Below are 115,343 nucleotides of genomic sequence, written 5' to 3'. Positions count from 1 at the left end.
TAGTGTGTACCTTTCCAGGGGCGGCCGCTGCGATGTCCTATTTAAAATGTAACGGACTAACGACGGTGCCTACTGTGACAGTGATGACCGATTATACGGATCACAGTTACTGGGTTCATCCCGGTACGGATCGCTATCTCGTTGGTGCCGAGCATGTGAAGCAATCGCTTCTGCGTTACCGGATTCCGGAGCAGCGTATTGTAGTGACGGGTATTCCGATTCGGAGGCCATTTACACAAACGTATGATCGGAATGAGCTTCGTGATAAGCATGGTTTGCACCGTGATATGCCTACCGTGCTGGTGATGGGCGGCGGACATGGTTTGATCGGCAAGCAATTCAAGTCTGTGCTGCAATCAGACGATTTGGCAGTGCCGGTGCAGTTTGTATTCGTATGCGGACGCAATGAGAAGCTGAAGCAGCAGCTAGAGGAAGAGCTAGGCGGCGAGAAAACGCGTCATCGCGTGATGGTCACAGGCTTCGTGGATCATGTCCACGAGCTGATGGCTTTATCCGATCTGATCGTGACGAAGCCGGGAGGACTTACCGTATCCGAGGCGCTCGCGCTCGAGCTGCCGATGATGCTGTACAAGCCGATTCCTGGACAAGAGCAGGATAATGCGGCATTTCTTGTTGGCCTTGGAGCGGCGATTGAGGTGAAGAAAGCGGCGGAGCTAAAAAGACAATTGCTTGAGGTTATCGCCAACAAGTCTTTGCTGGTGAGACTTAAGAAGAATGCCAAACTTAGTCTGCAGAACCAAGATGCTCTTCACACGCTGAATGCGATATTGGATACTCACCATCATTTCATCCCTGCCATGGATGGCCTGCAGCTAGCCTACGCAAATGTTTAATTCGTTTGGCTATCAACAACGAATGTAAAGTTCGTTTTGTTTTTGGAGTCCCTTTCTCCCTCTTTTTCCCCTTCGAAAAGCACCGTACTTTGGCTCAAATTGTACAGGTGCTTTTTTGCTGTCAAGTTTGGTGTCAACGTGGGGGTTTCCGGATTTTTCATATTTAAATCTGCGAATTAGGGATTTACTTGACATGTTGTTTTTGTCAATGGACCAAGAGGGCTCTTTAATACTATGTTCCTACTTATCCTCATGCATCGTAACCACGATGTCTTGCTCATAATTTCCAAATTGCTTGCCGAACAAAGTAATGCCGCCGCAATTTGCGGAGTCTTCTAGTGATGCAATTCGGAAATGGATGTCTTTTGCGAAAGAAATATGTAAGTCTTGGATGGTGACGTCAGAAATCTTCGTTCCGTCCAAGTAAGATCCTTGCGGATTGACGGTGATGATTTTCAAAAGACCGTGCTGAGTGAAGCCATTTCCCCACCATTCCGGAGATAGTACGCCTCTTTGTTTTCCGAAATCACCGGGGCTGGTCCACTGACCTAAGGGAATTTCATTGATAAAGAAAGAAATATCAGATGGCCAATTCTCGTTAAAGCCTGGTGCCTCGGAACAGATTTCAAAAGAAATTTCCATCGAGCGAAGCTTTTGATTGCTGTGAAAAAAGTTAGGGATTCTATATTCCACATAACCGCTGCCGAACCAGAGGATGCCGGCGTGCACATGATGGGGGTCAGCAAAATATCTCGGATCATCAATGACACCGATGATTTGCGTAGGCGAAGCTAGACCGCACGTAGGCCTCACCTCGAAGGATGAGTATTGTCCAACCGGAATTGAAATCGTATTCGTCGGATGTTCATACGGTTTCTTTGCTTTGAACTGAAGCATGGCTTGCTCGAGCTGCAGATAACATACTTTCTGTGTTCCGCGAACACCTGTCATACTTTCGGACATAACAATTCCGGCTTGTTCTAGCTTCTGTATATGCTTAGTCACAATAGCGGATGAAATCTCCAACCGCTGTGATAATTGTTTGATATTCAAAGGTTCTTCACCTAGGAGCTCAATGATTTTCACTCGGGTCTCCGAGGAGAAACATTCTAGAAAGGACATATTTTTGGTCGAAACCTCAATTTGCATAGTGGGACCTCATTCTAAAGTTTTTATTCATTGTATAACTTGTAGGTTAATTAAACAACGCTAAAAGAGATTGAACTGCATGTTTTGCTGGCATTTGGCAATTTCCTCCCTATAAAAGAATAAAAAAACGCCCTTGCGCCACATGGCTCAAGGACGTTCTTCGTCTAACAGACATTATAACATTTTCTGATGGTCAGAGGAATTCAAAAGATTATCTTTATCCCAGTGCTCTACAGGAATCACGCTCGATGAGTTTTCCATAGATGGAAATCTTCGCAGGGCTTCCGCTGACATCGATCCTACGAACGAGAAAATCCACGGCTTCATAGCCGAGCTGTTCCCGCTGCACTTGGATCGTCGTTAAGCGAGGAGCGATCATTTGAGCCGCTTCAATATCGCCGAACCCGACAACGGAGAAATCCTCCGGTACCTTGTGGCCTTTGGAAATAAGGATTTGAATGAAGGAGATCGCAATGCGATCATCCGCACAAAACCAGGCTGACGGCAAGGAAGTCATCGCATCAAGATGAGCTGCTAACTCAGAGGGGGTGGAATTTAGCGCCTCCAGTGATGAGGGATTGACGATACTGTGATTCGTATCGATTGCCAGCCCCGCATCAGATAAGGCATTTTGGTACCCGGACCAGCGTTCTTTGAAGCTCTTCGACTTGCTAATCGCACCGATAAAACCAATTTGCCGATGACCTTTGTCAATGAGATGATTGACGATTTTGTAAGCCTCTTCAGCATTCGCTGTCACAACAGCGTCAAGCTGTAAGCTATCGTAATAATGATCCACCGTAACGAGAGGAATTCCCAAGTCAAAAAGCATTCGAACATAGTTAAGAGGCAGGACGCCAACGAGTAAGATGCCTTGAAATTCAATTTCATGATAAAGCTCCGGCAGGATGAGTTGATCCTCCATCTCTTGTGTAACACCGCAGATAATGGCGTTGTAGCCAATTTCTTTGGCTCTTTTTTCTATAGACCAGAACACTTCATAGTAGAAGATTTTATCATTGCGAATGTTTTCGGGGATTAAGACGAGCAGGTTCCCGCGTTTCTTTTTTGCTTTGGTATCTGTCCGGTAGTTCAACTGATTCGCTGCTTCGAAAATACGAAAACGCAAGTCTTCGCTGACGCCAGGTTTATTATTAAGGGCCAGGGAGACCGCATTCTTGGAAATGCCCAACATATCGGCGATGTCTTGCATAGAGATTTTCGAGTTCATGTATGTATGGCCCCTTGAGAAGTATGTAAATCCTATTTGTATTTTATAAGTATAGGAGTATTTTGTAAAGTTGGGTCAATTAATAAATCAATTTACAAATAGATCTTGTCAATGTTGCCATCGGGATTGTTAGTTTCTATAAATGAATTTCTCAAGTTCATCTAGCTTTACAGATGAAAACGGTCCTGAATTATCGAAATAGAGAATGGAAGAGGGATCAATTGACCATTTGATTTCTCTACGGACGAGCGACTGGCTGAAATGCTTCCAGTTCTCCAGCTTCCACACATCCAAAGCGGAGCCTCTAGTCTGTATACGTTCTTGGTAGGCTTTTTCACTTGGCAAAAAGACAAAAACAGCCCTCACGCATACATCGTTAATCGTAGCACCAACGTTTGAAAGTTCCTTTTCCAGCCAAACCGGATCTGCTAGTTCTTTGGTGAAAGGTCCGACAACAATGGCATCCAAGCCTAGCTCGAGATTCTCAAGTGCTGCGTCCATCGTTATGCGGTATCCCAAATCGCGACAGTATGTCTTGTAAGTGGGGGAATCCCGGTCGTTCGGGTCTTGTCCGGCAAGGGTCATGATCGCTTCTGCCGCGGGTCGGAGCAGCGTGTCCATGTCTAGAAAAGCTCCGCCGTGCTTGCGTGCCCATGCTTTGGCGAGTGTCGTTTTCCCTGCACCTGCGGGACCTATGAAAAATATGAGTTTTCGCATGCCTAACCTCCGAATAAAGTTTCCTTTTAAGGGGATTTGTACGAATATTGTAACATATGGGGCTCAAATCACATGAAATTCAGTAAATGTTCAGCTAATATTAAGGTTCTATTAAGGTTTAAGCCATAATTGCTTCACACTTATCATGTAAAATACATAGCACAGGGGGGCTAAAAACCATACTGGAAGGAAAGATAGAGATGAAAAACAAAAATAAACCACTTGTCGGAAGTGGAAATAAAACAGCAGCCCTTTCTTTGTCTGCGTCTGGAACCCAAAATAAACAAGTTCATATTTTGAACAAATCAATTCCACAAATGACCATCCATTCTGATAGTATTTCTGAAAAAAGGGCTAATGATTGGCCTACCGAAGGTTGGAAAACGTCGACGCCAGAGGCGCAAGGGATGAACTCGGCTGGACTAGCCAAGATGATTGAAGTATTTCGCGACCAGCAGGTACATAGTGTGGCGGTTATTCGTAACGGACATTTAGTTGTAGAAGCTTATAATACGAGTACCCAAGCTGACTTGCCGCAAGATGTGAAGTCCGTGACCAAAAGCGTGACGTCCGCATTGATCGGTATTGCCATGTCTGAGCGGAAGCTAATAAGTCTGGATCAGAGGCTTGCTACTTTTTTTCCTGAGCTAGAAAGTGATCCTCTAAAGTCAAAAATTATGTTAAAGCATTTGCTTAACATGACCTCAGGGCTAGCGTGGAACAACGAAAATGAACAATCCTCAACCGAAATGATGTACTCATCGGACTGGGTGCAGTATGTTCTGGAACGTCCGGCTAAGAACCAGCCTGGTGCAGTATTTAATTACAGCAATGGTGATGCACATCTTCTGTCTGCTGTACTGCAAAAGGTAACAGGTGAGTCTATGTTGGACTATGCCAAATCCCGCTTATTCGAACCGCTTGGTATAACAGAGGTAAACTGGAATCATGATCCTGGGGGCTGCACGATTGGGGCTTGGGCTATGGCTTTAACGTTAAGAGACATGGCCAAAATTGGCTACCTGTATCTAAAGGAAGGCCAGTGGGAAGATAAAACCATTATGCCAAAGTCATGGATCCGGGAGTCGGTGACTAAGCGCGTATTCCTCAATTATAGCAATGGTACACAAGGTGGTTACGGCTATTACTGGTGGTCCAAGCCATTGGCTCAGGGGCTAGTCCGAGGAAGCAAAAAGCAGCATGAGTTCTTCTATGCATCTGGTTCAGGCGGAAGACGCATATTTGTTGTCCCTGACCTGCAATTAGTCGTTGCAGCTACAGCGCATTCGGCCGATGTGGACATGCCGGAACTACTGCTGAACCATGTGGTTGGGGCTATTCGATCGGATAAGCCGATTCCAGAGAATTCGGAGGCATTTGCTGGATTGGGTCAGGCTATTGAGGCTTTTAAGATGGGTTAGAGTAGTAGATAGATAAGGTTATGGAAATAGCGAAGGAGCTGCTGCGGCAGCTCCTTTTGTTTGCGATAAAGTGAATAGTAGTTCGTTAAAAGTGCAGGGATTTATTTGAGTTAATAGAATTAATAATTAGGGGAGTAAATGAATTTTTGATTTGAAGATAATCTTGAATAATATGAGGTGGAATAATGCTGGACGAGTTCACAAAGAAACGATTAGAAAACATTTTACAGGCATATATTGAGAAGAAGATACCCAAACATTTAAACAATCAGGTTCGGTTGATATATAAGTTTAGAGGGAACAATGTGACACTCATAGAGGAAAGAGAACCATATATCGGTACGGAATGGACGCAATTTGACATTGCGCAGTTCAGAATGGAATCAAATGTATGGAAGGTCTATTGGAGAGACAGTAGGGATAAATGGCACTGGGTTGAGCATATCGAACCAGATAGTAATTTTGAAAAACAATTGCAATTCGTTGATCAGGACAATACAGGAGTGTTTTGGGGATAAAGACGAATGATTAGAAGGGGAATGTAATGGTTACTTTTCGAAAAATGGTCGCAGAAGAGTCTGTTAAGATAAAGGAGATTGATAGATCTGAAACAATTAATTTGATTTATGTCCAACAAGGACCAGACATAGTCGAAGTTGTGACGGATCTTGAATGTGTCAGGTGGGATGAAAATCAAATTAGGCAATTAGAGGAACGTTACCATTTTGAATTGATAAATGGCGGAACTGCTGTTGGTTCATTTGATAATGAATTACTTGTTGGGTTTGGAGTCCTTGCCCATAATTTTAGAGGCGCTAACCGTGACCAATTACAAGTAGACCTTATGTATGTATCACAGAATTACCGAAGACAAGGGATAGCAACGAGAATTATTCAAGAATTATCATGGATTGCTAAACGCAAAGGAGCTAAGTATTTATATATTTCATCAACAGAAACAGAATCTGCTGTGAATTTCTACCGTTCATGTGGTAGTGCAGCAGCAGAAGAAATTGATCCAGAACTATTTGAAAAAGAGCCGAAGGACATACATATGATTATAACTTTATAAGTCGTTTGGCAAGACGCCAAGAGTAATGGAGATATCATTGTAGGTCATCTAGGGCCAATGAACCCTGAAAAGATGGATTCTTTTCTTACTGATTTTGAAAAGCAGAAAGCATCTAGACTTAGAATTACTACTTACACAGAGGAAGGGGATCCAATACTAAGCGATCTCTATTATGATGGGAAGCAAATTAACTATACATTCGATAACACAAGAGATAAACATGGTGGAAATCAAAAAGGGAAAGATAGAACATCGTGCAATAAAATTGAAAAGAGAAGTGTAAAAAGAGAAGGCAGTACAAAAGGGTTAGAATATATTTTGACGGACTGTAAGGAGATTATTGGATTTCACTCGGGCGATAAAAAAGAAATTTTCTTAATGCTTAAAGATCAGTAATTTTTTTCTTGGTCTAAAGGGCAGGCTGATTAGAACACTCAGCCTGCCCTTTTTACCATTTCACCAAAATGTTCCGTAAAGTATATGAAACCAGCCCACAAAGCTATCGTCAACATGCAGTCGAATGAACCATGTTTACTTCATCGTGAAGGACCGTCCCCCAGCCTTGCTTTCACAGTTCGGGCATACTCGGAGGGGCTCATCGAGGTTGTTTTTTTGAACGCTTTGGAGAAATAATGGACGCTGCTGAAGCCAAGACGTTGTGAGATTTCCGTAAAATTGATGGCTTCCTCGCGCATCAGCAGCTTAGCTTGCTCAATCTTCATTTTGGAAAAGTATTCGATAATTGTGTGTCCCGTATTTTTTTTGAACTTATCCTTTAACTGTGTTTTCCCTATATATAATAAATGACTAATCTCGTCTAAAGAAATGTTGGTGTCCATGCGTTCTGCCAGAAGATCAATAATTCTCTTCGTAGTTTCATCGACATTTTTTTCTTTGGCCGCAGAAGACAGGGGCTTCGAGGGATCGCTTAAACCCTCCTTACGGAGTAAACGGACCAGGAAAATTTCCAAGTAACATTTGATTAATTGCTCGCTTCCGATTGGAGCGTCCGTATGTCGCTTCAAAGGGTGCCCAAAAGGAAAATGAAAAGCATTCTCACCTTCCTTAACGATTTGGGTCAGAAGATTTCTTTCCTCATCTTCCAGATGAAGGACTTGATTGGCGAAGCGCTCCATCGCTTTCGAATGGCAATCGAAGGTCATGACGACTAGATTAGGCGCTTTCCCTCTCGTGGCATAGAAACTATGAAATTCATTGGGTTTATGAAAAATGATTGTCCCTTGCTTCAGGAGGTGGCGGGTTTCATCCGCCATCACTTCGATCTCCCCTCTATCTACATATAGAAATTCCCAGAAATTATGACGTTCCCCATTAAACACGAAATTTTTCCCATACTCAAAATAATGCATGGTAATGACCTTGTTTATAACGATAGTCATCTTCAAATGTGTTCTTTGGTGGACTTCATGCTGCGATGGTTCCACTGTCATTTTGCGCCAACCCCTATTCGTCCCCGAGTGATTCCCATAAGCGTATTATATCACACCAAAATTACAAAAAAATCGCCCTAAAGGACAAAGAAAAGCGGAAGATATCCTCTTATACTAAGGGTATCTTAAGCGAATAAATTGAGGGGATTCTTACATGAAATTAGGTGTAATTGGTTACGGGGCTAGAATTCAATACGTCATTAGCGAAGTCATGAAGCAAGATCCGAGTTGTCAAATAAAGTCGATTGTAGACATCAGAAAAGATAAGATCAGAGAGGAATTGCGGCAACAAGGGCTAGAGAATGTGCAATTGTATGAAACGGCTGAACAGATGTTAGCATCGGAAAGGCTGGATGGTGTTCTTATCGGCACACGATGCTCGCTGCATACTTCGATGGCGCTTAAGGTGCTTCCGACCGGAATACCCCTATATCTTGAGAAGCCGGTATCCACAACAATGGAAGATTTACTGCGCTTGAAGACGGGGTATAAGGCGTCTCGTTCACAGGTGGTGGTGTCATTTCCCCTTAGGCTTACTTTGATCGTCCAGCTGGTAAAGGAAATTATTGATTCAGGTAAAATTGGAACCGTGGAGCATGTTCAGGCTATCAATAATGTGACATATGGCAGAGTTTACTTTCAGAACTGGTACCGGGATGAGAACGAAACCGGGGGGCTCTTCCTGCAGAAGGCAACACATGATTTCGACTATATCAATTATGTACTGGGGCTTCAGCCAACGAGTGTGTGTGCGATGACGTCGAAGCAAATATTTAAGGGCAGCAAGCCTGCAGGGCTGAAGTGTGTCGACTGTGAAGACAATCGAAGCTGCTCAGAAAGCGCGGCTTTTCGTACGGATTTGGATCCGTCATGGCAGAGCTGCTGCTATGCGCAAGATACAGGCAATGAAGATTCGGGCAGCGTCTTGATGCGTTATCCTACAGGCATGCACGCTTCGTATTCTCAAAACTTTTTTGTGCAAGGAGATGCAGGAGCCCGCGGAGCGCGGTTTATGGGTCACAAGGGAACGGTCGAGTTTGATTTCATTACGGGCAAGGTGAAGGTGTTCATGCATCATACGCCTCGGATAGAGACCTATGAATTCTCTTCCAATGCAGGGCATTTTGGCGGGGATACCGAGCTTGCACGAAATTTCGTCGATGTCATGCGCGGCACAGCCGCTTCCATCTCACCGCTAGAAGATGGACTGTCGAGTGCGCTGCTCTGTTTGAAAGCGAAGGAATCGGCCGAAACCGGAAGTTTCCAATCTGTTTATTGGGAGGGATTTTAATATGAAGCAGGAACTGTCTTTTCAAACCCTATGTCTGAGCTCGCTTTCCAAAGTATTTGCCGATCAATCGCCAGCGGATGCGCCGTTTCATAGAGCTTCTGCTTTGCTAGGTGAAACATTCGCTTTTCAGATTGCTTATACGGCAAATCAAATGCTGAAGCAGGTACGGGTGCACGTCGAGTCGTCATTGTCCGCACCAGTCACAGTTCGTTCTATCGGACTTTCTCCTTCGGAAATGTGTTGTTATCCCGATCATGATGACAACGTGCTGCGGACGACTCCCGGGTTATATCCCGACCCTTTATACCCGTTGGAAGACGGCTCTGTCACAGTTATGGCCGGACAATGGAGGTCCGTCTGGGTCGACATCGAACTGATTGGATCGATAAATCCCGGACAGTACCCGGTTAAACTCCGCTTCGAATCCAAGGAAGGAGAACATCTGGGGGAAGAAACGTTCGAGCTTGAGATCATCGCAGCTGAGCTTCCCAAACCGCGACTCATTCATACGGAATGGTTTCACACGGATTGCTTGGCTACCTATTACAAGGTGGATATCTTTAGTGAGGAGCACTGGCAGCTCATTGAGAAATATATAGATACGGCAGTTAAACACGGTATGAATATGATACTTACGCCGTTATTTACCCCGCCCCTAGATACGGAAATCGGCGGAGAACGGCCGACTGTTCAGCTGGTCGATGTTGAAGTGACAGGTGAAGGAGACCGCTACGCGTTCGGCTTTACCAAGCTGAAGCGATGGGTGGAACTCTGCTTAAGCAAGGGTGCTGCGTATATCGAATTCTCACATTTGTTCACGCAATGGGGGGCTAAGCACGCTCCGAAGATTATTGCTAACGTGAATGGGGAGGCGTGCCGCATCTTTGGCTGGGATACGGATGCTTCAGGGGATGCGTACAGGAATTTTCTTAAGCAGTTTTTGCCGGAGCTGAAGCTTGTTATCAAGCAGCTGGGAATTGAGGAGCGGAGTTACTTCCATATCTCGGATGAGCCTACCACGGATCATTTGGAATCCTATCTCCATGCCTCCAACATTATTCATGAGCATTTGTCCGAATATCCGATTATCGATGCTCTTTCGGAAATCGCCTTCTACGAGAAGGGGATCGTAAAAAGGCCAATACCGGGTAATAATCATATTGAGGACTTCTTGCAAGCACAAGTGCCAGACCTGTGGACTTATTATTGCTGTGTGCAGTATAAGCATGTATCGAATCGCTTCTTCAACATGCCTTCTGCACGCAACCGTGTATTGGGCTTGCAGTTGTATAAGTTTGATATTAGGGGCTTTTTACATTGGGGCTATAACTTCTGGTATTCGCAGTGTTCGATCAAAAAGTTGAATCCGTTCCTGGTGACCGACGCCCTTCATGCTTTTCCATCCGGCGATTCCTTCTTGGTGTACCCAGGGGAAGACGGGCCAGTCGAATCCATTCGGCTCGAGGTGCTCTATGAAGCACAGCAGGACTTGCGAGCACTGGAGCTGCTTGAACAATTTATTGGCAAAGAGCGGACAATCGCGCTTCTGGAGGAAGGCTTAGAGCAGCCGCTAACATTCTCTGAATACCCGCACAGCAAGGAATGGATGTTATCCATTCGCGAGAAGATTAATCGGGCGATTGCAGAGCATGCAGTAAAATAACGAACTTGAAACAGGAAGGACAACTCCTCTTAGGGGTTGTCCTTCTTGCTGCTACAGCCCGTCAAATGACGTTCTTGCTCCTGTCATCACCAGCATAAAGAATAATTTGTCTTTACGCCTCCGTCATTGCAATGCCCCGGCAACTTCCCCGCGCTAACCTCAACCCACTTTTTTTGTTCCCGAGGCAAGATGTAGTAATATAGGAAGAACAGCAAGAAGAAGGGGAGTTTATTCGTGGGTATAAGAAGTTTTACGGATTATAAATTGAGCGAGGATATCATCCGCGCCCTGTACAGCCTTGGATACGAGCAGCCGACAGACGTGCAAAACGAAGTGATTCCTATCGCGCTGCAGGAGAAGGATCTCACGGTTAAGTCACGTACGGGAAGCGGGAAGACGGCGGCGTTTGGCATACCGATTTGTGAATTGGTGGCGTGGGAAGAGAACAGACCGCAGGCGCTGATTTTGACACCGACGAGAGAGCTCGCCGATCAAGTGAAGCAAGACATCACGAACATTGGGAGATTTAAGCGGATTAAAGCGGTGGCGCTGTATGGGAAGCAGCCTTTTGCCAAGCAGAAGCTAGAGCTGCACCAGAAATGCCATGTGGTTGTTGGTACGCCGGGCCGTGTACTGGATCATATTCAGAAAGGGACGCTGGACTTGGAGCGGCTGAAATATCTAGTCATCGATGAAGCGGATGAGATGCTGCGGATGGGCTTCATTGAGCAGGTGGGAGCAATTATTGATGAGCTGCCGACGGATCGTATGACGATGTTATTTTCGGCAACACTTCCGGATGATGTGGAACAATTATGCCATCGATACATGCATAACCCTATCGATATTGAGATTCAAACGCCTGAGGCGTCCAAGGTTCAGATTGAGCATTCGATCATAACGGTTCGAGAAAACGATAAGCTTAATGTGCTTAAGGATGTCTTCGTGGTGGAGAATCCGGATAATTGCATCATTTTCTGCCGGACGCAAGAGCATGTCGACTACTTATATAGACAGTTGGAGCAGCTAGATTATCCGTGCGATAAGATCCATGGGGGCATGGTGCAGGACGATCGATTCCTAGTCATGAATGCTTTCAAAAGAGGGGAATTCCGTTTCTTAGTCGCCACGGATGTCGCGGCGCGAGGGATTGATGTGGAGGATATCACGCATGTCATTAACTACGATCTTCCGCTTGAAAAAGAAAGCTATGTCCACCGAATCGGAAGAACGGGACGTGCGGGGAAGACGGGTAAGGCGATTACGTTTGTTACGCCAAATGAGGACAAGTTTCTAGCGGATATTGAAGGCTATCTAGGATTCGAAATACCGAGAAAAGATGCTCCTACGGCAGAAGAGGTTGCACTTGGACAATCGGCTTTTGATCAGAAAATGCAGGCTACACCTGTCATTAAGAGGGATAAAAGCGACCAACTGAACAAGGGGATTATGAAGCTCTATTTTAACGGTGGGAAAAAGAAAAAGATTCGAGCGGTAGACTTTGTGGGAACCCTAGCCAAAATCGAAGGTGTGACGGCAGACGATATCGGTATCATTACGATTCAGGATAATGTGTCGTATGTGGATATTTTAAATGGTAAAGGCCCGCTGGTGCTCAAAATTATGAAGAATACGACGATTAAAGGCAAGCTGCTTAAGGTGCATGAAGCGAATAAGTAAGATCAACGATCCGGTTGGCCTCTAGGGCTCATCGGATTTTTTGCCGTTTGGGGTTGACCACCACTTTTTGCGAAAAATGTTGTACGTTCTGCAACAATCGCAGGGATAACGCGGATTAGCCAGCTTAAAGTTGTACAAACTACAATATTGCATGCGAGAGTAGAATGGGTTTGATATGGGTTGGACCCAAAAGGTGGAGCCTGCGAATTTTGCCCGTAAGCCACAATACATGCCTTCAGGTTAAAATTTTACCCAAAGGGGTCAATTAATTGACTTACCGATCCTTCTCCACCAAGGTAGACTAGAGAAAACACGACATGGGGTGAATTCATGGCTACCAAAATACATTCACAAGCAGGCACCATTCCATCCGTACAAGTGAAGCGGAAGCGGTCCATGCAGCAGGTGCGCGAGGATCTGGTCGGATACGCATTCGTCAGTCCCATGATACTTGGATTATTTATTTTTACATTATTTCCAATTGTAGCGTCCTTTTTCCTCAGTTTTACGAATTGGAACTTTGTTGCCGGATTTTCTAAAGTGAAATTTCTCGGCTTAGATAACTTTGTTAAGCTTGTGCATGACTCTGTCTTTCTTTTATCCCTTAAAAACAACCTGATTTTAATGATTGTAGTGCCGCTAATATTGATCTTTTCGCTTGTTTTGGCGGTCGTCATTGATAAGAAAATTCATTTTAAAGACTTCTTTAAAGTGGTATATTTCATTCCTTACATCTCGAGCGTAGTTGCTGTAGCTATTGTGTTTCAGGTATTATTCCACCCAACCTATGGACCGATTAATCAAATTTTAATCGACTGGGGGATAGCGAACCCGCCAAAATGGCTTGCCGATCCGGATTTTGCTTTATATTGTGTGATGGGACTTATGATTTGGGTGAGCATCGGATATAACATGATTATCTTTATGGCCGGTTTGCAGTCGATTCCGAACGATCTTTATGAGGCTGCGGACATTGATGGCGCTTCGAAGTTGAGACAATTTTTCAGCATAACGGTGCCGCTCTTATCGCCAACCACATTCTTCTTACTCGTAACAGGCATAATAGGAACATTCAAAGCGTTCGATGTTATTTCCGTTCTAACAGGCGGCGGTCCGGCGAATTCAACCAGTGTGGTCGTATATCGTTTGTATGAGACGGCTTTCATTAACCTACAATCCGGCTATGCCTCCGCTATGGCTATTGTGCTGCTGGTCTTTGTCCTCCTGATTACACTCGTTCAGTGGTTTGGACAACGTAGATGGGTCAATTACTAGAGAAGAAGGAGGAGTAAACCGATGAACAAGTTTCGAAATGTTAAAAAAATGCTGCTAACTATCCTTATGTTTATCATAGGCATATTGTTCATGTCTCCCTTCTTATGGATGATATCCGCATCGATGAAGCCGGAAGCTGATGTGTTTCTATATCCCATTCAGTGGATTCCAAAGCATTGGAATTTGATTGAAAATTATAAGACAGTGTGGTCAACGAAGTTCTCCCTGTATTACTGGAATTCTATCAAAGTTTCCGTTTTGACGACGGCGCTTTCCGTTCTGCTTTCCTCCATGGCAGCCTATGCTTTCTCGAAGATTAAGTTTCGCGGCCGTCATGTGCTCTTTGTTCTTGTCCTAGCGATCTATATGATTCCCAGTCAAGCGATTCTCGTTCCGCAATTTCTTTTGTTCCGCTGGATGGGCTTGTTTGACAGTCACTTTGGCTTGATTTTGCTAGGCTCCTTCAGTGTTCTCGGGACTTTCATGCTTCGTCAGTTCTATATGGGCATTCATGAGGAGTTTATCGAGTCAGCGCGTATGGATGGAGCAGGTCATGTCCGGATTTTCTTCTCTATCTGTACACCGCTTGTACGTCCAGCGATCGCGACTTATGCGATTCTGCGTTTTATCTGGACCTGGAACGACTACCAGAACCCGCTTATTTTCTTGAGAACGAAAGATTTATTCACACTGCCTCTTGGCATCCGATCCTTTGCCGATTTAAATGGAGAGTTCTACTCACTCATCATGGCCGCTTCTGTATCGGCAATCGTACCTTTACTTATCATTTTCATCATTGGTCAAAAACAAGTTATCGAGGGCATCTCGATGGGTGGCGTTAAAGGCTAAGGGTTAAAAGGTCAAAAAATGAGTGCATGAGGTTAAAATAGTGCCTCGTGTGCTCCATACAAGTTTGTTACGATCGATCATGTAAAGGTTTTCAAAATAACGAATACAACTTGGAGGGGTTCCTATGAAAAAGAGTTTATTAGTACTAAGCGGTGTCCTAGCAATTAGTACTGCACTTGCAGGCTGTGGCAAAGGAGATACACCAGCAGCAGATAGTGGTAAGGATGCAGCAGCAACGACTAAAGCTCCGGTTACAATTAAAGTACAAGGATGGTACACCGAGGCTCAAGGGAACTGGAACGCGACTGTTGAAGCTTACAATAAAACTCACCCGAACGTGAAAGTTGTTTATGAAAGCATGTCGGAGAAGGGCGATTCCCAAGAAGGGATGAAAAAGCTGGACCTATTAGCCGCTTCCGGCGATCAAATGGACGTTGTTATGTATTCAAGCGCACCCGAATTCGTTCAACGCATAGGAGCAGGTATCTTGGAGCCGCTTGATGATTATTTGAAGAAAGATAACATTGTTGTTAAAGATGAATATAAACTTGACCCGGTCGTAAACGGTAAATATTATGCTCTGCCGGGTAAAATGGCTGAATGGTTCGTTCTATTGAACAAAGATAAGTTGGATGAAGCGAAACTGCCCGTGCCAACAGAGTGGACCTGGGATGATTATGCGGAGTATGCTAAGAAATTGACCAAGGGTGAAGGCGCAGCCAAGCAGTACGGATCCTACTTCCATACATGGAAAGAATACGCGGAATTGGCACTGAACAGCGACACGGATAATGCTTACCTTGTGAAACCTGACGGTACACAGAATATCGATAATCCAAAGGTCCGTTTCTCCCTCGATTTACGTAACAAAATGGAAAATGTAGACAAATCATCCGTTCCTTACTTTGAAGTTGTGTCGCAAAAAATGGCTTACCGTGACGTTTTCTATGCCGGTAAAACAGCGATGTTAGCAACAGGGAACTGGATGGTAGGAGAACTGGCGCTGAATGCAAAATTTAAGACAGTGTTTGCTCCATATCCGAAGTATGACGCGAAAGATGCGAACGGTCTAACAATTGGAGGCGCAGACTTCGTGGGTGTCGCAGCAAGTTCCAAGAATAAGCAAGCGGCATATGACTTTGTGAAATGGTATACGACGGAAGGAATTCAAACACAGGGTCTGTTCTTCTCGGGTTGGAAGAAAGCTGACTTGGCTAAGAATGTAGATTCGATTCTGAAAAATGGTAAACCAGAACAAGCTGCTCTGATCGATAAGGATTCATTGCTGGCTACATTGAAAGTAAATAAACCAACGAAGCTTGTTATTCCTCCGACATTTGCCCTACAGCAAGAGAAGGAATTCTTAACGCAAGTTGAGCTGTTCTTAACAGGCAAGCAGGATCTGGAGAAAACGATTCAAACGGCAAAAACGAAAATTGAAGATATCCGTAAGAGCAATGCCAAGTAGTCATTAACGAACCGTGCAACATTCCTGATATAATTGAAAGAGGAGGCCTAGGGCTCCTCTTTTTCCCATTTCATTGATTTATCCGAAAGGCAGGAGAGTGCAGTGCCGAGTTGGCTTCGTACCTTATCACTACGCAATAAATTGGTGCTGACGATTCTGATTTGTCTCGTTCTTCCTTCCATCGTTTCCATGAACGTTTCCAGTCTGCTAACACGGGATGCTGTGAGGTCGCAAGTGGCTGATAACTCGCAAGAATCAATGCGGATCGTCAATCAGATTGTAGACGGACAAATGAAAAATATGCTTTATGTGATGAATTTCATTCAATTTGATGAGGATCTGCAGCCTTCCATTCGGGAATTAGGCAGGGCAAATGACCTGACTGATAAAGGCGATGTATTGGCTTATAAACAAACGATAATCAAGAAGATGACTACGGTCATCAACTCATTTGGTAATTTGTACGTCACAGTGCTTTTGCCTAATGGTGAATATGTTGCTTCTTATTCAACCTTTGCTTTTAACCCGAATGAATTCCTACAAAAAAATTGGTTTAGTGATGTGGAGAAGGTGTCCGGTTATAATGTCAAATGGATAGGAGCAGAACCCAACTATAATCAAGCATCTAGTCAACCCTATTTATTGGCTGCAGCAAAACCGCTTCGCATCAATGGATTAACATACGGTTATGTGGTTGTTGGAATGGAATTAAGCACAATTCAACAGTTATTTGATCAATACAAAAACAATGAGTCGATGGTCATTATTGACGGTCAGGGGCGAATTCTGGTCGATAAAGACTCCACCACTATCGGTCGTCCGTTCCCTTACTATGATCAGCTTCCGGCGCAGGATGGATCTTCATTTGTGAAGGTAGATGGAGAAGATTACATCTTGCATAGCAATCATTTAACGCCCGAATGGAAGCTTGTGAATATGAGTCCTTATAAAAGTGCTGCCCACAAGATTGAGTCGTTCCGAAAGACTGATTTCCTGATTCAGCTATTCTTTTTAATCCTATTCGCTGTCGTGCTCCTTTATATGGTGCGTACGCTTACGAAACCGATTGCGCGGCTTGTCCAAACCGTCGTCCGCATTGAATCCGGTCAACTGAGTGAGCGATCGAACATCAGCGGGGGCGATGAAGTAGGGCGGCTTGGCTATGTTTTCGACCGAATGATCGACCGCATAGAACGGATGTTAGAAGAGAATCGCCGCGAACAGGAATTAAAGCGTATGGCAGAGCTAGCCATGCTGCAGGCGCAAATTAATCCGCATTTTCTATTTAATGTGCTCAATTCGATCCGTCTGAAAATCATGATGAAGGGTGATTCCGAGAATGCGGAGCTGATCAGTTCATTATCATCACTGTTACGGATGACGATCAACCGCAACAATGAATACATTTCGCTGCATGAAGAAATTGAGATCAACGAACATTATATTCGACTGTTAAATTCTAGACACGGTGATCGAGTGCAATTGCAGATTTCTGCGGCTTCAGACACCCTTTTGTTTGAAATACCTAGGTTTTTATTACAACCGCTTATTGAGAACGCTTATATACATGGGCTTAAAAGTAAAGCAGGGGAAATTACCATAGCTTCAAGGATTTGTGAGGATGAGAAGCTGCAAGTGGAAGTTAGAGATTCGGGTGTTGGGATGCCCCCTGAACGTCTAACTGCCCTTCGCAATCATTTGGATGTCGTTCCAACCCGGCAATCTCAAGAAACAAGCAGCCCAGCCTTGTCAGGCATTGGTTTACACAATGTATTTGAACGACTTCGTTTAATTTATGGTCATCGTTTTGATTATGAAATCGAAAGCGGGCCAGATCAGGGAACGCAGATTGTGCTGCGTTTTCCACAACAAGCAGGAAAGGAGGAGTAACCATGTACTCCGTTATTATTGTGGACGATGATTTACCGGTGCTTGAATTTCTAAAGGCTTCAATTCAATGGGCAGAATTAGGGTTTGCGTTGACAGGCGCTTTCGAGAATCCACTGGATGCGCTCGAAGCGGGCCGCCAGGAAAAGACAGATGTGCTTATAAGCGATATTGGCATGCCTGGCATGAATGGACTGGAGCTCATTGGACATCTGCGTGAGGTTCATCCTCATGTGAAGGCCGTTATTTTATCCTGTCACGATGATTTCCACTATGCGCAAACCGCGATGAAGCTGTCGGTAAGCGAATATATTTTGAAGGAAACGATGAACGTTGGCAACATTTCTGAGTTGCTGGGAAGGCTGAAGGAACAGCTGGACGCGGAGGTCCAAGTATTGTCGAAGAGCCGCAAGCTCGAAAAGGAGGCCTATCAGCACCGTGGTGCGTCCAAGCGTCAATTTATCCGCAGTACGGTGAATGAGCCCTTGTTTGATGCGGAAGATTGGACGTTGAAAGCGGAAGGATTCGGTATTCGTCTTGGCAAACATGGCGTGCTTCCAGTCTTTGGTTACGCGAATCGTGTGAAGGAGGCAGACAATCGCTTTCAATCCAAGGATCTGTTTGAATACACCATCCAGAATATTGTTGAAGAGCTGCTTGTCGATCAGAAGGAGACAGCGCTTTTCACTTATGATACCGGGGAATTTGTTTTGTTGTTTCCACATTACTCGGAGCTTCACGTCAACAACAGCCAGAAGGTGGAGCAGACACTAAGGCAGCTGCAAAGCAGCTTGCAGCAATACACGAAGCTTTCATTCACCTTTCTAACGGGAAGCCCAGTCAAAGATGCGAGGTCTTTAAAAGATCAATTGATTCGAATGGTCGAAGGGAAGAATTTGCGATTTTATTTGCCGGAGTCATCGGTTATCAAATTGGGTCATGTCAGAGATGGATTCGGGGACGGAGGGTTGCTGCTAGCACATTACTCCGAAGCCCTAGATGAGTTTCGGAGTGTCGTTTTTGATGAGCGACTCGATATGATTGACGTGTTTGTCTCGAAGTGGATCGATTTTATCCAGTATAACCGGTTTCGTCCGATGGAAGTAAAGGAATGGCTGCTGAAGATGATTCTCGACGTACGGATGCGGCTCAAGTCGCTGCAGCATTACCAATCGACCTTTTCCTCGGAGCTCTTGCATCATGATGTTCATGAATTGTCATCCCTCCGTGAGCTTGAGCTATGGCTCAAGGATTACCTTCAACAGGCCATTCAATGGGCAGGCCAGGTATATCGCGAGTCACACAACCGTGAAATTCTGGAGTGTCAACGCTTTGTATATAATCATCTGCATATGAAAATATCCCTCGAAGATGCTGCCACCCATCTTCATTTGCATCCAAGCTATTTAAGCCGATTGTTCAAACGGGAAACTGGGGAGAATTTCATCGAATACGTCACACGGCTAAAGATGGAAAAAGCGAAGGAGCTCTTGGAAATCACAGACAAAAACGTCGAACAAATTTCGGATATGCTGGGCTACGAGAATAAGAACTATTTCGGTAAGCTGTTTAAAGCGCATACGGGGTTTGTGCCGAATGCTTATCGTGGACAAACGAAGGCGAATCAGTCGTCTTAACATTGGTAACCTAGATTTCTAGAGGAACGTCGATTCGTTATTTGGACGAAAACATCCGAAATCTGGAGGAAGAGGAACAAGTAGGCGTTATTTCGCGGTTAAAAAGAGCATTGTAAAAGTTACCTACTAGACAAAATCAAATCTCGATGGTAGCGTAAATTTACTACGAATGAAAGTTTGTGATACGTGATGTCCAATCCTGTTGCTTCCCAAGCGAGACTATCGGTAAGTCGTTCAAACCGTTTATGGATCGTGCTCGTGCTCGGTTCACTGGCTTCTTTCGGCCCACTCTCGCTCGATATGTACTTACCCGCGCTGCCTGTGCTCGCGAATGATCTTCATACGACTACCTCGTTGGCACAAATGAGTTTAACCGCCTGCATGCTCGGCTTATCAATCGGTCAGCTCATCGCCGGTTCGGTGAGTGATGTGCGCGGAAGGCGAATGCCACTGCTGATCGGACTCGTTATTTATGCGATTTCCTCGGTCCTATGCATGTTCTCGCCTACGATCTGGGTATTTCTGGGTCTGCGTTTCGTTCAAGGCATGGCTGGCGCAGCTGGCATCGTCATCTCCCGTGCGATTGTTCGTGATATGTATGAAGGTGTGGAGCTGACGAAATTTTTTGCACTTTTAATGCTGGTCAATGGGGCAGCCCCTATACTTGCTCCCATCGTTGGTGGACAAATTTTGCACTTCACCTCGTGGCGTGGCGTATTCCTTGTTCTGAGCCTGATCGGTGTGGTTATGCTCTTCGCTACTGTGCTCAGCTTGAAGGAAACACACCCGCCAGAGCGTCGTTCCAAAGGAGGACTCACGAATACGCTTCGAACGTTCGGCGGCCTGCTCACAGACCGTATGTTCATGGGCTACGCGTTAACGCAAGGGCTCGTTTTTGCTGGCATGTTCGCCTACATATCGGGTTCCCCGTTCGTGCTGCAGGATATTTTCGGCGTTTCCCCACAAATATTCAGTCTGTGCTTCGCGATTAACGGTATGGGTGTTATCATAGCCGGTCAAATTACAGGTAAGCTGGCAGGTAAAGTAAGCAATCATCGATTGCTAGCTGGTGGGTTAGCCATTGCCGCTTTCGGCGGCTTGTTACTGTTCATTTCTACCCTTATCGGGGCAGGGTTATATGCGGTTTTGGCGGCTTTTTTCTTTATCGTTTCTAGCGTAGGACCTGTCTCTGTAGCAACTTCCTCCCTAGCTCTTCAAAATCAAGGGAAAACAGCAGGCAGCGCCGCAGCATTGTTAGGTTTGCTTTCTTTTATCATAGGAGGTCTAGTTGCTCCGTTGGTCGGTATTGGCGGCAGCCAAACCGCGGTTCCGTTAGGCATCATCATAGCCGTGATGGAAATAGGAGCGATCCTATGTTTTATTTTACTCACCCGAAAAAAAGCATAATAAAAATCAAATAAAGGTTGCCTCCTTGGATCTAACTAAGACCGAAGGGGCAACCTTTTTCGTATATAAAGGGGTTTAGGCAGCTGCTTTATTGAGGCTTTTGCAGCCCCGTTTTTAAACGGTGACGCCATTTTATAAGTAGTAAAATAGCCACTGCAACACACAACCCAATCAAAGTGTACACTAAAAACTTTTCAACCCACATAAAAATGATGAGCCACTGATCACCGAAAAGGTAACCAATTCCGAAAAATACAACCACCCATAAAGCTGAGCCCGTGAAGGCAAATAAAGCGAAAATTTGGTAAGGAACGCGAATGATGCCTACAAAATAAAAGATAAACTGTCTGATTCCCGGTATGAAATAACTGAAAAGCAGCAATTTGTTTCCGTACTTCGCGTAATATTCTCTAGATTTATCCAGATGTGCGGGCTTCAAAAACAGCAGTTTTCCATATCGTTCGATGAGAGGCGTTCCCAGTCTGTATCCGATCCAATAGGTAATCGTCATGCCGATTATAGAACCTACCCAGGCCGCAGCCATGGCTAAGAACCAATTAAGTACCCCTTTATAAGCTAAAAATCCCGTATACGTCATCGTCGTATTTCCCGGAGGAATCGGAAGCGCAATAGCGTCCAGTGGCAGACCGATTAACAATACCCAATAGCCATATTGTGCAAATAATTGTTCAATTAGTCCCATAAACTTCATGACTTATGCTCTCCTTGTAACAAAAAAAGTAATATTTGCTGCAGAAATTTGCATGAATATCTCTTATTTGCGCAGAAATGAACCATCTTCCATAACATTATACCTGTTTCAAGTAAAGCTATGAACCGTCAGAAAGTCAAGTTGTGTTCAGGACCTTAGTCTAGGTATCCATAGGGTACACTCAAGTAATCCCATCATTTCGGCTAGTATAATACACGCCATAAATAAAATGTCGCATAAGCTTCCCATCCATGCCATCCTTCAGCAAGCTGTCGAATATGGGGAATAGTCGGTTTCTGCTCTAAGCCAAGAACATGCTTCAAAGCATTGTGCAAGCCCACGTCGGCAAGAGGGAAAGCAGCGGGGTTCCGCAAACAGCGCATCAGCACATAATTGGCCGTCCAAGGACCGATGCCGCGAATACTTAACAGCTCTTTCTCCATTTCTGCAAAATTGTTCCGCTTAAGCAGCTCCTCTTTAACAAGCAGCCCCTCCGCCATCAACTTGGCGACGCCAATTAAGTATTCAGCCTTTTTACCCGTGAACTGTAAGGCAGTCAAAGCATCAGGCGTGAGCTCGGCGATTCGCTCTGGTGAAGGGAAAGCCCAATACGTTCGTCCTTCCCAGTCTAGCCGCGTGCCGAAGGTTTCAACAAGTCGTCTTTTGAGCGTATAGGCAAAAGTTAGGTTGATTTGCTGTCCGATAATGCCCCAGCTCATCGCTTCGAATAGATCCGGAATCCCCATCACGCGCAGCCCATAAAAGTCTTGTGTGACTTGCTTCAGCAGAGGATCACCCTTGGCCAACTCGTAGAACGGCGTAAGGTCGGTGCCGAGGTCAAACCACTCCCACACATAACGAGCCACCTCTTCACGAATGTCGGGGGTGAGGGTACCGTCGGTAGTATGGAGCAGTTGAATGCACAGCCGGGAATTATCCTCACTGTTGACAGCGTAAAGTACATGGTTATCCCCAACCGGAAGCAGCTTGTAAATAGTTAAGTTATCCACATGGAATAGGCACTCATTGATGGATCGGGATAAGTAATCGAGATTTTGCTCATATCGAAAAGGATCCGGAAGCGGCAGTGTAAGGGAGCTCGTCTGCTCGCACCATTTTAGGATAGAAGGGTCAAAGGATTGAAGATGTGGCATGTTAAGTTCTCCTCTTATCTGATAAAGTTTCTTCCTCTATTATCGCTGAAAGCGGCTTTCGTAATCTTGCTTTCTCATCTTCCTTCCCTTACAAGAGCAGCATAGTTTGGGTATACTGAGCTAGTAGGGAAATCGAGCTGAGAGGAGCGGTAGTCATGCAAGAACGGTTTTGGAAAGCGATTGTTGCGAATGATGCGGCTTATGATGGTACGTTTTATTATGCGGTGACGACAACTGGGATCTTCTGCAGGCCATCTTGCAAATCAAGGGTGCCTAAAAGGGAGAATGTACGGATTTTTGGGAACCGACAAGCCGCTTTCTCGGAAAATTATCGACCCTGCAAAAGGTGCAGGCCAGACGGCGTGAGGCTGCCTGATGAAGAATGGGTATCGCTTATGGCGGCTCACATTGAAGAGCATTATGCCGAGCCTATGACGCTGACTATCCTGGCAGATCACTTTTATGCGAGTGTCTATCATCTGCAAAGGACTTTCAAACGCGTACAAGGCGTCACGCCTCTAATTTATCTTCAACAAGTACGCATCGAAGCGGCCAAACGACTGCTTCTAGAGACGAGTGCTCCTGTGAATGCGATTGGTGTTCAAGTGGGGATTCCGAATGCGGCACATTTTGCCACAATATTTCAAAAAAAGACCGGTTTTTCGCCATCGGAATTCCGTCAAATAAAACCAATTTAAACATAACCGAGGAGGGTTCGAAGATGCAAACTAAACCAACCAAGTCCATCTACTGGGGAGTCGTTCACTTATTGGAGAATAACTTTTTGATGGCGGCAACGGATGAGGGACTTTGCTATTTGCAATTTCATGAGGCAGATCCTGCCCCTGGTGTAGATGAGGGTGCGTGGTTGGAATTAGCGAAATGGGCACGTGCGCAGCTGCCTGAGCCTAACTGGGTAGAGGATACAGAGAAGCTGCAGCCATATATCCTTCAATTAGAGGAGTACTTGAAAGGACTACGCACGACATTTACATTACCATTGGATCTGCGTGGTACTACTTTTCAGCAGTCGGTGTGGCATGTGCTTCATGAGATCCCACATGGGGAAACGTTTAGTTATTCACAGGTAGCCCAGGAGCTGGATAAAATCAGTGCAGTTAGGGCTGTAGGCACTGCCATTGGAGCTAACCCGGTGCTTATCGTGGTGCCATGTCATCGTGTAGTGGGGAAGGATGGGTCACTGACTGGCTACCGCGGCGGACTTCGGAATAAGGAGAAGCTGCTGTTGTTGGAGCGAGCAGGATTGTGATTGTGAGCGGATATGGGTGCATTAACCCTAATCCATTGGATTTTCTACAGTACTTTTTAATTCTGGCCAGTGGATAACCGATTCTATTGGAGTTTATCCAACGCCGATACATTCATGATGCCTCCTCACCACGGGTGGACATCAATCGAAGGAGAAGATTTCGACTGGGAAAAGTGGAGGTGAGTCTTTGAAGATTGACGTAAACCGGAAGATGGCGAAGCAGCTGCTCACCAAAGCGAGCGGTTTTCTTAAGGGATATACGCACACGCTAAATCCTTACACCGGCTGCTCCTTCGCCTGTTCCTACTGCTACGTGAGGCAGATGCCGGTCGCACTATTCCGCAGCGATGCATGGGGCGAATGGGTCGATGTAAAAGAAAATGCGGCCGCGCTTCTAGCGAAGGAGCTGGCCAAAGCGAAGAGCAAAGGGCCGGTAAGGATCTTCATGTCATCGGCCACGGATCCCTACCAGCCGATCGAACATCAGGAGCGAATCACCCGTTCGCTCCTTGAGGTGATGTCCGCGAATCCGCCGGACTTCTTGTTCGTTCAAACCCGCAGCCCGCTCGTGACACGGGATGCGGACCTTTTAAAGCTGCTCGGCGAACGCGTAAGAGTCAGCATGACGGTCGAGACCGACCGCGAGGATATACGCCGAGCGTTCACGCCGTCCGCGCCGCCGATTCCGGCGCGGCTTCAAGCCCTGCGCGAGCTCGCAGCTCGCGGCATTCCCGTGCAGGCCACGATAGCGCCAGCGCTGCCGAGCTCGGAGCATTTCGCCGAGCTGCTCGCGGGCATCGTGGGTCGGGTGTGCATCGACGATTACTTCATGGGCGATGGCAGTGGGGGCAAGCGCACGGAACGCATCGGCGTGCGCGCTATCTATGACGCGCTGGAGCTCCCAGACTGGTACAGTCGGGATGCGTACGAGCGCGTGCGTGAACAGCTCCTGCGGCATTTCCCGCAGGAGCGTGTGTTTGTCAGTCAACAAGGCTTCCTGCCTTGATGGATATAACAAAGCCTCCTACGGGTTCTCCCGTGGAGGCTATAAGTGGCTAGTCCGCTTGCGCAAGATGAGGCGTCAATTCTGATTGACTGCGCATGCGTTGTTTAAATTCTTTGGGCGAGCATTGGTTATGCCGCTTAAACAGCTTGTAGAACTGAGCCATATTCAGTATGCCTACTTCAAAGCTTACTTCCATAATGCTGAGGTCGCCTGTGAGAAGGAGACGCTCGGCTTTTTTGATCCGCTTGTAATTAACGTAATCGACGAAGGATATCCCCATGACCTTTTTGAAATACTTAATAAAGTAATGATAGCTTAAATTAAGCACACTGCACATGTCTTCAACCGAAATCCGTTCGCTCAGATGCTCGTCGATATAGTCTAGTACCGGACGCACGCGTGAAATGCCGGAGTCCTCGGCGAGTGCCGAGAAATCTCGGTTGTCATTGCGCAGCATTAAAAGCAAGAGATTTTTAATCGCTGCACTGATCGCCAACTCGTACCCAATCCTGCGGGATTGCGATTCTTCGTAAATCTGCATGATAAGGTTGTAAGCCTCTTGCTTAACAGCTGCATTGCCTTGAAAAAGCTCATTAAATTGCTCAAGCGGATGAGTCAGCTCCGAGAAACAGTGCAGGTAGGGCATGGTGCTGAGGTCAAAATGCTGCTTAAGATCAATCTGAAAAACGATCTGTCGCAAGGCATCCGCCGAATACTTATGTGTACGATGTGGCTGGGACGAGCCCAAAACCATGACATCCCCAGGTGCCATCACCGTATAGTCGTGCTTCGTTTGGATGCCGAGTTGCCCTTCTATGACGACAAGAAATTCAACTTGCATATGTGAATGCCAACGCCAAGGAGTTGGAGGCCCAAACTGCTTGGTGTCAGAATTCATTTCCCAAATTTTCAAAAAGAGCAAGGGATTCTGGTAAATGACTTCCTCATTAACAATCTCGGTAAAGGTGCTAGTGCTATGAATAGAGTCCATGTATTTGTATACCTCACTCACTACTATGAAAGACATTTTTGAATACGTAAAAAGTGGCGAAACGCAAGGTTTATCAGTATTGAGTATATCATTGTTTGAAGGCGAAGGGCACTATTGAATAAGAATTAGGCAGGATCTTGCCTTTATTTTCGGCGAGGGAGTGACTATACTCAAAAGTATGAATGAATACGCTACCTTGGAGGGAATAAGAAGATGAGTCAGAAGCTTAGAGTAACGGTTTGGAACGAGTTCCGTCATGAAAAAGAAAGCGAAGTCGTACGCGCAGCGTATCCAGATGGTATCCATACGGCGATTGGCGAAGGTTTAAGCGGAGCAGTTGATGTCACTTATGCGACATTAGATGATGCTGAACACGGTTTGTCCGAAGAAGTTTTGAATAACACAGATGTCCTCATCTGGTGGGGACATAAGGCACATGACGAGGTGCAAGATGAAATCGTTGACCGCGTTCAAAAGCGCGTATGGCAAGGCATGGGGCTTATCGTACTTCATTCCGGACATTTCTCCAAAGTGTTCAAAAAGCTGATGGGCACATCTTGTGACCTCAAATGGCGTGAAGCGGATGAGAAGGAACGTCTTTGGGTTGTTGCTCCAGGTCATCCAATCGTTGAAGGTATCGGCGAGTACATCGATCTTGAAGCAGAAGAAATGTACGGTGAGCACTTCGATATCCCGCAGCCTGACGAGCTAATCATGGTTTCTTGGTTCGAAGGCGGCGAAGTTTTCCGCAGCGGTTGCACGTTCAACCGTGGCAACGGGAAAATCTTCTACTTCCGTCCTGGACACGAGACGTACCGTACGTACTACAATGAACAAATCCGCCGCGTTATCAGCAATGCGGTTCACTGGGCGGCTCCATCTACACGTGAGTACCCGAAATACGGTAACCACAAGCCGCTTGAAGAAATTAAAGCAAAAGTCAAAGCTTAAGTGTAATGTGATAGGAATGCTCCCGGTTATCGGGGGCATTTTTTTGTTTTGCGGTGGTTGTAGGTTTCCATGAGGAATTCCGTTTACGCTATGCAACCTTAATGGTAAAATATAGAATATTGCAAAAAATAAATAAGTACCGAAAGCATCGGGGAGGTTGCAAAGTCTTTATGGACTTTGTATACCTTCCTTTTTCGATTTCCAATATTTTCTACCAATGATAAAATGAAAAGGTGATATGAGATGGAGATATCGTTATCAAAGCGTAATGAAAAGAAATTGGCTGTTAAGTTTTTGGAGAAAATGGATTCCTAAAGATTCTGTTTGGTCTGTTCCTTACACAATAGAAGTGATAAGGCAACTACTGAACGTTTTTAAGAACTGCAAATTTTATATAGAATCTCAATTGCTTGAGGAGTGTTATTTACTTCAAATATGGCACAATTCTCAAAAAGAAAGTACTTCGGATTCACTTTTCTTAGTACCTCAATGGAATTCTGATCAGGAAAGGAGATTGAAAAATGATTGTCCGATACTGCTTTTGAAATCGTTCAACAGTACTCCCAACAAGAAAAACCGGAAGTATGGCTGTTCCCCGGACAGACGGAGGGACGCCATTTGACGGAACGTTCCGTACAAAAAAATTTTGAACAAGCTTTAGTTTCGTCAGGTGTAAGGAAGAAGGTAAGTGTACATTCGTTGCGTCATTCCTTTGCCACTCATTTATTAGAGGGAGGCATTGATATTCGGTATATCCAGGAATTGCTCGGTCATCAAAGTACTCGGACAACCGAACGGTATACTCATGTAGTGTAAAAGATGTCGGACGTATTAAGAGTCCACTTGATCAAATTGATCTTTGATGTAAACCTAACATCAGTAAGTACACAAATCCACCGCAATCCGAAATATTATCGAAATTCACAAATACTACTGAATTTATTGTATCAACGAATTTCGTGAAAAAGACGTTATAAGAAATCCCCGCATCTTTTTTAGACAATCCTAAGGAAAAGAGATGCTATGAATGAAAAACAAATTTTCAATAAATTTAAGAAGATAAGAACCGAAACCTTAAATGAAGTGAGAGATTTACCGAATAATATAATTGATTTAATACCTGAAGGTTTTTCTAATAATATTAGATGGAATTTGGGTCATATTTTAGTGGGCTGGGATCATGGTATTTTTCCAAATATAAAATTGGAAAGAAGAGAATCATTACACTATCATACTATTTTTCCCAAAGGGACAGTTCCTAAAGAATGCTGGGGAGATGAACCTGTATTTAAGGAAATAGTAAGTAATTTAGAAAATCAATTAGAATCGATAATTGAAAACTCGAAGGGTAAATTAGAGCAACCTCTAATTGTACCATTTATTCCAAGAGTGAAAACAATAAAAAACATGTTCCAATTTCATATAAAACATGAGGAACATCATCTGGAATGTATAAGAAAAATAAAACAGATTTTAATTAATGAATAGTAATTTCTACAGTAATTCTTCGAAGGCGGGGACATCTTATAACAACGTATTCACGCTGCGGGCCTTGCGGCCCTTGGTTTGCCTGATGTAATTCAAGGAAGCGGATTCAAGCAGACAACCCTGCACTGGCTAAGTCCGGTCGGACCAGGGGCTTTCGCCCCTTAAGCCAGTGAGGTTTCGTGAATACAAGAACGTTATACGACATCCTTTAGATAAGTTCAAATAACTAATTAAACCATTATTCTAATACATAATTCTGGGGCTTATAAATATGAATCTTACTTTACAATTAGAGCATTTGGGATGGATAAATATAAATTTTACTAGTGATGACAAACAGTTTTACATACCAGGATCTTTTCTAACTGATTTTGTGTATGAGTTCACTGATAGGATTTCCACGTTAGCCGAGGGTGCCAATGAAGTAATTGTAAGAGTTCAAACTGAACTAGGTGAATATAGAATTTTTGTTAAACAAGAGACCAATATTTGTTTATTTAATGTCTTTGAATTTGATGATAATTTTTCTACATATGATTTAGATGAAGGTGTATGTGTCTATGAAGATAAGGTTGAGCTTAAATCATTAATGAACATTATATTTAGAGAAATTACAAAACTAAAAAATTTAGGTAATGAAGAGTATTTCAGACTCTGGGGTAACCACTTTCCAGAATTACCTTATAAAAGACTTATAAGAGCTAGAGATACTATTAAACATCGAACAAACAATTTTGAATGATAACTCGATGAAGAAAGGACGTCGTATAACACCGTGTTCCCGCTGCGGAGCTGACGCTCCTTGGTCTGCCCGAGGAAATTCGGGGAAGTGGAATCAGGCAGACAACCCTGCACCGACTAAGCGCATCGCGCCCGGCCTAAGGGCCTTAGTCGGTGAGGGTTCGGGAACACAACAACGTTATCCCGAAAGAACTGAACTTTTCAAATAAAATTCTAAATCGATGAGGCTGTAATACTGGAGTGTGAATCAATGAAGCGTTTTACAATAAAAACAAACGGAGTACTAAAGACTTTATTTACTGTGGTGGAATTAAAGAGTAATGATTTAAATATCCAATTTCCTGGACAAAAACAGGTGAGAATTCCAAAGGATACATTTCAAGAACTCATTAATACAGATGCCTCTGAAATGTATTTACCATATAGAGGTCAACATATCTCTATCCATAATAGCCCTCAAAGTGTAAATACAAATACAATAAAAAGAACTATCGAATTTACTGAAACAGAGAAACTACCTTATTACAATATTACTCCAGGGTTAAAGCGGGATAATCTTTTTGTACCTGTAATATTTAGAGTTTGCGGAGACTTCGTTGATAGTTCCTATAATTACATCCCTAAAAATAAGTATCATCATATTGAACTACCCTTCGAGTTTAATCCTTTGTCAGATCAATTAAGATTCATGCTGGTTGTAAGTGGAAATGAAAGAGAGTTCCACTTTGATGACGAACATCCAAGTAATGTCTATAGTGAAAGGTTTAATAATTTTTATATTACAATTATTTACTCAATATTTAATAGACCTTCTAAACAGCATTCAATAAATATGTATTTAACTACTAAACAAGAACAGGTCATTCCACCAAGGGGGTTTGAGTGTTGGGAAATATATAATTTATACACTGAGATGAATACATATTACATTAACCATTACTTTAATCAACTTGAAGTCAATGAAAACATTTTGTGAGCAATTCTAAGAGGCCAGTTCCTTCGGATAACACCGTATTCAAGCTTCGGGCTGACGCCCTCGGTCTGCCAGATGGGTTTCGAGGAAGTAAATTCAGGCAGACAACTCTGCACCACCTAATCGCATCGCGGCCGGACCTAACGGTCCTTAAGGTGGTGAGGGTTCGTGAATACAAGAACGTTAGATGAAATCACAGTAAAGGGCGAATTTAATGGAGCTATTATCTTTTACAACGGGATACAGTTCCCAAGAGCAAAACAAAATTATTTTTAATTAGAATGGAAACCATGCAAAAGAGTTTTCTGATTCAAATCAAGAATTTAGAAGAGAAGTAATTAATTTTGTGATGGAGAACGAGCAGTTATACTTTCCATTAGAACTTATTAGGGATTTATTTTTAGAAGAAGCAAAATGGTCCATTCAAGCGTGGTCTGTTGGATTTGATTTTCATAAATTAGGTGAGAAGTTGATTTAAAATGGGAAGAATATGTTCCTAGATGATTTTCTAATAGGGGCTTTTTCAAGCTTCGATACATATTGTTCAAGTAGGATGATGAAATTAGAATACTTTGAGGTTGAACAAATTTTGGGAGAATTAAAATTGCGAATGAAAGATCCAGCTAGAAGTGATCTTAAGGACAAATATGACTCTGGAATTGAACTGTTTGAAAGCTATCTAAAAGGAAATCAAAGGGAAGGTCTTTATCAACTAAAAGGTGATATTCAGGTCAAGGATATTCGGATTGTTAAACCTAGTAAACTTAAAAACCTGTTAAGAACTATTTACAAGAAGATAAAGAGGAATTTGTAAGCTTAACTGAGGGACTGTGACATCATCTAACACCATATTCACGCTTCGGTCCATTCGGCCCTCGGTCCGCCCGAGGCATTTCGGAGAAGATAATTCAGGCGGACACACCCGCACCACCTAACCGCATCGCGGCCGCCACTTTGTGGCTTAAGGTGGTGGGGCGTAGTGAATACAACAACGTTAGCTGAAACCTCTGAAAATATTGAAACACATTTTGCTAGTAATTGAGGTGAGTAGCATTTTTTTAATAAGGTATAAAATCTTTGAAGAAGACATTAAAGAATTAAAAAAATTAAATTATGAAGATATTACAAGAGAGTTCAAGAGTATATATGGTTGGTTTTCAATGGAGATCAACAAGCACTGTTACTTATATTACCCATCAAGTGATAATGAGAAAGAATTGCAGGAAATTCGTGGATTATCAGAAATAATAAGCACTCATTTTTCACATCTTATAGAAGCTTACAAGTGCTTGAAAAAGAGTAATTATGTTGCTGTCAAATACATTGAAAACCCAATAACATGGCTAGAAATATGCAAACAAGACGATCTATTGACCATTAGTGAATTAAGGTTTTTAATGGTTGGAAGAATGAAGGTCATAGAGATTAATAAGGAATTATTAATTGGAGCACGGAAATCTGAAATCATAGATCAAACTATAAACTGGAAACAGTTTGAAGATGAGCTAATAAACAAAACCAAAGAATTTGTAACTGAATTAAAAACAATTAACCCTATACTATTAGAAATACCATACTTCAAAGATATAGTAGAATTTGTAAGAGATTTTAATAAGGAATCTTGATTGTAACTCGAGTTGCCGGAGGCATCAGCTAACACCGTATTCACGCGGCGGGCCTAACGGCCCTTGATCTGCAAGAGGGTTTTCGAGGAAGCGAAATCAGCAGACAACCCTGAACTGGCTAAGTCCATTGGACCCGGTCGCTACGCTCCCTTAAGCCAGTGAGGGTTCGTGAATACAAGAACTTTATCCGAAACCCATTCAAAATAGGAGATAATTAAATGAGAAGAGATCATTTCCCTAGAGAAGTTCACAATTCAGTGGCAATATTTCAAAGACAGTTAGCAGAGAAATTGGAGGTGATTTTCGACCAACACTTAATAAGGACCGAATGGTCAGCTTCAATTAGTAGCGATATTTACTCTCCGCGATTAGATCTCGTAGTTGGTCCTTTCGCCTATGAAGAATCATACATACTTGATTACAATCAATTAATTAGAAATAAAAATGTTTATGATTTTTGTACGAGATTATTAAGTTCACATCTACATAATTTAGGAAGATATTCATATAATATAGTTTCAGATTTAGATGAAAAACTTTTTATGAATTTAAATGCTAGGTGCTTTATATCTATTGAAATAGAAAATGCTGTTACTCAAAAACATTTAATTGGTGGAATTATTAACGCTTCTGCATTAGGCAGGGTAGCTATACTTATACCTTGGAATGAAAGGCAATTCAGAGCGTTTATTAAAACCTTAAATTATTTAAGTTTCTTAAAGAGCGCTGAGAAGAATACCTTCGATACAACAAATATTTTTATTATTACTCGAGAACAGATTGAAAGTATTTTGTCTAGTATCTCAGAGGAGCGAATGGGCATCGGATAACATCATATTCACGCTGCGGCTCCTACGGAGCCTTGGTCTGCAAGAGGAACTTCGGGGAAGCATATTCAGCAGACACACCTGCTCCGACTAACCGCGTCGCGGCCGCCCCTATGGGGCTTAAGTCGGTAAGGCGTCGGGAACACAACAACTTTAGCTGAAATCATTGCAGCATTATATTAGAAGTATTTCCAGGAGGATTAACCATGTCTCTGTATAACCAAGGAGATGATTTATATGCAGAGGGTAAGTACAGGGAAGCGTATGGTTACTTTTTACAATCATATACAATCAATGTAGATGTTACAGATTCGATGAATTATTTAGGATGCTGCGAGTTGACGTTGGGAAATTATGAAGCAGCATTAGATTGGTTTAATAGGCTGAGTAAGTTAGAGCCGACTTGGGAGCGTCCAATTACAAATATAGGGCGCGTATATTTAATGCAAGGAAGATTTACTGAAGCCTATGATCAGTTTAAGAAAGCAATTAAGTAAATAATCAATCAGAAGACACTTTCTATTACCTGGGCGTATATTTCGAACGTGTCAATAACTTAGTCCTGGCAAAAGAAGCATATGAAGAATCTCTAAATTTTAATAGAAACCAAGAAGAAACAATATTAAATTATGGATTAGTACTTTGGAATTTAGATCACCGTAAAGAGGCTTTATTTGAGCTTAATAAGCTTCTTGAACAAAATCCAGATAATGAAGATGCTTTATGGAATATAGGATTGATGAATATTCAAGTAAATAATTATAAAGTATCCTTAGAATATTTGGAAAGATTATTTAACCTTAGGGTATTTGATATTGAGTTGTCTTTTGAACTAAGTAGAATACACTACAAACTTAGAAATTATATTAAGTCATTAAACTGGATAGAAAGAATACTTGAAATAGATCCATTTAATACTAAAGCGTTGAAACTTAAAGAGATACTAAATGACCGATTAAGCAGCTCATAGAAGGCAATGACATCAGCTAACACCGTATTCACGCGGCGGGGGATAAGCCTCCTTGGTCTGCCCGAGGCATTTCGAGGAAGTGAATTCAGGCAGACACCCCTGCACTGGCTAAGTCCATCGGACCCGGCGCTAACGCGCCTTAAGCTTCTCGGGTTCGTGAATACAAGAACGTTAGCTAAAAGGGCGAAGTGATATTTATTAAAACCCTTATTGTGTGGGTGTTTTCGTAGAAGTTAAATTGGAATATATGTTATAATTATTTTTGAGGTGATAATCATGCTTAAAGACGAAGTGAAACAAATAATTGACAATTTACCTGATGATTGCTCACTCGAAGACATTCAGTATACATTATATGTTCGAAAGAAGATCCAACAAGGACTTGATGACTTAGACAAGCGTAACGTTATATCTCATGAAGAAATGGAGAAACGAATGTCTAAATGGCTAAATCAGTAGTATGGACTGAAACTGCAAGTAATGATTTAGAAAGAGCAGTAGAATATATACATCAAGATTCCCCAGGATACGCTCTCTCATTTTTATATGATGCAATGGAAAGAGCTAAAACGTTGAACCTTTTTCCGAATAGAGGGAGAATCGTACCTGAAGTTAACGATCAGGATGTAAGAGAAATATTTATTCACCGATATAGAATGATTTATAGAATTGAAGAAGATCAAGTCGTTATTTTAAGTTTCATACACGGAGCTATGAACTGGAATGGTCAATGAATCACCCACATCAAATGTGGGTATTATTTTTATAGTACGATCCAAAATATTGAATTAGAAGAAATAAAACCAACCAATTTTTGCTAGCAACTCAAGGCCCCATCAGCTATCACCATTTCCCGCAGCGGATCGCAAGCGATCCGTGGTCTGCAAGAGGTATGCCGAGGAAGTGGATTCATCATACACACCTGCATTGGCTAAGTCCAGCGGACCCGGCGCTAACGCGCCTAAAGCCAGTGAATAGGCTGCCCTCCTCTAAAAGTACTAGAAAAAAGACCACCCACTATTACTATTGGTTGGCCTTCTTTGGCATCGTTATAAGTCATTTCTTTATAAGATTCAACTTAAGCGCTTGCTCCTCCGTCAAAATAAACTCTTCCTGAGGCCATATCTCCTCATCTTTATCTCTCCCGAAGAGTCGAAGGATCTCTGACCAGACTCCTTTTTCCATGGCTTCCGAAGCTGAAATCATGATCTTCAAAGTAAACACCTCCTGAGATTAGTTACTTGTAAACCATCATAGCTCAGCGTTTAAACTAATGAGTTAATAGGGGTTCCATATTTTTTTCTTTCATATGTTGCTCTCCCCAGCTGCACATGGCATCCAGAATGGGTTTGAATGACCAACCATAATCGGTTAAGGAATAGACCACTTTCGGCGGTACTTGATCATAACTTGTTCTTTTCACCATTCCGTCTTGTTCCAATTCGCGTAACTGCTGAGTAAGCATCTTCTGGGTAATGTCAGGCATTAACCTCTTTAGCTCGCTTGTTCGTTTGTCGCCTTTGTCCAAATGACACAAGATGACGACCTTCCATTTACCGCCGATCACATCAAGTGTGGCTTCAACTGGAACATTATAGGCCATAGTCGTAAACCTCCTTTTGAAAATAAGGGTACTTTATAGTACCTATATACTTTAAAGGTATCTATACTACTCCGAAGTATGTACTTATCATAAAGATCGAATACAAATATAATAGCACTCAGAACGGAAATGTTAAAGTGCACGGCCATTCACTTTGAAGAAAGCACAAGCGACCAGGAAACGATTCCCTGTTACTTGTGCTTTTTCGTCCTTATGAAACTTTTGGGACGCTAGATTTGTCTGCATGCTTCCCAGGCTCGATATAAAAGGATACGCCATCTTTCTGGTTTGCCGCTCGAACCGTCATGCCGTGATGGTCCATGATTTGTTTCACGATGGCGAGTCCGAGTCCGAATTGACCATCTCCGCCGGAGCGGAAGGGCTCGAAAAGGCTGTCCGCGATAGCTTGATCAAGAAGCGGGCCATCATTACTTATACAAAACTCAGATAAAGAGGGTTGTCCTTGTAACTCATTCTTATTGTCGAATGACTCTGATTTGACCTTGATACGAATGCAGCTTTTGGCATAGCGGAGCTGGTTGTCGAGCATATTTTCCATAGCGATTTTCCATTGCTCCTGATCACCGATGAGTAGGGTATGAGGAGTGAGATCCATCTCCCACTTGATTTCAGGACGCCGATACCGCAGCCGCTCAACCACATCCTCAATAACAGCACTAATCTCAAAAGGCTGAAACGGCTTCTCGCGGGCCGTCAAATAGTTCAACTTATTTAGCAGCAGCAAATCGCGAATCCGTTTCTCCAGCCGCTCGCCCTCTTTCATAATAACGCCAACGCTCTCATTGAGGGTTCCCTTCGGATAGACGCCGTCTTGAATAGATTGCGCATAGCTGCGAATCACCATCACAGGCGTCTTCAGCTCGTGAGACGTATGCTGCAGGAAGAATTGCTGTGCCCGATCCTGGCGCACTAACCGCTGCCGCATGGATTCAATCGCTTTGGCTAGCCGGCCAATTTCATCCTTGCGGCTTGTTGTGATAGGCTCGTGCCAGTCACGTTCGGCCATCCGCCCGACATGGCGCTCCATCTGAACGAGTGGACGTGTGAAATAGCGAGCTATTCCCAGACAGGGGAGCCAGCTAATGACGATAAGACCTACCATCAGCAGCATGAGCCTGCCAAACATCGTCATCACGAGGTCGTTGCGATAATTTCCCCAAGCATACGAGACGATGAAGTTGGGCTTAGCTAGATCACCTTCTTTGCGAATCACATAGAAGATACTCTTGTTCTCAATATTCCGCGTATATTTCTCTACGGGCAGTTGTTGTGCGAAGGCATCTTTCTCCATAGCCTGCACAAATGGCTCGCTAATGGCAGCGCTCGAAGCCCATGTTTGATTGCTGGCCGTACCGCTTATCATGAAATGCTGAATCGCGGGTCCGCTCAATGTCGCTTGCAAAGGCGCCGTTGTCCGTGTCGTCAAAGTCGAATTAGGGAGGAGGTTGTTGGCTTCATTGAGGTCCATTTTCGGTACAACCAAAATGCGCTTGTCCATAGGTATACCCTGTACAACACTAGAAATCGGAAGTTGAATGATTGGCTCCGCGGGGATTGCAAAAGTCGCCGCTTTGCCGCTTTCCACACGAAGACCGCTCTGTGTATCGAGTAAAATATCATATAGCTGCTCAGTGAAAAACCCCTTCAATGTCCAAGGAAGCAGAATGGCGAGCAGTGTGAAAATCAAAAGTGTTAAGGAAGCGAACGCCCCCCATAGCTTGACCGCAAGAGGCCAATTTCCCAGACGCATTCTCATGCTTTCACCATCCTATATCCGTAACCATATACGGTTTCAAGTCGCAATTCCGGCAGTTTACGGCGTAATCTGCGTACCAAATCGTCAACGACACGATCCGTACCGAAGTAATCGATGCCCCAGACAGCGGTTAGCACCTGCTGACGTTCAAGTACCTGTCCATGGTGATTCACTAGGTAAAGCAGCAGCTCGAATTCCTTCGACGTAAGCTCCGGATTCGTTCCATCGGCGTCAGTCACGATGCGGCCTTGCTCATCGATCAAATAGGGGCCAACTGTCAGCTTCACGCGGCGTTCTTGAGCGGCTGTCAAGGATCCGCCAATTCGGTCCCCATAGACGCGTTCAAGCAATTTACGTGTGCGAATCACGAGCTCCCGCGGTAAAAAGGGCTTGGCCAGATAGTCATCACTTCCTAGCTCTAGTCCAATAATCCGATCAATATCTGCATCCCGCGCGGAGATGAAGATAACAGGCTGCATCGGTTGATCCGCCTTGATTTCCCGCATCAATTGATAACCATCCACGCCGGGCAGCATAATATCGAGGACCCACAAGTCCGGCCGCTCCGAGATTGCTTCTCGGGCTAAAGTTCCGTCGGGGAACGATCGCACGTGCCACCCCTCTTTCTCTAAATACGCTGCCAGGACGCCTCTTAAATCCTCTTCATCTTCCACCAGATAGATGTGATACATGTGCATAATCTCCTACTTTCCTGACTACATAGGGAAAAAGTGGAGCCGATCAGCTCAAATGCGATCAGTTCCACTAGATTCAATTAACTAAACCATCTTTATTTCTCAGTTGGTGTTTGAATTTCTGTTTTTAATTTCTTCGTCAACTCGCGAAGATCTTCGGTTTGCTTCACATAATCCTTCAACAATTCAGGCAATAAGCTTTTAATCGCCGCGGCATCATCTGCTTCCACCGCTTCTGTTAATTTCTGCTGTCGTTTGAAAGATTCGGGCAGCTCCGCTTTCATTATATCACCAGCTACTGCACCCTCATATGGGAGTGCTTGGGTAACCAGTTGTTTGATCATGATATCTTTTGTAGGCGGCGTTAATTCACCATCTGAATGGATGGTAACAGAAGGAAGGGCTGGGACGGCAGTAACGGAAGCTGGGAGCCCTTCTAATGGAAGCGCATCGCCTTCAGTCAGGACTTTCTCCTCTGTTTTACCGGTCTCAGCATCTTTCTTAATGATCACTTTTTTGGCAAAAGCAGGCTTTGGAAATTCATTTTCGACCTGTTTGCGATCTTCCAGCGCCTTTTTCCAGTCGGATAAGGTTTCTGGTGCATAGGTACTGGCAAGCATTTTCCAGTAGTTGCGCTCATGCGATGGCTGCATCAGTAAACCTGCACTAGCGGATGATGTACGGAACATCATGACTGGTTTGCTGCCTTCAGGTTGTGAGATTTGGACGGCGGCTTGGATCGATTTCGTTTCTTTGTTCGTGTCTGCTGCGGATGCGTTGACGGCTCCGAATGCGATAGTTGCGATTACGGCTAGCAGGCTAGTTTGAGCTGCGCGTTTTTTCCATTGTGTTTTCATTTTAGAAAACTCCTCTCGGTTATATGTAGCTTGTAGGGAGGTTAGTTTGTCATGTCCCTTACACCCTTACTGTACCGAAAGATTATGGACATCCTATCGTAACATTGTGGGAAATTATGTGTAGAAGCTTGTGGATTGCGATAAACTAGTAAGACAGAGGTAATCAACATTTTGCCATTTTACTAGGAGGATTAGGATGAAGGAAATTGAACTGGGTCCAGAAGAGCGATTCACAGATCTACCCGCAGAAGTTGAGATTGAAAGCCAAAAGTACTGGATTTTGAAAAACGACGAACTGGGTAGCTACCGTTTAGTGTCGCGCAAATGTCCGCATGCTGGGGGTTTGGTAGAAGAGGAAAGCGGGGAATTGGTATGTCCCTTGCATGGTTGGGAATTCGATTCGCATACAGGCGTGTGTCTAAACGTGCCTTCAAAAAGTCTAACCGCGTACACCGTAATTGTAAAAGATGGGCTGCTTGTCGCCCAAATGTGACCGCCATTTATTGCTCCCATAGGAACTTCAGTATGCAATGAAGGATGTAAAAAAGAGCGAAACAAATAGCGAGAGAATGTTTGCCGGTTACATAAAGAGCTATGATGGCAACTGCGAAAATAACGAGTTCGATGATAAATTGAAGAGGCTGAGAGACGGTTATTGATGCTTTCGGTGAAACGAACATGCCCCATAGGATGGCTGCAAGCAGTGGAGTCCCAATGCCCAGAACGCCTTTGAGCAGCCCTCCTTTGCCAACGTGAAATCCCCAATAACAAAGGGAAGCAAGGATGCAAAGCTCCAACAGAAAACGTAAGCCCAAATTGGCGGCTTTCATCATGATCATCATGCAAATAACACTCCCATCCAGTAATAAACTAATTATAATAATATATTAACTAATGATATTAGTTTATGCAATCTTTTTTTGGATTTAAAAAATACCACTGCGGAACGTTTTTACGCTCCGAGGTGGTATTTGATTTTGTTACATATTCAAATGCAGCTTACGTGTGTTGAGCATGCCGTCTAGGCCAGTAGGATCATGACTCACTTTATATTGGACGAAAGCTTCCGCAGCTTCTGAAGTTCGAATGCGCAATGGCTTCGGATCCAGCTCCGTGACTAATTGAACCATCACCTCTGCAACCGATTCAGACGTTTGAGGCACCGAATTCCGCTTTGAGAAGTTGTCCAAATACTGTGTGATAATGGGTTTATATTCATCCTCTAGAATGCCGCCTGTTTTTTGAACGTGAGCGAGGACGGTGCTGTTAAAATTAGTTGCAATCGCTCCGGGCTCAAGCAGCGTGACATCAATATTGAATGTAGGCTTGTAGTAGGTAGCCAAACTTTCTAACAATCCCTCAACAGCAAATTTAGCCGCGCAATAAATCTCATTAAAGGGTTGTCCGACTAGGCCGCCGACACTCGTTGTAGCAATCAGATGCCCAGCATCTGACTTGCGAAGAAGCGGTAGTCCTGCGCGAATCGTATGCATAACCCCATACACATTCGTATCAAAAACGCTATGAATCTCCTCCATAGTCGCTTGCCCCAAGGCTCTCAAAAATCCAAAGCCTGCGTTACAGAACAAAACGTCAAGGTGACCGTGGTTCTTTTCGATAACAGCAAATGCCTGTTCCATGGATTCAGGGCTGGTAACTTCCATTTCGATAAAATGAAGATTAGCCTGATGGCCGTATTGCTCTTGATCACGTTCTACGTTGCGTGTACCAGCGTAAACCGTCCAACCCATCTCAGAAAATTTCAGTGCAGTCGCTAATCCAATGCCCGATGAGGCTCCGGTAATTGCAATAATTTTATTCATTCAAAACACTCCTTATGTGTTTAAGTTTTAAACTGTTTATTAACTAAACAATATAATGATTAAACAAATTAGTCAAGATAAAAATAAAAATCCCAACAGGGCGTTGGGATTATAGCGGCAATTTTTCTAAAAGCTGTTTGAGTGAAGCCAATTCTTCCTTGGAGTAGGGGGTGAATAGCTGTTCGATTTTGTTATTATACGCAGCTAAAATGTTATTGATCAGTTCATTTCCTTTATCCGTCATTTGAACGAGCTGACTTCTGCGACTAGTGGGATGCGGCTTGCGGATGACCAAACCCTGCAATTCCAATTTATCTAACAGCTGAGTGATAGCTCCTCTAGTTAGCCCGAATTCATTGGAGATATCCACAGCGATGCATTCAGGGTGTTTGCGCAGAAACTCCAAGACATACATCATAATCGGTGTAATGTGAAAGTGAGGCAGCACCTGCATCAAATAGGAGGAGATGACATTTTTAATTTCGCGAAATTTGGTCGTAATCAATTCTTGGTCATTTTCCATAAGAAGCCGCCCTTTTTCGTGTTGTTTCTATACATTATAACAAAAAAGTGACCCACAGCAACGGGCTGCGGGTCTAAGTATATTTTAAAGGGGGGTCGAACTTTATTATAGGCCTACTTTATTAAAACTAGATGAATCTCAGATTTCATTTTCATTACATTTTTGCTAATGGTAAAATAGAGTTAATGAACACATCTACGAATAGTGTTGCTGGAGCGGAGGAACCATGTTTTGAAACATTATTCTATGCGATCGCATTTGACCATAACTTTCGCTATTATGGCGATGATTCCGATTCTCATTCTAGGCAGTTTTCAAGTTTCTCAAATTACCCATATTACGCAGGAATCCAATCAGAATCAGCGGCAGACAACTTATCGTCTAGGGGATGCCATCCAAGATTACATGTACTATCATCGAAATGCGGTTGAAACGTTAGCTGCTACAATTTCGGCATCTGATGCTGCTTTCCGAACACGAGAGAGTTTAACGCTGAAGCTGCAATCGCTGCAAGAAAACTTGGCAGGCTTTACGGGCATCTACGTCGTTGATCAAAATGGAATCATTAAAGCGACTCATTCGGCTGCGAATAACTCACTCATCGGCACCGATCTCAAAGAACGAGACTATACCAAACGTGTGCAAACCGCGCAAAAGACCATAATATCCTCCTTATTTCGGGGACCAGAAGGGTTAAATCAGCCGGCAGTCGCGATTGCTGTACCTGTTTATAAGGGAAATAAGCAAGCTGATGGGTTTGTGCTCGCCGTACTTGAACTGGCTCCTATTAAGGAGCTTGTTACCAAATATGATTACGGCAAAGAAGCGTATCCGGTTGTTCTGGATCATGCAGGTAAACCGATTTATCATCCGAACGCAGCGCTGACGGAATCCATGGCGGATTTATCAAAGGAGCCTGCTGCCGAAGATGCCCGGGTCCAGCGACAAGGGGAAGGAACTTATCAATTAAGCACCTCCACGCATAAAGAACTGATTACTTACAAAGTCATCCCTGACATCGATTGGACCGTGTGGGTCAGTAAGTCCAAAACCGCGGTCAATGCTGCTTTCATCGAATCACTCCGCATCACGATATTGCTGTTGGTGTTCACTCTCATTTTGACTGTACTGTTGGGCAGTTTTCTGGCAAAACGGCTGAATGGAACCATTCACGCCTTGGTTGGTTATACGCAGCGTCTTGCGGGAGGCGCATTCGTGGAATTAGATAAAAGGATAGTTCCTCAGGGGGCACCTCTGGAACTGCAACTGCTGGCTGATCATTTCTTCCGGATGGCTGCGCAAATTAAGGAAAATCAAGGAGCGCTGCTGCAGCTCAACAGCGAGCTTGAGAATCGTGTAGAGGAACGGACCCAGCGGCTGCAGGACGAGCATGCGACCTTGAACGCCGTTCTGGAAAGCATGTCCGATGCGGTTGTCCTGATCGACGTGGAGCATAATGTTGTTTATGCTAATCATCGGATGGCCGAAATCTTTGCGATTCCGATGGTTGAGCTCAGGGCTATGAATGAGGCTGCGCTGTTTGAAAGGATTGCTTTCTTGCTGCCCGAGCGACAAGACGAACTCCAGGTGCTTACTGCTGAGCCTAGGGTGCAGGGTGCATTTACGGTGAAATCCGAGCTTGGCAAAGAGCGCTTTATGATGGTTTCGGCGTTTCAAGTGGCTAGAGAAGGGCGGGTTTTTGGCCGCGGCTATGTGTGGCGTGATATGACGAAGGAGCATGAAATCGATGCGCTTAAGAATGATCTGATTTCCCTTGCATCCCATGAATTTAAAACACCAATTACGAGTATCCGCGGCGGTGTTGAGACACTGCTTCGTGTGGATGCTCAGTGGGAAGAGAGCTTTAAACAGGAGCTGCTGGAGGGCATTCATGAGGACATCGGGCGCATTCAGGATCTGATTGATGAGTGGTTAGATATCTCCAAGATCGAGTCGGGAGCTATGCGAATTAATCCGCAGCCGCTCCGGCTGGATGCTGTTGTGGAAAGCGCCAAGAGAAGGCTGCCGCAGCAGGCGAATTATGAGCATACCCAATTCGAGGTGCAGCTGGACGAGGATATTCCTTTGGTCTATGCGGACAAGCTTCGGATGGAGCAAGTTCTCGTGAACTTGTTCACGAACGCGGTTCGATATAATGAGCAGCATCCTATCATTCGAATTACCGCTAAAGCGGATGACCGATATGTTCATTTGGAAGTTCAAGATAATGGCATTGGGATATCGGCAGAGCATGTGGATAAAATATTTGATCGCTTCTACCGAGTCGATGTGTCATCCAGCCGTCAAACAGGCGGAACCGGTCTCGGTCTTGCGATCTGCAAGGGGATCATGCAAGCGCACGGCGGAGAGATCCGCGTATTGAGCAAGCCTGGTGAGGGAAGCACATTTATCCTCTCCATACCGAGGTTTCAAGGGAAGGAGAGCTAGACATGAACAAGAAGAAGATTATGATCGTCGATGATGAGCCTAAAATTGTACGATTCGTTGCAGCGAACCTCAAATCGTTGGATTTCGAAACATTGGCCTGTCAGAGCGGCTCTGAAGCGCTCGACAAAGTTGAGGAATTTGATCCGGATTTGATTTTACTTGATCTGATGATGCCAGGCATGGACGGATTCGACGTTCTCAAAAGGCTGCGCTCCTACTCCAGCGTGCCAGTCATCATGCTGACTGCGCGGAGCAATGGAGCGGATAAAGTGCAAGGACTCAACCTAGGAGCGGACGATTATTTGACGAAGCCGTTCTCGTTAGACGAGCTATTCGCCCGCGTGAACGCCGTGCTTCGCCGGATGGACGGCCGCATGACAACGGCAGTTACAACGAGCGAAATCACGCTCGGCCCCGTGACAGCTAATCTAGCTCAGCGTCGAATATGGCTGGGAGATACGGAGGTTAAGTTTACGGAGACCGAGTATAACTTGTTTGCTTTGCTCTTGCAGCATGCAGGCAAAGTTATGACCCATGAGCAGCTGCTGAGCGAAATCTGGGGGAGTGAATACCGCGATGAAGTTGAATATCTGCGGGTCACGATAGCGAGAATTCGCCAGAAGATCAAGAGCCTTGCAGAGGGGCAGGAAACTGTGGAGATTATTGTAACCTACCCTGGGGTGGGTTATATGGCGAAGCATGGATGATGGAATGAAGATAAGATCCCATAGAAAAGACCCCTTGCCCGTTTTTATCGGGTAAGGGGCTTTTTGGTTTCGGATCACATACCAGTATGAGCTGAGAGGCCGAAATTGGACTTCTTATCACCGAAAAAGTAGCAAAGTGTTGTTGAGAAGTCCGAAAAGGACGTCTCGGAGCGAGAAGGATGCTTGTTAACTTTTTAACCATGAAAAACCACCTTACCGACTCAGCAGCTGCACATCCAGTGGATAATCTGGGATTTCGAAGTCGCGGACTGCGCCAGAGTCCAAGTCAACAACGGTCATGCCGTTCCAACCGGTATCGGCATAAGTAACGCCGCCTGTTAGGTAAGCGTAACGACCGTCTGCGCTACTGGCGACCATTTGGTGCATACGGGCCAAAGGGATGATTTTCTCGGCATGCGCAGCGATGTCGAGCACGGTTAAGTTAGGCTTGCCGGTTGCGCTGCCAGCAGCGCCGATGCCGACGATGAGCAGCTGCTTACCATCAAGTGTGAGAGCAACCCCTTCCTGATGCGTGTTGCCGGTTAGCGGCTTCGTCTCATACTTGCCGCTTACAGGGTCAAGAACGACGAGGCCTCGGCCTTGGTAAGGCAAAAGTAGACGCCCATCGGAACGAACCGCCGCATAATGGGGCTTCTCATAGCCGCCACGACCATAAGGAGCAACGTCAAGGGTGCGAGCTTTGTTACTGGCAAGATCAATAGCCGTCACGGAGTAAGAATCGTGGTCGATGCTGTAAACTTCACGGCCGTCGAGGCTGGTTACGACATCAAACGGTCGGATTCCGACGGTAACACTACCTGTCATGGAGAGTTTCTCCGTGTCCATGATTTCGAGTTGGCTTTTGCTGCGGCCGGGCAAGTAAACACCTACATAGACGAATCGGCCGTCAGGCGACACAGCGATGCCCATGCCACCGGGACGATATTCACCAAACTCAATCTTCCCAATGTCGGCTTGGTAGGGAACAAGGGCTACGCGTCTGCGCAGCTGGGTATCCACAACAGCGACACCTTCCGCTGTTGACACATAGGCGCGATGGTTAGGGCCTTCCGCAATAGCGAAAGGAGATTGACCGACGATGAGTTTCTCGAAACTGCCGGAAGCTGGATTTAAGAAAGAGATATAGTCACTCTTGGAATGTGTAACCATCAGAATGGTTTCGGAAGCATCAGTCTGATTGGTATTTGTTGGTTTTGGACTCACGGCAGGTGTTGTTGAAGGTGCTGACTGTGTAGGGATAGGTGCTGCCGTTGACCCGATGTTGGAACCAACTGCCGCATCGGGACGCGACGCAGCCTATTAATAGAAGAAGCAGCGTGAGCGGAGTCAATGTTGTCAGGAATGAATGGTTTTTACGTAACATGGCAATTCACCTCGGATTGGTGGGATAGAGATAAATAATAGAACGAGAGCACCTCATTCAAGGTACCCTCGGATCTCTTCATCTTTAAAGATTATTTGGCTAAAGTCAAAGTGACGCCTGTTGCCGTAGACCATTTGCCCACTGGAGCAACGGTATAAGAAGTGCCTGGAACAAGTTGAGCGTTATTAAGAAGAGCGAAAGTACCTACAGCACCTTTACGTGAAGTCAGCGTGTATTCGGCAGTTAATACTGTACCATCAGTTGCGGTAAGTGTAACTCGGCGAGATACAAAAATTTCATCCTTAGGATCTTGCGAAAGTGTAACAGCGATCGTCTTCGTATCAACTGCGGCAGCAGATTGGATCGTCAATGGTGCGATTTCTTTGGCTGTAAAAGTTGGATTCGCGAGAGTAGCCCAATCAGCCGAAACGGTATATTTGACACCAGATTTAAACGTTTCTCCGTTAGGTAGAATAAACTTAGGTGCTTGTCGGCCATCGGTTGCTTGTGTGAATGGCAAGTAGTTGGCTGTCATTGTTGCGCCGCCCTCAGGGGTAATTTGCACCTGACGGTTACGCATGGATGAAAGAATTTGATACGTTTTGCCGTTATAGCTATTGTTCTCGTCAACGATGAATGAGCCTGGGCGGCTTTTGCTGTAAGCTGCAATCACATAACCGTAGTCAGCGACACCATCAGCTAAAGTGGATTCAACTTCAAACAAATCACTCGCTACCTGAGCCGTGGATTTCAGTGCGATTTTGTCCGTGCTCGCTGTGAAAGTACCAGCAGGTTTCCCTTTATAGGTCAGCGTGTAAGTTGTCCCGGCTTTTTGAGTAGGAACTGGAACAATGTAGGTGGATTTGGAACCTGTTTTTAACCGTGGAACATTATTGATCGCCAAGCCGTTATCAAAAACAAAGTTTTTGGACGCTTGATCGAGTTCCAATTCTGCCGCCGGAATCGGTGCCGAGAAAGTAACTTGCAATGTTATGGCATTCAGTGCTTGGAGCTTAGTCACTTGAATAGGCGCTAATTGCTGTGCTTCAAAAATAAGCAGAGCGGCTTGGCCACGCGTCACTTGACTGCTTGTGACAGATGCAAAGCTTGGCAGCTTTTCAACCGCTGTCTTTTCAACTTTTAACACGTTCGCAATCACGTCAGCGAGTTGGTCGGAAGAGATGGATTGACCTCCCCGGAATTGTCCGGCAGTATCTTTCATGGCACCTTGAGTCTCAAGAGTAACTGCATAGGAATAGTACCAATCACCTTTTGATACATCGTTAAAATGGTTGGCTGCAGCTGGGTCCATGCTCACGTGAAGCGCTAATGCGACGATTTTGGCAACCTCTGCGCGAGTTGCAGTCTGATTCGGTTTGAAGCTGTTGTTCTCATAACCAGATACAACTTGCTGCTGTGCTAATTTTTCAATCGCTGTTTGAACTTGAGCTGAGTTTGCAGAATCCGTAAAAGGATTAGCTGCTAGTGCATTGAACGGAAGAATGGCTGATAAACCTACGGTTGCTGTGATGGTTAATGCGGCTAACGTCTTTTTGCTATTTTTCATATATAACGCTCCTATTCGTTGATGTTTGGGTTGCGCTGTTTTTTGCATCGTGCTGTTGTCTACAAGAACTAGCTTACACGTCAGGGCATTACAATCGAATAAAAATTCCTTGCTGCACATTACAAAATCGTAAAAATTTGATATCCCAACTCGAAAAGCAATACAAAAAACGGCCTTACAGCCGTAAAAGATTTGAGTAGGTGCTCAGATCTTCTACGGCTGTAAGGCCGTTGTTCATTTTCAGAGTTTTAAATACTAAGATCGGTAGGACTATTACTTTTAACCACGCTATGTGAAGAGGATCCCGTAAGTCTTTGCGGGGGAAATACTTGACGAACAGGTGCAATGATAAGCGCTGCAACCACAGCTTTGATAGCATCTCCAATTAAGAATGGATAGCACGCTGCTGTCATGGCTTTGGCGAATGTATAGGTAGGTACTTTGTACATTAACCAAGGAACTCCGGCCAGATACAAAATGAGAGAGCCGAATACTTCAAGGACAAGGAAGGCGGCGATGTAACCCATGATGCCATTCACGCGAATCCGAGGTAAAATAAGACCGATAAGCAAAGCAGAAATAGGCCAAATCATAATGAAGCCGCCGGTAGGTCCGAGGACGACACCTAAACCGCCATTCCCGTGAAGCAAGGGAAAACCGATGGCTGTGAGGACGACAACGAGTGCCATGCTAAGGAATCCATAGCGAGCTCCCAGAAGTCCGCCAGCTAGCATAACCGCCAATGTTTGCAAGGTAATAGGCACGGGTGTCAAAGGAAGAGAAATTTTAGCAAAGCTGAATAAAACGAGAATAGCGGCAAATAGTGCACTAAAAACAACGCCGCGAAGAGTGAGTTTCATATTGTTCATCGCTCCTGTTTCTGTTATTGTTGATGTATTGTCAACCAACTCGATCGACATTGGTTGACAATCAGATGATAGCACATCTTTTGTGAAAGTGAAAGGAACATTTTACATATGGCGAGCAGAGAGATTTTAGCTTCTTTGGAGAAAGCCTCCGTTATCTATCGAACTGAATCGGGAGAAGGAAGGCAAGTCTGGTCCGATGTCTCCATGGATATTCATCAGGGTGAGTGGATTGTCGTCATAGGACCCAATGGCAGCGGCAAAAGCACACTAGCCAGCGTACTATTAGGCTTAAGTCCGCTCTCCGGCGGGCAGTTCGTGCATAAACAAGACCAGTACTGGCTAACTCGCGGTGTGCTGCAAATACCGGATGCCCAGTTTGTTGGAGATACGGTTCAGGAAGAACTGGACTTCCTGCCAGATGGGCAAAATTTAAGCGCAGAAGCACGTAAAGCGTGGTACCTTGAAACCTTATCTGCGGTTGGATTGACGATCCCGCTAGAGCGGACGCTTAACACGTTATCCGGTGGGCAAAAGCAGTTGGTAAATCTAGCAGCAGCACTTGCTGCTCATCCAACGATCCTTGTATTAGATGAGCCAACCGCAATGCTGGATCCTGCGGCAAGGAAGGAAGTGCGCGAAGCGGTACGTGAAGCGCATAAACAAGGGATGACGATTGTGTGGATTACCCATCGTTTGGAAGAGTTGGCGGATGCTACACGCGTCGTTGGTTTTGGAGAGGGACGGATTACCTTTGATGGGGAGCCGAGAGCGTTTTTTTATGGGGAAGGGGGAGAATCCCCTGTCATGACACCTTGTATGGAGTTAGGGTTTGATCCGCCTTTTGTGGTTAAGACAGCCATTGGTCTACTGCAGCAAGGTTGTCAGCTAGACATTCTCCCGATCGATATGGAAGAGTTGGTTAAGGCGGTGACAGCCTTATGCCCATAACTCTGCAGGACATTCGGGTAGATGCTCCGGATGACCCTAATCATCAACTGTTGAAGGATATCAGCTTCAACTTGTCGGATGGATCGATAACCTTGTTGATTGGTCATACGGGTTCTGGAAAATCAACACTGCTGCAGGTCATGGCCGGAATTCTGGAACCAACCTTAGGAACGATGACCCTTGATGAGCAGCCATTGTGGCACAAACGGAAAGTAGACCAAGCCCATCTCCTGCGTCTTGGGCTGATCTTTCAATTCCCAGAGCAGCAGCTGTTCGCGCGCAGTGTACGCCAGGAATTCGCGTACTCCTTGCGCCCTTATCGGCTCGGGGCGGACGAACGCGAGCGACGCATTCGCGACGCTTGCGCTGACCTCGATCCACGAGGCGTCATCGCCATGGATCGGTCGCCTTTCTCGCTGAGCGGCGGCGAGCAGCGCCGGCTCGCGCTGGCCACAACCTTCGCCACTGCGCCGGATTGGCTCCTCATGGATGAGCCCACTGCCGGCTTAGAGGCGGCAGCCGTCCGCGAATTGCTGCGCATCATTCGCGTGCGCGAGCGTGGCGGCTTCGTCATCGCCACGCACGACCTGGACACGTTCTTTCCGCTAGCGGACCGTGTCCTCGTTCTAGACCGCGGCGCGCTCGTCTTCGACGGCTCGCCGGAAGAGCTTTGCCGCGCGCCGGAGGTGCTGACGCGCGCGGGGGTCGGCCTCCCGAGCTGCGTGGAGGCCGCTCTAGAGCTGGCGCGCTATGGCATCGCCATCGCGCCGGACCGGCTCACGCCGGCGCTTGCCGCGCCGGCGATCGCAGAGGCGCTGCGCGAACGCGCCAGCGCCAAGGTGCCGGCGCCGCAAGCGGCAGCGCCGAGCCCGCAGGCCACGCGCGAAGCTGGCGAGGCAGTGAAGCCGCCGGAGGCCGCGTGGCTGCGGGTTGACCCGCGCGCGAAGTGGCTGCTCTACCTGCTGCTCGTCATCGGGACGATGCAGCAGCAGCTGTGGAGCGGCCTCGCGGCATCCATGCTGCTCCTCGGCCTCGCTTTTCTCGGCCTCCCGCGCTCCGTCCTTCGCGGCAGCATGAAGATCGCCCTGCCATTCCTGATCTTCATGTTCATTTCGATCCTTCTGGGAGGGCTGGACTGGTCAACCGCTGAAGGGCAGTTTCCGCTTGGTTTCTCGGCGGAGCGTGGTTGGAGCACGGCACTCACGTTGACGCGTTTGTTTCTCGTCCTCATGGCAGGCTATTGGCTAGCCGTCACGACGCCTTATGGTCAGCTCGTGCAGGGGCTCAATTGGGCCTTAAAATATTTCCACAAAGTTAAGATCTCGGTTGAATCATTTTCTTTGGCCGTTTCCTTGATTTTCCGCTTTATTCCGCTCATCTTGCGGGAGTGGCAGCGGTTCTCAGCCATCGTTAGAGCCAGAGGCAAAGCATCTATCCGCCCGGGTGCTGTTCGTTCGCGAGATATCCCGGCGCTGGTAGTCCCCTTGCTGCTCGCTATGTTTCATAAGGCAGAGCAAATGACCATTGCGATGGAACTGAAGAAAATCGACGGCAAACAGCTGTTGCTGAAGAAAAACACGCTACAGTGGCGAGGAATTGACACCATTCTCGTTGCTGCGGGCATTCTTTGTTTTTCATTACTTATGTACATGCAATCATAAATTTCGGGGGCTGTCCCAAATGTAGATTAAATCTACTTGAGGACGGCCTCTTAAGGCTTATTGACCATCTGGGACATTCGAAATTACAAAGTGGGAGCTGAATTTACCAATTATGGCTTGGGGACATACTTCTTCATGTGCCACGTCATCTTGAGACCAACCGCCCCGTATACTATACTTAAATGAAGAACAGGGACGGCGGTGACGAGATTGGACACAGCGTACACAATTTATGAGCAGCAGATGTTGAAAAAGCTGAAACGCTGGGAAATCCGGCAGCAGAGAACTCCCAACCTGATGGAGCGAGCATCCAAATCTGTTCAAACCAGCATCAATAATTTGATCCCAGATAAGGTTCATAAGACGATAACCGCGACCGTCAAAGGTATCGTGCAAACGACCCTATTCGGTATGAATTACATCCCCAAAAACGAACCATTATACGGCGCCTCCTTAGCAGATAGCGATGCCAAAGCTGAGGAGTTATTATCCCTTTATAAAAAGATTGCCGCAGCAGAAGGAGCGGGTACGGGAGCGGGCGGGATCCTGCTAGGTCTGGCAGATTTCCCGATTCTGATCGGCATTAAATTGAAATTCCTATTTGAGCTGGCGCATGCGTACGGCTACTCGACCAAAGATTACAGGGAGCGGTTGTTCATTCTCTATGTGTTTCAGCTGGCTTTTTCCAGTCCGAATAAGAAACCGGATCTACTTCATACCATTAAGAATTGGCATACCATTTCTCATTCCTTTCCACCAGCTGAGGATTATATGAAGCAAGTGGATTGGCAGCAGCTGCAGCAGGAATACCGGGATACAATTGATTTTCGTAAAATGCTTCAGCTCGTACCCGGTATCGGGGCAGTGGTGGGCGCTTGGGCGAACTTTGGTTTGTTAGAAGAGCTCGGCGTGGCAGGAATGAACTGTTTTCGATTACGCCGATTACATGATAAAGCGGAGAACAACGGTTTCGAATCCAAATAAAACGCATATTGTTCAAAAACTGGTCAAATTTATAGTGATTTTCGATGAGAAATAGCATAAGATAGAAGAAAGAGTCGTCAATCGGCTCTTCTTATAAAAGTATGTGATATTTTTCACAAATATATGTGATTTATTTCACATACCTTCGGAGGAGAGGATTTCAATGAGCAAACCGAAAGTGGTTATTCTTGGCGCAGGTTACGGTGGTCTGGTCACAGCTATTAGGCTTCAGAAGCAGATGAAAGCAAGTGAGATGGATGTAACTTTGGTGAACAAACATGACTATCACTACATGACGACGCATCTGCATATGCCGGCTGCCGGTACCGATCATCATGATAATGCCCGTGTGGCGATTGCGGATTTGATTGATGAGCGTAAGATTCATTTTGTGAAATCAACGGTAAGTCAGATTTTGCCTGAGGAAAAGAAGGTTGTGCTCGGGGATAGGGACCTCTCCTACGATTATTTGGTTATTGGGCTGGGGAGTGAGACCGAGACATTCGGTATTCCTGGGATGAATGAATATGCGATGTCGATTAAGAGCATTAATAGCGTGCGCTTTATTCGCCAGCATATTGAATATATGTTTGCCAAGTCAAAAATGGAGCCAAAGAGGAAAGACTACCTCACCTTTGTGGTTGGGGGCGCAGGCTTCACTGGAACAGAGTTTGTAGGGGAATTGGCGGATCGGATCCCTGTGCTGAGCAAGACCTATGACGTTGACCCGTCTACTGTGAAAATCATTAATATCGAAGCCTCTCCATCGGCACTGCCTCCCGGTCTGCCTGAAGATCTTGTTGAATACGGCATGGAAGTCATGCGCCGCAAAGGTGTTCAGTATAAATTATCCACACCCATTAAGGAGTGCACGTCAGATGGCGTTATTTTGGGCAATGGCGAGTTCATTCGTGCAGGCACTGTTGTGTGGTCGGGAGGCATTCGCGGGAATTCCTTGTTACAGCATGCGGGATTCGACGTGCAGCGGGGAAGGGTCAAGGTTGACGAGTGCTTGCGCTCCTACCAGTATCCGGATGTATTCATTACAGGTGATTGCTCTATTGTGATGAGCCCAGAGGGGACGCCTTATCCGGCGAATGCCCAGATTGCCGTTCAGCAAGGCTACAATGTAGCGAGAAATCTCCTTTATGCCGTTCGCGGCCGCGACCTTAAGCCCTTCTCATACGATTTCAAAGGGGTCGTGGCTTCCTTGGGCAGAGGAGAGGCAGTGGGTTTACTCAAAGTGAAGAAAGTCAAAGGCAAATTCGCTTCTCTCCTGAAAAAAGTCATCGATGCTCGCTATTTATACCTTATTGGCGGCATCCCGCTCATCTGGAAAAAAATGATTTTCAAACAAAAAACAACAGCCCGCAATGATCACGTGCCGAATTGAATAAGCTGAAAAGCAAAAACTGGACAGAGAAGATCAGAAACTAATCTGATTTTCTCTCCAGCTTTTTTCTTGACGGCAGAAATTATTTCGTAGTCAGAGCATCTCATGCATTCAAAGCTTCTTCTGTGTTTGTCATAGATTCTGTTGCAGTCAGTGCTTCTTCCCTATTCGTCAGCACTTCTTTTCTCATGAACAAGCAAGCAATGAATGCTGCGATGGCGAAAAAGATGCCTATAGCGAAAATGTGTTGGAATGCCTCTGTAAATACCATTTTGATCTGCAGCAGTAAGTCTGCTGAGAGCCCCTGCGGGATGCCGCCATTAAGGATTGTCGCGGCAGTTCCTTCTGGAAATTGGTCCGATAATCCGGATAAACCGCTGGCGATATTTCTCGAAAGCAAGCTTCCGAAGATACTGAACCCTAGCGTGGTGCCAATAGCCTGTAGCAACTGCACGGTTGCAACCCCGACTCCGCTGTGTTCCTGCGCAACGGATTCCTGCACGATCAGATTGTCTGAACCGAAGAGAACGCCGATCCCAAGTCCCAAAATGAAGAACCCCGCGATAATGTAGATAACTGTTGTCTCAACCTGTATGCGAGATAGCAGGACATAGCTTACGATCGGGAAGATGAACGATACGAGGAAGAGCTTCTTGTAGGCGATCTTTGTTATAAGGTTACCGCAAAGAATACTCGCAGGAATCGCTCCCGCCATGAATGCTAGCGACAAGTAACCAGATGCGGTCGGTGACATGCCCATGACATTCTGTGCGAAAAAAGGGAATCCAGACATGCCTCCCATGATGCCAAGCATCGTCAGGAAAACAATGCAGGACAAAACAACGATGGATCGATTTCTGAAGAGAACAAGGGGAATAATCGGTTCCTTGGCTTTCGACTCGATTCGGATAAAGAGCGCGGTGAATACGGCGAATAACACCAATAAGCCTATAATAACAGGGGACGACCACGTATAGCCTTTGATGTCGATCAAGACTGGAGCTAGAAGAAGTGAGAGCATAGCAAGAACGAGTGTGAAGGCTCCAGCCCAGTCAATGGATTTTTTCTCGGTGTTGACCGCTTCACGCAAGCCTTTGGATACGATAAAGGCAGCGATAAGCCCTATAGGAATGTTGATCAGAAAGATCCAATGCCAGCTCACATAGCTTACGAAATACCCGCCAATCGTAGGTCCGATCAGCTGTGGCAGAATCAATAACGGACCGACAAGGCTCTGGACTTTGGCTCGCTGCTCCAGCGGAAATGTATCGCCAATGATAATCATGGCTAGAGGCATGAGTCCACCAGCTCCGATTCCTTGAACGCCTCTTCCGATCAGCAGTATGGTCATCGAATCAGCGAGTCCGCTGATGATGGATCCAACCATAAATAGGGCGACACAGCTTAAATAAATCTTCTTGCGACCATAAATATCGGCAAGCTTGCCGAAGATTGGCATGAACATCGTAATCGAGAGCATGTAAATTCCTGCTACCCAGCCGTAAAGCGACATGCCGTGAAGATCACGAATAATGGTCGGCAGAGCCGTAGATACGACTGTTTGATCCAGCTCTGAGAATACCAAGCCTAACAGCAGACCGATTAGAACTAACGTTTTGTTGTTTCCTTGCTTTTTCATGATTACACCTCATCGCTCATTAAATTCCTCAACGCTTCTCTAAGCATAGAGCAATAAGGTGCTTCACTCATCAGGCGTAAGTTTTAAAATGTTCTAGGTCTCGCGATGTAGTACTATCATAGTTGAAGATGTTTCAATAAATCCATCCTATACTGTCTAGGTGTTAGCCCTGTCCATTTCTTAAAAGCACTTTGAAAGGCACTTGGCTCTGAGAAATGAAGAAGGTAAGCGACCTCTCCTATTTTATATTCCGGTTTAGCCAAATAACCCACAGCAAGCTCTCTTCGTGCTCGATTCAAGATATCTTGAAAGGTTGTATTTTCCTGCTTTAACCTCGCCTGAATGCTTCTGACACTCATTTTGAAAGCCATTGACGCCATCTTTAAACTCGGAAAAGGCATCGGCATGCCCTTGATGATCCAATTGTATAATTGGTCAGAAAATATTCGACCTTGCATGAGTCTGTGTCTGGTTTCCTCCGCGATGGCCTCGAATGTCCCCAGTAGCTTGGAATCCGCAAATAAAATGGGATAATCCAGAATGTCCTTACTAATACGAATTGTATTCGAATTCTTACCAAACTGCGGCGTGATCCCGAGTACCGATGTATACGCGTCAATCTCCGTGGAGAGAGCATGAGTGAAGTGCACTTCTTTTAAAAAAATATTTCTGCAGCTTAGCCTTATCATCAAATGATACAAAGAACTAGCCATATCCTCTATGCAGTGTCGGGCCGGTTGCTTGTGAGGACGATTGTAGGACAACCCGATGATAACGTCATTCTCTTCTATTCGCCAATCGATGTTGTATCCATCACATACGATCATATTATATTTTTGAAAAGCAGCTAAGCCTTGACCGATGGTTTTTGAGTGAAGCATCACATATCCTAGAATCCCCAAATCAGAAATCTCTATATTCTGTCCCTGATGTAATCCGAACATGTCATCCGAAGTAATAAAAGCGGCTAATTCCGTTATACGTTCAAAATCCTCTTCCGATAACCGAGCCTCGGGGTCATGAAGAATGGACTCATCGATATTTACTCTTTTGAAAAATTCTTCTTTGTTATGTCCCTTGAACACAATCGCTTTGATAATCGGATAAACAAGGGATATAGATAACCCTGTGTAGTTTGGTAACAATCCCGAGACCTCCTTTCTGCACATAAGAATAAGATTTTGGCATGTTTCATCATACTTTTAACGTTCCAAATGGCTTATTCTTACCTTATCTTAACACGCACAGTGATGAAAGATGAATAAACAGAGTCACGAGGAGGCAGGAACATGCAATCCAAAATAGCTATTATTAACGGACATCCATATGACAATAGTTACTGCACAGCGTTATCAGAGGCCTATAAGAAAGGCGCAATCGCTAGCGGCTCGGAGGTACGCAGCATTCATATAGGTTCTTTGTCTTTTGAACCGAATTTGAAATATGGCTATCATCAACGGCTGGAGTTAGAAGAGGATTTGCTTGCGGCTCAAGAGACGATCCGTTGGGCGGATCACCTGGTTTTCGTATATCCGATATGGTGGGGGACGGTCCCAGCGATCTTAAAGGGGTTCATCGACCGTGTATTTCTACCAGGTTTCGCTTATCGGTATCGTCCTAACTCCATATTCTGGGACAAATTATTGACTGGGAAGTCTGCCCGTCTCATTGTAACCATGGACACACCTTCCTGGTACTATCGATGGGTATACAAACAAGCAGGTCACCATGTCATGAAACGTGGAACCTTGCAATTTTGCGGAGTCAATCCTGTTAAGATTACAGAAATAAGTCCCGTTAAGTCTTCAACGGATAAGCAGCGTGAAAAGTGGCTGGCAGCTGTTGAAAAGTTAGGTTTGAAGCGTTCATAGAAATGGCAAACGACTAAAAATGCAGCTTGGGCTATGTTTTTAGTCGTTAAATTTTAAATTCCCGCTATTTCTAATATTCACTTTCACATTTAATGTTACTTTCAGCCGTGGATACCAGTTTGTTCTCCATTCCTTTAATTGAGCACGAGAAAAAACTATTTAATAGGGTAAAGGATCAAGGGATGCTCGCATCACCTACGACTATTGCCGAGAAGTTGGTTGATTTACTACTATGTGACCAACTTGCGCAAGGTATTGTCGTCGAAGAGCTTTGAAAATACTAAATGTAAGAAGATGTAGATTTGGAAATTACTTCGAGACGTTAGAAGTTGTACTGCGTACAACAATTTCCTTAATTTTTGCTTGGAAAGCTCAAAGTGTTGTATATTCTACAACAATAATTCCATTTTAAGGGCTATATAGCTACTTTGGGCTAAAATTGTTGTATTTATTGCAACAATCGCGTGGATAACGCGGAGTAGCTTGCTTATTGTTGTACAAAGTACAACTTTACACGGACGTATAATCGGATGTTTCAGCATTCGTCTCTAGGGCGTAGCTTGTTTTGAATGTCGTTAACCGAATAAGCATAAATAAAAGCCCTTTCGAATTTCGAGGGCTTTTATTTATGCCAAAATGGATCGCGTATTCCGAAGGATGTTTCTCATAAAATCGGAATCAACTGGAACGCTTGCGATGATTTTAATTTTACGCTTTCTTACGTCTAAACTTTTCAACTGATCCGTGAGGACGGCACCAGTGAAAGGAAGTCCCTCTGGAAGTGGCACTTCAAAAGCATAGTCCTTTGTTTGGTTGGTTATTGGACAAACGAATGCAAAGCCAGTTAGCTGATTAAAATCTACTTCAGATAATACAATTGCTGGACGACGACCAGCTTGTTCTCGCCCAGCTTGTGGGTCGAAATCCAGCCAGATTAGATCCCCGCGTGCTGGAATTATCAAATCAATTCGTCTCCTTCAACTCCCAAATCTATTTCTTCATGACGTGGTGAATTCGGCTTAATTTTGGATAGAAGCGTAGTTAGATGATTGCGCAGTTCCTCGTTTGTTTCTTGTGGCTTAACCACGGGTCGAAGAAGGATCTCGTTATCAGCAGTCACCATAATTTGCAGTTCTGCGCCTTCCTCAAGGTTAAGAAGCTTCAAGAATTGATTAGGAATACGGACTGCGCTGCTGTTACCCCATTTACTAAGCGTGGCAGTTGTCATTAGAATCCATTCCTTTCCTTTATTGTTCTCCAATTATATCGCACTCCTTACAACGTGTATATACATATGATATACATTAAACGTGTATTTGATACCATCAATAGCACCATGCCTAGTGGTGCTAGTAGCCAAATGTTTAAAAAACCACGATGTAATAAGAGAACAGAAGTAAATCAATGAATCGTATGATTGTAAGCGTATTATTGAGTGAATGTAGTGGTTGGAGTTATCTTTTTAAGTTTTTTCAATCCTTTACTATGCTGCAAGAAGAGAGTAGTATTCAACTCGTACGTTACAGTTGAATATTTCGCTTAATTTTCTTATTAGAAAAGCGGGGGAACCACAAGTTTCATGGGGTGAGTAAAGGTGTTTAAGTATGACACCATTTAGGGCAGATTCTCGCGGCCCGAACCCGACAGCTAACCTCGTAAGCGACCGTGGGAAGGAGAACATGTGTATAAACACAAGGTCTATCCTTGTGTTTTTTTGCGTCCTAAAACGCAAGTTTATGTCAGATATTAGGCTTAATTGGGGGAACTATCACGAATGACAAGCGACTCATTGAAAAAAATTATGTTTGGTAAACCACTGAAATCCAGCGAAATGGAATCCGAAAAAATGCCGGTTTGGAAGGGGCTGCCGATCCTATCCTCGGATGCCTTATCGTCGGTCTCCTACGGGACCGAGCAGATTCTATTAGAACTCGCGACCGTTGGAATTGCCGCTTTTGCGTTTTCTTTGCCCATTGCGGTATCCATTATTGCTCTGATTATGCTGCTAGTTTTGAGCTATAGACAAGTGATAGAGGCCTACCCGCATGGTGGCGGGGCGTATATGGTTTCCAAAGAAAATCTAGGTATGGTGTGGGGAAGGCTGACTGGGGTTTCGCTGCTTATTGACTATACACTTACCGTTGCTGTTTCGATCTCTGCCGGCGTGCAGGCGATTACGTCAGCTTTTCCATCGGCGGTGCCGTACATTGTTCCGATTACTTTAGTTCTTGTATGGATCATGGTTTGGCTTAATTTACGAGGAACTTCGGAATCAGGTACGATTTTCGCTATTCCAACGTACTTTTTTATTCTATGTATTTTAGTGCTAGTGGGCAAAGGCTTATACGATATGCTGACGGGATCCATTAATACGCATCCCATCGCGTTTGCTCCGAGCTCAATGACAAGCTCATTAACGTTATTCGTCCTTTTAAAAGCATTCTCTTCCGGCTGTTCTGCCGTGACAGGGATCGAGGCCATCTCGGATGCCGTGCCGCATTTCCGCTCACCATCCGTGAAAAACGCAAAGCGTACATTAGTATCCTTAGGGACACTTTTGGCTATCGTGTTTGGAGGCGTAACGGTGTTAGCTTTGGGATATGGTATTGTACCTGATCCTGATGGTCATACATCCGTATTATCCATGGTGACAGAACAGGCATTTGGCCGTGGGGCGATGTACTATGCAACTCAAATTGGTACTATGCTCATTCTGGTTTTGGCTGCAAATACAAGCTTCAACGGCTTTCCAATCTTAGCATCCATCATGGCACAGGATAAAAACTTCCCGCGTATGTTCGCATTCCGAGGAGACCGGCTTTCGTTTCACTATGGTATTATTACGCTTGGTGTGCTAGCGAGTATTCTTCTGATTGGTTTCAAAGGTAAGACCGATGCACTCATTCCTCTATATGCGATAGGCGTGTTTTTATCTTTTACGCTTGCGCAAGGCGGCTTGGTTCGTAAATGGTTGAGAGAGCGAGTGAAAGGTTGGATCGGAAAGCTGCTCATCAATGGTTTAGGCGGGATCGTTTCTCTAGCTGTTTTACTTATATTTTCGATAACTAAATTTACTGAAGGTGCATGGATTGTTATTATTATAACTCCACTACTGCTTTTGTTAATTACGAAAATCAGTCATCACTACGATGATGTAGCGAAGCAATTGCGTATTGATATAACGATTGAGCGGGTTTGCACGAAGGAGCCTTTGATTATTGTGCCAGTGGCGGGCATTCATCGGGTTGTAGCACAGTCCTTGAACTATGCGAAATCGTTGTCGCCAAACGTGATTGCCTTCTACGTATCGTTCTCCGATGAAGATGAAGAATTGATGCAGGAGAAGTGGGATAAATGGGATCCGGGCGTTAGATTGGTTATTTTTAAATCACGTTATCGGACGATATTGAAGCCTCTTGCTGAATTTATTGAGAGAATTGACACGCATGTTTCGGAAAAACAAAACATTATGGTCATTCTACCGCAATTTATGCCGAAAAAATGGTGGCATCGACTGCTCCATAACCAGTCTGCTGCACGCATTCGTTCGAAACTGCAGGCAGATAAAGATATCGTCGTGGCTACGGTACCGTATCATTTGCACGAGTAGAAGTGTACAATAATAGGGAGAAACTGAACTGAGGTGAACCCGTTATGGCAAAGAAAAAATGGTCGTCTACTCCTGCTGTTACCAGCGTGCAAGATAAACCGGCAACACTGAAGGATTTGCTGCGCCCGGAAATACTTGAGGGACTCAAAGCACAGGCTGATGCCATGAAGGCAGAGGAACAAGCGAAGAAAGAGGCAGAGAGAGCGAAGGCGGAAGCTGCTCGCAAAGCGGAAGAAAAACGACTTGAGAATGATTTTGGACATCTGCTGTCTAAAAGCAGTCTAGATTGGCGAAAGCACAAATGAGGGGGCGCACGGTGTGCCTCCTTTTCTTTCTTCTCGTAATGATAACGTTGTCATCCTGTGAGGTGGGTAATAGAGAGGCAGCTCAGGGGGCTGTTGAGGTAAGTGGTGCACCGACAGTAACAACAACACCAACATTAACACCAACAGTAAGTAGAGAGACAACGACGCCTTCTGCGGTATCGACACCAATTCCAATAGCCCAGGATACACCGACGATTCCACCGACGATTCCATCGGCGGCTCCAAGCGAACCGCGTTCATCGCCTAGTCTGGATTTTTCGTCTTTGGAAAAGACCTTAATCGAGCGTTACGGAAACGCCAAACCAAAGAAATGGGGCGAAAATGTCCCTGGCGTGCGGACACATCTTACGACGAAGGAACAAGTGATTGCGCTGACTTTTGACGCATGTGGAGGGAAGGAGGGCAGTGGGTACGATGAGAAGCTGATCGACTATTTGATCAAGGAGAACATCCCGGCTACCTTATTTATCAATGCGAGATGGATAACGGCCAATAAGGACATATTCGCCAAATTAGCCGCAAACCCACTGTTTGAGATTGAAAATCATGGGACCGAGCATCGGCCATTGTCCGTTAATGGCAAGTTGGCGTATGGCATCACGGGAACTAAGAGCGTGAACGATGTTATTCATGAAGTGAAAGACAATGCGGACCAGATCGAGAAGCTGACTGGACGGCGACCTGTATTTTTTCGCTCGGGCACAGCCTATTATGATGATATTGCAGCAGGAATTGTTCATGATTTAGGCTTTCAGCTGGCTGGTTACAATGTACTCGGAGACGCTGGAGCGACCTATAACACGGAGCAGGTATACAATGCGCTGCTAAAAGCTCGAAGCGGTTCTATTGTACTAGCGCATATGAACCACCCGGAGAAAGATACGGCAGAAGGTATCATGAAAGCAATTCCTGAGCTTAAAAAAGAAGGCTACCGCTTCGTTCACCTAGCTTCTTATACCCTAAACTAAGCGATAGCTGCAGCAGCTATCGTTTTTTCATTTCAAAAAATTCACAAGCCTCTCGATCATAATACGTCAAATCACTAACATGAGTTTGTACGACAATCGTTGTATCGCTGAAACGCAATACAACCGCATTCGAATCCACAATGTGATCATCTTTGAAAACACGGACGACAGCCTGTCTTTCAACAGCATCTTGAAAATCTGTATCCGTTACTAAGCGTTGATTTCTAGCCATCCTCGGCATTCTCCTAACTTGGTTAAAATAGTTCTTTTATTGTACCACAAGGTGCCGCTCAACCCGAATTCCCACGAACTCCTCCGCCCAGATTAGCATACAATGTAGCACCAACTGCTATAAGGGCAGAGAGGATGCGTGATCTAGGGTGGACATTCAATTATTGCCGATTCATTGGGTCTATTTAGTATTCATCGGTTTTATTCTTACCCTTTTAATTAAGCGTAGAGACACCACGATGATTTGTGTGGTTGGTATTTTCGCGCTTGGCTTGCTGGCAACGGAAACGCTCAGCGGCTCTGTTTCTGGTATTTTCAACAGCTTTATTTATGCGACTAAAGAGCTGATGGGGACCATCATGATCATCTCCATCATTGTAGCAATGAGCCGCGTGCTTATCCGAACTGGCATTAATGAAACCATGGTCGCTCCGCTAACCCGCTTTATGCGAACACCTGCTTTGGCTTTCTGGGGTATTGGTATCATTATGATGGTGACGTCTTGGTTTTTCTGGCCGTCTCCTGGTGTTGCGCTCATTGGGGCTGTTCTTTTGCCTGTCGCCGTCCGCGTTGGTTTGCCAGCGTTAGGTGCAGCTATGGCGATGAACTTATTCGGACATGGGATTGCGCTTTCGGGGGATTACATTATACAGGGAGCTCCTAAATTAACAGCAGATGCAGCTGGATTACCGGTGACGGCTGTCATGGAGGCGAGTATTCCACTGGTTATCGTGATGGGGCTTGTCACGACGATCACCGCTTTTTGGATGATGCGGCGGGATATGAAGAATGGAACGTGGAGGAATGGCCTCGTGGCAAGTGGACCAGGGGATAGCGGCTCACTCATTTCGGCTGCTGGGCAGGCCAAGGTCAATTTATCGCCGCGATTGAAGAAAACGTTGGCGATTATGATTCCTCTGCTCTTCGCCTTAGACGTAATTGCGATGTTCGTGCTTAATCTGCAAGGGGGAGATGCGACAGCGCTCGTTGGGGGCACCGCCGTATTCATCCTGATTGCGGTAACGCTGCTCGCGCATCGGAATCAAGGACTAGAACAAACAACGTCTTACCTCATCGAAGGTTTTGTATTCGGTTTCAAAGTATTCGGCCCCGTGATTCCGATCGCCGCTTTCTTCTATCTAGGCGATTCTGCCTTCACGGAGCTGTTCGGCAAAGTGCTTCCGCAAGGCTCGCACGGGATCGTGAACGATCTGGGTGTAGCCCTCGCGGGGCAAGTGCCGCTGAACGGCGCGGTTGGTGCCGTCACGCTCACCGTCGTAGGCGCCATTACGGGCCTCGACGGCTCCGGCTTCTCCGGCATCTCCCTCGCGGGCTCGATTGCGCAGCTATTCGCAACCGCCATTGGCTCCGGCGCGGCTGTGCTCACCGCGCTCGGGCAAGTGGCCGCCATCTGGGTCGGCGGCGGCACATTGATCCCGTGGGCGCTGATCCCAGCAGCAGCCATCTGCGGCGTGAGTCCGTTCGAGCTGGCGCGACGGAATCTGCTGCCCGTGCTCATCGGCCTCGCGGTGACGACGGTCGTGGCGATGTTTTTGGTGTAGGTGTACACACCTAGCCCGTTACACCCGTGGAGTCTCCATGGGTGTGACGGGTTTTTATTTGGGGGGAGCCAAAATATTAAACCTGCCAACCCCACCAAACCACCGGGCACCCTTGAAGTGGAACTGTAAACACGAACAGCAAACAACAAGATGCAAAAAGTGCAGCAAATTGCAGTAAATTTTCTGTTTTGAGTAATCAAGATGCATTTTGTGCATCAAATATCTGCATTATAAGCCGAAAAGGACATTTCGCACCGTATTAGCTGCACTTTTTGCATGATATCACTCGAAAAAACAGATATTTACAAAATTAGCTGCACTTTTTACACAATGTCGGTGTCGGTGTCGGTGTTTCTCAGTTTCCTAATTCAGCGATATCGCAAGACAAGTGCAGGAAGTAACTCCAATTTCCCATTCAATGGACGGAAAACGTACGGGATCGGAGTTGCTTATTTTCCGCTTTAAGCAGTAAGCTTACATACAGTGAATTCGAATGGAAGTTGGAACTCAAGACTATAGGAAGTTGGGGATGAGATAGATGGAAGCCAAGTTTTGTATGACCTGCGGATCCGCTATGGAGTCGCGCGATGTGGATGGCACGATAAGACGAGCTTGTACGGTGTGCAGTTTTGTTCATTGGGGTAACTATAGCATCGGTGTAGGCGCACTTGTGATGAAGGATGAGAAGATGCTGCTTGTACGCAGGGCTCAGGAACCAGGGAAAGGCCGATGGACCAACCCGGGCGGTTATATTGAGCAGCTTGAGCTGATCCAAGATACGATTGAGCGCGAAGTGTTGGAAGAGAGCGGAATCAAGGCGGTAGTCAATCGCTTGGTAGCCGTGCGTGATTTGCCAAGAAGTATACATAATGTCTACATTGCTTTTGAAATGGATTACATCAGCGGTGAGCCTCAGCCAGACGGCGTGGAGGTCGATGCAGCTGGGTTTTATAGTCTATCCGAAATGGAATCCATGAACGTAGCAGATTTCACCAAATGGCTCATTGATGTTGCCCTTCATTCCAAAACAACCGGACTAACCCTCGATAAAGATCCAATCATCAAAATGGAAGGGTACGGATTGTACCGTGTTCCCAAAATATGACCCAGCCGATCCAACTGAGGGGACATCACTTACTTTGTCTGCTAGGATACAGAGGAATGGGTTATTCGAAAGAGTTTTGCGAAAACATGACGACCGTCTACGAGGAATTGCGTCAAAAGCCTGAAACGATGATCCGCATTGTTCTTGGGCCTGATGACCTTTGCGCAGCTTTCCCGAAGGATCAAGAAGCGCATTGTGAAAATAGGTCCGTCTATCAGCACGATGCAGAAATCGTCACCAAGCTTGGCCTGCAAGTGGAGATGGAACTGAGCTGGTCGGAGATTTGTAGGCAGGTGGCCGGCCGTGTGAAGCCTAGCGACATTGGTCACCTATGTGCCACATGCCGTTGGGAGCCTTACGGTGTTTGTGCGGAAGGTGTTCGATTGATCGGGGAGGGTGGCGACTTGCCGCCCGTCATTACCAAAAAAGAGGGCTAGCGTGTAGACGCAGCCCTCTTTTTATCATACAAAAACACTTACATCCGAACCGCTTTCCAGCTTCTCTTCTGGGGATGACAAAACATTTGCAACCATCAGCAGATCATCTACTGGTCGAAGGATGGATCTGAGGAGTCTGCTGTCCTTCATCTCTGGCTGCAGCCACATCTCGGCCTGATCTTGGTCTAGAATCGCAGGCATTCTGCGTTGATAAGGAGAGACGAGTGAGTTCGCTTCTGTCATCAGCATCATACATGTACGAAGCTCCTCTTCACCAGATGGAGCCCGCCAGACGTCATACAGCCCCGCGATGCCGAAGGTGCCGCTGCGCATTTTGAACTTAATCCACTCTGTCTCTTTTCCCTCTGTCACGCTAATATAAAATCCACTGCAAGGAATAATACAGCGCTGCTTTCTAACGATACGCTCAAAGACGATGTTGGTGAAGATCGAATCGCGGTCCCCGCATACGGCATCTTTTGCCCAGAACGGCATCAGACCCCAACGAAATTCATCAAGGATGCGTTCTCCCTTTCTATTCATCATCACAGCGGAGACAGACTCTGTCGGCCGCACCTCATAACGATTGGAGCTATACGATAGCAGCCGATCAATGCGGAATTGTTTAACAAGCTCGTTGACATCAGCAAGAATAGATATGGAATGACACATCGTTTTACCACCTCATTTGGTTTTGGCTATTATTTGCCTAATCAACCAAATACATGTATGAGGCATAGCTTTTTATTAAGTTTATTAAACCTGCTTCCTCGCTTAGACAATCAACAGCTTCAGCATCGTTTCCTTTATATTATGTTCCCGGAAAGGCTTAGAAACGAACTCTTTGGCACCCGCATGGATCGCCTCGATAATCATCGTCTTTTGCTCCAAGGCAGAGCACATCATAATGTTGGCGGCAGGGTCGAATTCTCTAATTTTTCGGATCACATCTATACCGGTCATGTCTGGCATATTCAGGTCCATTGTGGTCAGAATCGGAAAGTTGGCTTGATACGCATGAATGGCCTCGGCACCATTAGCTGCTTCTAGTACATCGTAACCCATCGTAATAATAATTTGACGTAAAATACCTCTAAGGCTTTGGACCGGATCTACAACGAGAATCTTAGGCTTCATGGTGTCTACCTCCCTGTGTATAAATATGATTTCGGAAGAGGCGACTCCTTTTATGAGGGTTTTCGGTTGGTAAGTAATGACATGGAAATTGGAGGCCAAAAAAAGCTAGAAGCTTTAGGGCTCCTAGCTGAAAACATCTATTCGGAAATATGAGAATGAATGCGGTTTTTCCCATTTCTTTTGGCGGTATACAAACATTCATCGACAAGTTGGAACCAAGCTTTTTTCATCGTGTTGCGATTATAGCTAGCGAGTCCGATACTCATCGTTAACGGTTGATCCGGCATCTCAGGAATTTCGGTACCCCGGATGGTTTCCATTAATTGTTCGCAAATATGTAAAACTTCCTCGTGTGATTTGCCTACAAACAGAACGGCGAATTCCTCTCCACCATATCGAAAAGACATATCGTCAGGGCCGAGCTCTTCCTTCAGAATGGAGCCGATCGTTTTGAGAACCATGTCACCGACCCAATGCCCGTAGGTATCATTAATCCTTTTGAAATTATCGATATCGATAAGAGCAAGCTCAAGCGGCGTATCATGGGGCATATGCGAAATTAGATGATCGGTATGCTCTTGAAAAGAGCGATGATTAAACAGCTCGGTTAGCGCATCCACTTTGGAAAGTCGATCAATCATCACATTTCGAATAAGGAGGTCCTGTTCGCGAACGACCGAATCTTTTAACTCTGTAATGAGAATTAGCCCTTTGTTCATGATTGCAAAGCAGATAAGTGCCGTTGAGGTGAGGACTGTAATAGTCACGATCACATCAGAGGGTGTTAGGGCATGCCCTTGATATACCTGACAAACTAGTAATGAAATTAAATATACAATGCCTAAACTATAAGCGAAAAAAATATATTTCTTTTGGAAATAGATAGAGGCTAAAATAATAGGGATACTAATTAATTCGTAGCTGTTCATCAGCTCGGGAATACAGATAATAAAGATACAAACCATGGTCATGGTCCATGTAATCATGATAAAATCGCTGTATCGTTTCAGAAAGTGAACAGCCAAATAACCGGCTCCCATTAAGATGAGCTGTAGGCAGGCCGTAATGATTTGAACCTCCATGAACCTGTTAAACCATTGCGGAGGCTGATCATGCATATTAAAGAAGAATCCAAGAATAGCGACTACTTCGTAGATGAATAGGATCCACCATAAAATATGTATAAGCTTTCGATTCCATATATGATCATTAGCCGGAAGTTGTTCCATGTAGAGGAGGCCACTTTCCTTTCGGGTTAGCAATTATTGGAAAAACATTTTGAGCCTTATCAGATCATTGTAAAGAATAACACCCCGTTTAGGCAAGCTGTTTACGAAGGGGAGGGATTGTATTTTTTTGTAAATAAAGATCAGAGTTATCAGGAGGGGCTATGGCAGCTCAAGGTTACGTACATGCATGGGAACATTATAAGGATGAGCTTACCTTGTTGGATAAAAAGCTTGAGCTTTTATATAAGCGTCGTCAAAAGCTGACGCCCGACCCGCAAACGGATTCGTTTCGCGGGATGTTCGTGTCCGAAGATGAGTTCATTCGCCTCATTGGCGGGCAAAGTGGAGATGAGGGGCTTGATGAGGAAGAACTCGAGCTGCTGGCTAGTATTCAGAATTCGGAGGCGTTCATTGCCCGAAGGCGTGAAGAAAGCCGTAGGACAGGCGTGTTCTTGCCTCTGTCGTATGTATCTGCTGTGTTTGGGCTTTCTCCAGTAGAAGAGCGGTTCGTTATGCTAGGACTCGCTGTAGAACTGGATCGTAAATATGAACGCATCTTCGGCTTTCTGCAAGATGACCTAACCAGCAAAACGCCTAATATTAGTCTGGCGCTGCAAATTGCTTGCAGCAGCCCTGAGGACATGCGGGCAGCGAGAACGACCTTCATGGCGCCCGAGGGCAGACTGGCGCGCTATATGCTTCACCGCGAAGCGCAGGAAATTAGCGGCCAGACGTTATTGTCGAGGCCGCTGCTTTTGGATAAGCGAATCATCTCATTCATGCTGGATTCCGGTGAAATGGACCCGAAGCTGAAACCGGCGGTTAGGATGGTTTATCCGGATGACGAGCTAGCTCCTCTGCTCGTCCATGAGGATTTTCAGCAGCGGCTGCGAGGCTTCATCCAAGCTGCGTTTCAGGCTCCGGCGGCTGAGCGCAAACGGCTCGCGTTCCATCTGTGGGGGAATGCGGGCGCAGGCAAGAAGCTGCAGGTGGAGCATCTCAGCAGGTACTTCAATAAGCCGCTGCTGCATGTTGATCTCGCTGATGTGCTGCTGCATGCAGCGAGTTTTGAAGATCAGCTGAGCGCGATTGTTCGCGAAGCGATCCTGCACCAAGCCGTGCTGTGCTTCACACGGCTGGAGGCGCTCTATCCGGAGGAGCCGGATCTTGCGGCGCAGCGGCGACTCGGGTGGTTTCACGAGCTGCTGGACGGCTACGGCGGCATGGTCTTTCTGCTGGCCGGGCGGTTCAACCGGCTAACGTGGAAGCCCAAGGAGCGGCTGCTCCTTGAGCACGAACTGCAAGTGCCGGACGAAGGCGGGCGTGAGCGCCTTTGGGCGGCATTCGCGCGCGAGCTCGGCGTGAGCGCGGACGTGGACTGGCGGGTGATGAGCGGCAAATTCCGCTTCACCCCGGGGCAAATTCGCCGCGCGCTGACGCTGGCGCGCGGGTACTCCGCCTGGCAGCGCGAGGCTGCGGGGGAGGGCTCCAGCGCTGCGGCAACGCTGAACGTGCTGCGAGCCGATGCGCTCTATAAGGCGTGCTACCAGCAGGTGCAGCACAAGCTCGAGCGCAAGGCGACGCGTATTGAGCCTCGCTATGGGTGGGCGGATGTGATCCTCCCGCCTGAGCAGAAGGATCAGCTCCGCAACGCGTGCAATCAAGTGAAGTATCGTGGCGTTGTCTACAGCGACTGGGGCTTCGAGAAGAAGCTGGCCTACGGCAAGGGGCTAAGCATGCTGTTCGCCGGCCCGCCGGGCACGGGGAAGACGATGTCTGCACAGGTTGTCGCCGGAGAGCTTCAGCTGGAGCTCTACAAGGTCGATCTTTCGCAGGTGATCAGCAAATATATTGGTGAGACCGAAAAGAATTTGCATGAGATCTTCGAGGAAGCGCAGCTTAGCAATGCGGTGCTGTTCTTCGACGAAACCGATGCGCTATTCGGAAAGCGCTCGGAAGTCAAAGATTCGCATGATAAATATGCGAACATCGAAACTGCCTACCTGCTCCAGAAGATGGAGGAGTATCAAGGCATCACAGTGCTGGCAACGAATCTATTAAATAATATTGATGAAGCCTTCCTGAGGCGAATCAATTACGTCATTAAATTTCCCTTTCCGGATAGTGAATATCGTGAAAAGATTTGGACATCCATGTTTCCGTCTGCAGCCCCGCTTAGCGATGATGTCGATTTTAAATATTTAGCTCAGCGCTATGAGATCGCCGGAGGGAATATCAAAAACGTCGTCCTTTCTTCGGCTTTCTTAGCTGCAGAGGCTGGTGAACCCATCCGGATGCAGCATATTATTAAGTCGATTCGGCATGAGCTGCAGAAATCAGGCAAAATCCTTGCCCGCCAGGAGTGGGAAGAGTATTAATTATAGAAGGTGGGTTCGCGCTGCTGCGCAGAGCCTGCATTACTTCAATTTAAAAATCCGCGAAGGTTTGATGCTGCGCGGTTTTTTGCCTATTTATGGCCGAATCTTTCATTATTCTTTTATTGGGCTGTTATAGACTTACATTAAGAAAGCTATCATTATAACCATGTAATCAAGAAAGCATCATCTGAAGGCGAAATTCCCTTGTATTCCCAATCCAACCTTGCAACTTACAGATCTATGAATATTTCAGGATAAATAAAATAATCCCTATAGTCATCCTAGTAAATTGCAATTATAATAGAAAAAGGTACACAATATGACATAATCTTTACCATCTTCATTACATTACATAGGTATTTTGAGGCAGGAAGTGACTCCTATTGGCGATTATTCTGTAATTGCAGATGTAAGCGCATCTTTAATCAAGCTTCTCAGAGAAAATATGACCCCTGATCCCATTCCTCAGCCAGAGATGATTGGGCTTGCTTCGCCTGTCGATAAAGGGGATTTCTACTTATCTCTCTACTTGTACAACGTCCGCGAAAGCGGTGATAATCGTCGTACCCACATGATTGCCAGAGGGACGAATGAAATTCAGTATCCGCCTATGGTCGTAGATCTTAGCTACCTGCTAACCGTACAATCACCAGCAGAGCTGCAGTCCAGAGCGCTGGATGAGCATAGGATACTAGGAAGAGCGATGCAAGTGCTCTACGATCATTCTATACTTCGAGGTTCTATGACCCTCGGAACTCTAGCTGAGCAAGATGAAGAAGTTCGCATTGTCATGGAGCCTCTTAAAGGAGAAAGCATCCTGAATATGTGGAACTTCGCTGATACCCCTTATAGACTTTCTGTTAGCTATACAGTTGGGCCTGTAAATATTGATTCAACCCGCATCAAGACAACCAAAAGAGTTTCGGAAACCGATTTTCGTATACAGGGTTAGGGGGATTAGGTTGTGGATCACATTCGCGTTTCGCAATTGAAAACCCGCGTATCTTTGGTTGTATGCGTCATCGATGCAATTACCTCACAAACTCCTCTTGGCAACACTACCACCGTTTATTTGGAAGGCACCCGTTCGAAAGCAATACGTAAATCGAATGGTTCCTATATATTCAACGATTTACCGCCCGGTGAATACCGTCTAATGGTAAGCAACGAGCACTATTTTCAGGAGCAAACTCTCATCACAGTAGGAACCGACAATTTTATAGAGGTTGTTCAGTTAAAGCCGCTGCCTTCTTATCCTTTTTCGCAAGGAACAGGACTGATCCGAGTCATGCTGCTGGATGCAGCCGGAGCGCCTTTGAGGAATGCCCAGCTGAAGGCGATGATTCTATCGGAAGAGTGTGCCCGTGCTCGAATTATGGTAGACCAAGTCGACAAGGGAGCACTTGAAGTAACACTGGGTTCGTTTACAGGTGTTATCGCAGTTGGAGACTCTTACTTGCTTCGAGGAAGAGGCTCTAAAGCTGCCGAAGAGCAAATCCGAATTGCCCAGGTATTGGAGCATCAAAAGCGGTTTCGTCTAGAAAAAAAGCTGACTAAAGGTTTTACAAGAGGTGCACTGCTGCTGCCCATCCAAGAAAGCCGAGTTACAGATAAAGGTGAGGCCGTTATTGCTTTTCGTGGCAATCGAGTTCCGTCCTTTCAGACAGAATTGGCTATTACATACGGCGAAGATCGGCGGCATATTATGAAGGAAGTAATAGTAGCAGAAGGAACAACGACTAACCTTGGCATCATTCGGCTCACTTAACCCTAATTAGTAGAATGGACACGTCCATCTTCTATACAAAAATGACAAGCAGAAAGGAGAGAACTGGTTTCATGTCTGTGGCCGTATTGATTTGCAAGAAGTGCCATCTGACTGAACTGGGGAACAATGGCTGACTATTTATCACCTGGAGTCTATGTGGAAGAGTTTGACAGCGGGGCGCAACCGCTTGAAGGTGCAAGCACAAGTACGGCCGGGTTTATAGGGCTTGCGCAAAGAGGGGAAATTGAAGGTGTCCCTCAACTGGTTACGAGCGTAGCTGATTTCCATCGTTTATTCGGCAGCTACTTGTCCGAGAATGAATTCGGTGAGTATCGTTTCCTTTCTTATGCGGTTGAGCATTTCTATTTAAACGGAGGTTCTCGCTGTTATGTTATGCGTGTAGCGCCAACTGACGCTAAGGTAGCAACAAACAAAGCGGCAACGAACAAAGAATCCGCGATTCTGGAGATTGCATCCAAGAACCCAGGAACATGGGGGAACCAAGTTCGTGTTGTGGTTGTTCCGTCCAGTAAAGCTAAGACGCAAATCTATGAAGTGCTGAGCGAGACCCAATATCGCGTGAAAAATAATGCTGGCTTCAATGTCGGCGATGTTGTTGCCTTCGAGGCTGCTGGCCAGAAGCAATACAACAAAGTTGTTTCTTCCCAAGATAACATTATTGAGCTTGCTGAAGCGCTTGATGGAGATGTTGTAGATAGCGGACTGCTTCCATCCAAAGTGCTAACAACCAGCGAATTCACGTTGCATGTATTCTACGGCGATGAAGCAGAGACTTATGAGAAAGTGTCCCTAAACATCTCGGCAGCGAACCACATTGAGAAAATCGTTTCCCGTTCGAACATCATTACGGTGAAAGATTTGACTGATGGTAAGGATCTTGGTGCTGTTGCTCCGTTTGAAGTACTCTCTGGTGAGAGTGAAACGGTTGGCAAATTCCAGATCGCATTGTCTGGAGGAAGCAACGGATCAATCGCGCAAGTGACTCCTGATATCTTCATGGGTGTAGACCGTGGACCTGGTAAACGTACAGGGATCCAGTCTTTCATTGATAACGATGTTGTTAGTATCATCGCGATTCCAGGTGTAACTGAGCCTACGGTTCAACTATCTCTCGTAGCGCATTGTGAAAACCTGGGCAGCCGTTTTGCTGTTCTTGATATTCCGCGTGAGAAAACAAAAGTTGCCGATGTGATGACGCACCGTAACATCTTTGACAGCAGTTACGCAGCGATGTACAATCCATGGCTTCAAGTGTTCGATCCATTAGACAAAAGAAATATATACATACCGCCATCTGGCTCTGTTATCGGTATCTACTCCCGTTCCGACCAAACGCGCGGCGTTCAAAAAGCGCCTGCCAATGAAGTCGTTCGCGGTGCTGTTGGCCTTGATTGCCAATATAACAAAGGCGAGCAAGATATCCTGAACCCACAAGGCGTAAACTTGATTCGTGCTTTTGCTGGACAAGGTATTCGTGTATGGGGTGCTCGTACAACATCGTCGAACGGCTTATGGAAATATGTGAACGTGAGACGTTTGTTCATCTTCATTGAAGAGTCCATCAAGAACGGCACGAACTGGGTCGTATTCGAACCGAATGATGAGCAGCTGTGGGCTCGTGTACAACGAACCATTGATGCGTTCTTAACTCGTGTCTGGAGAGACGGTGCCTTAATGGGCGGAAGTCCTTCCGAGGCATTCTATATCAATATTGGACGCAGCACAATGACGCAGGATGATATCGACAACGGTCGATTGATCTGTGTGATCGGGGTAGCTCCGGTCAAACCTGCCGAGTTCGTCATCTTCCGCATTACTCAGAAAACAAGAGAAGAATAGTCTGTCAAAGTGTTAGATATTTTTCATATTAGGAAAGGGGTATTATATGGCTGGCGAACGTAGGGATCCATACCGCAATTTTAGATTTAGAATTGAAGTAGAAGGTATTCAGCAAGCTGGTTTCAGCGAAATCTCTGGATTTGACGCATCCTTGTCGGTAATTGAATACCGCGAAGGCAACGAAACCATTACGCCTCGGAAGCTTCCGGGACTTGCTAAATATGGCAACATCTCATTGAAGTGGGGTGTTACTGACTCCATGGACATGTATAACTGGATGTCGGAGTCGATTCAGGGTAAAGTTTCCCGCAAAACGGTCACAATCATCGCAATCAACGAAGAAGGCGCTGACGTAGCAACTTGGCAGGTTATTGAAGCCTGGCCGTCCAAGTACTCTGCTCCAAGCTTCAAGGGTACAGGCAATGAAATTGCCATTGAGAACCTAGAGCTTGCCCACGAAGGCATGACACGCACGAAGTAATCAAGGATAAACGACTCCGTCGTCCTGAAGGGACGAACGCGTTTGTCAAGGTTGATGCGAAGCTAAAGTATAAAACTTATACTTTGTCATCAACGAGCGCTAGAGTAGGAGCCGGAGCTTGAAGTCTCCGGTTCCTAACTCTTCTTTTTTCAGGCGTTAAGCTAGTTTGCTTAAGCAGCAAGTTTTCTTTGATAATGCGAAGGGGGTAACATCATGGCTTTCAAAACAGAATATGAATTCGAGCTGCCTAGAGGATATGTGGATGACAACGGTACGCTGCATAAGAGAGGCGTTATGCGTTTAGCAACTGCTGCGGATGAAATCCTACCCATGCGTGACCAACGTGTCCAGCAAAATCCAGGCTATTTAACGATCATCTTACTTACGCGTGTGATTACCAATCTAGGTGATCTGCGTGCGATTGATACACGTGTAGTTGAGAAGTTCTTCACGGCTGATCTTGCTTTTTTACAAAATTTTTATCGTCAAATTAATGAAATGGAAGTGCCGAGAGTACACACAAGCTGCCCGAAATGTGAGCATGAGTTTGATGTGGACGTGTCTTTTTTGGACGAGATGGCGGGGGCATAACGGGTTATCCCATTGACAAGATCTATGAGGAAGCGGGCTTTATTGCTTACTACTTTCATTGGACGCATGATGAAATCATGTCAATGGAGCACCGGGAGCGCCGAACGTGGTGTGAGGAAATATCCCGCATCAACCGCAACCTGAACGACGATGGTAAAAAACAGCCAGACAATCCTTTTGATGTGTTTGGTAAGAGGTGAGTAACAAGTGAAATCGCATAACGTTGGTGGCGCATTCCGGTTCGTGGTTGAGCTTGACGGACTCATCGTCGGGGGTTTTTCTGAGGTAACAGGCATGAAGTCAGAGACGACCGTCAAACCGTATTGGGAAGGCGGCGTGAACACGCACCCCCACTACATGATCGAACAAACAAAGTATCCGAATATTGTGCTAAAAAGAGGCATCGCGGGCTCCAGCGAGTTATGGGAATGGTACGATAGTGTCACACAAGGCAAAATAAAGCGTAAGAATGGCTCCATCATCCTGCACAATCAATTGGGTAAAGAAATGTGCCGATGGAACTTTTTCAGTGCTTTTCCGGTGAAATGGAACGGACCTGATTTGAACGCCAGCAGCGGTAACGTAGCTATCGAATCGATCGAGCTGGTGCATGCCGGTTTGAAAACTATTTTCAAGAAATAAGTGTGAGCGAAAAACTCAGTATATGCTTACGAATGCTAGTTTTGCTAAAGCAGAACTTTTAGGGGGATTGTTTATGAAATCTCGACAATCGCATAAACCCCGAGTGAAGAGAACTAAGGGCATTTTGCAGATTTCTGCTGCTAGGAGTAGTTCTGCAGGACGTGCAGCCAGAGAGTCCAAACAGTTTGCTTCCGGCATTATGGGCAAATATGGATTTTGGCGTAACAATTATTTAGGTTTGTTAGCTCTTATTTTTAAACAAAAAGGAATTCTCACGGATAAGGAGTTATCGTCCTTAACGGATTCGAATGATCATTCTTGGATTATTCAGTTACAACTGCAGCTGGAAGGCTTGCAGCATCCCGAATCTGCTCCACTTATTACGAAAAAGCAAACGATTCGTCAATTGCAGCAGCTGATTGCAAATAGTGGTTACAGGCTTCCTTCACAGACGACGGTTGATCAGTTTTCGAGCCAATCGGATGTGCAATCGGCTCACCAACAGACGCAAGTAATTGCGGATAAGCAAGGCAAGAAAAAGGGACGAAAAAACAAAAGAAACGCGGAACTATCCGTAAATCAAACGAATCTTCAAGCTGCAGCTGTTCATGAGGTTTTGGGTGACAAGCAGGTGAGGCTGCCAAAGAAATCAAATTCATTTAACTACGTTAACAAAGGGAATTCACCGTTAATCCAGCGATCTATTCGGCAGATTACCGCTTCAATCGGGATGCTAACACACGCCCAAAGCAGTAACCTGAATCAACCATCGCAATCGGTGAATGGACCTCAACATACAAATTTACATACGCAGCGATCAATCGTGCATAGAGCTGCACCTATGGATAATCATGTGCAAGTAGTCAAACATGTGGATGCTATTCGGCATACAGCGCAATGGATAGAGCAGTTCCAAGAGGGGAAACCAAGTGCTGGTTTGCCTGAGGCCAAGGTAGGTCATTCTGCTACTGCTCCTTCTGTGGTATCTACAATAGGGATGCAGCCTTCTTACCAGCATGCTGCCAAGCTCTATTTAAATGGTGTTGGCCAAACACAAACGCTGCAAAAGGGAATACAAAGGCTTCCGCAGTCTAATCATACATTGCTAAAGCTTGGTGAGGGGCCCTTTTCGAATGCAGAGGCACCTGCTTCCGTGCATTTTATTAGAAGCCTACTTGTCAGAAATATGGCTGATGCCAGTGATCAAAAGGATGTTTCGTCAACTGCTCTATTGTCGCCAACAGGCGAACCGAAGAGCGCTGGGAAACTCAATCGTAAGGAAGAAGCTTCAACTGCTAGAGGTTTTCTAGCTGCTAGCCAGCAACCATTAGCTATTAATGCAGCGCGATTGACTTCAACTTTGCCTTTTGCTATGCATGCTTCCTTATCAAGAGGAGCCCAGCAGAGTGTGCCGCAAGTTTGGCGTAAGCCGAATGAGCAGGTTGAGGGTTTTGGACAAGAACGACTAACCAATCGAGTGGTCCAACAAGATGATGCTTTGGCTTCGGCTAGAAGACAAGAGCAAGAGGTTCTAGTAGAGCGAATTCGTGAGCTAGAGCAGGAAATCGTGCAAGTGCAAACGCAAGAAAGACCGCAGGAGCGCGATCAGGTTAGCGAGCAAGGGCTAGATCGAGTGCAGGAGCAAGTGCAAGAAGATAGAGAGCAAGAACGAGTACAGGAACAAGTACAGGAACGAGTGCAAGACCGAATACCGGAACAAGTAAAAGATCTTGTACAAAAGCGAGAACAAGAACCGTTGCAAGAACGACTGCGAGAGCAAGAACAGGAAAAAACGCAGGAGTGGGATCGAGCCCAAGAAGATGAGCAGAATCAGGTGCAAAATCGTGCACAAGATGAGATACAGTATCATACGGATCAGGTACTGGGTCAGGTAACGATTAAAAATCAAAACCAGGATCAAGTACAGAATCAAGTGCCGCAAGATGAACATATGCGCACATCAGTACAGCTAGAGGCAATCTCTTCTGCCAATCAAAAGCTTGAGATAGGAACTAGTCAGCAACTGATTTCGGATGCTATTTCATATGAAAATTGGGAAACTCGTTCAAGCACGCGCGAAGGTAACAAGAGAAACCGAGGCACTTCCATGATGGAACGCCTTATCAAGCTAGTTACTAAACAAGTGGCTGAGCAAGGTGTGGAAGCAACTCCATTTGTAGAGGCTGCTTATCCTTCCCAGATACATAGAAAACCTAGTGTGATGGAAAATGGACTAGAGTCAGTTGTGAAAATTCAAAGCAACGAGAAATTGCTAAAGCAGCTGGTCCAACGACAAAAACAAAGACAAAGCTCTTCTAATGATTCATTTGTTAGGAGTATACATACAGTTCCACAAAATAAAGTACAGGTGATCTCCGATCATCTAACTATGACTACTCACATTCCGCGGATTATGCGTAGGGAGAATGTCGTGCAAAGTAAAGCTGATAATTCTCAAGCTATCGCGAGATCAGCTGTAAATCCGAATGTGGGATTGACGAGTAGAAGAGCAGCTGCAAAAGTTGATCTTGGCAATGGAATTTATGCCAAAGCACAAGGGGGATCGGGGAGTACACAACTATCTTCCAATCCTAGTGCCAATAGAGTGATACACCAACCAGGAAGTCCCCATGAGGGATACTTGGCCAGTGTGCAAGCCAGTTCATTTTTACAAGATTCACAACGTTTTCTTCGAACTGCTTCGAAACGTGAAGAGCAGCATGAAGCAAGCATGAAAATAGATCGAAATTTCCCAATAGCTCCGAGATCAGTGATACTTAGGGAACAAAAATCAGATGAGTTGGGTGCTATGAAGCCGCTTGAGGGATATCGAGCTAGCTTGCAAGCCAGTTCGCGAATACAACGGCAAGAGGTTGGGCGTGTATTTCGCAAGATGGCAGGAACTGAAGTAAATAGTGAACGAAGGAAGCAACAATATGAGACACAAGAGGATGAAAGTTTAACTTCTGTGCGGAGTATGCGTTCAGCTACAACTTTAGCTTCTGAACTAGCTGCGAAAATGGCCGAATCCAGTAATTCTTCTATGCTGGAGGCTCGACGGATTTTTCGTTCTTCTGTTGACTCAGCAGGCTCAAGTCTGTTGGAAGAGGACATACAACAACGGCCAAGGACGAACGAAAGATTAGAGACCAAATCGCAGGGGGTCTTACCTTCCCAGAGTTTAGCTTCTGAGATAGCTACAAAAGTAGTTGAAAACAGTTTGAATAAGATTGGTCCTAGTCTTACAGTGAATGCAGGTCAAATAGATTTACAGCGCAGCTTCTCCCGTTATACGGAGTTATCAGAGCCAACTTCTGCTCGAGCCATTTGGAGGCAAACGGATAAAGGGCCGATAGGTGAGACTGGAACGAATATAGCGGCAGCAAGGGGAACCGCCCGAGAAAGAGTCAGCGAAAATGTTGGTAACAGCACAAGTACTGGCAGGGTAAGCAGTAACCTAGTTGGTAATGAAAAATCAAATAATGAAATAGCAAGTAATACCTCACTAGAACTTGTCAGAGGAACTATAAGCCGGGCACCCGTAGACATGGTAAGAAGAACAAGCGGGCAAACGGGAATAGACCGAGTAAGAGAACAGCAAGCGGCGATACAAAGAAAGATCGATACCGAGGTAATGACGACAATTCGAACAGGGATAGGCGAGGCTAGGCAGCCGATGACTCAGACTGGGACGGGTGAAGCTATGATCCGACAGATGACGAGTCGGACAAGCCCACGAGAAGCCGGGCAAGCAGCGGATATTCGCAAAGATGCAAGAAAAACCAGTCAAAGAATGGGTTATCGAGCAGCAGGCGAAGGGGTTGCTGGGCAGACGACGAGTCAGACCGGCCGAGCCGTTTGGCGCAGGGCGCAAGTCGAGCATGTTCAGAGACAAGTCATTGTCGATGACAGCGAGCGCGAGCTGCAAGCAGGGAATGGTTCGGAGAATCGAGTGGAAGCCAGTGGCTTCCAGTCCGATTCAGCGGAACGAACCATTGGGGCTAGAGTGAGTGCGCTGGAAGAGGAGCGCGCTCAAGGGGCCCAAGCTGCTGCCGCTTCGCGGGCAGCAGGCAGTGTAGGCGCGCGTGCAGCGCGCGCGCCGATAGCTCGCCAGCCCGTGAGCATGACACCGCGTGTCATGCAGATGCTGGCGAGCAGCGCAGGAGCGCTTCGCGCTGCTCCTGCGGGTTTTACCCAGGCGGCTGCCATTGGCAGCGCAGCCGCAGCAACTGCAGCTGGCGAGCAGCGCAGCGCGAGCATGACCCACAGCAGCAGCGGGAGCTTGGCTGCTGCAACGATCAAGCCGCTGCCCACGCAGGTGCAGCGGCAAACGCTAGCCAGCGGCGTGCATATCGCCGGCCAACCGCACCAAAGCGTGCCGATGACCATCAGCACGCCAACCGCGAGGCAAGATTTTCTAGCCTCGCAACAGCAGCAACCCACGCTGGAGCACAAACAAACTCCAGTCGCAGAGATCAGCGCGCTTGCCGAAGCGCCGCTGGAGATGGACTGGCTGCGCACCAAAGCAAGCGCAGACGAAGCACCAACCCCAGCAGCGCCGGTTCAACAGGCGGCGCCGGAGCTGAGTAGCGAGCAGCTGCAGGAGCTAATGAAGCAGCTCCCACAGCTGGACATAGCCAAAATCGCGGACAAAGTGTACCGCGAAATTGAGAAAAAGATGAAGTTCGAGCGGCAGCGTCGAGGCGTTTAATTATTTTCAAAATAAAAGAATTTATATGTTTCACATGATAAGTCGGCTATATTTCTTGATAAACGCATTCGTCCTAAGAGGACGGTGTAGCCGTTTCTTTTGTCGTAAATCATTAATTACGTTAAGTATAGATAAAAGCAGAAAGGACAGACACCTATGGCGCTTAAGAAAGCAATGATTATCGTTCATAAGGGAAGCAAAACAGAAAATGTACAAGTGATGTTCAATCCGGGTGAGTATACCCTAGACACGAATAACAGCTATTCTTGGAAAACAGTGCCGGGTCTGTCCATGCCCATCGCTCAATTCGTGAGCGGAGGGACAACGACGCTGTCCATGGATTTTTATTTTGACACCTACGAAAAAGGGACGGACGTTCGTCTGCTAACGAAGAAAATCTCAGGTCTCTTGGATGTCGAGAAGGAGATCCATGCACCGCCGCTTTGCCGGTTTGTTTGGGGTTCTCTGGACTTCAAGGGGGTGGTCGTGGCGGTCAATCAGCAATTCACGATGTTTCTGGAAACCGGAGTTCCGGTTCGCGCCAAGCTGAAAGTGACCTTTAAGTCCACGCTGAGCAAGAAAGACCAGCTTAAGCAAATACCCCGCCATTCGGCCGACCGGACGAAGCTGAAAATGCTGAATCAAGGGGAACAGCTTTGGATGCTTGCTGCAACGGAATACGAGGATCCAACTTTATGGCGGGAAATCGCCAGAGCCAACCAAATAGACAATCCAATGAAAGTCGCAACGGGACGCAACATTTCAGTTCCGAGGCTGGATTAAGCCGATGGCCTTAGATTTGGAAACGAGCTCATTTACCTATGACGATTTGGCCAAAAAGTATAAAGACTTTTATGCGCCTTCTTATATAATTAGCATAGATGGAACGAAAATATCAGACACGATTGCCATAGATATTCTTCGTGTTGAAACCTCCATCGATGGTACCGCAGACTCCTTCTCATTTCGGATTGCGAATGCGTACGATATTACGAATAATGAATTCCAGTGGCTGTCTACGTTCTCCTTAGGCAAAGTCATTGATATCAGTTTGGGTTATGTAGATAAAATGACTGCTGTATTTTCAGGACAGATTACATCCGTTGTTGTTGATTTTCCCGAGGAGGGTGCTCCTGGCCTTGTCGTGCGCGGGATGGACATCTCTTATCTCATGATGAAAGGGACCAAGTCTCGTTCGTGGAATAAGAAGAAATATAGTGATGTTGTTGAGGAAATCGCCAAAACATATGGCTTCAAAACACATATTGATGCAACGACGACGGAATTTCCCGCGCTTTCACAGAGTCAGATTAATGACTATCACTTTATTCAAAATTTAGCTAATTTGGTTAATTATGATTTCTTTGTTGTAGGGAAGAACTTATATTTCCGTAAGCCGCTCACGGCGATGACAGTATTGATGACGCTAGAAATGGGGAAAACTCTCCGTAGTTTAATGATTGATATGAATTTAGCTGAGCAAATTACGGGTGTAACCGTTCGAGCTTGGGATAATAAAGAACTGAAAGTGATCGAGGGTAAATCGGCTAGCATTACGAAGCTGGGCTCAAACAGCAAGACGGGCAAGGATATCTTGGCATCAAAAGGTGATTTCGTCGAGCATATGTACACGAATGTGTCCTCGGTGGAAGAAGCGAAAAGCTATGCGAATGCGATCTTGAATCGCCGAGCGATGAAGCTGATTAGCGGTAACGGGGAATGCATTGGAATACCTGAGATTCGAGCCGGGCGATATATCAAACTCAGTGGTGTTGGAAAATCGTTCGACCAGACTTACTATATTACCGGGGCTACACATATTTATGACGATGAAGGCTATACAACTCGGTTTCAGTTGGGAGGAAATGCGGTCTAATGTTCAAAGCTCCCGATATTACCATTGGTGGCATGTCCGATTTTGCCAGTCAGAAACTAGGCGGCGTCATGGTCGCCATTGTCACGAATAACACCGATCCAGATAAAATGGGGCGAGTGAAGCTCAAGCTTCCCATGCAGGAAACAGAAACCGAAACGGACTGGGTCCGGATCGCGACGTTAATGGGCGGTAAGGAAATGGGCAGCCTTTTTATACCGGAGGTAGGGGATGAAGTCTTAGTCGCTTTTCATCTGGGTGAGCTGCGAATGCCCTTCGTCATCGGCATGTTGTGGAATCCGAAGAATAAGCCGCCTGCGCCCGCGGATAAAAATGATTTGCGCATAATTAAATCACGCTCGGGTCATGAGCTTTCTTTCAACGATAAAAGTGGTGACGAGAGCATCAAGATTAAGACGAAAAAAGGCCAAATCATTGAATTGAAAGATAAAGATGAGAGTATTTCAATTGCGGATTCAAGCGGTAACAACAAGATTACGATCAAGGGCGGCTCAGCGAATGAAATTTCGGTTGTGAGCCAAACCTCGAAGATCACCTTGAACGCCAAAGGCGAGGTCAGCATCGAAAGTACGAAGGAAATCAAAATCAAATCCACCCAAATTAGCATAGAAGCTTCTGCCACGATGGCGCTGAAAGCTGGGGCCACACTGGATCTGAAGTCCGACGGTATCATTAATATTAAAGGCAGTATGGTCAAAATCAATTAGCAGAGGAGCGTGACGAGGTGTCGGAAGCATTTTTGGGACGAGGTTGGAAATTCCCCATTCAGGTCGATCCTGCGACAGGGCGAATCCGAATGTCTGAGTATGAGGAAGACATCGCCGAAGCGATCCGTGTTATTCTGGGGACCACACAAGGGGAACGGGTTATGCGCCCGAGCTTTGGTTGCGGTGTTCAGGAATTTATCTTTGGGTTAACGGATGATACAACGCTTCATTTGCTCCAAAGTAATATTGAGGAAGCCATTCGGAACTGGGAACCTAGGGTTCATGAAGTCGATGTAAAAGCCATTCCGGAAGAAGATGATCCTGCTAAGGTGATGATTCATATTTCATACCAAGTACGTACGACGAATAACCTGTTTAACCAAGTATATCCGTTTTACTTATTCGAAGGATCGAAATAGAGAGAGGCTGGCTGCGGAAGCGATGACGATACGTACAGAGAGGAGGTGGAGCTGTGCAACCTCCCAAAATTGATTCCAGAGATTTACCCGATCTGATCGCGCAAATGAAAGAGATGGCGCCGTACTATACGCCTGAGTGGCGGTTCACGCCTGAAAATCCGGATCCGGGTTCCGCGCTGTTCTTGATGTTCGCTGATATGTTCCAGGACAATATCAAGCGATTGAACCGAGTGCCTACGAAAAATTTGATATCGTTTCTCAACATGTTCGATGTGACGCTGCTTCCGGCACGTCCTGCCCGAAGTTACTTGACGTTTGCGCTGAACGAGGGTACGAAGGAATCCGTGTTCATCTCGGCAGGCACACAAGTTGCGGCTGCAGCGGAAGAAGGCAGCATCTTGTATGAGACCGATCGCAGCGCGTTATTGACTCCTGCGCTGCTTACGGATGTGTACATGACGAGCCGCAAACAGGATATGATTATTCGCATATCCGAAGAGTTCGTCACGGCATCTCGGCAAGGGCATGCAGCGCCGACGGCGCTTTTCCGCTTGCAGGATGGCGACAATTTGCAGGAGCATGCCATTTATTTGGAGCACAGCTCGCTTTTCACCGTGCACAATACGGCTCGTATTGAAATTGAATTCCGTAACTCGAAGCGACGTTTTGATGAACTTTCGATGTCTAATCAGCTGGCAGATCCCGAGCTAACAGAGTGGTTATATGCCACAGAGGAAGGCTGGAAGGCTTTTGATCACGTAGAGGCTAAGAGGAATCGGGTTACTCTGTTGAAAGCAGTGGCGGGTGAGATTGCTCTGCGAGAAGTGAACGGGGTATCCGGACGCTGGATACAGTGTCGCCTTAAACCGCTGATGAGCGGTGGCAGAACGCTGGCGGACAGCAAGCTGTCCATGGATAACATCTCATTTAAAACGGATTATGTTGATACACTGGAAACAGGTGGCGTTCGACCTGATCAGATGTTTTACAATGATATTGGTGCGGACCCATCGGGGTTTTATCCGTTTGGTGATCAGTTTGCGCTTTATGGTTCCTTTTACATCGGGAGTCAGGAAGTTTTTACGAAAAAAGACGGAGATATTAAGCTGAGCTTTGGGCTGCAAGCGATTCAGAATCGGTTTCAGCCGGAGCTGACGGAACAAGTCGATTGGAAAATGGTAATGAAAAAATCCAAGTTCGATAAGCCGCCAGTTACTCACGTCACTGTTATGGAGGTCGCTTGGGAGTATTGGAATGGGGCAACTTGGTTGCGGCTGGATGTGGGGAAGGAAGCAGAGAAGCTGTTTTATTATCCGCAGGAGCAGAAGGTACGCAAAGAAATTCACTTCCGTTGTCCGGCTGATCTAGAAGCGACATATGTGAACGGTAATGAAAATTGCTGGATCCGAGCGCGGATTTTACATATCGAGAATGCGTATGTGGCGCAAGCGATCTATCTATCACCTTGGGTGGATGATGTGTCCCTAACCTATCAGTATGGTGATCGTCTCTACCCTTCAGAACGCTGCTTAGCACTGAATAATACGGTGTTTGAGGATCGGACTCGGCATAGCCGTCAGCTGGAGGGGGGGTTTGAGCCCTTTCAACCTTTGGAGGGCCGTCATCCTGCCTTGCATCTTTCTTTTGATACACCGCCAGTAAAAGGCCCGATATCGATGTTCGTTTCCGTGAAACAGCAACGTTTCTCGGAGCAGGACATGCCGCTACTCGAATGGGAGTATTTGCGAACTGGTTTGATCCCGGGGAGCCATGCCGAATGGGCAGCACTCAAGGTGATCGATGATACGAACGGTTTGACCCAGAGCGGTACCGTGCAATTCGTTGGTCCATCAGATTTTGCAGGGGCGTCGTTGTTTGGGAAAGATGGCTATTGGATTCGTGCCGTTAATCGTGATGATAAATATGATGATCGTTCCGGTCGGATACAAATTCCTACCATTCAGGGCCTGTATATGAATACGGTTCAAGTGCTTCAGCAGGAGACGATTATCGGGGAAATTCCCGATTCCAAAGGGCTGGAAGAAACGGAATACCAGCTCAGCAGAAGCGGGATTGTCTCAGAAGAGGTTTGGGTGGATGAGACGGAGTTTGTGACAGAAGAGGAGATCACTGAGTACGAACGTGTTGGGACTCCACTTATGGAGATTAGTCGGGATTCCGAGGGGAATTTACTTCAGCTCTGGGTTCGCTGGACGGCAGTTCGCCAGATGGCGGACTCCGGCAATCGGGATCGTCATTATATGATTGATCGTACGTTTGGACGTATCCGTGTAGGTGACGGTATCCATGGCATGCGGCCGCCAAAGGGTGGGCTGGAGCAGCTGAAGGTAACTTATCAAGTTACGTCTGGGCAAGTCGGAAACGTAGGGGCTAGGATGATTAACCAGATGCAGGACTCTATTGCGTTTGTCGGTGAGGTTTATAACCCAGAACAAGCGTCAGGCGGGTGCCAAGCCGAAAAGCTGGAGTCAGCTTTGCAGCGCGGTCCAGAAATGCTAAAGCATCGTGATCGGGCCGTATCGTCCAAAGATTACGAGTGGCTAGCGCGTGAGGCTTATCCGAACATTGCAAAAGTCACGTGCATACCGAATCGGAACGCCTATATGCACAAAGAAATCGGAGCTATGACTTTAGTGGTGCTGCCAAAAGAAGGGCAGAAGGGAAGCTCCGCATTTCCAGAGCTGAAGAAGCAGGTAGAGAGGTATATACTACAGCGGGCTTCCAGCTTGGTTGCTTTCCCAGAGCGGCTTCAAGTGATTGAGCCTGTCTATATGGAAATTTCCGTTTCGGCGATCGTCGCTGTTGAGGGGATGGACGCCGTAGTAGCTACCGAAATTCAGGCGTTGGAGAAGCTGAACCGCTTCCTTGATCCGCTAACAGGTAATTTCGATGGAAAAGGCTGGGGTATCGGGCAGCAAATTCACCCCTCCGTTTTCTACGCATTGTTGAAATCAATACGAGTGATCAGTCATGTAGAGAAGCTTTACATGACCGTGTACGAGATTGAGGACAGTGAACGTACGGAACTCGACGTGAACCGCCTCCCGGCGCTCCCGCACGGAATCATTGTGAGCGGCAAGCACAAGGTGGTTGTGAATGCTTTGTAGTATTAATTGTTTTAACATAATCAAAACAGAAAGATGATTTGGAGCGTCAAGCAGAGAACGTGGGAATGTATATGATCGCTAAAGGATACTCATTTGAGGTCATCATAGACATTGGCAGCGGAATTAGGATTAAGCCAAGCGGATGATTAAGGAGTTGTTAGCAGATGATTCTAGCGAAAAAAGTTAGGCTAAAGCCAACACCCGAACAAGAGAAACAACTCTGGAAATCCGCAGGAACTGCACGTTGGGCGTACAATTGGGCGTTAAATCGGCAACAAGCAAACTACGAGAACGGCGGTAAGTTCATCCCTGATGAAGACTTGCGCAAAGAGTTAACCCTTTTGAAACAAACAGAAGAATACGCTTGGTTATATGAAGTATCGAACAATGTGACCAAACAAGCGATTAAAGATGCTTGCGAAGCGTTCAAAAAGTTCTTCAAAAAGAAAGCAAAGTATCCGCAGTTCAAGAGTAGAAAACGCTCAAAACCTGCCTTCTACAACGATACCGTTAAACTCAAAGTACAAGAAAACAGAGTGCTTATCGAGAAAGTGGGCTGGATAGAAACAGCTGAAAAACTTCCGATGCATACAAAGTACACCCAGCCGCGACTTAGTTTTGACGGAAAGTATTGGTATATAGCAGTGGGTGTGGAACAAAAAACAGCTGCGGTAGAATTGGCGGACGTTACTCTTGGAATAGACCTGGGTGTGAAAGACTTAGCGGTTCGTTCAGACGGTATCAAGCATAAGAACATCAATAAAACCAAGGCAGTACGCAAGATGAAGAAACGGCTTCGCAGGTTGCAGAGAAGCGTTTCCCGTAAATACGAAATGAACAAGGAGGGAAGCCGTTACGCCAAGACGAGCAACATTGTAAAACAAGAAAAACAGATACGTTTGCTTCATAGGAAGTTAGCGAACACCCGTAACAACCACATTCATCAAGTGACAAATTCGATTGTGAAAACCAAGCCATCGAAAATTGTGATTGAAGACTTGAATGTGAGCGGGATGATGAAGAACAAGTACCTGTCTAAAGCGGTTGCAGAGCAAAAGCTACACGATTTCAAGGCTAAGCTATCTTACAAGTGCGAGAAAAATGGGATTGTACTTGTGGAAGCTGACAGGTGGTTTCCTTCTTCTAAAATGTGTTCCTCTTGTGGGGGCGTGAAGAAGGAGTTGAAACTATCTGATCGAGTGTATGTCTGTTCTTGTGGCTTGAGTATGGATAGAGACCTGAATGCTTCGATCAACCTTTCACGTTATGGAAAGCAATTAGCGATATAACACGTTAACATTACCGCTAATATGTAGGACGCGTTGCATCCGAATTTACGCCTGTGGAGTGTCACACCAAACGAAAGTAGCCCTTTGGCAAAATCGGACACAACGAAGCAGGAAGCAAACAATACTTATAAGCTAGTATCTGTTGTTCATAGTTTTATAAGTTTTTGGCAACGGTGAGCACAAGTGCTGCCGATACCTAATTTGGATGATCGTATGTTTGAACAGATGGTGCTGGAGGCTCGGAAGTCGATACCGAAGCTTTTTCCGGAGTGGACGGATGAGAATGAGCATGACCCGGGGATTACGCTGCTGGAATTGATGTCATGGATGACGGAGATGCAGCAGTATTACCTAAACCGGGTGACGGAGCGCAGTGAACGGAAGTTTCTTAAGCTGCTTGGGATTAAGCCTCGTGAAGCTGTATCTGCGGTTTGTGATGTGGCGTTTGCTGGTTTACAGCAGCAGCTTGTGCTCCCCAAAGGGACACCGCTGCAAGCGATGGACCAGCGGTTTGAGACAATAGAGACGGTGCATCTTGTTCCTTCCGAGCTGGAGAAAGTGCTGGTGCGCACGGAGACGGCGGCAGGTGATTTTACATCGAATAATCACGCTAAGATTGCTTATTATGCTTTTGGACCTGATGCACGTAAGGGCGCGCATTTGTATCTCGGGTTCGATAGAGCGCTGCCTGAGCAAACGGAGATTTCGATTGCTTTTAAGCTGTTTGACCGCTATCCGGTAACGTTGGGTCACAATGAAGATGGGACAACGCCGATGATTTCTTCTGCTAAGGTGGCATGGACGTTCGCGGGGGCTGGGCAGCAGGGGCAGAGTGAAAGTTGGCTGCCTATCGAACAGATAAGCGACTCAACGGTTCATTTGTCGCAAAGCGGAGAGCTCCGGTTTCAGATTACGTCGGAGATGAAGCCGATGGCGCTTTACCCAGCGGATGATCGCAGCCGATTCTGGATTTGCTGTACACTCGAGGAGGACGGCTATGAGCTGTCTCCGAAGATTGAGAAGGTTAGTCTCAATGCGGTGAAAGCAGCTGAGCAGGAAACCTTCAGCGAAGTCACTGCTTTTGATAGCTCAGGTGAGCCTGACCAGAGCTTCGAGGTAAGCTCGTACCTCGCTTACAACGGCCTGCACACTGTGCAGGTGCAGGACGAGCAAGGGCACTGGCGCGACTGGCACATCGTCGCGGAGCTCGAGGACTGCGAGCCGGACGATCTCTGCTGCCAGCTGCAGCAGGACTCGGCTCTGCGCACCACCCGTCTGCGTTTCGGCGATGGGGTGAACGGGCGTATCCCGCCGCAAGGCGCGCAGCGGATACGGCTTATTGCTTACACGGCCGAGTTCGACTATGGCCGTTTTGTCGGAGGCAGCAGAGGTCTGCCCAGCCAGACCTTTGAAATCAGCCGTGGCCGGATGTATAAGCCCAGCAGCATGCTGCTGCAGGTTGGTTACCGACCGCGCGGAGAGCGAGACGTCGTTTGGGACGACTGGCAGTCCGTGGATGACTTCGATAATTCGAAGTCCACGGACAGGCATTACGTCTACGACGCTGCGGCAGGGACGATCCGCTTCGGTAATAACGAAGCGGGTCTCACTCCGCCCAAGTCCGTGGAACCGAATATTCGGTTCCTGGCGCTGCAAGCGGGCGGCGGAGTGCGAGGCAACGTGAAGGATGGCCTCGTGACCGGCTTCACGAATACCAAAGGCGTGCGTGTGACGAATCCGTTCCCGGCGCGAGGCGGCCTCGAAGCGGAGACGCTCACGCAGGCAAAGCTTCGCGTGCGGCGCGAGCTCGACGCGCCGACGCGCGCCGTGACTGGCGAGGACTACGAGGCGATCGCGAAGGCGACGCCGGGTCTGCGTGTCGCGCGTGTGAAGGCAATCCCGCTGTACAAGCCAGGCATGCGGGATTATCCGAAGGTCAAAGCGCCCGCGCAGATGACCGTCGTGGTCGTTCCATATAGCGAGAGCGATAAGCCGAAAGCAGGCAAGGGCTTCTTGCAAACGATCAAACAGCATCTAGATCGGCATCGTCTTTTGACCACAGAACTACATGTGATTCCCGCCGAATATATTAAAATAACGGTTCACGCTGTCGTGGTAATGGAACCCAAGCACAAAGATGAACAGCGCCGAATCATGCAGGAGCTCAAGCTTTTGCTGCAGCCGATGGATCATGGGCAAGGCTCGGAAGGCTGGCGTTTTGGCCGGACTGTCTATAAGGGCGATATTTATGGCGCTATTTCCCGGATTAAAGGGGTTGTCTATGTGCAGGACATTTGGATAGACGCCGAGGGCACAGGTTTCCACAAGGATGGCGCTGGCGACATTCATATCCCGCCTTATGCCTTGGTCTATTCCGGTGATCATGAAGTGGAAACCATTAGTCAGACGGATTTATAAGTCCTTATTTAGGAAAAGAGGTGTCGAACGATGCAGGATGGACAAACGTTTTTTTCACTTAATAAACCGCTTGACTGGGAACATGGATATGAAGCCAATATTCATATGCAGAGCGAAGGATTTTCAATTCAGCAGACAGAAAAATACAGCATTCATCGCATCGTTCGCACAGACGAGCTGGAAGGCATTCATCCTATTCAAGAGATGACGGTCGGGCCGGGTCGGAAGCTATTTTTGCTAGACGAGGCTTCGAATGTATGGATTTATGATGATGAAAGTCGCCACCTTGAGTCGCTATTTCGTCAAGGTCATCAGTTGTTTAGCCATCAAGCGATGCTAGCTTCGATGTCAGATCTTTTGGTGATAGCAGATGCCCACGTTGAAAGCGAAAGAAGACTTGCGGTTTATTCGATTTCCAATGGACAAACCATGTGGGCTATCCATGATTGGGAAGGGCTTGAATTATTCCCACTCTCGGTTAATACAAGATTAACAACGGCGAATTCACTTTACGTGACGGTCCCTTTGGACATTACGATTGGTATGAATGGAGGTCCTGAAGTCCCTAAGGGCGGCCGGATCGGTATTATACAGTGGAACGCGGCAGGTGAAGTGGTGCATGTGTATGAACATGAAACGCTCCGTCTGGAAGAAGCGGCTGGCATGACTGCACTTCGAGGGCGTTATTACACCGCTGCTGCAGGTGGTAAATTAGTTCTATTGGATGCACAGCTCAGAACGGTAACGGTGTTCCATGAGGATGGTCGGGAGCCGTTTCATTTTAAGCTGGAGCAGGAAGGGCGCTTTGCCGGAATTTCCATTGATACGAATCATAATCTTTATATAGGGGACAGCGGATACGCACAGCAAGAAGGAGTAACGGAGCGGTTTATTCTAAAGTTTCGCGAGAATGGCGAGCAGTTTGATAAAGTAACGAGCTTTCGAGGGCGAACGGATAAATTGCTGCATGATGGGCGCAATCGGTTGTATGTTTTTGATCGGATAAGCGGTCAGATTAGCCTGCTTGATCTTCGTGCCCGTACGATGCTGCTTGAGGGGACTCAGCTCCCGGAGGCCATCTATTTCTCGGGGGATCTGGATACGACGGAGACGGAGACACAGTGGCATAAGATTCGTTTAGAAGCCGATATTCCGGAGGAAACGCAGGTTCGCTTTTCCTATTTTACATCGGATGAAAGTGAAGGATTCATTGATGGCGAATACGTAAATTATACGGGTTATTTGACGGATCCAGGCATTTCGATTCGAGATAAGCTGGCTGCGACGCGCGACTTATGGTCTGAGCCCATTCTGAATCCGAAGGATGCTCTTCTGATGAATGCCAGAGGCCGTTATTTATGGTTCAAAATCGAGCTGATTGGCAGCGAGCAAAAATCACCTTACATCCGAAAGCTTCGGGTCTACTTCCCGAGAACGTCACTAATTGCCTATTTGCCTCCGATTTATCAGCAGGACGAGGAGCACAGCCCTTTTCTGGAGCGGTTTCTGGCGATGTTCAGCACGTTCTTTGACGATATGGAGGATAAAATAGACCGTATTTCCTCTCACTTCGATCCGGATGCGGTGTCCGGCACTTATCTGGAATGGTTAGGCCGCTGGTTGGCTATCACGGATCATGAGGCATGGGGCGAGACGAAGTTAAGAGAGCTGATTAAGCAGGCCCCTGAGCTTTACAAATTGCGGGGAACTCGCGAGGGCATGATGAACATGCTTAAGATTTACACTGGGTCTGAACCGTTTTTGCTGGAATATTTTCAGTTTAAACAAATGCAGGAGACGTCGGAGCTGCGGCAGCTCTTTGCCCAGTTATATGGGGATAATCCTTATTGCTTCTGCATCATGTTAAAGCCTGAATTCGTACAGACCGACGCACAGCGACTAACCATCGAACAAATCATTGAAGACCAAAAACCAGCCTATACCGAAGGCAAATTAATCGTTCTACAACCGTGGATGTACGCGGACATGCATACCTATCTGGGCATTAATACTTACTTATCAGAGCCTACCTTGTTAACACTCGATCAGCATTCGTCGATGCCATACAATACGGTGCTGATTGACGTAGATCTCGATAAACGAATGGACATACATACTCGCTTGGAATTGGATTCCGAAATCGAATAAACGAAATGAGCCTTGGAAGGTGAGGGATACTTATGAAAAAAACACGCTATTACCCGTTTGAGCGCAATCGGTATTTCTATGGAAAGCTGCTGACGGTAAGGGATTTCGAGTCTGAGCAAAAGTATTTCAATGATAAGCGCAGAATGATGAACCGTTTGCTGCATGGTTCGGGTGTACTTACGGGTCTGCAGGTTGTCGCGGTCGATGAAAAGTCAGTTTCTGTAGAAATGGGAGCTGCGATCGACGCGCTTGGCCGGGAAATTGTCGTACCTTCTCCGATGACATTGAAGCTATCGATGATGGACGGTTTCAGCAATAACCAGTATGCGAAGAATGTTTACTTATGTATTGCCTATGACGAAAAAGAAAAAGAACCCGTTCACGCGGTGGCTAATTCCTCCATACGTTCTGACGAAATTAATGACTATAATCGTGTGCTGGAAAGCTACCGCTTATTTATCCGGGAGGATGCGCCTGATCCGGCAGCGCTGCCTTTGGCCAATTTATCCGATCAGACGGTCGTTCTTTATCAAGATACTCACGTTCGCGTGCTTCAAACAACACCTCGTTATGTGAATCCAGGTCAGCTCTTCGAAATGAAGCTGCGCTTCGAGAAGACGCTTAAGGCAGGCAGACTGTCCTTTCAATATGAACTGGCTGCTGAACGCGTAGAGGCGATTGAAGGAACAACCATAGTGTTTGTGGAGCCTCAGGATGGGCAAGAGAGCGAGTATGAAATAAAGGTGCTTTTGCGAGCGGATAGTACAGCGTCCGTGAAGGGTACGATTGGCGTGCAGGTGGATTCGGCTGTTCTGAAGCTGGACGACAGGCAGTTGGAGCTGCAGACTCAAACTGTAGGCGAACTGCAGATTATTGGCGAATCCGTGCAGGAACGGTTGATGTCGGATTTCGTGAAACAATCGTTGGAAGCTTCCTTAGAAGCCCCTTCGGAGCCTTGTATTTATTTGGCTAAAATATGCCTGGTTCAAGTGGGGCCGACCTATGTTATTGAAAGTGTCGAGCAAGTGCCATTTGGCGAATACGTGTACAATTCTTCGGTCATGTACAGGCTCAGCAAAGCAAATGAGTACCGCGAAGAAACGTCCGGTCAGTTCGTAACGAAGTCCAAAGTGAAAACCTTGGCGCCAGGACAGCCTCCGGAGTTCAAGGTTAACTTCAATAAAGCGATTAGCGAGCTTTCATTCGATTTAAGCATTCCAGCAGGCGGCGGCAGCGGCATTGCGGGTATGCTGAGCGGTGTCGTGGACATTCCGATCGAGCCTTTCACGAAGATTGCTGTGTCCCCATTCGGGAGAGCGACCAAAAGCTTCTTCTCCGGCGAAATCGCACACGGACTCGGCGAGGGCAATGTGCTGATCATCACTAGCTTGGAAGAGAGCAGCGGTGAAGCTTTCTCGGAAATGCTATCCAGCGGGGACCGGGTATACGGCGGAGCCTCTGATGTATTTAAAGGCAGCGAATTTGAACCCGATGCGCCAGAAGTGAAGATTGGCACGATTGCCTATCCACAAAAAGGCACGTTTCGCATTGGCGTGAAGGTACAGCAAACTTCTGAGCCGGGGAATGTACGTGTACGTTGGTGGGCGTATAGCGCGGAAATGGCCAGTACTACACTCGGAAGTGCCAGTGGTGGCGTTGATTCATTAGACGAAGCGCTTTCTGCGATGAGAGAAGCTGCCTCGGCGGGCAGCGGGGCTGAGTAATTGTTAGTTTGATCTCTCCTATAGAGGGGGAGTTTATAAAATGGATGGTTTGGTTGGCTAAAGTCAACCAAATTTAGTCAGCAAAACACCGGAGATTCCCGGTGTTTTTTGTTTTCATATGTATATGTTTGGGTAGTAATTACAACATTGATATCACCGGAGCCTATACTTTCACGTAGCCAGATTCTGTTGCAGCAGCAGGGTTCTCGTTTAGTATTGGAGTAGTCAAAAAGCCCTAATCTTTTCAAGTTGGGGGCTTTTTGGCGATTTGAGAGGAGCATGGCATCGATTCAACCGGATCGCGATCCTGCATTAGATGCTATGATTTGGCAACAATGAGCTGACTAACATTGACAACGTTTGCCTGTATACGGCATGGGCCGATTGTATATCTCCTAAGTGTCCACCCATGTAAAGATGAATAACACCATGGAGCGAGGACCAGACTATTCGTACAACGGATTCCGTGTCGTACTGGCCGGGAATCAGTCCTTGCTCTTGCGCATTGTTGATCACGGTCAATAATTGCCGCATGGCCGTTACGGTGCCTTGCATACTTTCCTCGTCTGGTTTGAAATTTCCGAAAGCTCCTCCGAACATCAGCTTATAATAGCTGGAGTAATGCTGTCCGAATTGCCAAAAGGCTTCGCCTAAATTTAGCAAATGCTGCGTTGGGTTAGCCGTCTTCGGTGCCCCCTCAAATACGTTAGCCAGAAGTTTACATCCTTCCAGATACAGCTGCTGTGCCAAGCCCTCTTTATTGACAAACAAGCTATAAATAATTTTTGTCGAGCAATCCATTTTCTCCGCTACTTTACGCACAGTAACAGCTTCCGGGCCCTCCTCTTGCAAGAGCATTGCTGCAGCATCAACAACGAGCTTACGGAGATTTTCAGTATTTTGCAAGCGAGCTTCTTGGTAGGTTTTCAACACACGTGAGTTCTCATTTGAAGAGATATCTTTGTCGCTCATACTCATCACCTTCGGATATTATGTTTTCGTCAGGAAACAAGGTTTCTGACTCTCTTGCAAGGAATTTTATACAGTTGTTAAGCAGTTGTCAATGAGACGTTAGAGGGTTGAGGATGTTTAAAGAACATATTGACTTTCTAAAAAAGGCGAGATACAATGAAACCGAAAAGAAACACTGTTACCGAGTAGTGCGATCGTAATTAATAATCTTGGGATCGGGAATTATCCTTGCACGTTTGGTAACACTGTTTCTGAATTATAACATGGTATCCAAAAGGAGAACAGCATAATGACATTTCAAGGAAAATGGGCACTCGTCACGGGAGCTTCTTCCGGTATTGGAGAGCAATTCGCGAGACAACTAGCCAAACAAGGCAGCCACTTGATACTCGTTGCTCGATCAACGAGTAAGCTTGAGAGCCTGGCAGATGAGCTTAGAAAGAAGTATGGCATCAAAGCTGAGGTTATCTCTATGGATCTTGCGAAAGAGGGCGCACCCAGCGAGTTATATCGGCAATGTGAACTTTTGAAAGTGGATGTCGAACTGCTAATCAATAATGCAGGCTTTGCTACACATGGTTTGTTCGAGCAAGTGTCAGGTGAGCGTCAACATGAAGAAGTTATGCTCAATGTCGCTGCTGTTGTAGATATGACTCACTTGTTCTTGCCAAACATGTTGCGTAAAAACTCAGGAGCAGTAATTAATGTGGCTTCAACCGCCGGATTTCAACCACTTCCCTTTATGGCCGTATATGGGGCGACGAAAGCTTTCGTCTTGTCGTTTACTCAAGCGTTATGGTGGGAAAACCGCGACCGAGGTATCAAATTCTTCGCACTTTGTCCCGGTTCGACGGACACCAGCTTCTTTAATGTTGTAGGAACGGATGATGCCTCTGTCGGAAAGAAAGATACGCCGGAAAGAGTCGTAGAGGTTGCACTTCGTGCGTTGAAGGAAGGGAAGATATACGTCGTTCCGGGTGTGCAGAATTATTTCGGGGCACAGTTATCGCGATTCATAACACGCAAGCAAGGTCTTCGACTTGTTGGAGGCATGCTTCGTCCACGCGGAGGATCCGGCAATACGAATAATTATAAGAATACAAGTAATCAATCTGATCTTGCAGGGAGGACAATTCGATGAAAGCTATACAACTGACAAACGGCTTCGGCTTTGAGGAATTAAACTTAACGGAACTCGACATACCAACGCCAGGCCCCCATGAGGTGCTGATCCGCATGAAGGCAGCTTCTCTCAATTACCGGGATCTAGTGATCCTCAGCGGATTAATGCCGATTGAAATCAAATTCCCCTTTATTCCGTTATCAGACGGAGCGGGAGAAATTGTAGCCGTTGGCCAAGATGTAACAAGGTTTCAGGTCGGACACCGAGTAGCGGGTAATTTGCAACAGAGATTCATTGCCGGCAGTCCAAGAGCAGAAGTGTTAAGAGACAGTCTGGGTGGTCCGTTAAACGGAGTTGCGGCAGAGTATGTCGTTTTACATGAAGACGGAATCGTTCATATTCCCGATCACCTCACTTGGGAAGAGGCTGCCACCTTGCCGATCGCGGCATTAACCGCATGGAGCATGCTAATCGAATACGGTGGTTTGCAAGCGGGGGATACCGTGCTGCTGCAAGGAACAGGCGGGGTTTCGATCTTCGGGCTTCAATTCGCTCTTATGGCTGGAGCACGAGCGATCATCACATCGAGAAGCAACGACAAGTTAGAACGAGCAAAAGCTCTCGGCGCATGGAAAACGATCAACTATTCGGAAGTTCCCGATTGGGATAAGGCAGCGCTAGAGCTGACTGGAGGCGTCGATCACGTTCTGGATGTTGGAGGAGCGTCTACAATGGTGAAATCCATAAATGCGCTTCGCATTGGAGGGACCTTGAGTATGGTCGGATTCTTATCGGGCTTGACCATTCCGGAATACGATGTCACGAGCATCTTGCAGAAAGCCGCAACGATTCGCGGCAGTCAAGTCGGCAACCGGGATCACTTTGAAAAGATGAATCGAGCGATTGCCCATCATCGTTTACAACCCGTCGTCGACCGTGTATTCCCTCTGGATCGAATTGGAGATGCATTCGCGCTCTTGGCTGAAGGAAAGCAATATTTCGGTAAAATCGTAGTTCAAATCTAATATTTCGCTTACATAATAAAGGAGAAGTTCTAATGTCTAATACACCAGTCCCCTCCGCCAAAGCAGCTCAAGGCGTGAAACGTCCGAAACGCTCATTACGTAGGAACGTACTCGGATGGGGTTTGTCGCTGCTTGCCGTACTCCTTCTTGGAGTAGTCGTTTTCTCGTTTATGCCTTCACCTATCGAACCGGTAAAATGGTCCGCGCCGAAGGCCCCCTCCTTTCAGGAATCGGGCCCGTGGCAACAGAACAACAAACTCAGCTCGGCTCAGCTTGTTACGGATGCCCCTCAATCTCCGGAATTCATTACATTCGATAAGGAAGGGCAGCTATATACAGGAGATTCCGACGGGAAAATTTATAAGGTCCCTTTCGGTGCAGACGATAATCCGCAAAAAGCCCAATTGTTTGCAGACACCAAAGGAACGCCGAATGGGCTTAAATTCGACGCCAATGGAAATTTGATCGTTGCAGATATCAAGAAGGGACTGCTGTCTATAACCCCGTCCGGGAGCATAGAAGTATTGGCAAATCAAGTAGACGGTAAACCGATTTATTTGGCTAACGAGCTTGATATTGCCAAAGATGGCTCGATTTATTTTTCCGACACCTCGAACTATGGCCGTGTGACCTTCAAAGAAATTGCCGAGAACAAGCCGCATGGCCGCTTGCTGAAGTACGATCCAACGACCAAGCAGACGACAGTCCTGCTAGAAGGTCTCTATTTTGCAAACGGAATTGCCTTGTCTGCAGATGAAGATTTTGTGCTTATAGCGGAATCGTATCATTATCAACTGACCCGATACTGGCTGAAGGGCTCGAAGAAGGGTACATCTGATATTTTCGCAGACAATCTCGCAGGTTTTCCAGACAACATTACGCGCGATGAGCAAGGTCATTTCTGGGTCGGTATCTTTACGACTCGCATCCCATTTGTAGATCAAATGCATAGTAACCCCTGGTTGGCTAATAGCATGGCCAAATTGCCGGAGTCGCTGCTTAGCGGTGCAAGCGCACCAGCGAAGCACGGGCTTGCTGTGGAGATCGGCCCGCAGGGAGAGCTTATCGGAAGCTGGCACGATCCAGAAGGCACACTGTACGGCGTAACTACGGCTGTAAAACATAACGGATATTTATATATAGGAACGGCACCAGGAGGTAGCCTGGGCCTTCATCGCGTGCCTTTAACAAAATAATGTTGGAATCCGGGAGGGTGCGAAATGAAACTGGATGATTTAGCGTTATCATGGAATGCGAAGGAGAGTCTGGCCGGCAAAGTAGCCTTGGTGACAGGCGCCAGCAGCGGCATTGGAGCATCGATTGCTAGGAAGCTGGCAAAGCGCGGCGTACATGTGACCGTGGTGGCACACCGGCGGGAACGATTGGATGAGCTGGTTCAGGAATTGCATAAAGAGGAATTGTACGAGGTTATGGCGGTAACTGCTGATATTCAAAATGCTGAAGAAGTACAGCATGTGGTCAATGCAATTATTAATCGCTGGGGGCGTCTTGACATTGTAGTCGCCAATGCCGGATTCGGATATCGAAGTACTTTGGTAGATGTGGATCTGGAAAGGTGGGAGGAGATGTACAGGACCAATGTGCACGGTCTTATGCTGACACTGCGGTATGGGCTCCCCCCGATGCTGGGTCAGGGCAAGGGAGATATCATTATCATCTCCTCGATTGCCGGCAAGGAAGTGATTGCCGGAGGAGGCCCATACAGCGCGACGAAATACGGCGTTAACGCCCTAGCGTCTGCATTGCGTTTGGAGACACTTTCTCAGGGGATTCGCGTTACTACGATTCAGCCGGGGGCGGTGGCAACGGAATTCTCTCAGGTGGCCGGGTATTCCGAGGATGAAATTCGCGCGTTTGCTTCGAACGTCTTGCCGTTACATCCCGATGATGTTGCCGAGGTAGCACTCTATGCACTAGAGCAGCCTGAGCATGTCAACATTTCGGAACTGACCATTATGCCTTCAAGGCAAGCGCAGCGGTTCAAATAAAGCGACGTCCATCACATGTACCATTGCCCAACCTATAAGAGCTCAAGCGAGTTAACGCTTGGGCTTTTGTTTTTCTAAAAAAACGGTTTCGACAAAGCCAGACTAGATGCAATATGTCTTCTGAGGAGATCTTGCAAGATGAACATAAAAGAATGAAGGAACTCGTTATTAAAAACTTCTTCACAACCAAAGGGGAATTGAAAAGTTTACAAGTTTGTCAATAAAATCAAAGAAAGCCCATGCAACTGCGCATGGGTTTTCTTTGATTTTGTCGTTTAATTATAACTATTCGATAAAGTAGCGACCTCAGACTCCTTCAAAACCACAGCCTTCTCTTGCTTCCCCCTGCCAAACGAGACATAGTAAATCGCTAGAATAACCAGCTGCAATGCGGCTATAACGAAGCAAATGTTGCTGAAAATAAAGCCAGATGAGTAGCTGTATAAAGGATTCCATTGCGGAACACCTTGGGATCCAAGATCAACGATTCTACTGTATACGCCGATAGCGATCCCTTGCGAAATGAAGTTGACCATCGCCAGCATGCCCATTCCAACACCAACTTGTTCCTTCGGCAAGGTTCTTGAAACCGAATTGGATATCGCAATGACAATGAAAGATTGCCCGACGTTGCCGAGAATCAGAAATACAGCAATAAATAGGGGGGAACCTCCGGTAAATGTGGAGAGTAAAATAAAACAAGCCAGCAGTAAGCTTGAAGCTACGTAAACGACGAATGAGTTGCCTTTTAGGTCCGCGAGTCTACCGCCTTTACGTCCAAATACGGCCGATGCCACGGCTGCAGGGACCATTGCGAAGCCGATCCAAACAGATGATAACTTCTGAATATCAGTTAGTATCAAGGGGCTGAGTACATAGAGTGAGCAGCAAGTGCCGCTGATCAGGAATGAAATGGTCAGTCCGAGTGTGTACTTTTTATTTCGAAAGAGTTTTGGCGCAATAAAGGGCTCCCCAGCCGTGCAAATTCGAGCAATGAATAACCCTAAAGCGAGAAAACCACCTAACAAAAGCCAGATTCCCTTGGTAACACTCAGCAATAATAAAGCGATTGTGATGGCTAACAGACTGCCGCCAATCCAGTCAAATTTCCCTGTTGTCCCAGGTTGTTCATTTCCTAAATACTTGCGGTAAAAGGGGATTGTCGCCAGAATAAGCAAGGGTACAGCAAATAACCAGCGCCAGTGTACCGTGCTAACGATTAAAGCGGCAACTACTGGCCCAAGTGCATTACCAAAAGCCAAACCTACCGCGGTCATACCCAGAGCAGCACCTCTTCGCTCTGGAGCGAAATAGCGCAAAGGTATGATCATCGCAATCGCCGGAATAACCGCAGCTCCGGAAGCTTGCAGACATCTGCCGACTAGCGCCATCGCGAATGTTTGTGAGGTCAGCCCGATGAGAGACCCGACTGTAAATAATAGGAGTCCGAAGGTTACCAAATTTTTCAGCTTATAGCTGTCTGCCAGCTTTCCGTAGGTGACTGCGCCAATCGCGTAGATCAGAATGTAGGCAGAAGAGAGCCAGCTGACCTGGGAAATCGTAAGGGAAAAGTCTTCGCTAATCTTAGGTAAAACGATGTTGAACATGATGCCGCTCATCATGGATATAATCAGGGTGAACATCAAAATACGCATTAATTTGTCGCCGGCTTGCTGAGGTTCTTGGGTTTGGAGACTCATATCTTACCACATCCTTTTTAAAATTTGACTGTCAGTACTGACTGACATTTAGTCTGTAAAAAAACTAGGGTTGTAAGGCCCTAGCAAAAATCTTTACGCTCTCTTGAATAAATGGCTCCAATGAAATGGTGGCGTAATTTTTATGGCTGTCGAGATCGTTCATGAACGCCCCGAAATTCATCATCATGAAGGAGAAGGCATGCATCTCCGGATTCGTGGGAATCATTTTACCTTTTTCAGACATCGTGATGAAATAGTTCGTTAAGATTTCAAGCAATTGCAGAGGATGCTTGTGCGTACGCTCGCGGAAGCCGGGCAGTTGGCCTTCTTCTTTGAGACTGATCTGGATCAATTTGCGATTACGATTCATAATCTCATGATAGGTTTTACTGACTAGAAGCAGATCCTCCTCCAGATCCCACACGAGCTTTTCACTAAACAGCTTCTTCATCTCTTCGGCATAATGATAGCGGTCAAATGCGGCTTCGAGGAGCTTCTGTTTACTGCCGAATTGACGAAACAATGTCTTCTCGCTAAGACCTGCTTCCGTGGCAATTTCAAGGGTGGTTACCCCATTGTAGCCTTTAGCCGCAATCAAATTGAGTGCCGCCAAGAGAAGTCTATCGCTGCTTCCAAGCTTGCTACTGTCCATATGATCCCTCTTCCACAACGATGTCAGTACTCACTGACATAATGATATGATGGATTTGGAATAAAGTCAATGTATGTATATCCTGCTATAAAGAATTTTCGGTAAAATTTCATCGAGGTGGAGTTTGTTTATGGCACTCCTTTTTAGCCAAAAAAACTAATGATCAGTATGCCGATCAAGATGAGAATCGAGCAAATAATTCTTAGAGTGCCTTGCTTCTCTTTGAGCACAACAATGCCGAGAATGGTAGCAAAGACAGTGCCAATCTCACGAATGGGTGAGATATGGGCGACAGGGGCATATTTCATGGCAAACAAAAATAATAAATAGGATCCAGGATTGAGGATTGCACCCAGTAAAATGATCTTGGCGTTAAGCTTCCATTCGACGCGAAGTTGTTTGGAAGCGAGTACAATCGGCGTCAGTGCAGCCATGAACCCGATGTTCGTAACCTCAAGTAATGAGATAGCTGAGACATGCTGAAGATTGAAGCGATCAACAAAAACGTAACATGTCGTACATAGGCCGACACTAAGGGCCATAAGGAATGGTTTAACCGTTCCGGCGGATGCTGATTTACGGGTGAAAATACCGCTAAGCCAAATAAAACCGAAAACCATGCAGAGCAGACCTATCCAACCGTATATCGATAAGGATTCCCGAAGGAACAAGACGCTGCCAATGGGAATGAGTAGCGTGCTGGTTCCTCGCATAATCGGATACACCTGGGACAGGTCGCCCATATTGTAGGTGCGTGCCAGCAACAGGGAATAGACGCTTTGCAAGCACGCAGATAAAAGTAGGAATCCGTAGGCTTTTAGAGATAGAGGGTTAAGCCATAGTTCTCTGATTAAATAAGGAAGAAGTCCGATTGTGGTTACCATCATGATGGACCATAGGAAGACGCTTTTATTCTGGCTTCTTTTGGTGAATAAGCTCCAGACTGCGTGCGTAAGACCTGAAGCTACGACTAATAAAATTGAAACGATAAACAAACGATCATCTCCAAACGATTAGGTAGGGTTAAACCCCAGGTTGGTGTTCGGGTTGATCACGGATTACCGTGCCGTCAGCCAGTCGCAGCCAGGATTCGAAGGAACGCTCGCCTTCGCGGAGTCGAATGATCCGGGCACCGCGGGGGAAGCCGTCTTTGCCATAGGTGTTGTAACCTGTTGCTCTTCCGTAGCAGAGACGTACTCCGTGAAGCTCACCCCAATAATCGTTGACGTGGTCGTGGCCGCAGAAGGTTCCGACGATATCGCCCATTTCAACCATAGCCGTAAATAAGCCTGAATTGACGGGAGCGCAGCAGACATGCTCAAACTTGTTGCCATAGCACGTCTCATTGTCCCAAACTTGTTGATATTCCGGAAGCGGGATGTGGAAAAAAGCCAGGGCAGGGTAATCTTGCGCCCCGATGCTCGATTGGAGCTTACGGGATTCCTCCCTGTACCAGTCAATCTGATTGCTGCGAATCCAATCATAACCGTGGATATGCGGCAGGGCAGAGCGATCCCCGGAATCAAAGAAATACAAAGCGGCAGCGGTCTGACCATCGGAGCCCGAAATGGATAGCGTATAGTTACCGACACCTTTAATTTCTTCTGGACCTCGCTGGGTAACGGTATGAGAATGCGCCAGCACGGTCTGCATGAGCTCATCTCTAGTGATGGTAGTTTCTGTATCGTGGTTGCCGAACACAACGGCCCATGGAATACCGCGAGATTCGGCCGAGTGAACGGCATCGCGAAACGCTTGATGCGGATTCTCGCAAACAGGTTCACCTGAAGCCCCTGTATAAATGACATCGCCCGTAAATACGACAAGGTCAGGATGCTCGGCGTCTAGCACTTCTTCCATTAGACGACGTGTTTGCTGATCCTCATCCCCGCCATTTTCCCAATGTAAATCAGTGAACTGAACGATGGTAAAAGTTCGATCTTCGCGAAAGGCAAGCGGATGCTGCAAGATAACGACCTCCTGTAAGTTGTATTTTGTAGTAATTGTGTTGTTTCTTCATAATATTTTGTTGTTTGTTGGCTATTGTATCGCTGGTTTGCTATGCTGTCAATGAAGAAATTGTATGGATCGTGGGGACGGTTCAATCACTTATTGCATCATTGGCTAAGGGGGGAGCCGATCCGTTGACATCGTAAGCGCCACCTTATAAACTGGATGAAAACAACAGGAAACATCACCATGTGGATATCATCGGTCAATAGCTGATGCTTACGATGCCAGTTTTTCTTACGGAAAACTCTTAGGAGGCCATTATGTCATTAACATACGAAGATCGCAGGATGACCATCCTGAACCATTTGGAGATGGAAGGGAAAGTGCAGGTGCATCACCTGTCTGAGATGCTTAATGTCTCGACGGAAACGGTGCGGCGGGACTTGGATCGGCTGGAGAAGGAAGGCAAGCTTCGCAAAGTGTACGGAGGCGCTGTCAAAATGCGCATCGAGCTGGTCGAGCCACCTTTTCTTAGGCGGGCACAGATGATGAAGCCGGAGAAAGCGGGCATCGGTAAGCTGGCTGCTTCTTTGGTCCAAGACGGCGAAACGATTATGCTGGATAACGGTACGACGACGATTGAAATTTTGCCTTACCTAAAGGATCGTACGAATGTAACTTTGATCACCCATTCTGTTCCGATTCTCAATCTGGCCATGGAAATGTTCCGGGGGAGAATTATTTTCGCAGGCGGGGAAGTGAACATGGAGTGCCAGGCCGTAACAGGTTCGTTAACGGATCAGCTTCTGGATCAATTTAAGGTGAACAAGGCATTTATTTCTGTAGGAGGAATTTCACTCGCGGACGGCATTACCGACTTCCATTTGGCGGAAGCCATCATTTCGCGTAAAATGATGCAGCGAGCGGAGGAAGCCATTCTGGTAGCGGATCATTCCAAATTCGGAATGTCGACGTTCGCCAAAGTGTCAAAGCTCGAGGATATCTCGATGCTCATTACCGATCCGGGCTGCTCGAAGGAATGGATCGATACGATTGAGGCGCTTGGCATTGAAGTGCTGATCAGCGACTAATAGGAAAATCGCCACCGAACCGGCTCTTTTAGCGGCGAAAGGGCGATTTTTTCTTTGCAAATAAGGGCATTCTCAAAAAATGAGGATGATACAAAAAGAAGCGACGTCTATTCCTAAGAAAACAATACGATTGAATAATCGACGATATACGACATCAGGAAGTGTGAGATATGCTTCTTTCACAGGGCTAATCTGCTTCACGGCGTTAGCGCCGGACTACGAGATAAGGGGAGTGTTTCCATGAAAAGAAGATTTCAATTTAAAATGCTGCCGATCGCGGCAACCATTCTTACATTATCGCTTGCAACCGCTTGCGGAAACGTTGGGTCTACAAATGATAAGGGCAGCACAGCGCCTGCCGCAACTGCTGATTCTAAAGATCCTGTGAAGGTGACATTGTGGACACCGATGAATCCGAATGCGAAAGCCGTCGTCAAAAGCTTAAACGAGCTGCCTATGGTGAAAGAGTGGGCCAAGAAGACAAACGTAACGTTTGACTTCCAACATTCTTCTGGAAATACACCGCAAGATGATGTTCAGCAATACGGTGTCATGGTTGCTTCTAATAATCTGCCGGATTCGATGCTGTGGAATTGGAACAGTGTGCAGGGCGGAACATCCAAAATGTTCAAAGACGGCACGATTATTAAACTGAATGATTTAATTGAAAAAAATGCGCCGAATTTGAAAAAAATCATGGACACTAACCCTCAGATCGCCAAACAGATCAAGGCAGATAACGGTGATATTTATGCGATGCCTCACTTGAAGGTAGGTCAATACGGTCAGTACAAAACATTCAGCGGTATGGTCATTCGCCAGGATTGGCTGGACGAGCTTGGACTGAAAACGCCGGAAACGATGGATGAGTGGGAAACCGTGCTCAAAGCGTTCAAAGAGAAGAAAGGCGCGATTCCTTTCACCTTGAACAAATCCTATCCGATGTCATTTGCTGACTTCGCAGGCGCATACGGTGTTACGGGTATGTCGACGATTGCCAATGCGAGCAGCTTCTATCTCGATAATGGCAAAGTGAAATTCGGACCTGCACAGCCAGAGTTTAAGCAATATTTGACGACGATGCAAAAATGGTACAAGGAAGGTCTGATCGATCCGGACTTCGCTTCCAATGATTCCAAAACGATGGATGCCAAAGTAACTTCCGGCAAAGCGGGAGCGTTCTACGGTTTCATCGGCGGAAGCATCGGTACGTATACACCGGCGCTGCAGAAGACAGACCCGAAAGCCAAGCTCGCTGCTGTCCAATATCCCGTTTTGAAAAAGGGCGACGAGCCTAAATTTGTGCAAGCATCCTGGGAATACGACAACATCGGAACAGTCATTACGAGTGCGAACAAACATGCGGCAGAAACGGTAAAAGCCTTGGACTATCTGTATAGCGAAGAAGGCGCAATGCTCAAAAACTTCGGTATCGAAGGTCAAACGTATACGAAAGTTGACGGTCAACCGAAGTACACAGATCTCATTTTGAAAAATCCGGACAACCTGCCAATCAGTCAAGCGATGGCTAAATATTTTATCGCCAACTACGGCTTCTCCGGTTTGGATGATGACCGTTACAACGATCAGTATTATCAATTGCCGGCTCAAAAAGATGCCGTAAAACTATACGCTAAATATGCGAATAACGCCTACAAAGTGATGCTGCCGCCAGTGGTTCTGTCTACGGATGAAGCGAAGGAGTCGGCGAAAATTTTGAACGATGTAAGCACGCTGTTGACAGAGCAAATCACCAAAATTGTGATGGGTGCCGCAAAAGTGGAAGATTACGATAAAACAGTTGAGCAAGTGAAAAAGATGAATATGGACCGTGCTGTGGAGATCTACCAAACGGCAACGGATCGTTACAACAAACGCTAAAAAGCTCGAGGGGAGCCAGCCTCCCCTATTTCATCACACGTATAAGGAAGTGAAAACATGGCCCATTCCATTCGGGTTTTACTAGATGACATAAGAAAAAATCGCGCAATCTACCTGATGGTCCTGCCGGTTGTGCTGTACTTCTTCATTTTTAAATATTTCCCGATGTATGGCGCCGTTATCGCCTTCAAGGATTTTAGTCCTGCGAAAGGCATTTGGGGCAGTGATTGGGTAGGCTTTCAGCATTTTAAAGATTTCTTTCAAAGCTATTATTTTATCCGCGTGCTGCGCAATACGTTTTTGATTAGCTTTTATAACCTCATATTCGGCTTTCCGGCACCGATTATTCTTGCGATCCTTTTGAATGAGCTTCGCCAGAAGCTTTTTAAATCGATTGTGCAGACGGTGTCCTACTTGCCGCATTTCATCTCGATTGTGGTCATTTCAGGGTTAATTATTGACTTCACGAACCGTGGAGGGATTGTAAACTCCATCATTATGTTCTTTGGCGGGCAAGATTCTGCTCTTATGAATAATGCCGAGAATTTCCGTACCATTTTCGTCAGCACGTCTGTTTGGCAAGAACTTGGTTGGTCATCCATCATTTATTTGGCCGCGCTTAGCGGGATCAACCCAGAGTTGTACGAAGCTGTTCGCGTTGATGGGGCAGGGAGATTTCGTCAAATCTGGAGTGTAACGCTTCCGGGACTCATTCCAACGATTATGATTTTGCTCATTCTTCGCATTGGCGGATTGATGGAGGTCGGCTTCGAGAAGGTCGTTCTGCTTTATAATCCAAATACGTATGAAACAGCGGATGTGATTTCGTCCTTTGTTTATCGTGAAGGGCTGGCACAAGGGAATGATTATAGCTATACAACGGCCGTTGGGCTATTTCAATCCATGATCAACTTCATTTTACTTATTAGCGCTAACAGCATATCCCGCCGATTCTCCGGCAGCCGGTTGTGGTAGGAGGAACTAACGATGAAATTAAGCGCAACTGAGCGTCTATTCGATATCGGTAATGCGATTCTGATGATATTGCTTATCGTCTGTACGTTGTACCCGTTCTACTATGTTTTCATGGCTTCCATCAGCGATTCCAATTTGCTCATCCAGCATTCCGGCTTATTGTTGAAACCGCTGGGGTTTAACCTCGACGCTTTTCAGAAAGTGATTGCGAATCCCAACATTTTGACGGGATATGGGAATACTTTGCTCATCTTAATTGTGGGTACGGCGGTTAATTTGTTCTTTACTACGCTTGGTGCCTATGCGCTGTCCAGAAAGTTCGTGATGCGGAAGTTCTTGATGATCTGTATCGTGTTCACGATGTATTTCAGTGGCGGATTGATTCCGACATACTTGTTAATCAACAACTATCTGCAAATGGGCAATAGCTACCTTGCACTCATCTTGCCCGTGGCGATCAGCACGTGGAACTTGATTATTATGCGAACTTCGTTCGAAGCGATCCCTGAGGGTTTGATGGAATCCGCTAAGATTGACGGTGCAGGCGAATGGCGCATTTTGTTCCAGATCGTGGTGCCGCTGTCCATGCCTGTTATTGCCGTAATGGTGCTTTACTATGGCGTAGCCCACTGGAATTCTTGGTTTAATGCGATGCTTTTTCTTCACGATCGGGAGAAGTTCCCGCTGCAGTTGATTCTCAGGGAAATTCTGGTGCAGAACAGCACGGATTCGATGACCACTGGAACGGGAAATGCGAACGACACGCAAGCGATTGGGGAAAGTATTAAATACGCAACGATCATGGTGGCTACCTTACCGATTCTGATTGCCTATCCTTTTTTACAGAAATATTTTGTGAAAGGCGTCATGGTTGGCGCGCTCAAAGAATAACGACCAGACCTGTTCTCTTTTGGATCTTCAAAAGGGGGCGGGATATTTGGTTTTTTCCACTTTCTGTGAGGGAATCACTAAAAATGATGATGATACAAAAATCGTAGATGTACTTGAGCGGGTGAAGATGGGATAATACGGCATACAGCATGAGTAAGGGAGGACATCTTTGTGAAGCGGAGTGTATTTTTATTTTGGCTTTACTCGAACTTAACCATTCTATGTATTCCCATCGTCATCACGATGTTGGTTCTTTTTCAGTCACAGCATTTATTAAACTCGGAGGTCATTCGATCCAACAAAGCGCTGCTTAACCAGGTGAAGCAATCGCTGGACAATCAGTTCAAAGATATTAAGCGGATGGGTCTCCAGCTTTCCCTCGATCCTAAAGTCATTAAGTATGTTAATCAAGCTGATTTCAACAGTACGCAAGTCAAGATCGATACACTGGATCTGATCACTTCACTTCGTTCTTATGCCGCCTCGAATGGGGATATTAGTGATTTATATGTATACATGAAAAAAGGGCATTTCGGGGTCACGACATCGACAATGAATCAAGATGAGCTTCTTTTCCAATTGCTCCACGCGGGAAATAAAGGCATCACCATGAAACAGTGGAGCGACAGTATGGAGAAAATCTACTATGGCAATTTCCTTCGATTCGCTGACGATGACATGGTGTACATGCAGTCACTGCCGATTCAGAATGCAAGCGAAGCGCCGGCAACTCTTGTTGTCATGCTGAATGCAGAACGCTTGAAAGCAGCTATCTCAAATATACAGATTGCTCAAGCAGGCAGTGTGTTGATACTCGATTCCACCAATAAGCTGCTGATGACCGCAGGCGATTCGGAGCATGTCTCCGAGATTGATTTCGAGCAGATCCGCTCAGCGGAAGGTTCATTTAGTCAAAAATGGGGCAAGGAAGAGGTAACGGTTTCTTACGTTTCTTCGGTTGAAAATGAATGGAAGTATGTGTCCATCGTTCCTACGAAAATCTATTCAGCAAAAGTAAGCCAATTGCGCAGTTGGATTTATGCGGGCTTGTTTCTGTGTATTTTCGTCGGTGGTCCGATGTCCATCTGGCTGACGCGAAGGCATTATATGCCTATCCGCCGCATGGTGGATTTGGTTTCTCCGAAGGTGAAGTCCAATATCGAAGGGATTGGGAATGAATTCTCACTGCTCCAGTCCTTTATGTCGGAAAATGAAGCTTTGCAGGTTACGGCGAACCGCACCATCCAGAAGCAGCAAGACGTGCTGCGCAGCCATTTTCTGGCACGACTGCTCAAGGGCAGAGTCGAGAGCGGTTCGGCACTCGCGCAATCGATGGCATCGTTTGACCTGCGGTTTGAGACGAACCGTTTTGCGGTATTACTGTTTCACATTGGCGACTATGCGGCTTTGTTTGCTGATAGCGGGACGCGCGATGCGGAGTCCAAATTGCAGTATGTCTATTATATCGTGACGAACATTACCGAAGAGCTGATTCGCAGAAAACATACGGTGTTCACGACCGAAGTGGACGGTATGATAGCTTTTCTGGTTAATATACAGAATGACGATGAAGTTCGGACGAAACAGGAATTGATTGAGATTGCGCAAGAGGCGCAGACGATCATTCAGGGTAAATTTTATATTCAGCTGACGATAGGCATTAGTGATATTCATCCACATTTGACCGGAATCTCGCATGGATTCGATGAGGCGCTGGAGGCGCTGGAATATAAATTCGTCATTGGACCGAGTCAAATTATCCCTTTTGATCGGATCAAACGACCGAAGAATGAGCTGTATTATCCGCTGGATATGGAGCGGCAGCTGATCAATCATATTCGAACGGGGCAGTACGAGGAGGCCATGGATGCTGTCAGCGAACTGATCGCAACGAATGTGTCGGACGGCACGCTATCGCTGCAGCTCGGCAAACTTCTCATGTTTGAACTGATTGGCACGATCTTGAAGGCTATTGAGCATTTAGATCAAGGACCTAATGAATTAGCAGTAGAGAAGCATGCGCTCATTAAACAATTGACCCAATGTGAGTCCTTTGTGGAAATTGAAGATGAAATTTATAAGTTTTTGAAAACCGTTTGTGACTACGTCGATTCCAAGAAGAAAAGCCACAATACGAATCTGAAGGATCAAGTGCTTAGCTATATTGATGAGCATTTGGCGGATATGGATTTGAGCCTGACGTCGCTGTCTTTGAAGTTTGAAGTGAATGCGCCGTATTTATCGCGGTTCATCAAGGAGCAGTCTGGGGAAACGTTTATTGATTACGTTAATAAACAGCGTGTTCAGCTGGCCAAGCAGTTGATGACGGAAACCGATGATACAATTACGGAGATTACGCAAAAGGTCGGCTTCTCGAACAGTAACACGTTCATCAGGGTGTTTAAACGCTATGAGGGGATTACGCCGGGGCAGTTTAGGAAAGGGGAATGAGGCCAAGAATGAAAGTGCCATTTTGTGTGCTGTGATACAGAATGTTGTCCGTTTATTAGTTATAATGAGTTGATTGAACTAACAAAAAACGACAAATTATTCTGGGAGCGTGTACAGCATGAAATGGAAACTTAACATTGTGGTCTCGATAGCAGTTCTGGGTAGTTTATTAAGTTCTGCGGTATATGCAGAGCCTAAGCATGATAAGGGTTCGGATCAATCTAGTTCGAGTTCGAGTTCGAGTGCAAGTTCGAGTACAAGTTCGAGTACAAGTTCGAGTACAAGTTCAAGTACGAGTTCTAAATCAAGTTCAAGTTCTAACGATCAAGTGGATGTGAAGCTGAAGGAGAAAAAGGAAAAGAAAGAAAAGAAGGTTTCAGGAGAACGTGAAACGGTGACTTCATCTACTTATGGTTCTCATGGACATATGGGGTATAGAGGGTTACAAAACGCGTACGAACATGTCAAAGATCGCCCTGCCGGTGCCATCATTTCCAAACTGCTGGAAAAGTACAATTTACAGTTACATGATACGACGAACATTGGCTCAGTTCTCTCCGATGCTGTCATTGAGGCAGAGAATAGCGGGGATTTGGACACCGCGGCGGATATTCAGAAAGAAGTCGTTAAAACCGACTCAGCGAACCTTGATGTATACAAAAAGCTGGGATCACTGAATAGCAAAAAAGGCAAGTTAGGTGTCAAAGCCTACGTTAACGGTCTAGAACCTAACTTTGAGGTCCCGCCATTTATTAAAGATGGGAACACGTTAGTCCCTTTCCGAGCGATTGCTGAAGCCTTGCAGGCTACGGTTACTTGGAATCCAGAAGATAACTCGGTTACCGTAGTGAAAGATGGTGTCACAGTGAAGCTTGTGATAGGTGTTCGTAAAGCCTTTATTAATGGACAAGCCGTTGATCTAGAAGTGGCTGGGGAAGTCTATAATGGGTCCACGATGGTGCCAGCTCGCTTCATTAGTGAAGCGCTCAAAGCCAATGTGCAGTGGGAACCAGAATCACAAAGCGTCGTGATTAACGAGGCTGAAGAACAAACGCCGGCACAAGACGCGGCACAGGAGTAAAATACGCGAGAACGCCCGCAAACTTCAAGGTTTGCGGGCGTTTTTATTGTGAAGGGGAACGGCGATACGCTATTTCGTGATAATCACGTTGAAAATAGGTTTAGCGGAACGTGGTGACGTTATTTAGTGAAAAAGGAAGATCCGGAGGCTAAATATAACAAAATAACGTCCTGTGGTTCCGCGTACCCTGGCATTCAAGTGGTTTTCGCCAATATAGCGACTCCTAGTTCCGCTAAAGTCCGAGCGGCTGCTACGTGGCATGATGCTTCGGCTTGAATTCACTTGGCGACTGGCCGGTCCAGCGCCGGAACTGCCGCGAGAAGTGGCTGGCCGAATGGAAGCCGAGTTTCTCCGCAATGTCGGTCATCGGCAAATTGGTTGTGACGAGCAGCTCTTTGGCTAGGTTCAGCTTTTGCCGGCTGACATACTGCCGCGGCGATAGCCCGTACACTTTGGAGAAGAGCTTGCTGCACTGACTGCGGCTCAGGTTCAGCTCTTTCGCGACTCCTGCGACAGACGCCTCCTCGCAGAGGCCGAGCGACAGCTTTTCTTCAATCGCATGGGCGACATCAGCGGTGAACAAAGAAGTGTCTTGGTCCATCGTTGGCGCATATTTTTGTTTGTGCGGTGAATCGTGTTCGCGCAGCAAATGAAGTACATCATGGATGATAAGCAGGGTGTAGGACTGAAGCAGCAACTTGTCCTCGAAGCGCAGGTACTGCAGTTCTTGCTTCGCGTCCTCTGTGCGATTGCGATGCATGATAGCCTCTAGTTCACTTACGTAGAACTGAAGCCTGCTTTGCTCCGCATCTTGATGATGGATGTGCTGATAAGGAGTAATCGATAGCAGGCTGCGTATTTCGGTATCATCGAGATCGAAATGCACATTAAAGTAGCCGTAATGTGTGGCAGCCAAATTCGAAGATTGATGTCTGACGCCGGATTTGATCAGCAGCCAGTCTCCTTGGCGCATGGTGATGGATTCGCGGTTCATTTCTTGCACAACTTCGCCTTCCGAGCAGTAAAGAAGTTCAAACAAATGATGATGATGCCGAAGGTAGTGCCATCCCGGGGGCTGCAAGCCAAAATGGCATCCTACTACTTGTAAGGTATTGATCATATTCGGAAAACGGTACAAATCATCCATGAAGGGATCCTTCCTCCTGTATGTCATCGTTGTACGTTCAATCATATCACTGAACTGGCACATTTGGTATAGAAAATGCTCCATTTGGAGATTGAGGGTTAACCACTTTTTCAGCGATGATTAAATCAGTAATACACTATCGCATTCATCAGTCGGAGGGATAACCGTGGCCATTTTACAAGCTCAAAATAAGCAGTTTCTTTTAGATGGAAAGCCTACTCAACTCATCTCTGGAGCCATCCATTATTTTCGCGTCGTGCCTGACTATTGGGAAGATCGTTTATTGAAGCTCAAAGCTTGCGGGTTTAATACCGTCGAGACGTATATTGCTTGGAATTTGCATGAACCGGAGGGAAATGTTTTTAATTTCGATGGAATAGCGAACATTGTGAGATTTGTGGAGCAGGCTGGCGAGCTAGGGCTGCATGTGATCGTACGGCCGAGTCCTTATATTTGTGCGGAGTGGGAGTTTGGCGGATTACCGGCATGGCTGTTGAAATATCCGGATATGCGGCTGCGCTGCATGGATCAGGCTTATCTGGAGAAAGTCGACCGTTACTATGACGAGCTGATTCCGCTATTAGTCCCGCTGCTTAGCACAAACGGTGGACCCATCATTGCAATGCAGATTGAAAATGAATATGGCAGCTACGGCAATGACACAGCATATTTAACGTATTTACGGGATGGGCTCATCAACCGCGGGGTAGATGTTATGCTGTTTACGTCTGATGGTCCGGAGGACGGCATGCTGCAAGGCGGGACGGTTCCAGGCACGCTTGCCACGGTGAATTTCGGTTCTAAACCGGAGGAAGCCTTTAATAAGTTTCGTGAATACCGTGTTGATGAGCCGCTCTTTTGCATGGAGTACTGGAACGGTTGGTTTGATCACTGGTTGAAGCCTCACCACACGCGTGAAGCGGGCGATGTTGCGGACGTATTCGACCGAATGCTCCGCGCTGGCGCCTCAGTGAATTTCTACATGTTCCACGGCGGGACGAATTTTGGCTTCTACAACGGAGCGAACTATCATGACAAATATGAAGCGACAATCACCAGCTACGACTATGATTCGCCTTTGTCCGAATGCGGAGATGTGACGGAGAAATATAGAGCTGTCCGCAGCGTGATTGCAGGATTTTTAGGCAAAGATGTAAAGGATTTCCCAGAAATACCGGTACCCATGAAGAAGAAAAGCTACGGTCAGATCACTTTGACTGAAAAAGCAGATATGCTTGACCATTTGTCACATCTCACTGAGCCCGTTAAGAGCACCTGTCCAGAGCCGATGGAGAAGCTCGGTCAAAGCTATGGATTCATCGTTTATTCCACGCACGTGTCCGGGCCGCGTACGGGTGAAAAGCTGCACCTGCAGGAGGTGCATGACCGTGCGCAAGTCTTCTTGGATGGTGTCTACCAAGGTACGGTGGAAAGATGGGATTCGCGTCCACTCCCGATAGACATCCCTGCTCAAGGCGCAAAGCTGGACATTGTGGTTGAGAATATGGGGCGAGTCAACTATGGTCCGAAATTAAAGGACTATAAAGGGATTACAGAGGGTGTACGGATGAACAATCAGTTCTTATTTGATTGGACAATATATCCACTCCCACTGGACGATCTGACGGCCATTCCATTTGAACGTTCTGCTGAGGTAAGTGAAAGGAATGATCGTCCTGCCTTTTACCGAGGGGAATTCACCGTGGAAGAAACGGGGGACACATTCGTTCGGTTGGACAACTGGTCGAAAGGCGTAGTCTGGATTAACGGGTTTAACTTGGGTCGTTATTGGGAGAAAGGGCCGCAGCAAACGTTGTATTTGCCGGCGCCTTTACTGCGAACTGGAAGCAATGAAATTATCGTATTCGAATTACATCATGCAGAGAAGCCGATCATCGAACTGACGGATGCACCGGATTTGGGATAACTTGTAATCGGAGGGATTGACAATGGCATCTACAATGGCAGTCAAAAGAGTCATCATTCTTGGCATAGATGGAGCGGGGGCGTTCGTCAACGAAGCTGATACGCCGTTTATTGATGTTCTCCTCCTGGGCGGAGCCAAAACGGATCATGCTCAGACCGTTTTTCCCTCCATTAGCGGGGAATGCTGGGGTTCTCTGCTGCATGGTGTAACGCCGGAAAGACATGAGTCCCATGTGAATATAAAAATGGAACGGAACTACCCGGCAGTCTCGGCAACGCCTTCCTTATTTCAAATCGTTAGTGAAGCCAAACCTAACAGCAAGATGGCTTCCTTCGTCTCATGGAAACCGATACAAACTGGAGTCATTGAAGAGAACGATGCGGTTTATAAATACGCTGCACCGGATGAAGAATTGGTTCCTGCCATTGCCGCGTATATTCGTAACAATCCGGATTTTGAGCTGCTGTTCGTTCAACTGGATGATGTGGATGCTGCCGGCCATCGGCATGGGTATGGAACCGAGGAGTACTTAAAGGCGATCTCACGTGCGGACAATCAAATCGGTGAGATCAGTAAAGCCATCTTAGATGCAGGAATGCTGGAAGACAGTCTGATTATAGTAACGACGGATCATGGCGGCGGAGGCTTGGATGCCTTCAATCATGGCAGCGATCATCCGAAAGACATGACGATTTTCTGGGGCTGCCGTGGCCCTGGTGTTCTCTCAGAGGCCGATTTGGCTGGACTAAATATTATGGATACGGCTGCCGTCGCGCTTTCTGCGCTGGGCTTACCATTCCCGGATGATTGGGATGCCAAGCTTCCGAGCGGGTTGCTGGTGAACCCGGGGCAGCGCTAAAGGGTGCAGCCTCTGCGACAGGAGCTAGTTAGACGCTGAATAAGAGCGAAGAGTCTGTCTCAAAATTATTGTATAGGAACCTCCAAATCCACTTGAAGTGGAATGGAGGTTTTTCTTTTATATAGAACTAAAGTGTGGGATTGGTGCTGAAGCGAAACGAGAGATCAAACATGCACTTTTCAGATACTCTGGGTAAAGTAGTATGCTGCGTCCTGAGAAGGCATAAAAGGGCGTCTCGGAGGCACGAATGCAGTGAAAGTGGTGTGAGACGTCTGAAAAGGACCTCTCAACAGCTGAGAGAAGGCTATCGTTCTAGAAGGGCTCGAATTCAAAT

107 protein-coding genes, 1 pseudogene and 1 riboswitch (1 of these 109 cut by a window edge) are annotated in these 115,343 nt (G+C 46.2%); of the genes and pseudogenes, 76 read left to right on the top strand and 32 right to left on the bottom strand.

The features are described from left to right. Window positions 1-854 carry the 3' portion of an MGDG synthase family glycosyltransferase gene (locus tag NYR53_RS31340; protein ID WP_261302941.1) on the top strand. The gene continues 328 nt to the left of window position 1, outside the view, so the window shows 854 of its 1,182 coding nt (coding positions 329-1,182); its start codon lies off the left edge, out of view; the stop codon is at window positions 852-854. Between the two features lie 240 nt (window positions 855-1,094). On the opposite strand, the gene NYR53_RS31335 is transcribed toward NYR53_RS31340, so the two are convergent. The 3 genes from NYR53_RS31335 to NYR53_RS31325 form a co-directional block, all read right to left on the bottom strand. Beyond that, complete coding sequence (locus tag NYR53_RS31335; RefSeq protein WP_261306589.1) at window positions 1,095-1,976, bottom strand: ArsR/SmtB family transcription factor; 882 nt, start codon at window positions 1,974-1,976, stop codon at window positions 1,095-1,097. 244 nt (window positions 1,977-2,220) lie between these two features. Further along, window positions 2,221-3,234: a LacI family DNA-binding transcriptional regulator gene (locus NYR53_RS31330; protein WP_261302940.1), complete on the bottom strand. Its 1,014-nt coding sequence runs from the start codon at window positions 3,232-3,234 to the stop codon at window positions 2,221-2,223. 129 nt (window positions 3,235-3,363) lie between these two features. Continuing rightward, window positions 3,364-3,951: a P-loop nucleotide/nucleoside kinase family protein gene (locus NYR53_RS31325; protein ID WP_261302939.1), complete on the bottom strand. Its 588-nt coding sequence runs from the start codon at window positions 3,949-3,951 to the stop codon at window positions 3,364-3,366. Between the two features lie 200 nt (window positions 3,952-4,151). Here NYR53_RS31325 and NYR53_RS31320 point away from each other — a divergent pair, with 200 nt between their 5' ends. From NYR53_RS31320 to NYR53_RS31305, 4 genes are all read left to right on the top strand, one after another. After that, window positions 4,152-5,372 carry a serine hydrolase domain-containing protein gene (locus tag NYR53_RS31320; RefSeq protein WP_261302938.1) on the top strand — a complete coding sequence of 407 codons (1,221 nt, stop codon included), beginning with the start codon at window positions 4,152-4,154 and terminating at the stop codon, window positions 5,370-5,372. Window positions 5,373-5,557: 185 nt separating this feature from the next. Beyond that, window positions 5,558-5,890 (top strand): DUF3024 domain-containing protein, encoded by a 333-nt coding sequence (locus NYR53_RS31315; RefSeq protein ID WP_261302937.1) that lies wholly within the window; start codon window positions 5,558-5,560, stop codon window positions 5,888-5,890. Window positions 5,891-5,916: 26 nt separating this feature from the next. After that, window positions 5,917-6,444, top strand: coding sequence for a GNAT family N-acetyltransferase (locus tag NYR53_RS31310; RefSeq protein WP_261302936.1), 528 nt, complete (start codon window positions 5,917-5,919; stop codon window positions 6,442-6,444). 33 nt (window positions 6,445-6,477) lie between these two features. Further along, a complete protein-coding gene (locus tag NYR53_RS31305; RefSeq protein WP_367618682.1) occupies window positions 6,478-6,840 on the top strand; it encodes a DUF4362 domain-containing protein in 363 nt (120 codons plus the stop codon). 140 nt (window positions 6,841-6,980) lie between these two features. Here NYR53_RS31305 and NYR53_RS31300 read toward each other — a convergent pair whose 3' ends face one another. Further along, complete coding sequence (locus NYR53_RS31300; protein WP_261302935.1) at window positions 6,981-7,895, bottom strand: AraC family transcriptional regulator; 915 nt, start codon at window positions 7,893-7,895, stop codon at window positions 6,981-6,983. Between the two features lie 154 nt (window positions 7,896-8,049). On the opposite strand from NYR53_RS31300, the gene NYR53_RS31295 reads away from it, so the two are divergent. From NYR53_RS31295 to NYR53_RS31255, 9 genes are all read left to right on the top strand, one after another. After that, entirely contained in the window at window positions 8,050-9,186 is a 1,137-nt protein-coding gene (locus NYR53_RS31295) for a Gfo/Idh/MocA family protein (RefSeq protein ID WP_261302934.1), read from the top strand. 1 nt (window position 9,187) lies between these two features. Beyond that, on the top strand, window positions 9,188-10,849 hold the full coding sequence (locus tag NYR53_RS31290) for a DUF4091 domain-containing protein (RefSeq protein WP_261302933.1): 1,662 nt from the start codon (window positions 9,188-9,190) through the stop codon (window positions 10,847-10,849). A gap of 234 nt (window positions 10,850-11,083) precedes the next feature. Further along, window positions 11,084-12,529 (top strand): DEAD/DEAH box helicase, encoded by a 1,446-nt coding sequence (locus NYR53_RS31285; RefSeq protein WP_261302932.1) that lies wholly within the window; start codon window positions 11,084-11,086, stop codon window positions 12,527-12,529. Between the two features lie 330 nt (window positions 12,530-12,859). After that, complete coding sequence (locus tag NYR53_RS31280) at window positions 12,860-13,804, top strand: carbohydrate ABC transporter permease (protein WP_261302931.1); 945 nt, start codon at window positions 12,860-12,862, stop codon at window positions 13,802-13,804. A gap of 21 nt (window positions 13,805-13,825) precedes the next feature. Further along, on the top strand, window positions 13,826-14,653 hold the full coding sequence (locus NYR53_RS31275) for a carbohydrate ABC transporter permease (RefSeq protein ID WP_261302930.1): 828 nt from the start codon (window positions 13,826-13,828) through the stop codon (window positions 14,651-14,653). A 124-nt stretch (window positions 14,654-14,777) separates the two neighbouring features. After that, complete coding sequence (locus NYR53_RS31270) at window positions 14,778-16,121, top strand: ABC transporter substrate-binding protein (RefSeq protein ID WP_261302929.1); 1,344 nt, start codon at window positions 14,778-14,780, stop codon at window positions 16,119-16,121. A gap of 102 nt (window positions 16,122-16,223) precedes the next feature. Then, complete coding sequence (locus tag NYR53_RS31265) at window positions 16,224-18,011, top strand: cache domain-containing sensor histidine kinase (RefSeq protein ID WP_261302928.1); 1,788 nt, start codon at window positions 16,224-16,226, stop codon at window positions 18,009-18,011. Window positions 18,012-18,013: 2 nt separating this feature from the next. After that, window positions 18,014-19,645, top strand: coding sequence for a response regulator transcription factor (locus tag NYR53_RS31260; protein ID WP_261302927.1), 1,632 nt, complete (start codon window positions 18,014-18,016; stop codon window positions 19,643-19,645). A 189-nt stretch (window positions 19,646-19,834) separates the two neighbouring features. After that, window positions 19,835-21,052, top strand: coding sequence for a multidrug effflux MFS transporter (locus tag NYR53_RS31255; RefSeq protein ID WP_261302926.1), 1,218 nt, complete (start codon window positions 19,835-19,837; stop codon window positions 21,050-21,052). A gap of 88 nt (window positions 21,053-21,140) precedes the next feature. On the opposite strand, the gene NYR53_RS31250 is transcribed toward NYR53_RS31255, so the two are convergent. Both NYR53_RS31250 and NYR53_RS31245 read right to left on the bottom strand, forming a co-directional pair. Further along, window positions 21,141-21,764: a DedA family protein gene (locus NYR53_RS31250; protein ID WP_261302925.1), complete on the bottom strand. Its 624-nt coding sequence runs from the start codon at window positions 21,762-21,764 to the stop codon at window positions 21,141-21,143. A 203-nt stretch (window positions 21,765-21,967) separates the two neighbouring features. Then, window positions 21,968-22,918, bottom strand: a complete 951-nt coding sequence (locus tag NYR53_RS31245) for a DNA-3-methyladenine glycosylase 2 (protein WP_261302924.1) — start codon at window positions 22,916-22,918, stop codon at window positions 21,968-21,970. A 155-nt stretch (window positions 22,919-23,073) separates the two neighbouring features. Between NYR53_RS31245 and NYR53_RS31240 the strand changes: the two genes are divergently transcribed. The 3 genes from NYR53_RS31240 (at window position 23,074) to NYR53_RS31230 (ending at window position 25,194) form a co-directional block, all read left to right on the top strand. Further along, a complete protein-coding gene (locus tag NYR53_RS31240) occupies window positions 23,074-23,616 on the top strand; it encodes a bifunctional transcriptional activator/DNA repair enzyme AdaA (protein WP_261302923.1) in 543 nt (180 codons plus the stop codon). A 23-nt stretch (window positions 23,617-23,639) separates the two neighbouring features. Beyond that, window positions 23,640-24,188, top strand: a complete 549-nt coding sequence (locus NYR53_RS31235; RefSeq protein WP_261302922.1) for a methylated-DNA--[protein]-cysteine S-methyltransferase — start codon at window positions 23,640-23,642, stop codon at window positions 24,186-24,188. Window positions 24,189-24,375: 187 nt separating this feature from the next. After that, window positions 24,376-25,194 carry an SPL family radical SAM protein gene (locus NYR53_RS31230; protein ID WP_261302921.1) on the top strand — a complete coding sequence of 273 codons (819 nt, stop codon included), beginning with the start codon at window positions 24,376-24,378 and terminating at the stop codon, window positions 25,192-25,194. Window positions 25,195-25,243: 49 nt separating this feature from the next. Here NYR53_RS31230 and NYR53_RS31225 read toward each other — a convergent pair whose 3' ends face one another. Beyond that, window positions 25,244-26,185 carry a helix-turn-helix domain-containing protein gene (locus NYR53_RS31225; protein WP_261302920.1) on the bottom strand — a complete coding sequence of 314 codons (942 nt, stop codon included), beginning with the start codon at window positions 26,183-26,185 and terminating at the stop codon, window positions 25,244-25,246. 213 nt (window positions 26,186-26,398) lie between these two features. Here NYR53_RS31225 and NYR53_RS31220 point away from each other — a divergent pair, with 213 nt between their 5' ends. The 12 genes from NYR53_RS31220 to NYR53_RS31170 all read left to right on the top strand — a co-directional run bounded on the left by NYR53_RS31220 (window position 26,399) and on the right by NYR53_RS31170 (window position 34,494). Then, window positions 26,399-27,136, top strand: coding sequence for a ThuA domain-containing protein (locus NYR53_RS31220; protein WP_261302919.1), 738 nt, complete (start codon window positions 26,399-26,401; stop codon window positions 27,134-27,136). Window positions 27,137-27,661: 525 nt separating this feature from the next. Then, entirely contained in the window at window positions 27,662-27,952 is a 291-nt protein-coding gene (locus tag NYR53_RS31215; RefSeq protein ID WP_261302918.1) for a tyrosine-type recombinase/integrase, read from the top strand. A gap of 207 nt (window positions 27,953-28,159) precedes the next feature. Continuing rightward, entirely contained in the window at window positions 28,160-28,624 is a 465-nt protein-coding gene (locus NYR53_RS31210; RefSeq protein ID WP_261302917.1) for a DinB family protein, read from the top strand. 271 nt (window positions 28,625-28,895) lie between these two features. Next, window positions 28,896-29,366, top strand: coding sequence for a hypothetical protein (locus tag NYR53_RS31205; protein WP_261302916.1), 471 nt, complete (start codon window positions 28,896-28,898; stop codon window positions 29,364-29,366). 249 nt (window positions 29,367-29,615) lie between these two features. Beyond that, window positions 29,616-30,341 carry a hypothetical protein gene (locus NYR53_RS31200; protein WP_261302915.1) on the top strand — a complete coding sequence of 242 codons (726 nt, stop codon included), beginning with the start codon at window positions 29,616-29,618 and terminating at the stop codon, window positions 30,339-30,341. A gap of 550 nt (window positions 30,342-30,891) precedes the next feature. Then, complete coding sequence (locus tag NYR53_RS31195; protein ID WP_261302914.1) at window positions 30,892-31,152, top strand: hypothetical protein; 261 nt, start codon at window positions 30,892-30,894, stop codon at window positions 31,150-31,152. 214 nt (window positions 31,153-31,366) lie between these two features. Further along, on the top strand, window positions 31,367-31,963 hold the full coding sequence (locus NYR53_RS31190; RefSeq protein ID WP_261302913.1) for a hypothetical protein: 597 nt from the start codon (window positions 31,367-31,369) through the stop codon (window positions 31,961-31,963). A gap of 218 nt (window positions 31,964-32,181) precedes the next feature. Beyond that, the gene (locus NYR53_RS31185; protein ID WP_261302912.1) at window positions 32,182-32,793 is read left to right on the top strand and encodes a hypothetical protein; all 612 of its coding nucleotides are present in this window, start codon (window positions 32,182-32,184) and stop codon (window positions 32,791-32,793) included. 203 nt (window positions 32,794-32,996) lie between these two features. Continuing rightward, entirely contained in the window at window positions 32,997-33,287 is a 291-nt protein-coding gene (locus NYR53_RS31180; protein ID WP_261302911.1) for a tetratricopeptide repeat protein, read from the top strand. Between the two features lie 242 nt (window positions 33,288-33,529). Then, window positions 33,530-33,760, top strand: a complete 231-nt coding sequence (locus NYR53_RS34575; RefSeq protein ID WP_367618598.1) for a hypothetical protein — start codon at window positions 33,530-33,532, stop codon at window positions 33,758-33,760. Window positions 33,761-34,036: 276 nt separating this feature from the next. Next, the gene (locus NYR53_RS31175) at window positions 34,037-34,219 is read left to right on the top strand and encodes a hypothetical protein (protein WP_261302910.1); all 183 of its coding nucleotides are present in this window, start codon (window positions 34,037-34,039) and stop codon (window positions 34,217-34,219) included. Beyond that, window positions 34,204-34,494 carry a type II toxin-antitoxin system RelE/ParE family toxin gene (locus tag NYR53_RS31170; protein ID WP_261302909.1) on the top strand — a complete coding sequence of 97 codons (291 nt, stop codon included), beginning with the start codon at window positions 34,204-34,206 and terminating at the stop codon, window positions 34,492-34,494. The genes NYR53_RS31175 and NYR53_RS31170 overlap by 16 nt, the downstream gene beginning before the upstream one ends. Before the next feature lie 322 nt (window positions 34,495-34,816). Here NYR53_RS31170 and NYR53_RS31165 read toward each other — a convergent pair whose 3' ends face one another. The 5 genes from NYR53_RS31165 to NYR53_RS31145 form a co-directional block, all read right to left on the bottom strand. After that, window positions 34,817-34,975: a hypothetical protein gene (locus tag NYR53_RS31165; protein ID WP_200984434.1), complete on the bottom strand. Its 159-nt coding sequence runs from the start codon at window positions 34,973-34,975 to the stop codon at window positions 34,817-34,819. Between the two features lie 55 nt (window positions 34,976-35,030). Beyond that, window positions 35,031-35,363 (bottom strand): winged helix-turn-helix transcriptional regulator, encoded by a 333-nt coding sequence (locus NYR53_RS31160; protein WP_261302908.1) that lies wholly within the window; start codon window positions 35,361-35,363, stop codon window positions 35,031-35,033. Window positions 35,364-35,574: 211 nt separating this feature from the next. Next, a complete protein-coding gene (locus NYR53_RS31155) occupies window positions 35,575-37,140 on the bottom strand; it encodes a HAMP domain-containing sensor histidine kinase (protein ID WP_261302907.1) in 1,566 nt (521 codons plus the stop codon). Then, on the bottom strand, window positions 37,137-37,832 hold the full coding sequence (locus NYR53_RS31150; RefSeq protein WP_261302906.1) for a response regulator transcription factor: 696 nt from the start codon (window positions 37,830-37,832) through the stop codon (window positions 37,137-37,139). Before NYR53_RS31150 ends, NYR53_RS31155 begins: the two co-directional genes overlap by 4 nt. A 98-nt stretch (window positions 37,833-37,930) precedes the next feature. Next, window positions 37,931-38,692, bottom strand: coding sequence for a hypothetical protein (locus NYR53_RS31145; protein WP_261302905.1), 762 nt, complete (start codon window positions 38,690-38,692; stop codon window positions 37,931-37,933). A 196-nt stretch (window positions 38,693-38,888) separates the two neighbouring features. Between NYR53_RS31145 and NYR53_RS31140 the strand changes: the two genes are divergently transcribed. Then, window positions 38,889-39,185, top strand: a complete 297-nt coding sequence (locus NYR53_RS31140; RefSeq protein ID WP_261302904.1) for a Rieske (2Fe-2S) protein — start codon at window positions 38,889-38,891, stop codon at window positions 39,183-39,185. Between the two features lie 7 nt (window positions 39,186-39,192). On the opposite strand, the gene NYR53_RS31135 is transcribed toward NYR53_RS31140, so the two are convergent. The 3 genes from NYR53_RS31135 to NYR53_RS31125 all read right to left on the bottom strand — a co-directional run bounded on the left by NYR53_RS31135 (window position 39,193) and on the right by NYR53_RS31125 (window position 41,038). Further along, the gene (locus tag NYR53_RS31135) at window positions 39,193-39,534 is read right to left on the bottom strand and encodes a YrdB family protein (RefSeq protein ID WP_261302903.1); all 342 of its coding nucleotides are present in this window, start codon (window positions 39,532-39,534) and stop codon (window positions 39,193-39,195) included. 138 nt (window positions 39,535-39,672) lie between these two features. Continuing rightward, window positions 39,673-40,515, bottom strand: coding sequence for an SDR family oxidoreductase (locus NYR53_RS31130; RefSeq protein WP_261302902.1), 843 nt, complete (start codon window positions 40,513-40,515; stop codon window positions 39,673-39,675). A 109-nt stretch (window positions 40,516-40,624) separates the two neighbouring features. Beyond that, window positions 40,625-41,038: a MarR family winged helix-turn-helix transcriptional regulator gene (locus NYR53_RS31125; protein WP_261302901.1), complete on the bottom strand. Its 414-nt coding sequence runs from the start codon at window positions 41,036-41,038 to the stop codon at window positions 40,625-40,627. A gap of 231 nt (window positions 41,039-41,269) precedes the next feature. On the opposite strand from NYR53_RS31125, the gene NYR53_RS31120 reads away from it, so the two are divergent. After that, window positions 41,270-43,486 (top strand): sensor histidine kinase, encoded by a 2,217-nt coding sequence (locus tag NYR53_RS31120; protein WP_261302900.1) that lies wholly within the window; start codon window positions 41,270-41,272, stop codon window positions 43,484-43,486. A gap of 2 nt (window positions 43,487-43,488) precedes the next feature. After that, on the top strand, window positions 43,489-44,193 hold the full coding sequence (locus NYR53_RS31115) for a response regulator transcription factor (protein WP_261302899.1): 705 nt from the start codon (window positions 43,489-43,491) through the stop codon (window positions 44,191-44,193). A 213-nt stretch (window positions 44,194-44,406) separates the two neighbouring features. Here NYR53_RS31115 and NYR53_RS31110 read toward each other — a convergent pair whose 3' ends face one another. Then, a complete protein-coding gene (locus NYR53_RS31110; protein WP_261302898.1) occupies window positions 44,407-45,363 on the bottom strand; it encodes a YncE family protein in 957 nt (318 codons plus the stop codon). Window positions 45,364-45,391: 28 nt separating this feature from the next. Here NYR53_RS31110 and NYR53_RS31105 point away from each other — a divergent pair, with 28 nt between their 5' ends. Beyond that, a complete protein-coding gene (locus NYR53_RS31105; protein ID WP_261302897.1) occupies window positions 45,392-45,517 on the top strand; it encodes a hypothetical protein in 126 nt (41 codons plus the stop codon). A gap of 151 nt (window positions 45,518-45,668) precedes the next feature. Here the strand turns inward: NYR53_RS31105 and NYR53_RS31100 are convergent, their stop codons facing one another. Beyond that, window positions 45,669-47,144 carry an S-layer homology domain-containing protein gene (locus NYR53_RS31100; RefSeq protein ID WP_261302896.1) on the bottom strand — a complete coding sequence of 492 codons (1,476 nt, stop codon included), beginning with the start codon at window positions 47,142-47,144 and terminating at the stop codon, window positions 45,669-45,671. A 248-nt stretch (window positions 47,145-47,392) separates the two neighbouring features. Then, window positions 47,393-48,004: a biotin transporter BioY gene (locus NYR53_RS31095; protein WP_261306587.1), complete on the bottom strand. Its 612-nt coding sequence runs from the start codon at window positions 48,002-48,004 to the stop codon at window positions 47,393-47,395. A gap of 117 nt (window positions 48,005-48,121) precedes the next feature. On the opposite strand from NYR53_RS31095, the gene NYR53_RS31090 reads away from it, so the two are divergent. The 4 genes from NYR53_RS31090 to NYR53_RS31075 all read left to right on the top strand — a co-directional run bounded on the left by NYR53_RS31090 (window position 48,122) and on the right by NYR53_RS31075 (window position 52,999). Beyond that, a complete protein-coding gene (locus NYR53_RS31090; RefSeq protein ID WP_261302895.1) occupies window positions 48,122-48,961 on the top strand; it encodes an ATP-binding cassette domain-containing protein in 840 nt (279 codons plus the stop codon). Next, window positions 48,952-50,622, top strand: a complete 1,671-nt coding sequence (locus NYR53_RS31085; protein WP_261302894.1) for an ATP-binding cassette domain-containing protein — start codon at window positions 48,952-48,954, stop codon at window positions 50,620-50,622. Before NYR53_RS31090 ends, NYR53_RS31085 begins: the two co-directional genes overlap by 10 nt. 210 nt (window positions 50,623-50,832) lie before the next feature. Next, window positions 50,833-51,606 (top strand): EcsC family protein, encoded by a 774-nt coding sequence (locus tag NYR53_RS31080; protein ID WP_261306586.1) that lies wholly within the window; start codon window positions 50,833-50,835, stop codon window positions 51,604-51,606. A gap of 163 nt (window positions 51,607-51,769) precedes the next feature. Then, window positions 51,770-52,999 carry an NAD(P)/FAD-dependent oxidoreductase gene (locus tag NYR53_RS31075; protein ID WP_261302893.1) on the top strand — a complete coding sequence of 410 codons (1,230 nt, stop codon included), beginning with the start codon at window positions 51,770-51,772 and terminating at the stop codon, window positions 52,997-52,999. Between the two features lie 103 nt (window positions 53,000-53,102). Here NYR53_RS31075 and NYR53_RS31070 read toward each other — a convergent pair whose 3' ends face one another. Together NYR53_RS31070 and NYR53_RS31065 are read right to left on the bottom strand one after the other, a co-directional pair. Beyond that, the gene (locus NYR53_RS31070) at window positions 53,103-54,638 is read right to left on the bottom strand and encodes an MDR family MFS transporter (protein ID WP_261302892.1); all 1,536 of its coding nucleotides are present in this window, start codon (window positions 54,636-54,638) and stop codon (window positions 53,103-53,105) included. 116 nt (window positions 54,639-54,754) lie between these two features. Continuing rightward, window positions 54,755-55,783, bottom strand: a complete 1,029-nt coding sequence (locus tag NYR53_RS31065) for an AraC family transcriptional regulator (RefSeq protein ID WP_261302891.1) — start codon at window positions 55,781-55,783, stop codon at window positions 54,755-54,757. A 144-nt stretch (window positions 55,784-55,927) separates the two neighbouring features. Between NYR53_RS31065 and NYR53_RS31060 the strand changes: the two genes are divergently transcribed. Together NYR53_RS31060 and NYR53_RS31055 are read left to right on the top strand one after the other, a co-directional pair. Further along, window positions 55,928-56,509, top strand: a complete 582-nt coding sequence (locus tag NYR53_RS31060) for an NAD(P)H-dependent oxidoreductase (protein ID WP_261302890.1) — start codon at window positions 55,928-55,930, stop codon at window positions 56,507-56,509. A 92-nt stretch (window positions 56,510-56,601) separates the two neighbouring features. After that, on the top strand, window positions 56,602-56,784 hold the full coding sequence (locus NYR53_RS31055; RefSeq protein ID WP_261302889.1) for a hypothetical protein: 183 nt from the start codon (window positions 56,602-56,604) through the stop codon (window positions 56,782-56,784). 351 nt (window positions 56,785-57,135) lie between these two features. On the opposite strand, the gene NYR53_RS31050 is transcribed toward NYR53_RS31055, so the two are convergent. Together NYR53_RS31050 and NYR53_RS31045 are read right to left on the bottom strand one after the other, a co-directional pair. Continuing rightward, complete coding sequence (locus tag NYR53_RS31050; RefSeq protein WP_261302888.1) at window positions 57,136-57,471, bottom strand: type II toxin-antitoxin system PemK/MazF family toxin; 336 nt, start codon at window positions 57,469-57,471, stop codon at window positions 57,136-57,138. Then, window positions 57,468-57,770, bottom strand: coding sequence for an AbrB/MazE/SpoVT family DNA-binding domain-containing protein (locus NYR53_RS31045; RefSeq protein ID WP_261302887.1), 303 nt, complete (start codon window positions 57,768-57,770; stop codon window positions 57,468-57,470). The genes NYR53_RS31050 and NYR53_RS31045 overlap by 4 nt, the downstream gene beginning before the upstream one ends. Window positions 57,771-58,035: 265 nt before the next feature. After that, a riboswitch (cyclic di-AMP (ydaO/yuaA leader) is annotated at window positions 58,036-58,186 on the top strand. A 97-nt stretch (window positions 58,187-58,283) separates the two neighbouring features. Between NYR53_RS31045 and NYR53_RS31040 the strand changes: the two genes are divergently transcribed. The 3 genes from NYR53_RS31040 to NYR53_RS31030 are packed head-to-tail and all read left to right on the top strand — an operon-like array spanning window position 58,284 to window position 61,413. Continuing rightward, complete coding sequence (locus NYR53_RS31040; protein ID WP_261302886.1) at window positions 58,284-60,119, top strand: APC family permease; 1,836 nt, start codon at window positions 58,284-58,286, stop codon at window positions 60,117-60,119. A gap of 44 nt (window positions 60,120-60,163) precedes the next feature. Then, a complete protein-coding gene (locus NYR53_RS31035) occupies window positions 60,164-60,424 on the top strand; it encodes a YqkE family protein (protein ID WP_029198154.1) in 261 nt (86 codons plus the stop codon). A gap of 38 nt (window positions 60,425-60,462) precedes the next feature. Beyond that, the gene (locus NYR53_RS31030; RefSeq protein ID WP_261302885.1) at window positions 60,463-61,413 is read left to right on the top strand and encodes a polysaccharide deacetylase family protein; all 951 of its coding nucleotides are present in this window, start codon (window positions 60,463-60,465) and stop codon (window positions 61,411-61,413) included. 16 nt (window positions 61,414-61,429) lie between these two features. Here the strand turns inward: NYR53_RS31030 and NYR53_RS31025 are convergent, their stop codons facing one another. Then, complete coding sequence (locus tag NYR53_RS31025) at window positions 61,430-61,645, bottom strand: hypothetical protein (protein WP_261302884.1); 216 nt, start codon at window positions 61,643-61,645, stop codon at window positions 61,430-61,432. A 148-nt stretch (window positions 61,646-61,793) separates the two neighbouring features. On the opposite strand from NYR53_RS31025, the gene NYR53_RS31020 reads away from it, so the two are divergent. The 3 genes from NYR53_RS31020 (at window position 61,794) to NYR53_RS31010 (ending at window position 64,748) form a co-directional block, all read left to right on the top strand. Further along, window positions 61,794-63,206 carry a hypothetical protein gene (locus NYR53_RS31020; RefSeq protein ID WP_261302883.1) on the top strand — a complete coding sequence of 471 codons (1,413 nt, stop codon included), beginning with the start codon at window positions 61,794-61,796 and terminating at the stop codon, window positions 63,204-63,206. Window positions 63,207-63,744: 538 nt separating this feature from the next. Next, window positions 63,745-64,311 (top strand): NUDIX hydrolase, encoded by a 567-nt coding sequence (locus NYR53_RS31015; protein ID WP_261302882.1) that lies wholly within the window; start codon window positions 63,745-63,747, stop codon window positions 64,309-64,311. Then, window positions 64,308-64,748 (top strand): DUF1284 domain-containing protein, encoded by a 441-nt coding sequence (locus tag NYR53_RS31010; protein WP_261302881.1) that lies wholly within the window; start codon window positions 64,308-64,310, stop codon window positions 64,746-64,748. Before NYR53_RS31015 ends, NYR53_RS31010 begins: the two co-directional genes overlap by 4 nt. 24 nt (window positions 64,749-64,772) lie before the next feature. Here the strand turns inward: NYR53_RS31010 and NYR53_RS31005 are convergent, their stop codons facing one another. The 3 genes from NYR53_RS31005 to NYR53_RS30995 all read right to left on the bottom strand — a co-directional run bounded on the left by NYR53_RS31005 (window position 64,773) and on the right by NYR53_RS30995 (window position 67,114). After that, window positions 64,773-65,420: an SOS response-associated peptidase gene (locus NYR53_RS31005; RefSeq protein ID WP_261302880.1), complete on the bottom strand. Its 648-nt coding sequence runs from the start codon at window positions 65,418-65,420 to the stop codon at window positions 64,773-64,775. 102 nt (window positions 65,421-65,522) lie between these two features. Continuing rightward, window positions 65,523-65,885, bottom strand: a complete 363-nt coding sequence (locus tag NYR53_RS31000; RefSeq protein ID WP_261302879.1) for a response regulator — start codon at window positions 65,883-65,885, stop codon at window positions 65,523-65,525. 137 nt (window positions 65,886-66,022) lie between these two features. Then, window positions 66,023-67,114: a GGDEF domain-containing protein gene (locus NYR53_RS30995; RefSeq protein ID WP_261302878.1), complete on the bottom strand. Its 1,092-nt coding sequence runs from the start codon at window positions 67,112-67,114 to the stop codon at window positions 66,023-66,025. Between the two features lie 161 nt (window positions 67,115-67,275). Here NYR53_RS30995 and NYR53_RS30990 point away from each other — a divergent pair, with 161 nt between their 5' ends. The 19 genes and pseudogenes from NYR53_RS30990 to NYR53_RS30905 all read left to right on the top strand — a co-directional run bounded on the left by NYR53_RS30990 (window position 67,276) and on the right by NYR53_RS30905 (window position 93,272). Further along, the gene (locus NYR53_RS30990; protein ID WP_261302877.1) at window positions 67,276-69,492 is read left to right on the top strand and encodes an AAA family ATPase; all 2,217 of its coding nucleotides are present in this window, start codon (window positions 67,276-67,278) and stop codon (window positions 69,490-69,492) included. A gap of 373 nt (window positions 69,493-69,865) precedes the next feature. Further along, window positions 69,866-70,444, top strand: a complete 579-nt coding sequence (locus NYR53_RS30985; protein ID WP_261302876.1) for a Pvc16 family protein — start codon at window positions 69,866-69,868, stop codon at window positions 70,442-70,444. Between the two features lie 12 nt (window positions 70,445-70,456). Continuing rightward, window positions 70,457-71,260 (top strand): peptidase associated/transthyretin-like domain-containing protein, encoded by an 804-nt coding sequence (locus NYR53_RS30980; protein ID WP_261302875.1) that lies wholly within the window; start codon window positions 70,457-70,459, stop codon window positions 71,258-71,260. A 126-nt stretch (window positions 71,261-71,386) separates the two neighbouring features. Next, window positions 71,387-73,120 (top strand): phage tail sheath family protein, encoded by a 1,734-nt coding sequence (locus NYR53_RS30975; protein ID WP_060645982.1) that lies wholly within the window; start codon window positions 71,387-71,389, stop codon window positions 73,118-73,120. A 46-nt stretch (window positions 73,121-73,166) separates the two neighbouring features. Then, complete coding sequence (locus NYR53_RS30970; RefSeq protein WP_261302874.1) at window positions 73,167-73,601, top strand: phage tail protein; 435 nt, start codon at window positions 73,167-73,169, stop codon at window positions 73,599-73,601. Between the two features lie 213 nt (window positions 73,602-73,814). Further along, on the top strand, window positions 73,815-74,192 hold the full coding sequence (locus tag NYR53_RS30965) for a hypothetical protein (RefSeq protein ID WP_057304095.1): 378 nt from the start codon (window positions 73,815-73,817) through the stop codon (window positions 74,190-74,192). After that, complete coding sequence (locus NYR53_RS34570) at window positions 74,189-74,392, top strand: DUF6760 family protein (RefSeq protein ID WP_079410461.1); 204 nt, start codon at window positions 74,189-74,191, stop codon at window positions 74,390-74,392. Before NYR53_RS30965 ends, NYR53_RS34570 begins: the two co-directional genes overlap by 4 nt. Before the next feature lie 7 nt (window positions 74,393-74,399). After that, window positions 74,400-74,834: a phage tail protein gene (locus NYR53_RS30960; protein ID WP_261302873.1), complete on the top strand. Its 435-nt coding sequence runs from the start codon at window positions 74,400-74,402 to the stop codon at window positions 74,832-74,834. 73 nt (window positions 74,835-74,907) lie between these two features. Beyond that, the gene (locus tag NYR53_RS30955) at window positions 74,908-79,545 is read left to right on the top strand and encodes a hypothetical protein (RefSeq protein ID WP_261302872.1); all 4,638 of its coding nucleotides are present in this window, start codon (window positions 74,908-74,910) and stop codon (window positions 79,543-79,545) included. 156 nt (window positions 79,546-79,701) lie between these two features. Next, window positions 79,702-80,328 carry a CIS tube protein gene (locus tag NYR53_RS30950; RefSeq protein ID WP_261302871.1) on the top strand — a complete coding sequence of 209 codons (627 nt, stop codon included), beginning with the start codon at window positions 79,702-79,704 and terminating at the stop codon, window positions 80,326-80,328. Between the two features lie 4 nt (window positions 80,329-80,332). Beyond that, window positions 80,333-81,421 (top strand): phage late control D family protein, encoded by a 1,089-nt coding sequence (locus tag NYR53_RS30945; protein WP_261302870.1) that lies wholly within the window; start codon window positions 80,333-80,335, stop codon window positions 81,419-81,421. Next, entirely contained in the window at window positions 81,421-82,146 is a 726-nt protein-coding gene (locus tag NYR53_RS30940) for a phage baseplate assembly protein V (protein WP_261302869.1), read from the top strand. The genes NYR53_RS30945 and NYR53_RS30940 overlap by 1 nt, the downstream gene beginning before the upstream one ends. A gap of 17 nt (window positions 82,147-82,163) precedes the next feature. Then, window positions 82,164-82,565 (top strand): GPW/gp25 family protein, encoded by a 402-nt coding sequence (locus NYR53_RS30935; RefSeq protein WP_261302868.1) that lies wholly within the window; start codon window positions 82,164-82,166, stop codon window positions 82,563-82,565. Window positions 82,566-82,618: 53 nt separating this feature from the next. After that, window positions 82,619-85,693: a baseplate J/gp47 family protein gene (locus NYR53_RS30930; protein WP_261302867.1), complete on the top strand. Its 3,075-nt coding sequence runs from the start codon at window positions 82,619-82,621 to the stop codon at window positions 85,691-85,693. A 26-nt stretch (window positions 85,694-85,719) separates the two neighbouring features. Next, window positions 85,720-85,836, top strand: a pseudogene (locus tag NYR53_RS30925) (IS607 family transposase); the annotation flags it as partial. A gap of 21 nt (window positions 85,837-85,857) precedes the next feature. Continuing rightward, window positions 85,858-86,982, top strand: coding sequence for an RNA-guided endonuclease InsQ/TnpB family protein (locus NYR53_RS30920; protein ID WP_261302866.1), 1,125 nt, complete (start codon window positions 85,858-85,860; stop codon window positions 86,980-86,982). A gap of 183 nt (window positions 86,983-87,165) precedes the next feature. Continuing rightward, on the top strand, window positions 87,166-89,400 hold the full coding sequence (locus tag NYR53_RS30915; protein WP_261302865.1) for a putative baseplate assembly protein: 2,235 nt from the start codon (window positions 87,166-87,168) through the stop codon (window positions 89,398-89,400). 30 nt (window positions 89,401-89,430) lie between these two features. Further along, a complete protein-coding gene (locus NYR53_RS30910) occupies window positions 89,431-91,548 on the top strand; it encodes a phage tail protein (protein WP_261302864.1) in 2,118 nt (705 codons plus the stop codon). 32 nt (window positions 91,549-91,580) lie between these two features. Next, window positions 91,581-93,272, top strand: a complete 1,692-nt coding sequence (locus NYR53_RS30905; protein ID WP_261302863.1) for a hypothetical protein — start codon at window positions 91,581-91,583, stop codon at window positions 93,270-93,272. A gap of 312 nt (window positions 93,273-93,584) precedes the next feature. On the opposite strand, the gene NYR53_RS30900 is transcribed toward NYR53_RS30905, so the two are convergent. Beyond that, complete coding sequence (locus tag NYR53_RS30900) at window positions 93,585-94,244, bottom strand: TetR/AcrR family transcriptional regulator (RefSeq protein WP_261302862.1); 660 nt, start codon at window positions 94,242-94,244, stop codon at window positions 93,585-93,587. Between the two features lie 289 nt (window positions 94,245-94,533). Between NYR53_RS30900 and NYR53_RS30895 the strand changes: the two genes are divergently transcribed. From NYR53_RS30895 to NYR53_RS30880, 4 genes are read left to right on the top strand one after another with little or no spacing between them, the layout of a single operon-like run. Next, entirely contained in the window at window positions 94,534-95,385 is an 852-nt protein-coding gene (locus NYR53_RS30895; RefSeq protein ID WP_261302861.1) for an SDR family NAD(P)-dependent oxidoreductase, read from the top strand. After that, entirely contained in the window at window positions 95,382-96,392 is a 1,011-nt protein-coding gene (locus NYR53_RS30890; protein ID WP_261302860.1) for a zinc-dependent alcohol dehydrogenase family protein, read from the top strand. Before NYR53_RS30895 ends, NYR53_RS30890 begins: the two co-directional genes overlap by 4 nt. A 32-nt stretch (window positions 96,393-96,424) precedes the next feature. Further along, on the top strand, window positions 96,425-97,588 hold the full coding sequence (locus NYR53_RS30885) for an SMP-30/gluconolactonase/LRE family protein (RefSeq protein ID WP_261302859.1): 1,164 nt from the start codon (window positions 96,425-96,427) through the stop codon (window positions 97,586-97,588). Window positions 97,589-97,612: 24 nt separating this feature from the next. Next, a complete protein-coding gene (locus NYR53_RS30880; RefSeq protein WP_261302858.1) occupies window positions 97,613-98,401 on the top strand; it encodes an SDR family oxidoreductase in 789 nt (262 codons plus the stop codon). Window positions 98,402-98,676: 275 nt separating this feature from the next. On the opposite strand, the gene NYR53_RS30875 is transcribed toward NYR53_RS30880, so the two are convergent. The 4 genes from NYR53_RS30875 to NYR53_RS30860 form a co-directional block, all read right to left on the bottom strand. Beyond that, window positions 98,677-100,101, bottom strand: a complete 1,425-nt coding sequence (locus NYR53_RS30875; RefSeq protein WP_261302857.1) for an MFS transporter — start codon at window positions 100,099-100,101, stop codon at window positions 98,677-98,679. Window positions 100,102-100,165: 64 nt separating this feature from the next. After that, on the bottom strand, window positions 100,166-100,753 hold the full coding sequence (locus NYR53_RS30870) for a TetR/AcrR family transcriptional regulator (RefSeq protein ID WP_261302856.1): 588 nt from the start codon (window positions 100,751-100,753) through the stop codon (window positions 100,166-100,168). A gap of 143 nt (window positions 100,754-100,896) precedes the next feature. Beyond that, window positions 100,897-101,748 (bottom strand): EamA family transporter, encoded by an 852-nt coding sequence (locus tag NYR53_RS30865; protein WP_261302855.1) that lies wholly within the window; start codon window positions 101,746-101,748, stop codon window positions 100,897-100,899. Window positions 101,749-101,776: 28 nt separating this feature from the next. Next, the gene (locus NYR53_RS30860; protein WP_261302854.1) at window positions 101,777-102,721 is read right to left on the bottom strand and encodes a metallophosphoesterase family protein; all 945 of its coding nucleotides are present in this window, start codon (window positions 102,719-102,721) and stop codon (window positions 101,777-101,779) included. Window positions 102,722-103,026: 305 nt separating this feature from the next. Here NYR53_RS30860 and NYR53_RS30855 point away from each other — a divergent pair, with 305 nt between their 5' ends. The 6 genes from NYR53_RS30855 (at window position 103,027) to NYR53_RS30830 (ending at window position 111,076) form a co-directional block, all read left to right on the top strand. Continuing rightward, window positions 103,027-103,797, top strand: a complete 771-nt coding sequence (locus NYR53_RS30855) for a DeoR/GlpR family DNA-binding transcription regulator (protein WP_261302853.1) — start codon at window positions 103,027-103,029, stop codon at window positions 103,795-103,797. 240 nt (window positions 103,798-104,037) lie between these two features. Next, complete coding sequence (locus NYR53_RS30850; RefSeq protein WP_261302852.1) at window positions 104,038-105,678, top strand: type 2 periplasmic-binding domain-containing protein; 1,641 nt, start codon at window positions 104,038-104,040, stop codon at window positions 105,676-105,678. Window positions 105,679-105,735: 57 nt separating this feature from the next. Beyond that, window positions 105,736-106,653: an ABC transporter permease gene (locus NYR53_RS30845; RefSeq protein WP_261302851.1), complete on the top strand. Its 918-nt coding sequence runs from the start codon at window positions 105,736-105,738 to the stop codon at window positions 106,651-106,653. A gap of 12 nt (window positions 106,654-106,665) precedes the next feature. Continuing rightward, window positions 106,666-107,544, top strand: a complete 879-nt coding sequence (locus NYR53_RS30840) for a carbohydrate ABC transporter permease (RefSeq protein WP_261302850.1) — start codon at window positions 106,666-106,668, stop codon at window positions 107,542-107,544. Window positions 107,545-107,715: 171 nt separating this feature from the next. Then, window positions 107,716-109,995 (top strand): helix-turn-helix domain-containing protein, encoded by a 2,280-nt coding sequence (locus tag NYR53_RS30835; protein ID WP_261302849.1) that lies wholly within the window; start codon window positions 107,716-107,718, stop codon window positions 109,993-109,995. 118 nt (window positions 109,996-110,113) lie between these two features. After that, entirely contained in the window at window positions 110,114-111,076 is a 963-nt protein-coding gene (locus tag NYR53_RS30830) for a copper amine oxidase N-terminal domain-containing protein (RefSeq protein ID WP_261302848.1), read from the top strand. A 250-nt stretch (window positions 111,077-111,326) separates the two neighbouring features. Here NYR53_RS30830 and NYR53_RS30825 read toward each other — a convergent pair whose 3' ends face one another. Beyond that, complete coding sequence (locus NYR53_RS30825) at window positions 111,327-112,307, bottom strand: AraC family transcriptional regulator (RefSeq protein WP_261302847.1); 981 nt, start codon at window positions 112,305-112,307, stop codon at window positions 111,327-111,329. 82 nt (window positions 112,308-112,389) lie between these two features. Between NYR53_RS30825 and NYR53_RS30820 the strand changes: the two genes are divergently transcribed. Both NYR53_RS30820 and NYR53_RS30815 read left to right on the top strand, forming a co-directional pair. After that, on the top strand, window positions 112,390-114,150 hold the full coding sequence (locus NYR53_RS30820; RefSeq protein WP_261302846.1) for a glycoside hydrolase family 35 protein: 1,761 nt from the start codon (window positions 112,390-112,392) through the stop codon (window positions 114,148-114,150). Window positions 114,151-114,172: 22 nt separating this feature from the next. Next, a complete protein-coding gene (locus tag NYR53_RS30815; protein WP_261302845.1) occupies window positions 114,173-115,009 on the top strand; it encodes an alkaline phosphatase family protein in 837 nt (278 codons plus the stop codon). Window positions 115,010-115,343: the final 334 nt, after the last annotated feature.

Origin of the sequence: Paenibacillus andongensis (assembly GCF_025369935.1) — a bacterium.
Lineage (GTDB): Bacteria > Bacillota > Bacilli > Paenibacillales > NBRC-103111 > Paenibacillus_E > Paenibacillus_E andongensis.
The sequence above is the reverse complement of the archived record's forward strand: the minus strand, read 5'-3'. Positions and strand labels throughout refer to the sequence as shown.

Coding starts and splice junctions, on each gene's coding strand:
- NYR53_RS31325 (WP_261302939.1), bottom strand. CDS start 3,951: ATGCGAAAACTCATATTTTTCATAGGTCCCGCAGGTGCAGGGAAAACG.
- NYR53_RS31245 (WP_261302924.1), bottom strand. CDS start 22,918: ATGCCACATCTTCAATCCTTTGACCCTTCTATCCTAAAATGGTGCGAG.
- NYR53_RS30840 (WP_261302850.1), top strand. CDS start 106,666: ATGAAATTAAGCGCAACTGAGCGTCTATTCGATATCGGTAATGCGATT.
- NYR53_RS31110 (WP_261302898.1), bottom strand. CDS start 45,363: ATGGTTACACATTCCAAGAGTGACTATATCTCTTTCTTAAATCCAGCT.
- NYR53_RS30995 (WP_261302878.1), bottom strand. CDS start 67,114: ATGGAACAACTTCCGGCTAATGATCATATATGGAATCGAAAGCTTATA.
- NYR53_RS31090 (WP_261302895.1), top strand. CDS start 48,122: ATGGCGAGCAGAGAGATTTTAGCTTCTTTGGAGAAAGCCTCCGTTATC.
- NYR53_RS31225 (WP_261302920.1), bottom strand. CDS start 26,185: ATGGACTCTATTCATAGCACTAGCACCTTTACCGAGATTGTTAATGAG.
- NYR53_RS31260 (WP_261302927.1), top strand. CDS start 18,014: ATGTACTCCGTTATTATTGTGGACGATGATTTACCGGTGCTTGAATTT.
- NYR53_RS30950 (WP_261302871.1), top strand. CDS start 79,702: ATGGCGCTTAAGAAAGCAATGATTATCGTTCATAAGGGAAGCAAAACA.
- NYR53_RS30880 (WP_261302858.1), top strand. CDS start 97,613: ATGAAACTGGATGATTTAGCGTTATCATGGAATGCGAAGGAGAGTCTG.
- NYR53_RS31275 (WP_261302930.1), top strand. CDS start 13,826: ATGAACAAGTTTCGAAATGTTAAAAAAATGCTGCTAACTATCCTTATG.
- NYR53_RS30815 (WP_261302845.1), top strand. CDS start 114,173: ATGGCATCTACAATGGCAGTCAAAAGAGTCATCATTCTTGGCATAGAT.
- NYR53_RS31170 (WP_261302909.1), top strand. CDS start 34,204: ATGGCTAAATCAGTAGTATGGACTGAAACTGCAAGTAATGATTTAGAA.
- NYR53_RS31075 (WP_261302893.1), top strand. CDS start 51,770: ATGAGCAAACCGAAAGTGGTTATTCTTGGCGCAGGTTACGGTGGTCTG.
- NYR53_RS30945 (WP_261302870.1), top strand. CDS start 80,333: ATGGCCTTAGATTTGGAAACGAGCTCATTTACCTATGACGATTTGGCC.
- NYR53_RS31270 (WP_261302929.1), top strand. CDS start 14,778: ATGAAAAAGAGTTTATTAGTACTAAGCGGTGTCCTAGCAATTAGTACT.
- NYR53_RS31195 (WP_261302914.1), top strand. CDS start 30,892: ATGATGAAATTAGAATACTTTGAGGTTGAACAAATTTTGGGAGAATTA.
- NYR53_RS31155 (WP_261302907.1), bottom strand. CDS start 37,140: ATGAGAATGCGTCTGGGAAATTGGCCTCTTGCGGTCAAGCTATGGGGG.
- NYR53_RS30970 (WP_261302874.1), top strand. CDS start 73,167: ATGGCTGGCGAACGTAGGGATCCATACCGCAATTTTAGATTTAGAATT.
- NYR53_RS30910 (WP_261302864.1), top strand. CDS start 89,431: ATGCAGGATGGACAAACGTTTTTTTCACTTAATAAACCGCTTGACTGG.
- NYR53_RS31135 (WP_261302903.1), bottom strand. CDS start 39,534: ATGATGATCATGATGAAAGCCGCCAATTTGGGCTTACGTTTTCTGTTG.
- NYR53_RS31200 (WP_261302915.1), top strand. CDS start 29,616: ATGAAGCGTTTTACAATAAAAACAAACGGAGTACTAAAGACTTTATTT.
- NYR53_RS30870 (WP_261302856.1), bottom strand. CDS start 100,753: ATGGACAGTAGCAAGCTTGGAAGCAGCGATAGACTTCTCTTGGCGGCA.
- NYR53_RS30855 (WP_261302853.1), top strand. CDS start 103,027: ATGTCATTAACATACGAAGATCGCAGGATGACCATCCTGAACCATTTG.
- NYR53_RS30905 (WP_261302863.1), top strand. CDS start 91,581: ATGAAAAAAACACGCTATTACCCGTTTGAGCGCAATCGGTATTTCTAT.
- NYR53_RS31035 (WP_029198154.1), top strand. CDS start 60,164: ATGGCAAAGAAAAAATGGTCGTCTACTCCTGCTGTTACCAGCGTGCAA.
- NYR53_RS30990 (WP_261302877.1), top strand. CDS start 67,276: ATGGCAGCTCAAGGTTACGTACATGCATGGGAACATTATAAGGATGAG.
- NYR53_RS31160 (WP_261302908.1), bottom strand. CDS start 35,363: ATGGCCTATAATGTTCCAGTTGAAGCCACACTTGATGTGATCGGCGGT.
- NYR53_RS31025 (WP_261302884.1), bottom strand. CDS start 61,645: ATGGCTAGAAATCAACGCTTAGTAACGGATACAGATTTTCAAGATGCT.
- NYR53_RS31250 (WP_261302925.1), bottom strand. CDS start 21,764: ATGAAGTTTATGGGACTAATTGAACAATTATTTGCACAATATGGCTAT.
- NYR53_RS31145 (WP_261302905.1), bottom strand. CDS start 38,692: ATGAAAACACAATGGAAAAAACGCGCAGCTCAAACTAGCCTGCTAGCC.
- NYR53_RS31095 (WP_261306587.1), bottom strand. CDS start 48,004: ATGAAACTCACTCTTCGCGGCGTTGTTTTTAGTGCACTATTTGCCGCT.
- NYR53_RS31330 (WP_261302940.1), bottom strand. CDS start 3,234: ATGAACTCGAAAATCTCTATGCAAGACATCGCCGATATGTTGGGCATT.
- NYR53_RS31125 (WP_261302901.1), bottom strand. CDS start 41,038: ATGGAAAATGACCAAGAATTGATTACGACCAAATTTCGCGAAATTAAA.
- NYR53_RS30975 (WP_060645982.1), top strand. CDS start 71,387: ATGGCTGACTATTTATCACCTGGAGTCTATGTGGAAGAGTTTGACAGC.
- NYR53_RS30895 (WP_261302861.1), top strand. CDS start 94,534: ATGACATTTCAAGGAAAATGGGCACTCGTCACGGGAGCTTCTTCCGGT.
- NYR53_RS31255 (WP_261302926.1), top strand. CDS start 19,835: ATGTCCAATCCTGTTGCTTCCCAAGCGAGACTATCGGTAAGTCGTTCA.
- NYR53_RS31220 (WP_261302919.1), top strand. CDS start 26,399: ATGAGTCAGAAGCTTAGAGTAACGGTTTGGAACGAGTTCCGTCATGAA.
- NYR53_RS31085 (WP_261302894.1), top strand. CDS start 48,952: ATGCCCATAACTCTGCAGGACATTCGGGTAGATGCTCCGGATGACCCT.
- NYR53_RS30825 (WP_261302847.1), bottom strand. CDS start 112,307: ATGGAGCATTTTCTATACCAAATGTGCCAGTTCAGTGATATGATTGAA.
- NYR53_RS30885 (WP_261302859.1), top strand. CDS start 96,425: ATGTCTAATACACCAGTCCCCTCCGCCAAAGCAGCTCAAGGCGTGAAA.
- NYR53_RS34575 (WP_367618598.1), top strand. CDS start 33,530: ATGAATATTCAAGTAAATAATTATAAAGTATCCTTAGAATATTTGGAA.
- NYR53_RS31180 (WP_261302911.1), top strand. CDS start 32,997: ATGTCTCTGTATAACCAAGGAGATGATTTATATGCAGAGGGTAAGTAC.
- NYR53_RS31040 (WP_261302886.1), top strand. CDS start 58,284: ATGACAAGCGACTCATTGAAAAAAATTATGTTTGGTAAACCACTGAAA.
- NYR53_RS31235 (WP_261302922.1), top strand. CDS start 23,640: ATGCAAACTAAACCAACCAAGTCCATCTACTGGGGAGTCGTTCACTTA.
- NYR53_RS31295 (WP_261302934.1), top strand. CDS start 8,050: ATGAAATTAGGTGTAATTGGTTACGGGGCTAGAATTCAATACGTCATT.
- NYR53_RS30965 (WP_057304095.1), top strand. CDS start 73,815: ATGGCTTTCAAAACAGAATATGAATTCGAGCTGCCTAGAGGATATGTG.
- NYR53_RS31310 (WP_261302936.1), top strand. CDS start 5,917: ATGGTTACTTTTCGAAAAATGGTCGCAGAAGAGTCTGTTAAGATAAAG.
- NYR53_RS31030 (WP_261302885.1), top strand. CDS start 60,463: ATGATAACGTTGTCATCCTGTGAGGTGGGTAATAGAGAGGCAGCTCAG.
- NYR53_RS31100 (WP_261302896.1), bottom strand. CDS start 47,144: ATGAAAAATAGCAAAAAGACGTTAGCCGCATTAACCATCACAGCAACC.
- NYR53_RS31005 (WP_261302880.1), bottom strand. CDS start 65,420: ATGTGTCATTCCATATCTATTCTTGCTGATGTCAACGAGCTTGTTAAA.
- NYR53_RS31335 (WP_261306589.1), bottom strand. CDS start 1,976: ATGTCCTTTCTAGAATGTTTCTCCTCGGAGACCCGAGTGAAAATCATT.
- NYR53_RS30940 (WP_261302869.1), top strand. CDS start 81,421: ATGTTCAAAGCTCCCGATATTACCATTGGTGGCATGTCCGATTTTGCC.
- NYR53_RS31280 (WP_261302931.1), top strand. CDS start 12,860: ATGGCTACCAAAATACATTCACAAGCAGGCACCATTCCATCCGTACAA.
- NYR53_RS31010 (WP_261302881.1), top strand. CDS start 64,308: ATGACCCAGCCGATCCAACTGAGGGGACATCACTTACTTTGTCTGCTA.
- NYR53_RS30900 (WP_261302862.1), bottom strand. CDS start 94,244: ATGAGCGACAAAGATATCTCTTCAAATGAGAACTCACGTGTGTTGAAA.
- NYR53_RS31185 (WP_261302912.1), top strand. CDS start 32,182: ATGAGAAGAGATCATTTCCCTAGAGAAGTTCACAATTCAGTGGCAATA.
- NYR53_RS31015 (WP_261302882.1), top strand. CDS start 63,745: ATGGAAGCCAAGTTTTGTATGACCTGCGGATCCGCTATGGAGTCGCGC.
- NYR53_RS31115 (WP_261302899.1), top strand. CDS start 43,489: ATGAACAAGAAGAAGATTATGATCGTCGATGATGAGCCTAAAATTGTA.
- NYR53_RS30850 (WP_261302852.1), top strand. CDS start 104,038: ATGAAAAGAAGATTTCAATTTAAAATGCTGCCGATCGCGGCAACCATT.
- NYR53_RS31060 (WP_261302890.1), top strand. CDS start 55,928: ATGCAATCCAAAATAGCTATTATTAACGGACATCCATATGACAATAGT.
- NYR53_RS31175 (WP_261302910.1), top strand. CDS start 34,037: ATGCTTAAAGACGAAGTGAAACAAATAATTGACAATTTACCTGATGAT.
- NYR53_RS30920 (WP_261302866.1), top strand. CDS start 85,858: ATGATTCTAGCGAAAAAAGTTAGGCTAAAGCCAACACCCGAACAAGAG.
- NYR53_RS31300 (WP_261302935.1), bottom strand. CDS start 7,895: ATGACAGTGGAACCATCGCAGCATGAAGTCCACCAAAGAACACATTTG.
- NYR53_RS30955 (WP_261302872.1), top strand. CDS start 74,908: ATGAAATCTCGACAATCGCATAAACCCCGAGTGAAGAGAACTAAGGGC.
- NYR53_RS31055 (WP_261302889.1), top strand. CDS start 56,602: ATGTTACTTTCAGCCGTGGATACCAGTTTGTTCTCCATTCCTTTAATT.
- NYR53_RS30890 (WP_261302860.1), top strand. CDS start 95,382: ATGAAAGCTATACAACTGACAAACGGCTTCGGCTTTGAGGAATTAAAC.
- NYR53_RS30875 (WP_261302857.1), bottom strand. CDS start 100,101: ATGAGTCTCCAAACCCAAGAACCTCAGCAAGCCGGCGACAAATTAATG.
- NYR53_RS31205 (WP_261302916.1), top strand. CDS start 28,896: ATGAATCTTACTTTACAATTAGAGCATTTGGGATGGATAAATATAAAT.
- NYR53_RS31140 (WP_261302904.1), top strand. CDS start 38,889: ATGAAGGAAATTGAACTGGGTCCAGAAGAGCGATTCACAGATCTACCC.
- NYR53_RS31130 (WP_261302902.1), bottom strand. CDS start 40,515: ATGAATAAAATTATTGCAATTACCGGAGCCTCATCGGGCATTGGATTA.
- NYR53_RS31320 (WP_261302938.1), top strand. CDS start 4,152: ATGAAAAACAAAAATAAACCACTTGTCGGAAGTGGAAATAAAACAGCA.
- NYR53_RS31150 (WP_261302906.1), bottom strand. CDS start 37,832: ATGTATCACATCTATCTGGTGGAAGATGAAGAGGATTTAAGAGGCGTC.
- NYR53_RS31000 (WP_261302879.1), bottom strand. CDS start 65,885: ATGAAGCCTAAGATTCTCGTTGTAGATCCGGTCCAAAGCCTTAGAGGT.
- NYR53_RS31070 (WP_261302892.1), bottom strand. CDS start 54,638: ATGAAAAAGCAAGGAAACAACAAAACGTTAGTTCTAATCGGTCTGCTG.
- NYR53_RS31315 (WP_261302937.1), top strand. CDS start 5,558: ATGCTGGACGAGTTCACAAAGAAACGATTAGAAAACATTTTACAGGCA.
- NYR53_RS31240 (WP_261302923.1), top strand. CDS start 23,074: ATGCAAGAACGGTTTTGGAAAGCGATTGTTGCGAATGATGCGGCTTAT.
- NYR53_RS30830 (WP_261302848.1), top strand. CDS start 110,114: ATGAAATGGAAACTTAACATTGTGGTCTCGATAGCAGTTCTGGGTAGT.
- NYR53_RS31210 (WP_261302917.1), top strand. CDS start 28,160: ATGAATGAAAAACAAATTTTCAATAAATTTAAGAAGATAAGAACCGAA.
- NYR53_RS30845 (WP_261302851.1), top strand. CDS start 105,736: ATGGCCCATTCCATTCGGGTTTTACTAGATGACATAAGAAAAAATCGC.
- NYR53_RS31290 (WP_261302933.1), top strand. CDS start 9,188: ATGAAGCAGGAACTGTCTTTTCAAACCCTATGTCTGAGCTCGCTTTCC.